Source organism: Microbacterium sp. CGR1 (genome assembly GCF_001266755.1).
Classification (GTDB): domain Bacteria; phylum Actinomycetota; class Actinomycetes; order Actinomycetales; family Microbacteriaceae; genus Microbacterium.
The window spans coordinates 3,280,268-3,394,338 of sequence record NZ_CP012299.1 but is presented as its reverse complement, the minus strand read 5'-3'; the positions used below and the strand labels follow the sequence as shown (position 1 = coordinate 3,394,338).

Here is a 114,071-nt window from a genome sequence, read left to right as displayed (position 1 = left end):
GCCGCGTGGGATGGCAGCACATCGCTTTCTCGGTGTCGACGCGAGACGAGGTCGACCGCCTTCACGCCGTCGCGCGCGATGCGGGATGGTCGGCCGTGCGCGAGCCCAAGGAATATCCGCGATACACGGAGCGCTACTACGCCTCGTTCGTGGAGGATGCCGACGGCATCCGTATCGAGTTCATGCACAACCCGCCGCGCGAGTCCGAGTGACGCGCGAGCTCTGCGGCGCGTGAGCCCGGCTCTCCTGCACACCGAGGCCGGAACACGAGTTCCTCCCACTGTTCGGGATGGCGGTATACAGCGACGCCTCTTCCGATTCCTCGTCTGGAACGATGCGAGGATGACACGGTGCACCTCATGAACGACGCTCAGATCTGGACCATGATCGGGTGCTTCACCGCGCTCATGTTCGGCATGCTCACGGTCGTCTCGACGTTGTTCATCCGCGTGTTGCGCACCGAGATCGGCGGGCTGCGCGGGGAGATGAACGCACAGATCGGCGGACTCCGGGGCGAGATGAACGCCCGCTTCGATGCCGTGAACACGCGGATCGACGGACTCGACCGCGACATGCAGGCCGTCGTCAAGCGCTCATTCGGCCTCGACCGCGACTGACGACTGACACCGGCAGCCGGCCGCCCGCAGCTCAGACCACGGGTGCGGCGACGGCCTCGGCATCCGTGCGGTCGGCGAAGGCCTCTTTCGGAACGAAGACGAGGATCGCGGCGGCGATCAGCGCGGTCACGCCACAGACCACCCACACGGTGATGTACCCGGCGAACGATCCCGCAGTGCCTTCGACCGCCCCGCTCACGCCGTTGAGGAGCGCGATCCCGAAGATGCACGAGGCGATCGCTCCGCCCACGGTCTTGACCGAGTTCGTGAGGCCTGTCGCGACGCCCGTCTGGGTCGCCGGAGCCGCCGACGCCGCAGCCGCGGGAAGGGCGGCCACGAGAGCACCCGAGCCGAGGCCGACGATGACCATGTTGGTCACCACCTGCACGTACGAATCGTGGAACGGAAGGAACAGCAGGAAGCCGATGCCGACGAGCAGGGATGCGCCCATCAGGGTGATCCGCGGAGTCAGCAGACGAGCGATGAGAGGGAACAGCAGGGCTCCCGCGATCATCGCGATCAGGTAGAGCCCGATGATCAGGGACGTCGCGAAACCCGTGGTTCCGAGCCCGTAGCCGTAGACACCGGGGTCGGTGCGGGCGAATGTCGACAGCGGCGCCTGTGCACCCAGCACGCTCACCCCGAACAGGCCGGCGGTGAGGAAGACCGGGCCGAGTGCCGGCGAGCGGAACATGCGCACGTCGATGAGCGGGTCGTCGCAGCGCAGTTCCCAGAGCACGAACGGGATGACGAGCAGAAGGCCGAGGACGACGACGGCCCAGGACGAGGGGTTGACGAGTCCGCCCTCGAGACGGAGCAGGCTGAGACCCCCGGTGAAGCAGATCAGGGCGAGCGAGATCAGCACGACGCCGACAGTGTCGAAGACACCGCCGGTCGGATCGGGAGACTCCTTCACCCCGAACAGGATCACGAAGAAGCACACGACGATGAGCACGGCGGGGATGAGCAGCACCACTGTCAGGGGCAGGACATCGATTAGGGCTCCACCCACGAGCGCACCGATGATCGCGCCGCCTTCGAGCGCCGCGACGAGGAGTCCCGCGGCCTTCGCCGTGATCGACGAACGCCCCTCCATGCGACGGGAGCGCGACCAGATGAGCGCGATCTCGAGCGGCAGCCAGACGACGTAGAACCCCATCAGCGTCCAGCCGACCAGGAACACGGGGAACGAATCGGTGAAGGGCAGGACGAGCGCAGCCGCGGCGGTGAGCGCCGTCGAGATGAGCAGCATCCGCTTGTGGCCGACCATGTCGCCGAGCTTCGCGAAAGCGGGCACCACCAGAGCCGACAGCATGAGCTGCGTGCCCTCGAGCCAATTGACATCGGCGTCGTGGATGCCGAGGTGCCGCGCGATGTCCGTGAGCATGGGCGTGTAGTAGCCCTGCAGCACGCCGCTGGTGAACTCGACGAAGGCGAGGAAGCCGACGACGGTGGCGAGGGTTCCCAGAGTTCGGGTGCGCGTCATCGCGGCTCCTCGGTGAAAGGACTGGATCGGGCACCGAAGCGCCCGCGGAGGGGTGAGATCACCCTAGCCGCTCGAGGAGCGCCCGATGGAACCGCTCCCCCCGCTCGAGCGCGACGATCTCGACGTTCTCATCGACGCCGTGGATCGACGCCCGCTGTGCGTTCGACATCTCGAGCGGCGCGAAGCGGTAGACGGCGGGGGCGAAACGGTGGAAGTGGCGGGAGTCCGTCGCCGCCATCATCACGTACGGGACCGCGGGGACTCCCGGGTGAGAGACGGCGAGAGCGTCGGCGAGCAGCGTGAACTGGGCGTTGTCGGTCGCGGACTCGGGCGACGGCTCGCTCGCCTCCTCGACGGATACGGTGATGAGCGGATCCCGGATGCGCCGACGCACCCGCAGCACCGTCTGCTGCGTCGTCTCACCCAGCGCGATGCGCAGGTTGACCGTCGCCGAGGCCTGCGACGGCAGGACGTTCGCGGCAGTGCCGCCCGACTGCATGGTCGGAGCCACCGTTGTGCGCACGAGTGCTGCGGGCTCGCCGCCGAGCGCGGCGAACAGCCGGCCGGTGACCGGCGGGGCCGAGCCGAGCAGCCTGAGCAGATGCCCTGCCGGACCGGGAGTCTGAGCTCCGAGCTGCGACAGCATCCGTCCGATCGCCTTCGACGGACGCGGTCGGAACGTGCGGGGGCCAAGCCGATCGACGGCCCTCGCCACGCGCCGGACCGCTGTGAGAGCGGGCGGTGCCGAGGCGTGACCGCCCTCACCACGCGCCGAGAGCGTGAGCGTCATGACGCCCTTCTCCCCCACGCCGATCATCGCCGCCCGTCCCGGAACGAAGGGCAGCGGCGCATCCACGACGGCGCCGCCCTCGTCCACCACGAGCCACGGGATGATGCCGCGATCGCGCAGGACGCGGGCGATCTCCTCGGCTGCTCGACCGAAGGTCTCCTCATTGCCCCCGAACGACAGGTAGACGTCCCGTGCGGGGGTGAACCCGTCGGCGAGCAGGTTCTCGACCGCCTCGAGCACGACGATCAGCGGACCCTTGTCATCGAGAGCACCACGACCGTAGACGACTCCGTCGGCGATGACGCCCTCGAACGGGGGATGCGTCCATGCGTCGCTCTCGTCGACGGGGACGACGTCATAATGCGCCATCAGCACGACCGGCCCCGCAGCGCCGGCGTCCCTGCCCGTCCAGTGGAAGAGCAGCCCGAAATCGGTGTGCCGTTCGAGTGCGAGATGCTCGTGGACGAGCGGGTAGAGCTGCGCGATCAGAGCGACGAACGACTCGAACGGCTCGGTTCCGCGCTCCTCGACCTCGGCCGACACGGTCGGCAGCTGGATCATCTGCGAAAGCCGTTCGGCGATTCCCGGTCGAGGTTCCGTCACGTCGGCCATCGTATCGCCGGGGACGATTCCCGCCGGCTCGCCGCACTCCGGTCGACGTCCGTCCTGCTCAGCGCCGGCGACGCGAGACAATGGAGGGATGAGCCTGTTCGCCCTGGCGCCCAAGCGCGGTCCGCGCTGGCATCTCGCCACCCAAGCGGCGCTGGGCATCGCGGTGCCGATAGCGGTCATGACCGTGCTCGGCGAGGCGTCGCTCGGCTACGTCGCGGCCTCGGGCGCGTTCACGGTCCTCTTCGCCGGGACGGCACCGGTGATCGATCGGGCGAGGATCCTGCCGTTCGTCGCCGCGGGCCTCATCGTCAGCGCCGCTCTCGGAGTGGCTGTCTCCGCCAACGCCTGGCTCGTGAGCATCGGCGTCGTGGTGGTCGCGGTCGTCAGCGCTGCCCTGGCGTTCGGGTTCCGGCTCGGCCCGCCCGGACCGCTCTTCTTCGTGCTGGTCTTCGGCCTGTCGGCGCACGTCGTGGCGAGCTCGCCCCTGGCACCGCTGACCTATCTCGGGGCACTCGCGGCCGGCTGCGTGTTCTCCTATCTGGTCGCGATGGCGCCGCTTCTGCGTCCTCGAGCGCGCTCGATCTCCGCTCGGCCGCTGAGCGAGCTACTCCCGGGCCCCGCATTCACCCCCGATTCGCGCATGCTCGTGATCCGGGTCGCGATCGTCGCCGTCATCGGCGTCCTGCTGGGACTGGTGATCGACCCCACCCGGACGTACTGGATCGTGGGGTCGGCGGTGGCGGTGATCGGCGTGGCCGCCGCCCGTCGCGCCGCCGTCCAGCGCGGACTCCATCGCATGCTCGGAACCGTGGTCGGGGCTGGCGTGTACGCGCTGCTCGCGCTGCTGCATCCGTCGGGGCTGTGGCTCGCTCTGCTGCTGGGCGCGCTGCAGTTCACGATCGAGCTCGTCGTCGTCAGGCACTACGCTCTCGCGCTCGTCTTCATCACCCCTCTGGTGCTTCTGCTGACGGGCGCAGCGACGGGCGAGATCGGTTCGATGGACGTCGCCGGGGAGAGGATCGTCGACACCCTCGTCGGAGCTGCTCTGGGTGCGATCTCCGGCTTGCTGCATCCGCGCGCGACCACGTCTTCCGTGTGACTCTCTCGACGTCTGCCGTCGCACGCGCCATACTCGCAGCATGACCCGTGCGCCTGAGATCGCCGACTACCACCGCAGGCTCAGCTCGGAGGATCGGCTGATCTGCGACCTCCTCGCGGACGAGATCGACCGAGCACTCCCCGACGCCGCCGCCAAGGTCTGGCACGCGCACCCGGTCTGGTTCCTCGACGGCAATCCGATCGTCGGATACGACCGCTTGAAGGATGCCGTCCGACTGATGTTCTGGAGCGGCCAGTCGTTCGCAGAGCCCGGACTCGTCGCCTCAGGATCCTTCGAGGCCGCCGAGAAGAGATTCACCTCCGCCTCGGAGATCGACACCGACCGGCTCGCCGTCTGGCTGTCGGAGTCGCGGGTCGTGCAATGGGACTACGAGCACATCCGCACGAACCGGGGCCTCGTCAAGCGCACCTCGTTCTGATCGCGGCTCGGGAACACCGCGAGACGGTGCGCGGTTGCACCTCGAGAGCCGAGAGGAGAGCCATGGAACTGACGCTCGTGACCTCCGCGTTCTGCGGAGCGTGCTCGCGCACCCGCTCGGTCGTGGAGGACGCCGTGCGCTACCTTCCCGACGCGACCGTCACCGAGATCGACGTCGCGAGAGAACCGGATGCCGCGGAGGCGCTCGACATCCGCTTCACCCCGACCGTCATCATCCGCGATGATTCGGGCGCAGAAGTGTTCCGCGCCGAAGGTGTGCCGACGGTGCCTCAGGTGCTCACGGCGGCGGTGAAGGCCCTCCCCGCCTGAGCGCCACGTCGCTCTTGCGGATGTCCGACCCCCGGCGCAGAATGAGCCGCAGCGGGACCGACGGCGGCCCCGCCTGACAAGGCTGGGGGCAGTCATGGCCAATCTCAATCCCTATCTCTCGTTCCGCACCGAGGCGCGACAGGCGATGGAGTTCTATCAGGGCGTGCTCGGCGGTGATCTCGAGATCAACGTGTTCGGCGAGTTCCCCGACATGGTCCAGAACCCGGATCAGCACGATCTCGTGATGCATGCGCAGCTCACGACGCCGGACGGCCTGGTGCTCATGGCCTCAGACACCCCGGACGGCATCCCGTTCGAGCCGCCCCAGGGATTCTCGGTCTCACTCAGCGGCAACTCGCAGGAGAAGACGCAACAGGTCTGGGACGCCCTGTCCGACGGTGCGGCGATCACCATGCCGCTCGACACCCCGCCGTGGGGCGGCACGTTCGGAATGCTCGTCGATCGTTTCGGAGTGCCCTGGATGCTGCACGGCGACCCCGAGTGAGTCGCTCAGCGCAGGGCTTCGGCCTCGATGAACGCTCGGAGCTCGTGCTCGTCGTCGGCCATCTCGGTCCTGCGCTGCGGAGCGTCGAGCATCGCGCGCAGCTCTGAGGAGTACTCGAGCTCGATGCCGATCGCCTCGCGGATCGTCTCGGCGAACTTCTGCGGCTTCGCCGTCTCGAGCACCAGCATGGGCACGCCGGGCTCGACGTTCTCGCGAGCGACCTTGACACCGTCGGCGGTGTGCGGGTCGATGATGTCTCCCGTCGCCTCGTAGACGGACCTGATCGTCGCGAGCCTGTCGTCGTGCGTCGAGGTGCCGCTGACGATGCCGAACTCCTCGACGAAACGCGCCAGATCGGAGGTGAAATCGAAGAAACCCTGGGTGTCGAGCTCCTGCCAGGCCTTCACGACGCGGCTCGCGTCACGACCCACGAGTTCGAAGATGAAGCGCTCGAGGTTCGACGCCTTCGAGATGTCCATCGACGGGCTCGAGGTGGCGAGCGTCTGCGCCGCACTCCGCGGCCGGTAGACGCCGGTGCGGAAGAACTCGTCGAGGACGTTGTTCTCGTTGGCGGCGAGCACGAGGCGACGGATGGGCAGCCCCATCTCCTTCGCGAAGAACCCCGAGAGGATGTTGCCGAAGTTTCCGGACGGCACCGTGAACGACACCTCGGTCCATCCGCCGGCGTCCGTCGCACGCAGCCACGCCCAGAAGTAGTAGACGACCTGGGCGGTGATGCGGGCGAGGTTGATCGAGTTGACCGCACCGAGGTGCTGAGCGCGCTTGAAGTCGAGGTCGCCGGCGAGCGACTTGACGAGGTTCTGGCAATCGTCGAACACGCCGTCGACGACGATGTTGTGGATGTTGTCATCGTCGAGCGAGAACATCTGCGCGCGCTGGAACGCGCTCATGCGCCCCTTCGGGGACAGCATGAACACCGAGATGCGGTCCTTGCCGCGAAGAGCGTGCTCGGCAGCCGAGCCGGTGTCTCCCGAGGTCGCGCCGAGGATGTTCAGGACAGAGCCCTTGCGCTCAAGCGCGTACTCGACGACCTGCCCGAGGAACTGCATGGCCATGTCCTTGAAAGCGAGGGTCGGCCCCTCGGAGAGACCCACCAGGGTGAGATCGTCGCCGATCGACCGCAGGGGCACGACCTCTTCAGGGAACGGCTCGTAGGCGGCCTCCGTCATGCGGGCGAGATCGGCCCGCGGGATGTCCGTGGCGAAGAGACCGAGCACCTCGGTGGCGAGCTGCGGATACGTCAGGGCACGCCAGCGCTCGAGCGTCTCTCCGTCGACCGTGGGCATCGTCTCGGGGACGGCCAGTCCTCCGTCGGGCGCGAGCCCCTCGAGCAGGGTCTCGCAGTACGGCAGCGGCTGCATGCCGCCTCGGGTGGAGATGTACTGCACGGGAGCTCCTCGGTTCGGGATCGGCACGGGGCTTCCATTGTCGCAGGTGGGCGCGGGGTGATTTCACGATCAGGATGCGCGTCTCACGACATAGCGCGTTCATCGCGCGGAGGCAATGGTGTTCCGCTGTGAACTCGTATCTCTTAGCGTGGACCCCATCAACAGAACAGGAGCCCTCATGACTGCGAAGACCCATACCGCGCATGACCACAAGCCCGCGGACGGCCAGGCTCCCACGACAGCCTCGACGCCGGCCGAACCCCTCTACGAGCGTGTCGACCTCGATCGCTACGTCGTGCTGCACGACGGCCCCGTCGGATACGTCGAGCACGTGCATCCTGTCTTCGTCTGCTACGTCGGCCACCCTTACCCTCACGCCGACGAGATCGCTCAGGTGCATGACTTCCACGACGCGGTGAGGACTGTCCTGCACCGCGCCGTCTCGAAGCGGCGCGCTCAGTGAGCCACGAGGTCTGGCCCGGTTCCCCCTACCCGCTCGGCGCGACCTTCGACGGCCAGGGCACGAACTTCGCCCTGTTCAGCGAGGGCGCCGAGAAGGTCGAACTGTGCCTGTTCGACGACGACGGCAGCGAGGAGCGCGTTCCGCTCGAAGAGGTCGACGCGTTCGTCTGGCACGGCTATCTGCCCTCCGTGCAACCAGGACAGCTCTACGGATACCGCGTGCACGGACCGTACGACCCCGCGCAGGGAAAGCGATTCAACCCGAACAAGCTCCTCCTCGACCCGTACGCGAAATCCGTGGCCGGCCGGGTCGACTGGGGGCAGCCCCTGTTCGGCTACGACTTCGGCGACCCCGATTCCCGCAACGATGAAGACTCCGCCGCGACGATGGTCAAGGGCGTCGTCGTGAACCCGTTCTTCGAGTGGGCGGGCGACCGACTGCCCAAGACCCCTTACGCACAGAGCGTGATCTACGAGGCGCACGTCAAGGGACTGACCCAGCTGCACCCGGACATCCCCGAGGAGCTGCGGGGCACGTATGCGGCCATCGGCCACCCGTCGGTCATCGAGCACCTGGTGCACCTCGGCGTCACCGCGATCGAGCTGATGCCGGTGCATCAGTTCGTCTACGACTCGACCCTCGAGGAGAAGGGCCTCACGAACTACTGGGGCTACAACACGCTCGCCTTCTTCGCGCCGCACAACGACTACTCCTCCAGCGGGCAGCACGGTCAGCAGGTGCAGGAGTTCAAGGCCATGGTGCGCGCACTGCACTCGGCGGGGATCGAGGTCATCCTCGACGTGGTCTACAACCACACCGCCGAGGGCAACCACATGGGGCCGATGCTGTCGATGCGGGGCATCGACAACGAGGCGTACTACCGCCTCGAAGAGGACCGTCGCTACTACACCGACTACACGGGCACGGGCAACAGCCTCAACGCCGGCAACCCGCACGCGCTGCAGCTGATCATGGACTCGCTGCGGTACTGGGTCACGGAGATGCATGTCGACGGCTTCCGCTTCGATCTCGCCTCGACTCTCGCGCGCGAGTTCTACGACGTCGACCGTCTCGCGGCCTTCTTCGAGCTGGTGCAGCAGGATCCGATCGTCTCGCAGGTGAAGCTCATCGCCGAGCCGTGGGATGTGGGCCCCGGCGGATACCAGGTCGGCAACTTCCCTCCGCAGTGGACGGAGTGGAACGGCAAGTACCGCGACACCGTGCGCGACTTCTGGCGCGGTGAGCCGCAGGCGCTCGGCGAGTTCGCATCGCGTCTCACCGGTTCCGCCGACCTGTACGAGCACTCCGGTCGGCGTCCCGTGGCATCGATCAACTTCGTCACCGCTCACGACGGCTTCACGCTGCGCGACCTCGTGTCGTACAACGAGAAGCACAACGAGGCCAACGGCGAGGACAACAACGACGGCGAATCCCACAACCGCTCGAGCAACAACGGCGTCGAGGGGCCCACCGACGACGAGACGATCAACCGCGTCCGCGCCCGACAGCAGCGCAACTTCCTCGCGACACTGCTGCTGTCGCAGGGAGTGCCGATGATCGCGCACGGCGACGAGCTCGGTCGCACCCAGGACGGCAACAACAACGGTTACGCGCAGGACAACGAGCTCACCTGGGTCGATTGGGAGGCGGCGGATCGTCCTCTCGTCGAGTTCACGGCAGCGGTGGCGAGACTGCGCCGCATGCACCCGACGTTCCGCCGCAGCCGGTTCTTCGACGGCCGGCCGGTGCGGTCGGAGGACGGCGAACGAGTGCCGGATGTGGTCTGGCTGCGACCCGACGGGCGCCGGATGGAGCCCGAGGACTGGGATTCCGGGTTCGGTCTCGCGATCGGCATGTTCTTGAACGGACAGGGCATCCGCGAGAAGGACCGCCGTGGACAGCCGGTGACGGATCAGAACTTCCTCGTCTACTTCCACAGCGGGACGGAGGCTATCGACGCCGTGCTCCCCGACGAGCGCCACGGGCGTGCGTGGGAGGTCGCCGTCGACACCGCCGGCGACCGTGCCGGAGGCGACGCGATCGACGCCGGCGCTCCGGTGACCCTCGAAGCCAACTCGATGCTGGTGCTGCGCGAAGTCGATCAGACCGAGGTGCCGACGGACGACTCCGTCGAGGCCTCGCTGCGCATCCAGACCGAGCGCGCCGAAGCTCCGTCACCCGCCCCGACCCCGGAGCTGCCTCGATGACCCACCGCCCGCTCTCGACCTATCGTCTGCAGATCCGAGCGGGTTTCACGCTCGACGACGCGGCATCGATCACGGAGTACCTCACCGAGCTGGGTGCCTCGTGGGCGTACCTCTCACCGCTGCTCGCGGCCGTGCCGGGGTCGGACCACGGCTACGACGTCGTCGATCATTCCCGGGTCGACGATGCCCGCGGTGGCCCCGAGGGGCTCGAGCGCTTCTCCGCCGCGGCCCGCTCAGCGGGGCTCGGGGTCCTCGTCGACATCGTCCCGAACCACGTCGGCGTGGCCGTCCCGCGCGCGAACCTCTGGTGGTGGGATCTGCTGCGACTCGGGCGCTCATCGCGCCATGCGCTGGCATTCGACGTCGACCCGCGACTGTCCGACGGACGGGTGCGACTGCCGATCCTCGGGTCGTCGCTCGCGGAGGTGCTGTCAGCCGATGAGATCGTCGTCGACACGACCCCGGCCGACGATGCCCCCGACGGAACGCTGTCGTACTTCGACCACGTGCTTCCCCTGGCACCGGGATCGGGAGAGCTCGCAGACGATCTGCCTGCCCTCCTCGACGCCCAGCACTACGAGCTGCGGTTCTGGGAGGACCAGAACACCGACCTCGACTACCGTCGGTTCTTCGCCGTGTCCGAGCTCGCCGGCATCCGCGTCGAGATCCCGGATGTCTTCGAGGAGTCGCACCGCGAGATCGCCCGGTGGATCACCGACGGTCTGGCCGACGGACTCCGCGTCGACCATCCCGACGGGCTGACGGATCCCGGCGAGTACCTCGAGCGACTCGCCGACATCACCGGCGGCGCGTACACGGTCGTCGAGAAGATCCTCGAACCGGGTGAGCAGCTGCCGTCCTGGTGGCGCACCGACGGCACGACCGGCTACGACGCGATGGGCGAGATCGACCGCGTGCTGATCGACGGCGACGGAGTCGCAGCCCTCGACCTCCTCGACTCGCGGCTGCGGGACGAGACCGGTCTGCCGGCCGCGAAGTCCTGGGCCGACCTGATCCACTCCACGAAGCGGATGATCGCCGACGACCTCCTGCAGTCCGAGGTGCGACGCCTCGTCAGGGCTCTGCCGTTCGGCGTGGTCGGCGCCGAGGACGCGCTCGCCGAGATCGTGGCGAGCTTCCCGGTCTACCGGTCCTACCTCCCGGCGGGACGCGAGCATCTGCAGCACGCGATCGACGACGCCGCACGGCGCCGCCCCGACCTCGCGGGATCGATCGCCGAGCTGACGCCCCTGCTGCTCGACACCTCGCTCGAGGTCTCGCAGCGCTTTCCGCAGGTGACGGGAGCGGTGATGGCCAAGGGCGTGGAGGACACCGCGTTCTACCGCCACACCCGCCTCGGCACCCTCACCGAGGTCGGCGGCGATCCCTCGATCGCCTCCGTCTCGGTCGACGAGTTCCATGACGCCCAGCAGGCGCGGCTCGCGTCGTGGCCGTACTCGCTCACCGCTCTGTCGACCCATGACACCAAGCGATCCGAGGACGTCCGTGCGCGTCTGTCGGTGCTCTCCGAGATTCCGGACCGCTGGGCGCAGGTGCTGACCGAGCTCCGTGCCGTCGCCTCGACAGGACACGGGCCACTCGATTCCCTTCTCTGGCAGGCCGCGGTCGGAGCATGGCCGATCTCGTCGGAGCGCCTGCTCGCCTACGGGCTGAAGGCCGCGCGCGAGGCTGCGGAGTCGACCGGATGGCAGCATCCGGACCTCGAGTTCGAGAAGGGCGTCGAAGCGATCGCCGAGGCGGCGAACGGGCGGGCTCGACCGATCCTCGAGGGATTCGTCGGCGAGATCGTCGACCCCGGTCGAGTCAACTCGCTGTCCGCGAAGCTCCTGCAGCTCGCAGCTCCCGGTGTGCCCGACGTCTACCAGGGCACCGAGCTGTGGGACCACTCGCTCGTCGACCCCGACAACCGGCGGCCGGTCGATTTCGCAGCGCGTTCGGCGATGCTGGGTCGACTCGATGCCGACGTCTCTCGCGGCATCCTTCCTCCCATCGACGACTCGGGCCTCGCGAAGATGCTCGTCACGTCGCGCACGTTGCGTCTGCGCCGGGACAACCCCGAGCTCTTCTACCGGTATCGCCCGGGCGGTGTCGCCGGTGAGGCGTCGGATCATGTGGTCGCGATGGACCGGGGCGGTGTGCTGGCGGTGGCGTCGCGTCTGCCCGTCGGACTCGAGCGCCGCGGCGGATGGGGCGACACCGTGCTGCTGCGCCGCGAACTGCCGGCGACGGACGCGATCACCGGTCGCCGCTTCGGCCGCGGTCCGGTCCGGCTGGCCGACCTGCTCGACACGTATCCGGTCGCGCTGCTGGTGGACGAGCGATGATCTCGGTCTGGGCTCCCCGCGCCGACAGCGTGCGGCTGCGTCGTCTGACACCCGCGTGCACCACGATCTCGGAGCACGACCTCACGCCGGCTGATGACGGTTCGGGATGGTGGAGCACCGATGTGGCGATGTCCGAGGGCGAGCGCTATGGCTTCCTCCTCGGCGACAGCACCGACCTGCGCCCTGATCCGCGGTCGCTGCGGCAGCCGCGGGGCGTGCACGGGCCCTCGGCTCTCTTCGATCCGGCCCGCTTCGAGTGGACCGACGGGGACTGGCGCGGTGCGCCGCTCGACGGTGGCGTGATCTACGAGCTGCACGTCGGGACATTCACACCGGACGGCACGCTCGACGCGCTCATCGGGCATCTCGATCACCTCGTCGAACTCGGCATCACGCATGTCGAGCTGCTCCCGGTCAACGCGTTCAGCGGCGACTGGAACTGGGGTTACGACGGCGTGCTCTGGTACGCCGTGCATGAGGGGTACGGCGGACCCGCCGCATACCAGCGGTTCGTCGACGCCGCCCACTCACGCGGCATCGCGGTGATCCAGGACGTCGTCTACAACCACCTCGGACCCAGCGGCAACTACCTGCCCGAGTTCGGTCCGTATCTGCGCGAGGGCCGGCACACGGCGTGGGGCGACTCGGTGAACCTCGACGAGCCGGCCGTGCGCGAGTACATCATCGAGAACGCGCTGATGTGGCTCCGTGACTTCCACGTCGACGGGCTGCGGCTCGACGCCGTGCACGCACTGCACGACGAGAGCACCCCGCACCTCCTGCACGAGCTGTCCGAGCGCGTAGATGCGCTCGCTCGCGAGGTCGATCGCCCGCTGAGCCTGATCGCCGAGTCGGATCTGAACGACCCGGTCATGGTCCTCTCCCACGAGGAGGGAGGGAACGGCCTCACCGCGCAGTGGTCAGACGACTGGCATCACGCGGTGCACGTCGCGCTCACCGGCGAGACCGACGGGTACTACGCCGACTTCGCCGCGCCGGACGCGTTGGCGAAGGTCACTCAGACCGGGTTCTTCCACGACGGGACGTACTCGTCGTTCCGCGGGCGCACGCACGGCGCGCCGCTGCCGCCGAGCGTCCCTGCCTGGCGACTGGTCACATTCGCGCAGGACCACGACCAGATCGGCAACCGTGCAGCGGGAGATCGGCTGACCGCTTCGCTCTCCTCCGATCGACTCGCCGTCGCCGCGGTTCTCACCCTGACCGCACCGGGCACCCCCATGCTGTTCATGGGCGAGGAGTGGGCTGCGTCCACCCCGTGGCAGTTCTTCACGTCGCACAAGGAACCGGAGCTCGCGAAAGCCACCGCGGAGGGGCGGATCGCGGAGTTCGCGCGCATGGGGTGGGACCCGGCCGCCGTGCCCGACCCACAGGACCCGGCTACGTTCGAGCGATCGCGGCTGGACTGGAGCGAGCTCGCATCGGCATCGCACGCCCGCATCTTCGATCTGTATCGACGCCTGATCGCCCTGCGGCGCGAGGTGCCCGAGTTGACCGATCCCGAGATGTCGCACAACCACGTCATCGTGTCGAAGACGGAGGGCGCACCGGAGAACCGGGCCTACCGGATCGAACGAGGCGAGGTGACGGTGCTCGTGAATCTCGCCGAACAGGAGGTGGAGTTCGATCTCGCCCCCGACTCGCGGATACTGCTGGAGACGGCGCCCGTGCGGACGATCGCGCGGACCATCGTGCTCGCACCCGAGTCCGCGGCGATCGTCGCACCTGCGCGCTGATCGCCTTTCGGCCAGGTCAGAGAGACTTGGCGAAGCACAGGGACAGACCGCTGCCGATGTAGTGGCCGAACAGCGGGATCGGTCCGTAGCCCTCGCGTTCGTAGAAGCGCACGGCATCCGGCTGAGCGGTGCCCGTCTCGAGAACGAGGGACCGGATGCCGAGCAGGCGCGCTTCTCCCTCGAGTGCGCGGAGCAGCGCCACGGCTGCGCCCGTCCCGCGCGCGGAGGGAGCCGCGTACATCCGCTTGATCTCTGCGACGTCGGTTCCGAGCACGGCCGGATCGAGGGGTCGGAGACCGCCGCATACGATGGCGAGCCCGCTCTCCTCTCGTGCGATGAGGAAGACGGGCACGTCGTCCGCGGAGGGGATGACGCCCGGCTCATGGTCGTCGCTGCCGTACCGCGCATCGAGTTCGCTGCGCTGCGCGGCCCTGAGCCGCTCCGCATCCGGATGCGACCATGTCACCCGCTCGACCGTCACTCCCATGTCGCCCTCTCGATCCGATGTCGCCGCCCGATTCACGGTACCGAGCGAAGATGTCGGGGATGTTGCCGCGCGTCACCATAGATTCACGATTCTCTTAATTCACGCTTTTCTGTACAGTTGCATCGTGACCCTCGCCGCCTCGCCCACCCATACCGCCGCCGTCGCCCGCCTGGGTCATGCCCTGTCGGACTCGACGCGCGCAGCCATCCTGCTGGCGCTTCGAGCGGCGCCGGCGTACCCGTCCGACATCGCGGACGAGCTCGGGGTCAGCCGACAGCTCCTGTCGAACCATCTCGCGTGCCTTCGAGGATGCGGGCTCGTCGAAAGCGTCCAGGACGGACGCCGCAGCCGCTACGCGCTCGCCGACCCGCATCTCGCGACCGCGCTCGACGAGCTCATGCGCATCACGCTGATCGTCGAACCGGACTGCTGCGACGGCGAAGGATGCAGCTGCTGATGTCGACGAGCACTCTCACCGCCGAACGGCGCGCGACTCTGCACCGCCGCATCCGCCTCATCGTGGCGTTCACGATCGTCTACAACGTGATCGAGGCGGCCGTCGCGATCGCCGCAGGGTCAGTCGCATCGTCGGCCGCGCTGATCGGGTTCGGGCTCGACTCGAGCATCGAGGTGCTCTCGGCAGCGGCCGTGGCCTGGCAGTTCACGCGACGCGACCCCGAGCGCTGGGAGACGCCCACCCTCCGTGTCATCGCCGTCGCGTTCTTCGCTCTCGCGGCCTATGTCGTCACGTCGTCGGTGCTGTCGCTGCTCGGCGGTGATCGGCCGGAGCACAGCACGGTCGGTCTCGTGCTGACCGCGGTCAGTGTGATCGTGATGCCGCTCGTGTCGTTCGCCGAGCGACGCGCCGGCCTCGAGGTCGGGTCGACCACGGCCGTCGCCGACTCGAAGCAGACGCTGATCTGCAGCTACCTCTCGGCCGCCGTGCTCATCGGACTCGGCGTCAACAGCCTGTTCGGGTGGTGGTGGGCGGATGCCGTCGCCGGCCTCGTCATCGCGGTCTTCGCGGTACGCGAGGGTCTCGAAGCCTGGAAGGGCGACGCCTGTGCCACTTCGATCGGCATGATCCTCGAGGACGAGCACGAGCACCACGACCACGACCACGACCACGAGCACGTGCACGACGACCACCGTCACGACGACGCGCGTCACATGCACTGAAGACCACGGAGTTCCAGAAAGAATTCCCGCCCGCGTCACTTTCCGTCGAGTTCGGGGTCTTGCATACGAGACCTGAAGTCGGCCTGGGGGGATACGAGCCGGTTTCGGGTCTGAGCCGCACTCTCCCCTTTGAGCGGCTCGCGGGTGGGGCAACTCCCACGGCCCCACCCGCCCTTCCGGGCTTCACGGGTCAGGCGTCCGCGCAGTCAGATCCAGCCGCGCTCCTCGGCCATCAGCACCGCCTGCTGGCGGGTGCCGACCGACAGCTTCGCGAGCACCGCCGAGATGTGGTTGCGCACCGTGCCGGGCGCGAGCGAGAGGGTCCTGGCGATCTGGGTCGTCGTCTCACCGCGGCGCCCGGCGCGGAGCACGTCCAGCTCCCGATCCGTGAGGGGCGACCGTTCGTCGCTCAGCGCGTCGGCCGCGATCTCAGGGTCGACGTAGCGGGCACCCGCGGCGACCCTGCGGATGACATCGGCGACCTGATCCGCTCCTCGTGACTTCGGCAGGAAGCCCGCGACACCCGATGCGAGAGCCCGCCGAAGCACCCCGGGACGCGCATGACGGGTGACCACCACGCAGCGCGTGACGATGGCTCGGTTCAGTCGCTCCGCGACCTCCACACCGTCGAGACCGGGCATCTCGAGATCGAGCAGGCAGACGTCGGGCGTCAGAGCGAGCGCGGCAGCGAGCGCCTGCTCACCGTCTGCGCACTCGGCGACCACCTCGATGTCTCCTTCCAGACGCAACAGGGCGGCGAGCGCCGAACGGATCATCCCCTCGTCGTCAGCGAGGAGCACACGGATCATCGGCTCTGCCCATCTGCGGTCGACACATCGGATCGCGGAACCGTCACCGAGACGATGAACTCGTCGGCATCCTCCCGGATCTCCAGGGTTCCTCCCGCCTCGGAGATCCGGCGTCGCACTCCGTCGAGGCCCGACCCGACGGGGTGTGTCGCCACGCCGGTCACCACATCGTTCGCGACCTCGTAGCGCCACCCGTCGTCGACCCTGCGAAGGTCGAGCCGAGCCCGTCGCCCGGCCCCGTGCCTCAGGACGTTCGTGGTCGTCTCCCTGATGACGGGACCGAGAGCCGATGACGGCGCCTCATCGGCGTCGGGTGCGATGTCGGCCTCGACGGAGAGTCCGGCCGCGGCGAGAAGGTCTCGGGCATTCGCCACCTCGTCACCCAGCGGCACCGAGCGGAAGCGCGTCGCCAGATCTCGGGTCCCCTGCCTGGCTTCGTCGACGCTGACCCTCGCGGCCCGGAGCTGCTCGAGAGCGGCGTCGGGATCGATCCTCATCAGGCGCTCGGCCAGTTCGAGCTGCAACGCGATCACCTGCAGATGGTGCCCCTGGAGGTCGTGCACGTCGGTCGCCACGCGCAGACGCTCCTGCGTCGCGGCGAGGCGGGCCTCCGACGCCCTCGCACGATCGACGGTGACCAGCACATCCCACCACCACAGCGAGCTCACCGACATCGCCGGGATGAGGATCGCGTACAGCGCAGGGATCCAGCCGGGGAGCGCGATCTCGGTCGCGCCCCGAGCGGCGTCGGCGACGGCGACGAGCATGAGCACCACGGTGGTCAGGACGACCATCCGCAGGCGCACCCCCTTGGGCCAGTTGAGCAGCAGCACCGACTGAGCGATGGGCATGAGCGCGAGCAGCCAGCTGTCGAGCACGAGGCCGCCCGCGATCCCGTAGCCGACCGCGATGAGCAGCGGAAGGGCGATGCGCGTCCACGCGATGCCCGGCTCGGCATCCAGCCGATGCCGATAGTCCGCGAGCAGCACGATGGTGGAGCCCCACCAGAGCAGGCCGCCCACGCCGACGACGAGCGCCGCCGTCGCATCGCCGGGCACGGCGAGCGCCTGCAGCGTCCAGACCAGCACCAGGAAGAGCTCGAGGAAGGCCACGGCCGACACCGTGTACCACCAGGTCGCGGTGATGCCTCGGGCGAGCTGGCGGGCTCCCGGGGGTGGGTCGTCGGCAGGATCGACGACCGGAGAAGTGCTGCGCATGCCCCCACGATACGGGCGTGACACATGTCATGGATGCCGCGGGCGAACCACCCGGAAAGCAGTGACGGTTCGGCACTGCCGCAGCGCGACGCCAGACGGTGGACTGGATGCATCGCGACGGAGACACCGTCGCTCAGACCGGCAGGAGCCACCCATGAATCTCATCGAGACCTTCCAGGGCTTCGTCGCCCAGGTGCCTGAACTCATTCAGCCGCTCATCGTCGCCCTCGCGGGCGCCATCCCCTTCATCGAGGGCGAGGGAGCCGTGTCGATCGGCATCATCGGCGGCATCAATCCGGTGATCGCGGCCGTCGCGGCGATCGTCGGCAACTTCCTCTGCGTGGCCGTGCTCGTCATCGCGAGCTCCGGTGCACGCACCGCGATCGTGAACCGGTCCCGCAGCCGGCAGGCCGTTGCGGCCGGTGGCGGAGCCGTCGAGGCGGCACCCGCAGACACGATCGACTCCGACCGCGGTGGCGCCCGCCGCGAGAAGTTCCAGCGGGCGTTCGAGCGCTACGGCGTGCCGGGGGTCAGCCTGCTCGGTCCGCTGCTGCTGCCGACGCAGTTCACCGCCACGATGCTCGCCGCGGCGGGTGTCGGCAAGGTCCGCATCCTCATCTGGCAGGCTGTCGCGATCATCGGCTGGACGACGATCGTCGCGGTGATCGTCGGCAGCGCCGTCTACGCGATCCGCTGAGACAACGACGTCGAACGCACGGAAGCCCACTCGCCGAACGCGAGTGGGCTTCCGTGCGTGTCGGGGTCAGCGACGTCCGGCGCTCGAACGGCGCCTGGCGGCGATTCCGGTGGCCAGTCCGCCACCGACGATCAGTGCGACCGCCAACGACAGGAATGCCGCGCCCGATTCGCCTCCCGTCAGAGCGAGCTCGCCGGGAGCCGCGACCGGGGTCTGCGTCGGCGCCGGAGTCGGTGCCGGAGTTGCGACCGGCGTCGGGGTCGGGGTCGGAACCGGCGTGGCCGGGGTCGGCGTCGGCGTCGGCGTCACGACGGGCACCGGGTTGGCGATGTTGGTGAGGGTGAGCTCGATACCGGCCGTGGTTTCCGGCGTGACCTCGAAGGTGCCGTCTCCGACGTCGACGACGCCGTCGCCGGTGATCGTCCACTCACCCCAGGTCACCCCCTGGATCTCAGGCAGATCGATCTCCTCGATCACGAAGGTCGAACCGAGCGGAGCACGTCCGCTGAGCACCGACTCCCCCACCGGAACCGTCATCGTGGTGGCTGCCGCATCCGAACCCTCGACCGAATAGCGCACGGTGTAGGTCGCATCCCGAGCGGCATCCGCCTGCGCGCCGGTGAGCTCCTTCGTGATGCCGAACGTCGTGTACGAGACACCACTGCCGTCGCCACCACCCGTTTCGACGACCGTGTGGGTCGCCGAGGTCGCGAACGTGTTGACGATCGCGTGGTTGCCGAAGACATCTCCCTCGGACACCGGCGCGTCGGCCTGCGTGTAATACAGCAGCTCATACGCGAATCCGCCCGTCGGCAGACCGGATGCAGCGAACTCGAACGACTGTCCGTCGCCGGCGATGTCGATCGTGTACGCAGAGGGGTCGACCTCGCTCCAGTCGCCGACCTGTGCACCGTTCTCGACGGCCCGCCGGCTCAGCCGGACGTCGCCGGTGTAGTGATGGTCGGTGCGGCCGGCGTCGAGCGTGTCGGCGATCGTGAAGGCACCGTCGTCGACATAGCCGCTCGGAATACCGATGACCCACTTCAGGAGTCCAGGGGTCGCGGTCTCGCCGCCGTACTTGTAGGGCTCGTCCTCTTCCGCCGAATCTCCCGGTACTACTCCGCCGTCACCGGGCAGGTCGACGATCTCGATCGTGTCACCCAGGTCGAACTCGACGGTCTCGCTGGTCGTCGACTGCGAAGCCCGCGCCTCCATCCAGAACGAGCCGCCGACCTCCTCGAGGCCGCCGACCGCTGCGGTCAGAGTGCACACCATGTCCGGCCCCTGCCCGGCAGCGACGACGCAGTTCGCCATGACCAGACCCGTCGCCGGGTCTGTGATCGTGAACTCACCGGCCGACTGACGACTGAACTCCGCGGGCAGGGTCATCCCGAAGGTCTCCCCTGCCTGCGCCCCGGTCGGGACGGCCCACTCGCCCGTGATCCGCACGGTCTGCCACTGCACCAACGGACCACCGCCGTTCTCGTTCTCGAGCGAGACGCTGCCGATCGCCCCCGGATAGGTCACGGACGGAGCCGCCATCGCGGGTGCGGTGGAGCCGAGCAGCCCCGCGATCGCCAAGACCATCCCCACGATGATCGCCACGATGCCGCGCTGTCGCGGCCTCGCTCCCCCGGCTCTCCTGGCCTCATTCATCCTCTTCGTCCGTGCACGCACGACACCACGCTCCCCAGTCATCGTTCTCCCCATCCGATTCGCGTCGCTCCCAATGCGACACATCTAAGAGATCAGGAAAAGGCGGGGGGATTACGCGGCAACCGGTATACAACTCCGATATACCGGGATGCGGTGGTGGCTGCGGCGTATCGCGGACTGCCTCGACGCGTCCCGGCCGTCATCGATTCCGGTGTTCCTCGCCCGTGGCTCGCGGGCTCATGCGCCCCGTCTGATGCGCCCAGATCGCGATCTCGACGCGATTGCGGACCCCGAGCTTGGTCATGAGGCTCGCCACGTGCGTCTTCACCGTGCTGAGGGTGATGAACAGCTCGCGCGCGATCTCGCCGTTGCTCAGACCCGCAGACACCTTCGCGAGCACCTGCTCCTCGCGCTCGGTCAGCGACTCGACCGGCGGCGGCGATGGTGCGGCGGCGGCCGATCCGGCGAAGGCCTCGAGCAGGCGCACCGTCACGTTGGGGGCGATCAGGGCATCACCGCTCGCTGCGGCGCGGATCGCCTGGGCGAGCAGCTCCGACCCGGCGTCCTTGAGCAGGAACCCTCTGGCGCCGGCCCGCAATCCCGCGAAGACGTACTCGTCGAGGTCGAAGGTCGTGATGAGGACGACCGCCATGGGATCGGGCACCCCTGGGCCGGCGAGCATCCGGGTCGCCTCGATGCCATCGAGGCCGGGCATCCGGATGTCGAACAGGCACACGTCCGGTCGCAGACTGCGGGCGAGGGCGACCGCTTCGGTGCCGTCGGCCGCCTGACCGACGACTTCGATGTCGGTTTGGGCGCCGAGGATCATGCTCAGTCCGGTGCGCACGAGTTCCTGATCGTCGGCGACGAGCACTCGGATCATCATGGCGCCCACCCGGCGCGGGGCAGCACCGCGTTGACGATCCATCCGCCGCCTGACGCCGGACCCGCCTCGCAGGCACCGCCGAGGAGGGCAGCACGCTCCCTCATGCCGATGATGCCGAAGCCGGGAGTCGGCGACGCGGCCACGTCTCCGTCGTTCGTCACTCTCAGGCGCACACCACCCGCGTCTGCCTCCACGCGGACGTCGACGCGGGTGACCTGTCGCGCGTGACGGAGGGCGTTGGTCACCGATTCCTGCGCGAGACGGAAGACGGCGGCAGCCACGGGTGGCGGGATGCTGTCGTCGTTGCGCGCGACCTCGACGACGACGACCGTTCCGCCCGGCCGCGTTCCGGCGAGCTGCGCGATGTCGTCCAGTTGCGCGCTCGGCGCGAGCTCGGCCGTCTCGCCCTGCCGCAGGACTCGCACCATCGACCTCAGCTCGCTCAGCGTCCTGGCCGCCTCCGCCTCGATCACGCCGAGCGCATCCTGCGCTGCGCGCGAGTCCCGCCCGGCCACCGCGATGCCCGCCTGGGCGCGGATCGCGATCGCCGAGACATGGTGGGCGACCGTGTCGTGCAGGTCGCGAGCCAGGTGCTCGCGCTCCAGCATCCGGATCCGGTCGAGGCTTCGTCGTCTCGATCCCGCCCGGTAGCGAAAGGCGATGCCGAACAGGGCGACCGTCAGCAGCAGCGCGAACCCCCCGACGAGTTCATCGAAGCCTTCCCCGCGGACGAATGTCAGCGCGAGGCTCGCCAGGAGGATGGCCGACCCGATCACGAGGTCGCGACCTGCCCCCCACCGGTACACGGCGTACACGTTCACCATCACGAAGAGACTCGAGTACAGCGCCGAGTCGGGCAGGAGCAGATCGACCGGCACCATCACGATGATGAGCATGAGAAGCGGCTTCGTGCGGCGCCACAGCACGGTCGGCAGCACGACGAGGAGGGCGATCACCGCGAACAGCGGCTGCGTCAGGTCGGTGCGGACGATGCCCTCGACCACGGCCAGGACGGCGACGAGGGCCAGGAGCACCCAATCCCGCCAGACTCGGGACGGCGGAGGGGGCACAGCGCTCGGCGCACTCCACACGGAACGCACGAGCCCGGTCACGCTGTCATGATACAAGCGCACCACGGCGCGACACCCCGCGCGTCCGCCGGCGAGAGCGGCGCCGGATGAGCAGCTCCGCCACGGCACTGTTGATCATGAACGCGGCGGCGACGAGCCATGCCTCACCGAAGGCGTCGACCTCACCGAGGGGGATCGTCCACAGCGCGAAGACGAGCGCCTGGGTTCCGCCCGACACGGCGGTGGCGTAGGCGCGGGTCATCCAGGCCCCGTGCGCCACGAAGTCGCGTCGTGTGATCGCGATCACGCCCCGCACGAGGAACAGGGTCATCGCCACGGCGAAGACGAGACGAACCATCGCGAGCGCGAGTTCATCCGGTGGACCACCGAAGAAGACCGCGAGCCAGGCCGCTGAGAGGGCCGCGACGAATCCTGCGGGAATCAGCACGCGGCCGGCCACGCGGTGCCAGGCATGCCGCGTTCGCAGCGCGGGTGAGAACTGGAATGCCCCGAGAACGCAGTAGACGGTCATCGCCACGATGTGCGCGACGATCGCGACCGTCGACGCCAGGAGGAGAGTCCTCACGGGTTCCCCGCTCACCTCCTGCAGACGAAGCACTCCACCGATCACGGGAAGCACGCTGAGCAACAGAAGGCCGGTGATCGCCGGCCACCCGCTCTTCGATCGCCGACGCCGCTCCTTCTGCTCGGGAGTCGATCGGGCGGCCTTCATCTGCTGCGACATGTCTCGATGCTCGTCTCATCGACAGTCGGGGGCATCGGCCGTCAGCACGGACTCGGAACCGTACTTTCGGCCGAGCGGATCCGGGCTTCCTGGCCGATGACGAGCATCCCCGGGACGACAAGCATCGAGACATGACCACTGACACGACCATGACCGCGGCCGTCTACCACCGCTTCGGCGCCCCTGAGGAGGTCCGCCTCGAACAGCGGGCGGTCCCCACGCCCCGGCCCGGCGATGTGCTCATCCGGGTGCACGCGAGCACCGTGAGCGTCGGCGATCATCGCGCCCGCGCTCGGGACATCCCGGCCGGCCTCGGGGTGCTCGCCGCAGTCGGACTCGGCGTGTTCCGTCCCAGTCGGCCGATCCTGGGCATGGATGCCGCGGGCGTCGTCGCGGCTGTCGGCTCGGGCGTCACCGCCTTCGCACCCGGCGACAGGGTGATCGCCTCGACCGGCGGAGCGTTCGGCGGTCATGCCGAGTACGTGCGCCTGTCTGCCGACGGCCCGATCACCAGAGCTCCCGACACGATGAGCTTCGAAGAGGCGGTGACGCTGGTGTTCGGCGGCATCACCGCGCAGTGCTTCTTCGCCCAGGTCGCGATCGGCCCCGGCACCTCCGTGCTCGTCAACGGAGCATCCGGCGCGGTCGGCACTGCCGCGATACAACTCGCGAAGCAGCTCGGAGCAGACGTCACCGCCGTCACGAGCGGCGGCAACGTCCCACTGGTCGCGTCCCTCGGCGCCGATCCGGTCATCGACTACACCCGCGAGGAGTTCACGGCGGGGGGCGACACGTACGACGTGATCGTCGACTGCGTCGGCAATGCCCCTTTCAGCCGGGTGGAGACACTCATCAACCCCGGCGGTGCACTGCTGCTCGTCATCAGCGATCTGCGGTCGATGCTGACGAGCCGCAGGCACACTCGCCGGTCGGGAAAGCTCGTCACCTGGAACGTCGGCACGCCGGGCGCGGAGGACCTCGCCCACCTCGTGAGCCTCGCGGATTCCGGTCGCTTCCGGGCCGTCATCGACAGGACCTTCGAGCTGGCCGACATCGTCGAGGCGCACCGCTATGTCGACACCGGCCGCAAGCGGGGAAACGTGGTGCTGCGCATCCCCCAGCCCGGAGCGAACCACGCGCATGGGTGATGACCGGCAGCATCTCGCTCGACATCGCGGCTAACAGCGGCGCCCCGCTCGCGCAATGCCCTCTCGGTGGGCGTCGTCGACGCTTAGCCTCGTGCTGTCACGATGGTCGAAGGGCGGCGCACCCATGTCGGAGAGAAGAGACCGCTTCGCGGTGTTCGGCCAGATCGCCCAGGATCTGGTCCTCAGGGGAGAGGCGCTCCCCGAGCCGGATGAGTCCGTCAGCGTGTCGGAGCTGCGACGGCTCCTCGGCGGCAAAGGCGCGAACCAGGCCGTAGGCCTTCGTCAGCTCGGGGGTTCGGTCGCGATCGTCGGCGTGGTCGGAGAGGACGACATCGGAGAGCGGCTCGTCACCGCCCTGCTGCACGACGCGATCGATGTCTGCGGGGTGGTGCGGCGCGGGGGCTCGGCCGTGCTGGTGGACGTCGTCGATCCGGCATCGCGGCGCATGCTGCTCGAGCACGTCCCGCCGACGTCGCTGTTGACCGTCGCGGATGTCGAGGCATCGGCGAGCGCGGTCAGCCGTGCAGGCACGATCTGTCTGCAGTCTCAGCAACCGGGCGATGCACTGTCGGCCGCTCTGATGATCGCGCGACGAGCGGACGCGACGGTGGCGCTCGACGGAGCGCCCGAGCCGGAGGTTCGCGACGAACTGCTCGCCGGAGCGGACGTCGTGCGTGCCGACGCCACGGAAGCCGAAGGACTGACGGGGATCGCCGTGTCGAACCTGGACTCGGCTCACGAGGCGTGCCGGTGGCTGCTCGCTCGCGGACCCCGCATAGCGGCCGTGGAGGTGGCAGGCGAAGGCGACCTCGTCGTCTGGGAGGACGGCAGCGCCTACCGCGCACATGACGACGACGAAACCGTGGTGGACCGCACGGGAGGCGGCGACGCATTCTTCGTGGGACTCGTGCGGGGTATCGCGAACGGGTGGTCGATGGATCGCGTCGCGGATTTCGCTGCACGGGCTGCCGCGTCGACCGTGGCACGGCTGGGCGGTCGGCCGGAACTCGCGCACCTCGTGCGGTGATGCCGCGTGATCGGGAGTCAGAACGGCCAGATGAGCGGGACGTAGAGCACCGCGACGGCGACGTAGATCGCGACGAGTGGGAGACCGAGACGCCAGTAGTCACCGAATCGGTAGCCGGCGGGCTGCATGACCATGAGATTCACGGGTGTCGCGATCGGCGTCAGGAACGCAGCCGCTCCGACGACCGTGAGCGCCATCATGAACGGCTGCACGCTGACGCCCATGCTCGATGCGACCGACACCGCGATCGGCGCGATGACGAGCACGGTCGCCACGTTCGAGATGAACTGCCCGAGGATCACCGACGCGACGCAGATGGTGAGCAGAGCGAGATGGGGCGAGGTGTTGCCGACCAGCTGGAGAACCGCGTCGCCGACGAGATCGGCGGCGCCGGTGGAGACGAACGCCGATGACAGCGGGATCATCCCGGCGATGAGCGTGACAGTGGGCCACGAGATCGCCGAGAACGTCTGCGTCACGGTGAGCACCCGCGTGACGATGAGGGCACCGGCCGCGAGAAGGCCAGCGATGACGGGCGGGACGACACCCGTGGCGAGGAGCACGACCATCGCTCCGAGGATCACCAGCGCGCGCCGCGCACCCCGGCCGAGCGGCACTGTCCGCTGCATCTGCTGGGGCGAGCTGACCGGAATCACATCGGGTGAGGTCGTATAGCGGTGCAGTGCCTCCCACGGCCCCTGGACGAGCACGGAGTCACCCGCCTGCAGCGTGACCGCGCCGGTCGCCCTTCCGCCCACGTCGCCCGGACGGCTGCCGTGCCGGAGCGCGAGGATCACCAGGTCCTCCTGTCGCGTCGTCATCCCGGGCGAGACGACCCGGCCGATCAGGCTCGACCTCGGCCCGATGAGCACCTCCGCGACGCCCTCGCCGACCGTGAAGAGGCTGCCCGTATCGAGCGCGACGTCATACGTCTCGCGCCAGGCGCGGGCATCGTGACTCGGGTCGGCGGGCTCCTCGAGACGGTCCGGAACGCGCTCGGGCAGGAGCCTGTCTCCGAGCGCGAGCACGAGCACGACCGTCAGGACGACCATCGGGATGCCGACGATCGCGAACTCGAAATACCCGAACGCACGCCCACCGGCCTCTGCGGCCGCCTCGGACACGAGGATGTTGACCGGCGTTCCGGTGAGCGTGAGGAGCGACCCCGCGCCGGCGGCGAATGCGAGCGGGAGGAGCATGCGCGACGGTGCGATGCCTGCCCGTACCGCGACGAGCACCACGATCGGAAGGAGGGCGGCCACGGCACCGTTGATGCTGATCACCGCCGACAGCACGGCGGCCAGCAGACACACGATGAGCAGCAGGCGCGAACGGCTCTTGCCGGCGCGGCGCATGAGCTGCCGTCCCACCCACGACGTGACGCCCGTGGCATCCAGCGCCTCACTGACGATGAACAGAGCGACGATGAACAGGACGATGGGATCGCCGAACCCGGTGAAGGCGTCGCCGAGCGAGAGCACTCCCGTCGCCCACAGAGCGATGGGCACCGCCATCGCGACGATGACCATCGGGATGCGGTTCGACACGAACGCGATCACGGCCGCACCGAGTATGAGGAAGGTGATGATCTCGGGGTTCATCGTGTGTCTCCGGTGTCGGGGTGCGCATGAGAGCGAATGGGAAGGCTGTCGGCGGCGAGCGCGTCGTCCCCTGTTCAGGAGACATCACCATCTTCGCCTGCCCTCAGCCGGATCGCTGCGCAGGCCCTTCGAGATTTCCGTGACCAAACCGTTGCATTCGTTATCTCGTCGTTATAGAGTGATCGCACGGTGAATGTTTGCTGTGGCATACACCGCATGTGATTGCAGGACACTCTTGGTGCAAGGGACAAGGGCCGGTCGGGAGCCTCTCCGACCGGCCCTTTACTGTTGCCAGTACGCTGTTCTCCATGACCGATCGCAAGCTCGCCCTCGAGGCCTGGGAGAGCCTGTTCCGTGCACAGCACGAGCTGTTCACGGAGATGAACACCGACTTCGATGACACCGATCTCGGGCAGGCGGAGTATGACGTGCTGCTCACGGTGACCCGCTCCCCCGGCATGTCGGCCCGCCTGCGCGACGTCACGGCGAACATGCTGATCAGCCAGCCGAGCGTCTCGCGCCTCGTCGACCGCATGGTCGCCCGCGGACTCGTCTCGAAGTGCCCCGACCCCGACGACGGGCGCGGTGCGCTGATCAGGGCCACGGATGCCGGTGTGCGCCAGTTCCGCAGCGTCGCCACGGTGCATGGCCGGTCGATCGCCGAGCGGATGTCGCGCCTCGACGACGCCGAGCTGAAGACGCTCCGCGATCTGGCGGAGAAGCTACGCGGTCGCTGACCCCGACGCACGCTCGCAATCCGCGGTCGCTGACCGAACGAGCTCGGCGCATACGGAGGGTTTCCGCCGTACGGAGGATGTCGCGGCGCTGAGCCTCCTCCGTATCGCAGATCTCCTCCGCATCGCCGAGATCCGGCGGCATCCCGCCCCGACACCCTCCCCTCTTTTCTGGCAGGGTGGAGCGTGAACGCCCGCGCGGCCGCGCCGGCATCCACGACCGCCCCCTCGGGGGGAACCAGGGAGGTCATCCATGGAGATCGCCGGAATCGTCGGCATCCTGATCATCGTCGGGATCGGCATAGCCATCGCTATCGTCGTCCTGCTCATCCTGCTGCTGTTCGCACGCAGCTGGATCAAGGTGGCTCGCGCCGATGAGGCGCTCGTCATCTCGGGGCGCAAGCAGAAGGTGCAGCGGGCCGTCATCTCGGCCGACGGCACGACCAGAGACGAGATGTCGGAGTCGCCCGTCACGGTCATCGTGAACGGCAAGTCCCTCGTCAACCCGATCACCCAGCGCCACGAGATCATCTCGCTGCGCTCGCGTCAGGTGTCGCTCAACGCCGAGGCCCAGTCGCTCGACAGCGTCACCCTCAACGTCGACGGCGTCGCCATCGTGAAGATCGGCTCCGACCCCATCCTCGTGCGCCGCGCCGCCGAGCGTTTCGCCTCGCAGGACAAGGCGATCGAGCAGTTCACCACTGAGCAGCTCGAAGGTGCGCTCCGTGGAATCGTCGCGACGCTGTCTGTCGTCGAGCTCATGCGCGAGCGCAAGAAGTTCTCCGACCAGATCGCCGCCGACGTCTCGCAGGAGCTCGCCGAGCAGGGTCTGATCCTCGACTCGTTCCAGATCAAGGGCATCACCGACAAGGTCGGCTACATCCAGTCGCTCGGTGCTCCCGAGATCCAGGCGAAGCGTCAGTCTGCCGAGATCTCGCAGACCAACGCCGACCGCGCGATCAACCAGAAGAACATCGCCAACCAGGAAGCCAACCTGGTCGAGCAGACGGCTCTCGACACGAACACCGCCAACGCCAACGCCGGCATCGGTCGGGCTCGCGCCGAGGCCGAGCAGGCCGAGAACCTCGCCCGCGAGCAGGCTCAGCAGGCCGTGCTGCAGCAGCAGGCGGAGAACCGCCAGGCCCAGCTCGACGCCGACGTCAAGCGCGTCGCCGACGCACAGCGCTATGAGGCAGAGACCCGGGCACAGGCCGAGCTCTACACGCGTGAGCGTGCGGCGGAGGCCGGAGCGATCGAGCAGGTGAAGCAGGCCGAGGCCCGCACCCGCATCGCCGAGCAGCAGGCGCAGGCCGACAAGGCCAAGGCCGACGGTGAGGCCGCAGCCGCGATCGCCCGAGCCACCGGTGAGGCCGACGCACTGCGTGCGCAGGCCGAGGCCGAGTCCGAGGCCCGCCGACTGCGTGCGAACGCCGAAGCAGACGCCATCCGCGCCGAGGGTGAGGCGCGAGCCGCCGCCGTCGAGGCAGAGGCGAAGGCCATCGCCTCGAACCAGGACGCGTTCCTGTCGCAGCGGGTGCTCGACACCCTGCCGTCGATCATGGCCGAGTTCTCGAAGGGCTACGCCGCGATCGGCAGCGTCTCGATCATCGGCGGCTCCGGCGAGGACGGCGCGTCGAGCGTCGTCGGCGCCGACAGCGCGAAGGCACTCAAGTCGGTGTTCGACAGCGTCAGCGCGGCGACCGGCCTCGACCTCGCGTCGATCATCCAGGGCCAGGCCGTGGGTCGCGGGATCGGCGAAGGCGTGGCTGCGGCATCCGCACCGTCGACGCCGACCCGCCAGTCTGCGCCGACCACCCCGCCGCCGCCGGCACCTCCGGCTCCCGCAGCGGAGTAGTCAGCACACAGCGCACAACGGATGCCGCGGCCGATTCGGTCGCGGCATCCGTCGTCTCCGCCACCCGTGCTCGATGACTCCGGAGACCAGGCAGACTGAGGGAATGACCGCCGCCGCCTTCGACCTCGCCGCCATCGGCGCCGGGCTCTCGTTCGCGGCCGCGCTGGACGAACTCGGGGCCGCGCTCGACGGGAGCGGATCAGTGGTCGTGAGCGCCCCGCCCGGCACGGGCAAGACCACTCTCGTGCCGCCGCTGCTGGCGTCACGGTCGTCCGGGCGCCTGATCGTCACCCAGCCTCGCCGCGTCGCGGCTCGCGCCGCAGCCCGCCGCCTCGCTCATCTCGACGGCTCGGCGCTCGGCACCCGCGTGGGCTTCACCGTGCGCGGCGAGCGCTCGGCAGGTGCGGCGACCCGCATCGAGTTCGTCACCGCCGGAGTGCTGCTGCGTCGCATGATCGACGACCCCGGCCTCGACGGTGTGGATGCCGTCATCCTCGACGAGGTGCACGAGCGCGCACTCGAGACCGACCTGCTGATCGGCCTGCTCTCGGAGGTCCGCGAGCTGCGCGACGACCTCGTGGTCGTCGCCATGTCGGCGACGCTGGATGCCGCGCGCATCGCCTCCGTCCTCGGCACCGACGACCTGCCCGCGCCGATCGTCGACCACGCTGTGCCGGCGTTCCCTCTCACCGAGCGCTGGGCTCCCAGCCCGACGCCGCGCCTCGATGAGCGCGGTGTCACCTGGGGCTTCCTCGACCACGTCGCACGCACGACGACAGCGGCCGCACTCGAGCTGGTCCGCGAGAACCCTCGGGCCGATGTGCTGGTGTTCGCTCCGGGCGCGCGGGAGGTGTCGGAGATCGCTCGCCGCATCCGCGATGCGAGCGCGGCGTTCGACGTGCGAGAGCTGCACGGTCAGATCCCCGCGGCGGAGCAGGATGCCGTGATCCGCGGCCGTCGACCGGACGAGCCTCCGCGCATCATCGTGACGACTTCGCTCGCGGAGTCGTCGCTCACCGTGCCCGGAGTGCGCCTCGTCGTCGACAGCTGTCTGTCGCGGCATCCGCAGCGTGATGCCGCGCGCGGCATGACGGGTCTGGTCACGACTGCCGCGTCGCGCTCGTCATGCGTGCAGCGCGCCGGTCGCGCCACGCGCCAGGGACCGGGCGTCGTCATCCGCTGCGTCGACGAGCGCACCTATGCGGCCGCCCCGGCCCGCCCGGCACCCGAGATCGCGGTGACCGACCTCGCGGATGCCGCCCTGCTGCTCGCCTGCTGGGGTGCCCCGGGTGCAGAAGGCCTGCGCATGATCGACCCGCCGCCCCCAGACAACCTGGCCGATGCCGTCTCGGTGCTGCGCGGTCTCGGCGCGATCGACGACGAGGGCCGCGCCACGGCCGAGGGTCGAGCTCTCGCCCGGATCCCCGCCGACCCCCGGCTCGCCCGCGCTCTCCGTGACGGCGGCCCGGTCGTCGGCAGCCGTCTCGCCGCAGAGGTCGTCGCCGTGCTCGGCGGCGACCTGCGCATCGCCGAGGCCGACGTCGCACAGGCACTCATCATCCTGCGCGGCGGACGGACACCGGACGCTCGCCGTTGGCGTGACGACGCGAACCGCCTCGAGCGCATGGTCGCTCCGGCGCGGGACGTGCGATCGGATCTCGAGGGCGTCGGACTCGTGATCGCACTCGCGTTCCCCGACCGGATCGCGCATCGCGTCGAGCGCACCGCCGACGGAGCGGTCTTCCTCCTGGCGTCCGGAACCCGTGCCGGAGTGACTGGCCCGCTCGCCGCAGTCGAGTGGCTCGCGGTCGCCGACGTCGCGCGGGCCACGGCGCGAGTGGCGGCAGGGTCAGGCGCGATCATCCGATCCGCGGCTGTGCTCACGGAAGCCCAGATGGAACGCGCTGCGAGCCACCTGCTGACCGACCGAGTCGAGGCGGAGTTCACGGGAGGTCGCGTGCAGGCCCGCCGTGAGCGCCGCGTCGGTGCGATCCTGCGTTCGTCCTCGCCCGTGCGCCCCTCTGCTCAAGAGGGGCGGGATGCCGTGCGCCGCGCGGTCCTGCGCGACGGGCTCGGCATGTTCGCCTGGTCGGATGCCGCGACCGCGTTCCGACGCCGATTGGCCCTGCTGCGGCGAGAGCTCGGCGGCCCGTGGCCCGACGTGTCGGATTCCGGGCTGCTCAGCACTCTCGATGACTGGCTCGCTCCCGAGCTCGACACCCTGGCGGGCGGCACCCCCGCAGCGCGAGTGGATCTGTCCTCGGCTCTGCGTCGACTGCTGCCCTGGCCCGAGGCGGCGCGCCTCGAGGAGCTCGCACCCGAGCGCCTCGCGGTGCCGAGCGGATCCCGTATCCGCATCACCTACCCCGACCCGGACGACACCTCGGCACCCCCGGTCGTCGCTGTGAAGCTGCAGGAGTGCTTCGGCTGGGCCGAGACTCCTCGACTGGTCGACGGACGCGTGCCGGTGCTGTTCCACCTGCTGTCGCCCGCGGGGCGCCCTCTCGCGGTCACCGACGACCTCGCCTCGTTCTGGTCGGGCCCCTACGCCCAGGTTCGCGCCGAGATGCGAGGGCGCTACCCGAGGCATCCCTGGCCGGAGGACCCGTGGGCGGCCGTGCCCACGAAGCACACCAAGAACCGCGCCGCGCGCTGACCCTGCCTCACGCGGTGCGACGTCGCAGGGTCAGCGATGCGAGGACGAGCGCCCCGACTCCGAAGGCGACGACGACCAGCAGGGGTCCGTACACGTCCCACCCCTCGTCGCCGGCCGTGACTGCGTTGATCGTGTCGATCGCATAGCTCAGCGGCAGCCAGTCCGAGATGGCGTACAGCACGTCGGGCATCTGATCGCGCGGCATGAAGAGCCCGCCGAGGATGATCTGCGGGAAGACGAGCAGCGGCATGAACTGCACCGCCTGGAACTCGGTCTGCGCGAACGCGCTCGCGAGGAGCCCAAGCGCGGTGCCCAGGAGAGCGTCGACGACGGCGACGAGCCCGAGCTGCCAGAGCTCACCGTCGACGTCGAGCCCGCAGACGCCGACCGCGAACGACACGGTGATGATCGCCTGCAGCAGCGCCATCAGCCCGAACGCCAGGGCATAGCCGAGAATGAAGTCGGCTTTGCCGAGCGGAGTGGTCATCAGACGTTCGAGGGTGCCGGAGCGTCGCTCCCGCAGAGTGGTGATCGAGGTGATCAGGAACATCACGATGAACGGGAACAGCGCGAGGATCGCTCCCCCGAACTGATCGAACACACCGTCCTGATCGCTGAAGAGCCACGCGAAGAGTCCGACCAGCAGGCTCGGCGCGATCAGCATCAGCGCGATCGAGCGAGGATCGTGCCGCAGCTGTCCGAGCACCCGGGCGGCGGTGGCGAGCATCCGACCGCCGTTCATTCCGAGGCCTCCCGCCGTGCGCGCCGGGTGCTGCGCGCCGCTGGACCCCCGGTCGCTCGGCTGTCCCGCTCGATCAGGGCGAGGAACGCCGCCTCGGGCTCCGTCGTGCCCGTGTCGGCGAGGAGTCCGGCTGGGTCCGTGTCGGCGATGATCCGCCCGCCCCGCATCAGCACGAGCCGATCGCATCGCAGCGCCTCGTCCATCACGTGACTCGAGACGATCATGGTGACGCCGCGCGCGGCGAGGCCGCGGAACAGGTCCCACAGTTCGGCGCGCAGCACGGGGTCGAGGCCGACCGTGGGTTCGTCGAGGACGATGAGCTCGGGGGATCCGATCAGTGCCATCCCCAGCGAGATGCGCGTCGCCTGGCCACCGCTGAGCGAGTCGACGAGCTGGGCGGCCTGCGCCCGAAGCCCGACCTCGTCGAGCACCCGGTCGACGTCGCCCTTCGGTGCTTTCAGCACCGCCGCGAAGTACGAGAGGTTCTGCCGGACGGTGAGATCGCCGTACACGGCGGCACCCTGTGTTCCGTACGCCACCCGATGCCGCAGCCGCGGCGATCCGCCCGGTTCCCCCAGCACCGTCACCATGCCGGCGGTGATCCGCTGCACACCCACGATCGAGCGCATCAGCGTGGTCTTGCCGCATCCCGAGGGACCCAGCAAGCCGGTGATCTCGCCCCGGGGGATCACCAGGTCGACACCATTGAAGACCTGCGTCCTTCCCCGTCGCACTCGCAGCCCCGAGATCTCGACCGCCGCTTTATTCATCATGTGATGAATTATCCGCCGCGCGAGTCGCGGGGTCAACGGGCACTCGTGCCCGAAGCCGAGGCCCGATGCAGGCGGCAGTGCGGCGCGTGGCCCGCGCTATTCGAAGAGGTAGCGCTGCACGGTCGGTCCGACCCGCGAGACGATGTCATCGACGGATGCCGCGGCGATCGGCGCGAGCCGCAGCACGTAGCGCGTGAGCAGCAGGCCGGCGATCTGCGAGGCGACGAGTGTGGCGCGCAGCTCGGCATCCGCGACGCCGAGCGTCTTCGCGATCCGGCCGATGAGTTCCCGAGAGAGGAACCCCGCGAGAAGGGGCGTCGTGAGCCGGCTGCCGATCGCCGTCCGAATGAGCATGACCCCGCGGCGACGGATGTCGGGCTGCTCGAAGGCCTCGAGCACGTACCGCACGAGACGCTCGCCGACGGCGTCACGCGGACCCGCGACGATGGCCGGCACGTCGATGTCGGGGCGCAGCGGAATGCCGACCGCCTCAGCGAAGAGGTCTGCCTTCGTGCCGAAGTAGTGGTGCACGAGCGCCGAGTCGACGTCGGCACGAGCCGCGATCGAGCGCACCGTCGTGCCGTCGTATCCGTGCTCGCCGAACTCGTCGACTGCGGCGGCGATGATGCGTTCGCGCGCATCGGACACGCCACGCGGACGCCCGCGCTTCTTGGGCGCACGCTGCTCGGTCATGGCGCCAGCCTACGACCAGATCTGCGCGCTCCCCTCAGTCGAGCAGATGCCGCAGGTACCGCGGCGGGTCCTGCAGGAACGACCGCCAGTGGTTCACCAGCTCGAGGTCGTTCCACTCGGCGGGACGGATGCCCCACTCCCCCACTTCGAGGATGCGAGCTCCCGGCAGCGCGGCGAGCACCGGCGAGTGCGTCGCGCACAGCACCTGACCTCCGTCGTCGACAATGCGCTGCAGCACCGCGATGAGGGCGAGGGTGGACTGGAACGAGAGCGCTGCCTCTGGCTCGTCGAGACAGTAGAAGCCGGGTTCATCGAATCGGCTGTCGAGCAGAGCGAGGAAGGACTCGCCGTGGCTCATCTCGTGGAACGCCACGTCGCCCCTCGCGGAGGGATTCTCTTCGAGGTAGGTGTAGAACGAGTGCATGGTCTCGGCTCGCAGGAAGAATCCCCAGCGGTTGGCTCCGACTCCGCGCTGCAGCTGCAGCCACTCCGACAGCGGCGACTCGCTGGGGCGCGTGCTGTGCATCGCCTGGCGGGACCCTCCCTCGGGCGAGAGCCCGTAGGCGACGGCGATGCCCTCGACGATCGTCGACTTGCCGCTGCCGTTCTCGCCGACGAGGAAGGTCACCCCGGGAGCGAGATCGATGCCTTCCTCGAGCACCTGGGCGACGGCGGGAATGGTGGTCGGCCACATGCGGGCGGAATCCGGCGCGTCACCATTCGCGCGCACGGCGACGATGGGCTGCTCCCGCCGCCTGCGACTGCCCGGGGTCCAGATCGATTCCATGCGCGCCTCCTCAGAGGAGGCTATCCGCAGCCGCCGACGCGCTCGGAGTGACTCAGCACTCGATGACGTTGACCGCGAGACCACCCTCGCTGGTCTCCTTGTACTTGGTCGACATGTCGATTCCGGTCTGGCGCATCGTCTCGACCACCGCGTCGAGGGAGACGTAGTGGCTGCCGTCGCCGCGCAGCGCGAGACGGGCGGCCGTGACCGCCGTCGACGCGGCGATCGCATTGCGCTCGATGCACGGAATCTGCACGAGGCCGCCGATCGGGTCGCAGGTGAGCCCGAGGTGGTGCTCCATCGCGATCTCGGCGGCGTTCTCGATCTGCCGGTTGGTGCCGCCCATCACGGCGGTGAGCCCTCCGGCAGCCATCGCGCAGGCCGAGCCGACCTCAGCCTGGCAGCCGCCCTCGGCCCCCGAGATCGAGGCGTTGGCCTTGAACAGCGAGCCCAGCGCCGTGGCCGTGAGGAGGAACCGACGGATGCCACGGCGGCGGTTCGCGTCGGCGACGGCGTCGTCGTCCTCGGCCTGCGCCGCCTCGATCGCCCGCGTGCCGTCGAAGCCGAGCAGCGCACTGCCGACGAGTTCTCCGTACGGCGTCACGGCATTGCCCGCACCGAGGCCCGAATCCGCCAGGAACCGCCACCAGTACATCGCGACCGCGGGGAGGATGCCGGCCGCGCCGTTGGTCGGCGCCGTGACGACGCGACCGCCCGCCGCGTTCTCTTCGTTGACCGCGAGCGCGAAGGCACCGAGCCACTCTCCCGGCAGCTCGCGATGACCGTCGGCCTCCGCCTCCTCGAGCTGCGCGCGGATCATGCTCGCCCGCCTCTTGACCTTGAGCATCCCCGGCAGGACGCCGTCCGAGTGCAGTCCGTTCTCGACGCACGCAGCCATGGCGTCCCAGATCGCATCGAGTCCGGCGGCGACCTCTTCTTCCGAGCGCTCAGCGGTCTCGTTGAGTCGCGCGATCTCGGCGATCGACAGTCCGTGCTCGTCGCACAGTGCGAGCAGCGACGCGGCGTCGGCATACGAGTAGGGCAGTGGGGCCGAGGCGAGCTTCGCCTCCTCGCCGTCCCGGCGGATGAACCCGCCGCCGACGGAGTAATAGGTCTCTTCGGCGACGACACCGCCGGCATCGTCCCGGGCGGTGATGGTCATCGCGTTCGGATGACCGGGCAGCCGGGTTCGCGGCTCGAAGACAATGTCGGCCTTCGAGAACGGGATCTCATGGACCCCGTCGACGCGCACCGTGGCGCCGTCGCGAAGCTCGGTCCAGGCGGCGCGCACGTCGGCCGGGTCGCAGCTCTCCGGCGACAGCCCGCGAAGGCCCGCGACGACCGCATCCGGCGTGCCGTGACCGATTCCGGTGGCGCCGAGAGAGCCGTACAGCGTGCATGCGATGCGGGCGACGCGATCGAGAGCTCCGGACGAGCGCAGGCGCTGAGCGAACGCGAGGGCCGCCCGCATCGGCCCGACCGTGTGGGAGCTCGAGGGGCCCACTCCGATGGAGAAGAGATCGAAGGCCGAGACGTACGCTGTCACCTCTTCAGCCTACGTCGTGCGCAGGAAGACGGACGCTCCGGAGGCTGTCGTCAAGGCCCTTCTCGCCTCGCAGCCGCTGACGGATGCTGGGGGTGCACTCGATGCGAAAGGGACGATCATGACGAACAGCACGCCCGAGCAGGACCCGACCTCCGGCCTCGACCCCGAGGCCCAGACTCCCACTCCGACGCCCTCGTCCGGCGATGCCGGCGAGTTCAAGGATCCGGCGAACACCGCCGAGAAGCCGGCGGAGGCGGAGTCCCCCGAAGACGCGGATCCGTCGGAGGTTCCGAGCAACGACGAACTCGAAGAGCCGAGCACCGAGAAGGAGCCCTCGGAAGAGCCCAAGGCTCCGTCGCGAAACGACCCCGAGCCCGACCATGAGGCGGTCGGGATCGGGGTCATCGACGGTCCGGAGACCGACGGGGGCGACTGAGCGACTCCTACCTCGCTCGACCACCCCACCGCTCCCGTCGCGATGCACCCTGCGACGGGAGCGAGTTCGGATGCGGCTATTCGACGAGCTTGCCCTCGGTGTCGACCTCGCGCATGAGCTCGGCGATCTCGGCGGGGATCTCCGGGATCGACTCGCGCGTGACTCCGCCGGTCGGCGACCAGACGAGGTTGACCTGCAGCGTCGGGTCGGTGTCGGGGTAGTCGCTGCGGTTGTGACATCCGCGCGTCTCCCGACGCTCCAGCGCAGCCTCGAGAGTGGCTCGCGCGGCGAGCGCCGATGCCTTGAGGTCGAAGGCATGCGCGAGATCCTGGAATCCGGCGATGTCCGGGTGAATGCCGATGTCCTCCATCCGCCCCTCGATCATGTCGAGTTCGGCGAGGCCGGCACGGAGTCCGTCCTCCGACCGCACGACACCGGCATGCTGGGTCATGGTGTTGCGGATCGCGCGCTGCAGGGCTCGCACATTCTCGCGACCGTCGGCCGTGAGAAGGTCGTCGATCTCGGCGCGGGCCTGGGCGACCGCAACCGCCGAGCGGCGCTGAGCGTCGAGCCCCGCGGCATGCGCCATGGCCGCCTGCCCGACGATGCGCCCGTAGACGAGCAGCTCGATGAGCGAATTGCCGCCGAGGCGGTTGGCTCCGTGCAGGCCGCTCGATGCCTCGCCGATCGCGTAGAGCCCGTCGACGTCGGTCTGGTGGTCGTCGGGACGCACCCACACGCCACCCATCGAGTAGTGCGCGGTGGGCGCGATCTCGATCGGATCGGTCGTGATGTCGAGCATCTGCAACTCCATCATCGTCTGGTAGACGCGGGGCAGACGGGTCATGATCGTCTCGCGCGGCAGATGCGAGACGTCGAGCCAGACGCCGCCGTTCTCGGTGCCCCGCCCTTCGGCGATCTCGGTGTACGCGGCGAGCGCGACACGGTCGCGTGTCGAGAGCTCCATGCGCTCAGGATCGTACTTCGACATGAAGCGCTCACCGAGGGCGTTGCGCAGGATCCCGCCCTCGCCGCGGGCCGCCTCCGAGATCAGGGTCCCGGCGGCGTTCTCGGGCTCGATGATCCCGGACGGGTGGAACTGCACGAGCTCCGGGTCCCGCAGGCGGGCGCCCGCATCGACCGCGAGCCGGAACGAGTCTCCGGTGTTCTCGTCCCGTCGTGACGAGGTGCGGCGCCAGATGCGGTTGTGCCCGCCCGCGGCGAGGATCACGGCATCCGCGTGGATGAGGTAGCGCGTGCCGTCCGACTGGTCGAAGCCATAGGCGCCGAAGACGACGTTGTCGCGCACGAGCAGACGCGTGATGTAGACGTGGTCGAGGATCGGCACCTCGAGCTGTTCGGCCTTCGCGACGAGAGTTCGCTGGATCTCGAGACCCGTGTAGTCGCCGGCGAAGGCCGTGCGACGGAAGGTGTGCGCCCCGAAGAACCGCTGCGAAATGCGGCCGTCGTCCTCGCGGGCGAAGTCCATGCCCCAGCGCTCGAGATCCCGGATGCCGCGCTCGGCCCCCTGCGTCACGATCTCGACCGTGTGCGGGTTGGCGAGCAGGTAGCTCTCCTTGATCGTGTCCGCGGCGTGCTGTTGCCAGCTGTCGGCCTCGTCCATGGTGCCCAGCGCGGCGTTGATGCCGCCGGCGGCGAGAGAGGTGTGCGCGTCCTGGCGCGGGCGCTTGCCGACGGCGAGGACGTCGATGCCGTGCTCGGCGACCTCGATCGCCGCCCGCAGCCCGGAGCCGCCGGTGCCGATGACCAGGACCGAGGTGGAGATCTGACGTTCGCGAGTGCTCATGCCTTCCACGCTAAGTACGGTGTCCCGATAACTCCAATGCATTGTTCTACTGGTATCGATACACTGAAAACATGAACCTCGAGCAGCTCCGCGGGTTCGTCGAGGTCGCCCGCCTCGGCCATTTCACCCGCGCCTCCGAGCACCTGCACCTCGCGCAGCCGTCGCTGAGCCGACAGATCTCGACACTCGAACGCGAGCTCGGCGCCGAGCTCTTCCACCGGGCGCGCGGGCACATCGGACTCACCGCCGCCGGAGAGGCCCTGCTCCCCCGCGCTCAGCGCATGCTCGCCGAGTCCGACGCGATCCGCGAGGAGATGGCCGAACTCGCCGGACTCCGCCGTGGCCGCGTACGACTCGGCGCACCGCCCACCCTCTGCATCAGCCTCGTCGCCGAGGCGATCAGCACCTTCCACGCCGCGCACCCGGGCGTCGACCTGCACCTCACCGAGAGCGGGTCGAGGCTGCTCGTCGATCAGCTGGCCGTGGGTGCCGTCGACATCGCTCTCATCACGGAGTCGGAGGGTCCGCCGCCGTCGGGCTTCAGCCTGACACGCATGCCGCTGCTGACCGAAGAGCTGGTGGTCGTGTCCGCCGCATCCGAGCCTCCCGTCTCGACCTCCACGGTGATGAGCCTCGACCACCTCGCCACCCTGCCGCTGATCGCGCTCGACGAGACCTATGAGCTGCGGGCGACGACCGATGCGGCCTTCCGCTCGGCAGGGCTGACCCCGAACTTCGTCCTCGAGGGCGCCGAGATGGACGCGCTGCTCCGCTTCGTCGAACGAGGCGTCGGCGTGGCCGTGGTTCCGGCGATGGTGCTGCTCGATCAGCCGGCGCTGCGGTCGGTCAGGATCTCGCACCCGATGATGAGGCGCACGGTGAGCCTGGCCCACCGTGCAGACGTCACGCCGGCCGTCGCGGTGGCCGCGATGCGTCACGTGATCGTCGGCACGGCCGCTGAGGTCGCCCGCCGAGACCCTGCCATCACGAGCCTGCTCGACTGAGGTCGCTCAGGCGTCTTCGTACTCGTCGGGAGACCACTCGTCGCGCCAGTCGATGATCGGCCGGTCGCCCTCGAATCGGATCGGCAGCCAGACGTAGTCGGCGATCGAGGTGTCGACGTAGGCGAATTCCTCCATCGGCTCGTCGCCGTCCTTCCCCGGTGCGAAATGCTCGATGAACGCCTGTCGCGCGCGGTCGCCGTGCTCGAGATACCGCGGCAGCCACCGATCGGCGACGGCGATATAGAGGTCCTTCTTTCCTGGATGCCGGAACACCGATGAGATCTGGGAGTGGTACGAGGTGCGCGACTCGTCGCCCGGATGCAGGTCGCCGAGCACCTCGAACGGACCGTGATAGCTGCGCGCCACCGCCGACTCGGACGGGTTCGGGTAGTACCCCGTGGTGCCGGAGGTCAGCAGGTAGTGCAGTCCGCCGCGCTGGAAGTGCGCCGGAGCCTCGCGCACGTACGGCGGCTGCGGCTGCGGGAAGTGGGTCGAGTAGTACCCGGTGACATCGGTGTAGTCGCTGGTGAGGTCGGCGCAGATCATCTCGGAATGCACCCGTTCGAAGTAGTAGTACCCCTTGCCGTCGTGCGGATCGACGACCAGATCGAAATCCCCGGCGCTCATGTCGAGCGGACGCAGCCAGGTGCGCTGGATCTCGTACGGACCGAGGATGCTGTCACTGGTGAGCACCGTCGAGCGCTGCACCGATCCCTTCGTCATGACCTTGACCCAGCACACGTACGTGCGGGTCTCTGCGTTGAAGATGATGTGCGGTCGGTCGAGCCCCTGAGTCGGATGCAGCGGCGAGGACTCGTCGTCCTCGTCCGGCGGGATGATGACGCCCCGGTCGTCCCAGTTCACGAGGTCGATCGACGAGTAGCACCGCACTCCCCAGTGCCAGATCCCGCTCCCCGGCGTCGAGAACTCCTTGTTCTCGCCGTACCAGTAGTGCACGCCGTCGACGGTGATGACGGATCCGCCGTGGGCGTGGATGCGCTCGCCTTTCGTGTCGAGCCACACCTGCCCCGGCCGGATGTGCTGCTGAGTCATGCTGCTCCCTCGGTCTCGAGAACGGGCTCCGGTCTGCGCCAGCCGAAGAACGGCCGTTCGGGGTCGTCCTCCACGGCGCGGAACGTCGTGGTGAACGAGTGGCGTCCGGGGCCGACGGGGATCTCCTCCGCGGATCCCGGAAGAACGAGCACGCCGACGGATGCCGCGGGCACCTCGACGTCGATGGACAGGCGCTCGCCGTCACGCCGCCACGCGATCGACGCCGTGCCGCGAACGCTGTCGTACCGCGCACTCGCGTGCTCGAGACGACCGCCCGGCCGCGGCTCGAAGCGGATCCTCTCCCACCCGGGCGCATCCGCCGCGACCCCCGCGACCACCCGGTGCAGGAAGTCGGCGACGGCTCCGAGCGCGTAGTGGTTGAACGACGTCATGTCGCCGGGGTTGATGGATCCGTCCGGCAGCATGCTGTCCCAGCGCTCCCAGATCGTCGTCGCTCCCATGCTGACCGGATACAGCCAAGACGGCAGCTCGTCCTGCAGCAGCAGGTGATAGGCGTAGTCCATGCTCCCGGCGCGCACCAGCGCATCGCAGATGATCGGGGTGCCGACGAAACCGGTCGAGATGTGGAAGCCGCCCGCTCCGACGAGCTCCTGCAGCCGCGAACCGGCCCGCCGCACCTGCTCCTCGTTCTCGAAGAGCTCGAACACCAGCGCGACGGCGATCGAGGTCGGAGTGTCGCTGACCACGCGGCCGCTGTCGCTGAGGAATTCATCCTGGAAGGCCCGGGACGCTCGTTCGGCGACACCGCGATAGTGCGCGGCATCCGCCTCCTCGCCGAGCAGAGCAGCAGCGTCGGCCACGATGCGCGCCGTGCGCACGTGATAAGCCGTCGCGACCAGGTACTTGTCGGTGTGGGACTTGCCGGGGTCCTCCGGTGGTGCGGTCGGGTCGAGCCAGTCGCCCAGCTGGAAGCCGGTGTTCCAGAGTCCTGTGTGATTGGTGAGCTCGTCGACCAGGTCGACCCAGGCGCGCATGCTCGGGTACTGGTCGGAGAGGATCCGGATGTCGCCGTCGTTGCGGTACATCTCCCACGGCACGATCACGGCCGCATCGCCCCACGCGGCCGTCGGGAAGTTCGGGAAGCCGCACTCGACCCACGGTACGAAGTTGGGTACGTGCCCCTGATCAGCCTGCTCGACAGCGAGGTCCCGCAGCCATCCGGTGAGAGTGCCGTGGGCCGCGAACAGGCGCAGCGCGGTGGGCGCGAACACCTGGATGTCGCCGGTCCACCCCACGCGCTCGTCACGCTGCGGGCAGTCGGTCGGCAGATCGACGAAGTTGTCGCGCATGCTCCACACGACGTTCGAGTGCAGCCTGTCGAGCCCGTCGTTCGACGACTCGAACCAGCCGGTGCGCCGCATGCCGGTGTGGATCACCACCGCCTCGACGTCTCCGTCGCGGAGCTCGCCCGGCCAGTTCTCGAGCTCGGCGTACTGGAAGCCGTGGATCGTGAAGCGAGGGGTGTAGATCTCCTCACCCGAACCCGCGGCGGTGTAGCTGTCGACCGATGTCGCCGCTCGGAGCGGACGGATGCCGAGTTCGCCGCTCTCGATGACCTCCGCGTGGTGGAGCGTCACGGTGTGACCGGCATCCGCTCGCACCCGGATACGGAGCACCCCCGAGATGTTCTGACCGAAGTCGAGACGGATGCGGCCGCTCGGCTGACGCTCGACCGTGACCGGGCGCAGCGTCTCGGTCTCCTGCACCGGCAGAGCGGTCGGCGGTTCGATCGCCGCCGGGAAATCGGTTCGGGGCAACATGGCCGCCGGACTCCAGCTGGAGGCGTCGAATCCCGGCGCGGACCAGCCGTCCTCCGTCAACCGCGCATCGAAGCTCTCGCCCTCATACAACCCGACCGCGGTGATCGGCGACGGCGCCGTGAGCCACTCGAGGGCCACCTGTCGAGTGACACCGTCCGCCGTGGTGACCTCGAGCTGCGCGAGCAGCGCGACATCCGATCCGTAGATGTCCCACACGCCCCCGTCGAACCCGATGTGGCCGCGGTACCAGCCGTCGGCGAGCCATGCGCCGATCACGTTCTCTCCGACGCGAAGCGCCGCGGTGACGTCGTGCGTCTGATAGCGCAGACGGTGGCCGTAGCTCGTCCACCCCGGTGCGAGCACGTCGTCCCCGATGCGCTCGCCGTTGACCTCGAGCTCGTACACGCCGTGCGCCGTGGAGTGGATCCGGGCCCGCACGATGTCGCCGGGCAGTGCCCCCTCGGCGATGGCAGCCCGCAGCAGATACGCGGGCCGCGGTGCCGTGCGGTCGGCCACGACCGAGGGCGAGGCGAAGTCGACCTGCCAGTCGTCACCGAGCCCGGACTCGATCCGCACCGGTTCGCTCCAGGGGCCGGAATCGAGGGCGCGGATGCGCAGGTCTCCCCCGGCGCGTGGCGCGAGAGGCGCGAACGGCCAGGCGACGCGCTGCGTCGACGTCGTGCGCTCGGCGCGCACCGTTCCGTCGTCGGCGACGAACTCCAGTTCGAAGGCGTCTGCCGCAGCATCCGCCACGAAGGAGATCCGCGGTTCGGCTTCGCCGATGCCGAGGGTCTTGCCTCCGCGCCTGTTCTCCAGCCAGATCTCGATGATGTTCGTCATGTCAGCCCTTCACCGATCCGGCGGTCAGGCCCTTCATGACCTGCTGGTTGAGGAACACGTAGATGAGCAGCGTCCCGAGCACGTTGACCGAGATCGCGGCGAAGGTCGGCCCGTACTGCACCGCTCCGTACTCTCCGGTGAAGTTGAGCAGTCCGACCTGGATCGTGCGCAGGTCGCTGCTGTTGGTGAACGTCAGGGCGATGAGCAGGTCGTTCCAGAGGAAGAAGAACTGCACGAGACCGATCGTGAACAGGGCGTTCTTGACCAGCGGGAGGCCGATCGAGAAGAACGAACGGAAGATGGATGCGCCGTCGAGTGTCGACGCCTCGAAGATCTCCCGAGGCACCGAGCGGAAGAAGGTCGCCATCATGAACACGGTCAACGGCATCCCCAGCGCCACGTAGGTGATGATGAGCGGCCACAGCGTGCCGGTCATGTTCGTGCGGAAGTAGATCGTGAACAGCGGCAGCAGGATCATCTGCGCAGGCACCATGATGCCCGCGAGGAAGAGCAGCAGCACCGTGCCGCGCCCCTTCCAGACCATGACCTCGAGCGCGAAGCCCGCGGCGGTGCCGAAGACCAGGATGATCGCCAGCGACGGGAACACTGCGACGACGCTGTTGAGGATGTACTTGCCGAACTCGCCGGTGGTGAACACCTCGATGTAGTTGACGATGTCCCACGACTGCGGCAGAGCCCAGAACGGCTCGTTGAGGAACTCGTTCTGCGTCTTGAACGACCCGAGCAGCATCCACAGGATCGGATAGACCTCGACGATGAGCAGCACGGCGATGAGCAGCCGGATCGGCAGCCGTCGGAAGAAGTCTCTGGCGCCTCGACGGTTCGGATCGACGTCGCGGCGGGTGGGCAGCGGGGTGCCCGTGACGATGGCGGTTGTCGCACTCACTGGTTCAGTCCTTCGTCAGATCGCGGCGGGTGGAGCGGAAGATGAAGACCGTGAACAGCAGGCACAGGATCGTCAGCATGAGGGCGATCGTGCTCCCGTACCCGTAGTCGCCGTAGGCGAACGAGGTGCGGAACATGTACAGGGTCAGCGGCGTGGTCGCGTTGCCGGGTCCGCCGTTGGTCAGCGCCACGACCGTGTCGAAGACCTTCAGCGTGCCGTTGATGCTGAAGATGATCGATGACAGCAGCACGGGCAGCGACAGCGGCAGGACGATCGTGCGGATGAGCTTCCAGCCGGATGCCCCGTCGATGCGCGCCGATTCGATGAGCTCGTCAGGGATGTCGACGAGTCCGGCGTACAGCAGCACGGCATAGAAGCCCATCGACCGCCAGAGGTCCATCGCGATGATCACCCAGAAGGAGGCATCAGGAGTGCCGAACCAGTCGAGGTTCTGCCCGCCGAGGATCCCGAGGAACGAGTTCACCGGTCCGACGGTCGGCGCGGCCTCGAACAGTCGCTGGAACAGCAGCGCGACCGCCACCGTGGGGAGCACCACGGGGAAGAACACGATCGTGCGGATGATCCCCGATCCCTTGCGCAGCCAGAAGACGTACATCAGAGAGAGCAGATAGCCCACGATCACCTGCAGGGCGGTGAGGATGAGCGCGTACTTCAGGGTGAAGAAGATCGCGTCCCAGGCGGCGGGGTCCTGGAAGAACTTGGTGAAGTTGTCGAACCCGTTGAAGGTGAAGCCCGTGATGGGGTTGCCGTCCTGCACCGTGTAGAACAGCGACCACACGATCGGGACGAGCATGACGAGGGAGTAGACGAGCAGCGCGGGTCCGAGCAGGACGAAGATGGCGCGCTTGTCACCGAGGACTTTGTGCATGGTGGATCTCCTGATGCGACGAGGACGGTCTCGGGGCGGGCGGATGCCCGCCCCGAGAGTGGATCAGCCTTCGTCGTTGGCGGCCTGGACGAGCGTCATGAACTCTTCGCCGGAGAGGCTGCCGTTGGCGAGACCTGCACCGTTGTTCTGGCTAATGCCGGTCGCCTTCGGGGTGAAGAGCGCCTCGAACCAGAGCACGCTCGACGGAGCGTTCGCGATCTCGTCCTGCACGGTCTGCGTCGTCGAGGGCAGATCGGCGGGAGGGTTGTCGACCACGAAGCCCGAGACGACACCGCTCTCGTTCAGCGCCGTGTCGCCGTAGCCCTCAGCGATGCACTTCAGCCACGCGGCCGCTTCATCGTCGTAGTTCTTCTCGGCGAACATCACCGGGATGCCGACGTTGGCCGGGATCTGGTCGATGCTGCCCTCGCCGCCCTCAACTGCGGGGAAGCGCGCGAAGCCGACGTTGTCGACCCCGATCTGGTTCTGCTCCTCGTCATTGAAGTTCGCCAGCGCCCAGCTGCCCATGTAGTAGAAGGCGGCTTTCCCGCTGAGGAACAAGTTCATCGAGGCGTTGTAGTCGATCGAGCCGACGGCGTCACCGAAGTATCCGGCCTTGCCGAGTTCAGCGACCGCGTCTGCGGCGGCGACGTATTCGGGGTCCGTCAGTTTCGCTTCGCCGTCCGCGACCTTCTGGAGTGCGTCGGGGCCGAGCGTGCGGAAGATGTAGTCGCCGACGAGGCGGGTGACGGGCCAGCCGTCCTTGCCCGCGGTGGCGAACGGCTGGACGCCGGCGTCCTTGAGCGTGGCTGCGGCATCGACGAGGTCGTCCCACGTCTCGGGCACCTCGATGTCGTTCTTCTCGAGAAGCTCCTTGTTGTACCAGAACCCCTCGATGTTGAACTCGGTCGGGAGTGCGTACAGCGCACCGTCCCCATAAAGCGCCTTGACCGTCGATTCAGCCGCGGGCAGCAGCCGGTCGGAGACGCCCAGGTCGTCGAGCGCCTGGGAGAGGTCGAGCACCTTGCCCCCGTCGATGAACTCCGACATGAGCGCGGGAGTGCCGGCAGCCATCTGCATGTCCGACAGACCGTCCTGACTCGCGAGCAGCTGGAGCTGCTGGTCCCACTGCGTGCCCGAGATGTCATCGGACGTCAGCGGCGCCGCGTCGGCCGCAGCCTTGCACTGGTCGCCGGCGAGGGTCTCGAGCGTGCTGATGATCGTGGTGTTCTCGGTCTGGCCGAGATAGGTGAATTCGCCGGAACCGGCGCCGGACTCGGAGCCCGATCCTCCGGAGCCGCCGGAGCAGGCGGAGAGCGCGAGAGCGCCGACGCCGATGAGCGCGATTGCGGGGGCCAGGCGACGGGCGCGCCTCATTGCTGTGGTCACTGTTCCTCCTTGAAGAGCGACGCCTCTTTTGAAGCGCTTCATTCACACCATGCCATAGAAAAAAAGGCATTGTCAAGAGAGTTACGCATCATAAATGAAGCGCTTCACGAATAGTGATGCTCTAGAGTTGAAGAGCCAGGTCATGGCGACGATGCCGAGGAGGATGACGTGACCGACACTCCCCCGCCCGGGCGCTCGAAGCCCAGCATGGCGGACGTCGCCGCACACGCGGGAGTCGCCCTCGGCACTGTGTCCAACACCCTCAACAATCCCGAGAAGGTGCGAGAGGCGACCCGTCGCAAGGTGCTGTCATCCATCGCCGAGCTCGGATTCGTCCGCAACGATGCTGCGCGCTCTCTCGCCGCGGGAAACAGCACCTCGGTCGGCCTGGTGCTGGCCGACCTCGGCAACTCCTTCTTCGTCGACATCGCGCGCGGCGCCGAGAGAGCGCTGCGGCGCCACAAGATGGACGTGCTGATCGTCAACTCGGACGTCGACCCCGATCGCGAGGTGCACAACCTCGAGCTGCTCGACCGTTCGCGCGTGGCCGGCATCATCCTCGCCCCTCTCGACACGGCGCTCGCGAAGTCGCCGCACCCCGAGAACCGCACCACTCCGACCGTGCTGGTGAACTTCGAGTCCCCGTCTCTCGCGTACCCGGGGGTCACCGTCGACGAGCGCCACGGCGGGGCGCTCGCCGCATCGCACCTGATCGCGCTCGGGCGCCGACGACTTCTCTTCGTAGGCGGTCCGCGTTTCCTCACGGCCGTCAACCAGCGCTGGGAGGGCGCCGAGCAGGCGACCGCCGCGCACCCCGACGCGCGCATCGAGATCCTCGAGACGCGAGGCGTGAACATCAGGCACGGACGGGATGCCGGACGGCAGATCCTCGCCCGCGGTGCGGGCGCCTACGACGCGATCGTCGCGGCATCCGATCTCGTGGCCATCGGCCTTATCCAGATCCTCAACGAGGTGCCCGGATTCTCGGTTCCGAACGACATCGCCATCACCGGCTACGACAACAACCACTTCGCGTCCGAGAGTGCGATCCCGATCAGCACGGTGAGTCAGCCGGGCGAGGAGATGGGCGCCGTCGCAGCAGATCTCCTGCTGGAGCGCATCGCCGACCCCGGTGCGGCGGCGCGCAGCGTCACCCTCGAGCCGCGCCTGCTCCCCCGCACGTCCACCCTCGGCGAGATGTGGCGCAGGGACTGACCTGCAGTCATGTCACCGCTCCCTCGCTGCGACGGAGATCACCCGTACCGAAGGTCTGAAACTCGCATCCGCTCCTTTCGCAGCGTGAGTTCTCCTTCGCTGGACGGGCCTTCGCTGGACGGGCCTTCGCTGGACGGGCGTGAGGGCCGAAAAGTGTAGCCGAAGATGGAGACCGCATGGATGCCGGACAACGCAAAACCCCCGCCGCTTTCGCGACGGGGGTTTCAGCTGATGTGCGCCCGAAGGGACTCGAACCCCTAACCTTCTGATCCGTAGTCAGATGCTCTATCCATTGAGCTACGGGCGCTCCTGGACCGCTCAGCGGGCCGTAGAACAGCCTACAACAGACGAGACGCGAAAGCGAAACGAGCGCTCACTCGTCACTCTCGGGCGTGTTCTGCTTGTTCTTCCGCTTCGCTTTCGCACGCTGCAGAGACGACAGCGCCTGCAGGTCGACGAGTCGCAGCGCCTGCATCCGCGCCTCGCGCATCCGGTCGTAATCGGGGTCCTGATCGGGTCGCATGCCCTCGACGCGCAGCCGACGATCGAGGTTGTGCCGCACGTCAGCCCAGGCTCCTTCGCGCGCCTCTTCGACGATGACCCGCAGGGCGGCCTCGTCCTCCATCATGTCGCGCAGCTTGGTCGCGACCCCGTGCGACTGCTTGGCCCTCCGACGCAGGTTGCGCACGTCGCGGTCCCGGTAGTCATGGGTTCCCGAGGGGTCGGAATGGCGACCGCGAGCGCGTTTGCGCAGCTCGGTCAGGTTGCGCTCGACCTCTTCGGACTCCTCGGCCATCGCCCGCAGCGCTTCCCGCGCATCGGCGACGTACTTGTCCGTGTCGAAGACGCCGTTCTCGGCGATCGTGCCGATGAGGATGTGATTCTTCACGGCGAGGCGCGCCGCAGCGGTCGCGATCGCAACGCCTTCGGCGATGGCATCCGCTGTTCGTCCCACCCCTACCTCCTCCCTTCGAGAGTACCGGTATCGCTCGGGGATGCAGTGGGCCAGAATGGATCGGAATCGGGTCTCTCCGACCCGCTCCACGACCGGCTGCTCTCCGATCGCCGCCAGGAGGGATGCGATGAAGCGTCTCACGCTCACCGGAAGCACGACGGTCATCACGGGCGCTGCGAGCGGGATGGGTGCCGACATCGCCCGGCTGCTCGCTCGCCGACGCGTGCATCTGGCGCTCATCGACCACAACGCCGACGGCCTCGCAGCCATCGCCGCCGAGCTCACGGGCGCCATCGTCACCACCCATGTGGTCGACCTCCGCGACGACGACGCCGTCTTCGCCACGGCCGCGGAGATCACCGCGGCGCACCCCAGGGTGAATGCTCTGATCACGTGCGCGGGCTCGTCGATGCTCGGCGACCTCGACCAGCTGACCATGGAGGAGATGCGCTGGCTGACGGATGTGAACCTCTGGGGCACGGTGTCGATCACGAAGGCGCTGCTCCCCGCCCTGCGCGCGGCGCCGGCCGCCCACATCACTCACCTCGCCAGCGTCTACGCGCTGGCAGCCCCCGCGGGACGCATCCCCTACTCCCTGAGCAAGTTCGCGGTGCGCGGGTTCTCCGAGGCCCTGCGCCACGAACTCGACGGCACCTCGGTGACGGTGGGAGCGGTGTATCCCGCCGGCGTGCGCACGGGCATCATCCTGCACGGACGGTATGCCGCGGCGATCGAGCCGGCCGTCGCCGCGCGAGCCGCGGCCGCCCAGGCGGCGATGTACCACACGGAGCCCGCGGATGCCGCGGCGCTGATCGTGCGCGCAACCGAACGTCGCCACGCCCGCACGATGGTCGGACGTGAGGCGCGACTGATCGATGTGCTCACCCGCGTCGCCCCGTCGAGCTACTGGCGGGTCATGCGGCGTCCCCTGCGCGAGGCCATCGACACGACGACGCCGATCGCCTGAGTCAGCCGACTGCGCCGACCCAGATCCCGGACGCCCACGCCTGCTGGTCGGCGTCGCACCCGACAGATCCCGGATATCCGCGAACCACCGCCATGCAGTTCGCAAGGAACTCGGCGTCCCCTCCGAACGCGGAGTAGTAGGCATCTGACGACGTCAGGGCGCCCCACACCCGGAATTGGTAGATGTGCGCCAGCTCATGCGCCATCGCCCAGTTCAGTCGGTCGGCACTCCAGTCGACGATGTCGGCGCGGTACTTGATGAAGCCGCCGCTGTTCGCGCACGCCGGCGCGGTCCCTCCCGCACAGGAAGCCGATTCGTAGAGCCCGACTCCCCCGCCGCCGACCTGGTCGAGAGCGGCACGCACGCGCGCGTACCCGTCCGGACCGCTCGATGCCCACGCGGGGCCCGAGGGAGCGGCGTACTGCGCCGTCTCCCAGCTGCCGATGTCCTGACCCACCTTGTCGATGAGGGCATGCACGGTGGCGGTGGCGGCGACCACGGTCGCCGGGTTCTTGCGCTCGTCGAGCACAGACTGCTGGGCCGACTGCGCGGAGGCCCTGTGTGCCGAGGTGTCGACCTTGCCGGCTGCTTGCTCGATCGCCGCAGTCAGCGCCGCGATCTCGTCGACGAAAGCGGGCCGCACCTCGAGGACTGCGGCTCGCGCGGCGGTGTCCTTCTCGGCGATCGCGATCGATCCGTCGAGGTGGTCCGTGCGCATCTCCGCCGTACGGATCGACTGCGCCAGCGACTGCAGCTCGGCGATCGCCTCTGCCCTGTCCTCGTCCAGGGCCGCGGCGCGACCGACGACGCCCGCAGTCAGCATCACTGCTGCGACGATCGTGACGGAGAGGAACCGCCGGATCACAGCGTTCGCCTCACGGCAGGAACCCGGAGGTGTCGGTGAGCAGCGTCTCCTGTTCGGCGATGGTGGTGCGCAGTGCCGTCAGCTGCTCGGCAAGACGGAGGTTCACCTCGCGCGCGAGCTCGAGCCGCTCTTCCGCCTGGACGACAGCCGCCCTCGCCTCGGCGAGGGCATCCACACGCTGCTGATCCGCGACAGCGATGAGCACCGTTCCGCCGAGGAGCAGCAGTCCCCCCGCGACGACGGCGACGCCTCTCATATCGCTCCCCAGGACACGACTCTCCGGAACCATTCCGTATGGCCAATATATCCCCGCGGGAGACCGCTCTCCAGGCCGGTCGGTGGTCGGCCGCGCGGCGCGGTCGTGCGCTGCGTTCGCGCCGCACGCCGGGCCGGGACGCTCAGATCGACTAGGCCTGGTCGCTGAGGCGTCGCTCGGCGGCTTCCTGCCCGCTGGCCAGATGGCGCGGGACCATCACGCGCAGGGCGTCCGTGTCACGTGCGGCGACCGCTTCGAGGATCAGCCGATGCTCCTCGGCCATCGCGAGCAGATCGTCGTGCTGACCGAAGAGCCAGCGCAGCCGTGTGACGAACACCGCGATGAGTTCGCCCAGCATCTCGTTGCCGGCGAGCTCGGCCGAGATCTCGTGGAACTCGCCCGCAGCGATTCGCGCTGCCTCGATCTCGCCCGCGGATGCTGCGGCGAATTCGCGCTCATAGGCCGCCCGAAGCCGCGCGATCCCCTCGTCGGTGTGACGTTCGGCGGCGAAGACGAAGATCAGGGTCTCGATCGCCTCGCGGACCTCCCCGAAATCCCGGATGTCCCGATGCGTGAACTCCCGCACGACTGCCCAGGTCCGCGGGCGTGCGACGACCACTCCCTCGCCGACGAGAGTGCGGATGGCCTCGCGCACCGGAAGCCGCGAGACGTTGAGCTCGGCCGCGATATCTCGTTCGACCAGCCGGGAACCGGGGGCGCGCCGACCGAGCACGATGTCATCGCGAAGAACGCGCGTCACCCGCACCGACTCGAGTTCGCCGGTAGTCCCCACCCCCGCCATGACCGAATTGTCTCACTCGGAGAACCGCCCGACAAGTTTGGTATCCCAACGCGGCGCATATGTTACGGGTGCTTCATCGGGGGCGGACAGAGAAAAGGGGAGCGAATGCCTCGGCATCCGCTCCCCTCGTCCGTGCCGTCAGGGCAGACGGTTGGCGATCGCGAGGTTCGCCTTCAGCTCGTCGGCGTTCTGGCGCACGACGTATGCCGGGCGATCCCGCTCGACCCTCCAGGACTCGCTGAGGGGTCCGACGTTGACCGTGTCGAAGCCGGCCTCGTCGTAGAAGCGGGTGACGAAGGCGACGGCCTCGGCGTCATCGCCGGCTGTGGCGAGGGCGCGTCGATCGGGTGTGCCCGCGGGCGATCCGTCGGTCGTGATGTCGGCCGCGAGGATGTGGTTGAACGCCTTGGCGATGCGCGACGTCGGCAGCTGCGCCTGCAGAAGCTCCGATGTGGTGGTCTCGCCGCGGTCGAGGGCCTCGATGTGCCCATCGCGCTCGAAGTAGTAGTTGTTCGTGTCGAGCACGATCTTGCCCGCGAGCTGCTCGACCGGCAGCTCGTCGATCTTGCCCAGGGGGACGGTGACGACCACGGCGTCTCCGGCCGCAGCCGCATCCACCGCGGTTGCGGCAGTCGCTCGATCGCCGAGTTCTGCGACGAGATCCGAGAGCGTCTCCGGTCCACGGGAGTTCGCGATCACCACGTCGTAGCCGTTCGCCACGGCGACCCGTGCGATCTGGCTGCCGATGTGTCCTGCACCGATGATTCCGAGAGTAGTCATGTTGGGCCCAACGCCCGTCCCGCGCCGCTATTCCCGCGCGACCCCGCGTGTCGCGATCACACCGTGAGCAGGAAGCGCTCCTCGACCCGCCGATAGCCGAGGCTCTCGTAGAGACGGATCGCGGAGGCGTTGAAACCGAAGACATGCAGCCCGATCGAGTCGGCACCTAGTCGTGCGGCCTCGCGCTCGGCCGCGAGCATGAGATCACGACCATAGCCCTTGCGGCGCTGGTCCTCGGCGACCTCGATGTCGAGGATGAACCCGTGCGGGCGCCCTCCTCGCCGACGGATGCCGATCCACAGCACCCCGACCTCGATGCCGTCCACGTGGGCGGTGAACAGCTCCTGCCCCTCCGAATCGATGCCGTCCGGCAGCTCGAGCTCCATCTGCCGGTGCGACTCGACGACGGCATCCTCCGCCGAATACCGACCGGATGCCACCAGGTCTTCCGCGAAGGCCGCCTCGGACGCGGCAGCGAAGCTCGCGAAGCGCTCCGGGGTCATCGGCTCCACGACGAACGCGCCGTCTGACGGCTGTGCCGCCCGAGACGGCAGCGGTTCGAGAAGCATCTGGATCGACGCGACCTCGAATCCCCTCCCCTCGACGAAACCGCGACCAGCGGTGTCGGACGAATGCAGGGCGACACTCAGACGACCGACCTGCTGCCTCCGCGCGAGCGTCGTCAGCTCGTCGAGGAGGCCGTCGAGCTGTCGGCCACTCGGCTCGGTCGCGAACGCGAGATCGACGATGAACAGCACGCCGTTGTTCGCGGCGAGCCAGACGGTGCCGATCCGGGCGTCGCCGTCATCGATCGTGAGGATGAGCGAGGTCTCGGTGTCGTGCCCTGCGGGGAGCAGCTCGTCGAGCACGGCGTCCACGTGCGAGACGGCATCGTCGCCGACGTGCATCCCGGACTCCTGCCGCAGCGACACGAGTCGTGCTCTCGTGGCCTCGCGCCAGTCGTCGAAGGCGTCTGCGGTGAGAGGAGTCAGTTCAAGAGGCATGGTTCCATCCTGCACCGCATCGCCTCGGTGCTCAGGACTTGTGGAGTGCATCCTCCGCAGCGACCCAGGCGAGCATGGCGCACTTCACCCGTGCCACGTATCGCGAGACGCCCCCGAGAGCAGCGGCATCCCCGAGCAGGTCTTCATCCGGTTCGATCTTGCCGCGCGAACGCATCGCCTCGCGGAACGCGGCGATGCGGATCTCGAGCTCGTCGACCGTGAGCCCCTCGGCGAGCTCGGCGAGCAGCGACGCGGATGCCTGCGAGATGGCGCATCCGTGTCCTTCCCACGCGATCGCCTCGATGCCGCCGTCGGCGCCGCGGTGCACTTGCAGAGTCACCTCGTCACCGCAGGTCGGGTTCACCTGGTGCGACTGCGCGGCGATCTCACCCCGGAGCCCGAACCCGTGCGGGGTGCGGGAGTGATCGAGGATGAGCTCTTGATACAGGTTCTGCAGGTCGCTCATGCGCCCCTCCGGAAGAAGTCGATCGCACCCTGGACGCCGTCGATCACGGCGTCGATCTCGTCATCGGTCGTGTACAGGTACGTGCTGGCCCTCGTCGATGAGGTGACGCCGAGGCGACGATGCAGCGGCTGTGCGCAGTGGTGTCCGACACGCACCGCGATGCCGCGATCATCGAGGAACTGCCCGACATCGTGCGAGTGGATGCCCTCGACGTCGAAGCTCGCCAGGCCCACACGCGGCAGATCGATGCCGGCACCGAGCACTCGCACCCCATCGATGGCCGTGAGCCCCTCGACGAGTCGCGCGCCGAATGCGGCCTCGTGCGCCGCGATGCGCGGCATCCCCACCGCGGTCAGATAGTCGATCGCCGCGGCGAGCGCGACCGCCTGGGACACCCGCTGGGTGCCGGCTTCGAACCGCTGCGGCGGCGGCAGGTATTCCGCCTCCGTCGTGGTGACGGTGGTGATCATCGATCCACCCGTCAGGAACGGCGGCATGGCCTCGAGCAGCTCGCGCCGCCCGTAGAGCGCGCCGATTCCCGTCGGCCCGAGCATCTTGTGACCGGACACCACGGCGAAGTCGACGTCGAGTGCGCGGACATCCAGCGGCAGATGGGGCGCCGACTGGCAGGCGTCGAGCACGACGAGCGCGCCGACGGCGCGCGCACGCGTCACGAGATGCTCGACCGGATTGATGACGCCGAGCACGTTCGACACATGCGTGACGGCGATGAGCTTCGTGCGGTCGGTGATGAGATCTGCGGCGGCGTCGAGCCGGAGGGCACCGTCGTCGTCGAGCGGGATGACGCGCAGGGTCGCTCCTGTGCGGGCCGCGAGCTCCTGCCACGGGATGAGGTTGGCGTGGTGCTCCATCTCGGTCGTGACGATCTCGTCGCCCTCGCGCAGACGCAGGCGCTCGGCTGCCGCTCCCCCGCGGCCGAGCGAGGCGTTCGAGATCGAATACGCGATGAGGTTGAGCGCCTCGGTGGCGTTCGACGTCCACACGATCTCGCCCTCGTCGGCACCCACGAACCGCGCGACGGCGGCCCGAGCGTCCTCGAACACCTCGGTGGCCTCGGCCGCGAGAGTGTGCGCACCACGGTGAACGGCCGCGTTGAGGGTGGTGGCGAACTCGCGTTCGGCGTCGAGCACGGCGAGCGGACGCTGCGACGTCGCACCCGAATCCAGATACACGAGCGGGTGCCCGTTGACCTCGGAGCGCAGGATCGGGAAGTCCTCGCGGAGTCGCCTCACCTCGACATCGGTCAGCGGGCCGCCCCCGGTCGGGGCGATCACGTCGGATTCGCGGGAGATGCTCATCCTTCTAGCTTCTCATCTGGCGCACCCCGCGGGGCCCTGCGCACACGGGGCGACGGTCAGGGAACGACGAGGATGTAGTCCGTGTCCGAGATGCCGAGGACCCCCGTCGCCGGGTCGACGTAGCGCAGGGTGATCCGATGGAGCCCGGGCCGGATGTCGATGAACGACACGATGGTCGAGGAGTCGTCGAGCAGCGCGAGCGACGCCGTCTCCCCGTCCAGGGACACGGATGCCGTCGAGCCGGCGACGCCGCGGACGTCGAGCGAGAGGTCATCCCGTCGCCCGTCGCCGTCGGAGTCGACGCGGGAGATCGCACCGTCCGAGTCTTCGGCGAGCCCCGGGACCGGGAAGTAGAGGCGCCCCGTCGGATCACTCACCGTCCGCACGCCGGTGGTCCGGGATGTGTGGCGCATCGAGATCGACATGCCCTGGTGAAGCGTGTCGACATCAGGGCGCACCGAGAAATCTCCGTCAGGACCGACGAGGGTGGAGGCGATCACGAGGCCGGTCTCGTCGATGATCTGCACCGCTGCTCCCGGAGTTCCCGTGCCGGTGATGGTCGGGGGAACAGTCGTGCCCGGCAGGATGCTCCAGTCCATCGTCACCGGCTCGACGACGGGAGGGTCGACGACCGGCGGGTCGACGACCGGAGGGTCGATCACCGGAGGGTCGACGACAGGAGGGTCGACCACCGGCGGGTCGACCGCCGGCGGCTCGACGACAGGAGGCTCGACCACCGGCGGGTCGACCACCGGAGGATCGACGACAGGAGGGTCGACGACCGGCGCCTTCACGACGGGAGGCGCGATGGCCGAGGGGCCGCCGGCGGGAGGCGCGACCACGGACGGGTCGACCACCGGGGGAACCACGATGATCGGGTCGATGACGACCTCGGGGCCGGCGTGCTCCTCGGGAACGGTCACGGGCGTCTGCGGGTCGACACCCGTCTCGGCCTCCTCCGCCGGCGCGATCGGGCTCGGGACCGCCGTCGATTCGGGCGACATGATCGGCGCCGGAGATGCGACGACGAGCGCGGACGACGGTGTCGACGACTCCTCGGCGTTCGGCGCGCCCACGGGCGCCAGCTGTGCGGCCACCGCTGCGACCGCGACGACGGCCCCGACTGCCGCGACGGATCCGCCGACGACCAGCCATCGAGCGGTACCCCTGGGCATCCAGGCCGGCGCAGACGCAGCCGTCGCAGGCGCAGGAGAGCCGGCCGAATAGGCTAACGCCGCCGGTCCGCCGATGATCACGGGAAGCAGCACGGCGCGCAGCTTCGATGACGCCTGCTCGATCTCGGCGCTCGCCATCGTGCACCGCTGGCAGCGCTCCAGGTGCGCGTCGAATCGCGTTCGGTCGGCACGCGCCACATGGCGCCTGCGCCCCTGCGCCACGATGCGCTCGCAGACCCACCGGCATTCCGGGTCACGTCCCGGTTCCTTGATGTGGGCCTGCAGCCAGGCGAGCTTGAAGCCCTCGCGCGCCCGGGCCGCCAGCACCGAGACGGCGTTGGGAGTCATGCCCATGAGCGGCGCGATCTCACGCGGCTTCATGCCCTCGACTTCGAGGTACCAGAGCAGTGTGCGCCACCGTTCGGGGAGGTCCTTGAACGCCACCGTCAGCAGCGCCTTGTCAGAGAGCAGGTCGAGCGAATCCTCCGTGTGCTCGGTCGGAAGCTCCTCGATGTATTCGAGCGCGACGACGTCCTTCTGCTTTCCTCCCCATGTGGCGGCCGCGCTGCGCACGGCCGCGAAGATGTAGGGACGGAACGCATCCGTCGGACCTCCGCCATTGCGGATCGCGCTGAAGGTCTTGGCGAACGCCTCACTGACGAGATCCTCGGGGTCGATCGAGCTCGTGATCGAACGCGCCGCGCGGAGGGCTGCCGGCGAGTGACGATCCCACAGCACGCCGAACGCACTGCTGTTCCCCGCTCGGGTCGCGAGGACGAGCTCGTCGTCACTCGTCTCGGGATCGATCCGCGTGCGCCGCTCGCGCACTGTCGACGAGCTCATGGCGCGACCCGTTCGGCGCGAATCGAGGCAGGAGCAACGGACGGGTCGTTCACAGGGATCCCTTTCGACTTCTTACTGTCAGTCTCGCGACATCGCGATCTGACCGGTATGTAGATTCATACGAGAGTTCTCGACACCGAATAGAGAAGATTCCATGGCCTTCGATGACATCCGCGCCGAAGCTCCCACGTTGCGCGACGCGCTCCGTCTGAGCGACGGGAGGCTCTTCTCCCCCCGTCGAAGCACGCGGCTCGATGCCAGGACGTACGTGGGCGCGGAGTTCTACGATCCGTCGGCATCCGCATCCGACTACACCGATCGCATCGTCCTCGGGGCCGGTGTCGCGACGACGAGCGTTCCGGCCCTCGTCGCCGAGCTGGCCGATGTCGGGGCGGCCGCGCTGGTGGTGCGCGCTCCCGATGACGGCGATGGCCTGGAGCGCATTGCCCTCGATCTGCACGTCGCCCTGCCTGTCCTCCACCACAGTGACGGGGACTGGGCACAGCTGGCGAACGTCCTGCGGTCGCTGCTGAGCGGTCACTCGATCGGCCGGGTCTCGGGTGTGCGACTGGGAGACCTCTTCGGCCTCGCCAACGCCATCGCCACCCTCGCGGACGCTGCCGTCAGCATCGTCGACTCGACCGGTCAGATCGTCGGCTACTCCACGCACAGCGAGCAGCCGATCGACGACGTCCGTCGACGCACCACTCTGCTGCTGCAGGAGGACATCTCGATCGCATCCGACTCGCGCTACCGGTCGCTGCTCCGCGCCAGCGAGGCACGGCACTTCCCCTCGAGCACCGACGAGTTCGGACGCGTCGGGATCGCCGTGCGAGCGTCCGGCGAGCTGCTCGGCTCTCTCTGGGTGATCCAGATCGATCCATCGCCGGCCGCCCGGACCCGGTCCCTGCTGGAGGAGATGGAACCGATCGTGGCCCAGCATCTGCTTCGTGCTCGAGCGGAGGCGGGCGACCGGGACCGTCGGACATCCGACCTGCTCCGCACGCTTCTCGAAGATCGACGGCATGCCCGCGGCGCGGCGTCGCAGCTCCTCATCCGTCCCGAAGCCGGATGCACGGTCGTGTGCTTCCGGATCACCACGTTCGACGAGGTGGAGGCGATGCGCGGTCTGCAGCGAGTACTCCATCTGGCGATGAGCGTGTCCGGCGCCGCTTTCCCCGGCTCCCACAGCGCGGTCGTCGGCTCGGAGGTCGTGACGCTCATCCCGGGCCCGAACGCGGCTGCGGTCGAGACCTTCACCCAGGCGGTGATCCGGATCGACGACGCGTTGATCGCCGGCATCGGCACGCGCGCGTACGACATCAACGGCATCGGCCGTTCCTATCGTGAGGCCGGGGCCACGGCCGGCGTGCTCGTGAGTTCGTCGCTCCGCGACGACCATGAGCTCCGCATCGCGACCTTCGACGAGATGCGCGATCGCCTGGCGATCCTCCAGGTCGCCGACCTGATCGACGGCCTGGATGCCACGGTCGGCGACGCCGCGAGCATCCTCGCCGAGCATGATGCCGCGCAGGGCACCCGTCTGACGCACACCATGCGGGTCTTCCTCGACCAGCTCGGCAGTGTGCGTGAGACCGCCAGCGCACTGCACGTTCACCAGAACACCGTCCGGTATCGGCTCGATGTCGTGCGCAACGAGCTCGGGATCGACATCGATTCGCCGGCCACGCGACTCTGGCTCTGGCTCCGGCTGTCGGCGACCGCGCGCACCGCAGTGTGAGGACTCATTCGATCGCCGCCGGCAGCAGCACGGTCACTCCGGCACGACCCGTGGACGGCTCGATGTACCGGGCGGCGACGAACGGCTCACCGACACCGGATCGGACGACGATCCCGTCGATGTCGTCGGTCGCGAGCCGCACAGTGCGCGATCGCCCCTGTTCATCGAGCAGCTCGACCCATGCATCCGGTGCGGCGCTCAGATGCAGACAGCTGACAGCGCCGAGGGACGCCTCAGGACAGGCATCCTGGTCCGCGGCCGCGATCGTGGGCGTCGCGAAGGTGAGCGGCCCCATCGCCTCCGCCCACTCGGTGACTCCGGTCGCCGCGTCGTACTGCCTCGCGCTGAGCGTCATGCCCTGACGCAGGGCTTCGCCCGAGACGTCGAGCACGAATGCGCCGTCTTCGTCGATCACCCCGGTGTCGAGCATGACGCCGCTCTCGTCGGTCACCGTGACGACCGCGCCTGCAGCGCCGACCCCCTCGATCAGATCCGGCACGAGAGAGTCCTGGGCGATCGACCGGGTGATGCGGAACTCCGCCAGGTCGATGGGCGGCGGTATCTCCGACGGAGCGTCGGTCGGGGTCGGAGTCGGGGTCGGAACCGCTGTCGACGGGGCCGGGGCGATACTGAGCGGGGTCAGTGGGGGCTGCCTCTCGCCGGGTCCTGGAGTCTCCGGTTCACGGCTCGCGTCCGAATCGGGCTCCAGTCCCGCATCGACCTCGGGCTCCGGCGACGGCAGGGGCTGCGGTTCGGGCATCGGCTCCGATGCGGGCGGCTGAGTCGGGAAGCGCGGCAGATCTTCGAGAACCGGGCCCGCCTCACCGGAGACCGACGCCTCGGAGATCGACCGGGTGAGTTCCGAATCGTCCGATTCCTCGGCCGACAGACTCAGGACGCTGCCCGCCAGGATGACGGCGCCGACCACGACGACGGCGGTCGCCGCCAAGGCGGCCAAGCCACCGGCCGGTACCACCGCCGCTGCTCCGTGCGCGGCGACAGGCGCCCCCGCGCCGATCGAGGAGGTTGCTGCATCGGCCCAGCCAGACGACCCGGTGGACCCCACCACGGAGCTCCCGCCCATGACCTGCGCCTCCGCGGAGGCATCACCGGTGTAGATCGCCGCCGCCACGCCTCCCAACAGCGCGGCAGGCAGGATCGCCCGCAGCCGCTGCGAGACGGTATCGATCTCCGCGGCGACGATCCGGCATCCGCCGCACACGCTCATGTGCTCTCTGAAACGGTCGGCGTCGCCGACCGCGACCGGACGACCGCGACGGTCGACCACGCGCTCGCAGAACCACCTGCAGTCCTCAGACCGCGAGGGATCGTGGATGTGCGCCTCGAGCCAGGCGCGTTTGAAGCTGTCGCGTGCGCGCGCCGCCAGAGCGGAGACCGCATTGGCCGTCATCCCCATCAGGGGCGCGAGCTCTCGCGGCTTCATGCCCTCGACCTCGAGATACCAGAGCAGCGTGCGATGCCGAGCCGACAGCGTGCCGAACACAGCCGCGATGCTGGAGCGCTCGGCGATGCGCTCGAAGGCATCGCCGCCCTCCGACGACAGATCGCCCTCCGAGATCAGGTCGATCGACAGGTCGGTCCCGTTGCGGGACCAGCGCGCGGCCGTGTTGCGCAGCGTGGCGAGGAGATACGGCCGGAACGCGTCGCTCGGCCCGCCGCCCGCCTTGGTCACCCGGAGTATCGACGCGAACGCCTCGCTCACGAGATCGTCGGGATCCGCCGAGGGCGAGATCGCTCGCGCGGCTCGGCGCGCGGATTCGACATGCCGGCGCCACAGGAGGGCGAAGTCGCCGATGTCGCCACCCCGCACCGCCTCGATGATCTCGGCATCGGACGGCTCACCCGAGATGTCGTCGTCGTCGAGATACGTACCGAGGATCATGCTGCTCCGGATGCTGTCGAGTCCGGCATCGCGAGCGCAGCGCCGGAGACGGTTGAGGGACGAGGCAGTGGGGATGCCTCGTCCCTCCGACTCTCGTAAGGGTCGAATCCGCTCTGAGAAGGTTCGGCCGGGGAGTGGTCGACCTCTGCTGTGCGGGCGTCGGCCGGGAACCCGACGCGAGGCCGATGGCCATACCTACAAGACCGGTATGACCGGAAATCGTGACGGTCAGCACCCGAGATTCTCGCTGTGCAGGACATCAGCTGCCGCTCGCCGCCGGGTCCACGGGCGCGAGCGACAGGAAGCGCATCTTGTTCTCGCCGTAGAAGCACGTCTGGACCATGAACTCCCCCGTCATACCGGTGAGTTCTTCGACGTTCGACCACTTGGGCGTGTGCCGCTCCTCGACCACCTCGTAGATCACGTCGGAGCCCTCGACGGTGACCCGCTGACCGAGCTCCCAGCCGAGGATCACGTCTCCCCCGCAGTTGTTGTGTGCGGCGAACAGCGGCAGCACGTCGTCGATGCGGTAGCTGACCATCTCGGTGAACGTGCCGTCGCATCGGTCGAGCTCGACCATCCCGCCCTCGACCCCGAGCCTGATGACGGGAAGCTCGTCGGGCGCGAAGACCTCATGGAACGTCTTCAGCACCGAGACTTTGACGTCACCGGTCACTTTGTCGACCGCATCGGGGGCGAGCACGGATGCGGAGAGGAAGGATGCTCCCAGTCCGACGAGCAGGATGCTGGTCGACAGCAGACCGATACGTCGCCGCGGGCGGCGGCGTGTCACGGGCTCGCCGGGTTCGTCGCCGTTCGCGGCGGTGCGGTCCACTGCGACGTCGACCGTCATGAGTCGGAGCCAGCGGACACGTGCGTCGCTCGTCGGCCGCTGCGGTTCTTCCGGGCACGGCGAGGCTTGACGACGATGAACGTGAGTGCCGGCACCCCGACGACGAGCAGCGCCCACCACGGGAAGCCGGCGGGGTCGGTGGTGTCCGCGATGGTCGTCACGGCGGAGTCCTCGGTCGGAGCATCGATGCGCTCTGCGCGCACGAGCAGGCGGTGCGTGTTGACGCCGGTGGGCGTGCACGTGACGAGCGTGAGGTAGTCCTTGCCGGCGACCTGACGCAGGTCTTCCGCGTCGTCGGGAAGCACGGTCTTGGTCTGATCGACCTCGTAGTAGAGGTCTTCGCCCAGTGCGCTGACGATGATGACGTCGCCCTCGACGAGTTCATCGATGTCATCGAAGAGGGTGGCCTGCACGAAGCCGTTGTGGCCGGTGAGCACCGAATGCGTCCCCGGTCCACCGACAGGAAGCGATGAGCCGTAGAGGTGCCCGATACCGCGAGACAGTGCGTCTTCATCGGTGCCGTGGAAGACCGGCAGATCGACGTGGATGCTCGGAATGCGAATCCGCGCCATCGTGTCGGTTCCCTCGGTGGTCAGAGTGTCGAAGTACGCCGAGGCCCCCTCGCCGATCGCCGTCTGCTGTCCGTCTGCTCCGAGGGCATACGGGTCGCGCAGCGGCCCGGTCGGAAGATTCTCGTTGTACTCCTCAGCGGCGGCGAGCATCTCGTCGACCGCCTCATCGGGGATCTGCTCGACGGACTGGATGTACCCGTCGACGTCGGTGTCGTGAGACCAGGCCGAGAACCAGGAGGCCGCGGTCGGGTAGACGAGGACCACGATGCCGATGGTCGCGATGAGCATGACGATCGACTGGCTCCATCCCCACCGCGCCTTCTGGGCGGTGGCACCCGTAGCGGGTCGCGCTGGGGCGTCCGGTTCGGACGCGTCGATGAGGGTCATGCTGCGCTTTCTGATCGGAGCTGGAGAAGAAGTAGGTGGAAACGAATGGGCCGTGCGGGGGAAGGGATCTCTTCACCTCCCCCGCACGGCCGGTCTTTCGGGTTACGCCTGTGCTGCGGCCTTGCGACGGCTGCGGATGGCGAGCAGGACCGCTCCACCGAGCAGCATGACGCCGCCGGCGAGGAACAGGGTCGTGCCGGTGCCACCGGTCAGCGGCAGGGTGAAGCCGGCGTTCGAGGGAACGTTGACGACCTCGAGGTCGACGCCCACAGCCGAGGTGGCGGCGGTGACGGTGAACTCGATCGGAGCTGCGAGCAGCTCGAATCCGTCGGGTGCGACGATCTCAGCGAGCCAGTACGACTGGTAGCCGTCTTCGCCCACGGCGACGGTGGCGTTGTCAGCCCAGTCGGAGTAGCGCAGACCCGAGATGGTCACGGTGCCGTCAGCGGCGACCGCGAACTCGGTCGAACCGGCGAGCGCGATGGCGTTGGTGCCGTCGATCGCGTCCTGCTGGGTCGGGTACACCGAGAACACTGCACCGGTGAGCGGTGCGCCGGCCTTGTCGGTCTTCTCGACCGTGATGTCGCCCCACTTGGTGATGACCTCGGGGGTGACGGTGGGTCCGCCGGGCTCGCCCGGTGCGACCGTGTACGAACCGGCGTTCGGGTAGAGCACTGCCGTGTTGGCGATCTCGCCGACCGTGTTGACCTCGGCGGTGATGACGACCTGAACCTCGGTGGCCGGGTGAGCCGCGAGAACTGCGCGACCCGCGGCGGTGAACTCGACCGTCACCGCGTTGGTGGCGGCGTCGTGGACGACCGTGTAGTCACCCGCAGCGAGCGGGGTTCCGTCGACGAGCGTCACAGCGGCGCTCACGTAGTCGAGCTTGGCGTCCAGCGTGTCGACGATCTTGTAGCCGTCGATGACTGCGACGTTGGGGATGCCTGCCGTGATCGTGAAGTCGATCTCGTCGCCGAGCTTGATGTCGGCCGAGTCCTCGACGGTCTTGGTCGCCTCGGTGAGGGCGTTCTTCGGGTACACGTGCACGTCGTACAGCCACGTGCTGTCATCGGCCGGGTCCGTCAGCGGGACCGTCACGAGGAACGGGGCCACGCCGGTGGAGCCAGCGAGCGGAGCGGTCTCCACCACGAAGTAGAGGCCGAGGTCGAGGTTCGCCAGGGCGATCTCACCGTTCGCGTCGGTCAGGGTCTGACCGCCGATCGCGCTGGCCGTGTATCCGGCAGCCGTGATGTCAGCGACGCTGTCGGGGTTCAGGTCGGCGAGATCGTTCGCGTCGACCCAGCCCTGGTTGCTCGTCAGGTCGATCGTGTCGACCTTGTAGACCGTGAAGCCCACGCCCGGCAGCGGTGCCAGTGCGACGTTCTGCTCGGTGCCGTCGTTCGGCAGGCCGGTGGGCGTCTCGGGTGCCTCGAACTTGTGGATCGTCAGCGAACCGACGGCGTCCGGGTCGACGAGGTTGGGCGTCGCGGCGCTTGCAGGCGCTGCGAGGGTCAGCGCGGCGACGCCTGCGACGAGCAGACCTGCCGCGACGCGGGATCCGCGTCCGTTGTTGGGAGTGTTCACTGTGTCTCTCTCTAGGTGGCCAGGTCGCCCTGGTGGGTTACAGATGGTGGATTGTGAGAAGTGCAGATCAGATCTGCGGGTCTGTGGTGTCGGCACGTGTGTTGCGTCGGCGGACCCAGAGGGCCAGCCCGCCCGCGCCGAGCACGGTCAGGGAACCGGCGAGGATGTAGGGCAGTGCGCCCGTCCCTCCGGTGGTCGGAAGGGTCAGCGCCGGCACGTCGCGCACCGTGATGATCTGACCGGTGGAGGTCACCGCCTGATCGCCGCCTGCGGTGATGCTCACCGTGCGGTCCGGGTTGATGACGAACTTCACGGGAGCGGCGAGCAGGCTGAACCCGTCGGGTGCCGTCAGCTCGCTCAACCAGTACGTACCGGCCGGGATGCTGTCGATCTGGAACAGACCGGTCTCGACCCCGTTGATGGTGAAGGGAAGCGCCGTGCCCGGCTGCCCGTTCGCGTCTGCGAGCACCGCGAACGAGGAGCCGTCCATGCGCACCCAGGTGTTCGCTGCCGCTTCGCCGACCTTCTCGATCTTCAGCGGGATGCGGAACGGCTCGACGGGGGTCTCGGTGCTGTCGTTGTTCGAGCGCACCGGACCGCCCTTGGGGTCGGTTCCCGTGGAGTAGGCCGTGTTGATGACCTTCTTCGCGTCGACGTCTGCCTGGCCTATGACGTACGGCGCATTCGCGGCGCACGTCGAGATCTGGGTCGGCGCGATCGTCGTGGGCGTGCAGGTGACGGTGATGTTGCGCTGCGTCAGGCGGTCATCGACCACGGTGGTGTTCGCGACCGTGATGTTTCCGGTGTTGGTGACGGTGAACGCGTACATGATGTGGTCGCCGAGCCCGGTCACGCCGTCCTGATCGATGTCCACGACCGAGGCGGTCTTGTCGAGCACGAGAGCGGGCGTCCAGGTGGCGGGGATGATCTCGTCGTCGGTGTCCGTGACGTTCGGTCCGACCGCCGGCGTTCCGGTGGCCCGTGCGACGTTCGTCAGCGGAGCGCTGTCGAGGTCCGCCTGCTGCACCACGTAGGTGGCCGTGCAGGTCATCTTGGCGCCACTGGCGAGTGTGGATCCCTGAATCGGTGTGCAGGACAGCGTCGTCATGTCGCCCGCACCCGAGAACGTGTCCTCGGTGATCCGCACGTTCGTGAGGTTCGTGTTGAGCGTCGTGTTCGTCGCGGCCTTGGGAGTCGTGTTGGTCGCCACGAAGCTGTAGGTGATGACGTCGCCGACCTTCGAGTACACCTTGTCGGGATCGGTGTCGCTCGTCACGGCGACGCCGTTCACGGCGGTGATGCTCTTGACGATGTCGATCGACGGCTGGATGACCTCGAGCGACGCGTTGGCCGGCGGGTTCAGGTTCGTCGTGATGTTGGCGGGACCGTTGATGTAGGTGCCGTTCACCGTCGAAGTGACATCGACCGTGATGGTGCACGATGCCTGCCCGAGGGCGAGGTCGCCGCCGGTGACCGACACCGAGGTTCCGCCGGCCGGCGCCGTGACCACATAAGCCGCACCGGTGCGCTGCGTGCAGGTGCCGCCGACGTTCGGGGCCGCCGCGATCTTGAGGTTCGTCGGCAGCGCGTCGGTGATGGTCCAATCGCTCTTGGCCATCAGGTCGGTCGTGTTCGTGACGGTCAGCGTCATCTTCGACGTCGAGCCGTTGGTGATCACGGTCGGGCTGAACGCCTTGTCGAGCTGTGGGGTCACATCGACGATCTGCGGCAGATCGAAGGCGACGTCGTTGCCCGCGCCGGTGGCCGTCGCGTTGTAGAGCATCAGACCGAGGTTCGCCGTGGTTCCGACGGGCACCTGGTAGGCGGCCGACTGCAGCTTCGCTATCTGCGTCTCCCACACCGTGTTGTTCGTGCACGGGTTCAGTCCTGTGCTCAGGGTGATCGGGGTGCCGTTCACGAGGAGGCTGAAGGTCTCCTTGGGCTGGTTCGCTCCGCCGGCTGCGGGACAGTTGACCGCAGCGAAGTATGCGGAGACCGCGTAGTAGTGACCGCCGATGGCCGGGATGGTGTTGACCGTACGGAACTGCGTGCCCGCGGCGATCGCTCCGTTCGTCGCATTCGTGTACGACGTCAGCACCTGATTGGTCGCGGCCTGCGTCGTCGTCTGGCCCTGCGCGACTCCGAGCGCACGAGCCATCTGCTGCAGCGTCGTCCACGTCGTGCTGACGTTGTTCAGGCAGCCCAGGTCAGTGACGGGCGCCGTCGGAGTCGCACCGCTCATGATCCAGCCGTTGCACTGGTTGCCGGCCGGGGTGTACTGCGTCGAAGCCGTGTACGTCGAGTTCGCGGCTGCCGCACCGCCGACGTAGGTGGTGATCGACCGTGCGGCGAGTGCTGCGCTCTGGTTCGAGAAGTCCTCGGTGTACACCGGAGTACCCGGCTGAGGGGTTCCCGGTGTGCCGGGCACCGTCGCCGCGGCTGTGATTCCACTGTTGGGGGCGAGCGTCGCTCCGGCGACGAGCACGCCGGCGATGGCGAGCACGCCGAGCAGCCGCGTGATCGCCCGTCGGCGAGGCGCGACTGCGGAGCGTAATGGCCGCTCCGTCGTGCGGTGGTGCGAGCGAATGCTCATGAATGTCCCAATCCCGGCATGCCCTCGACCCGCCGGATACGGCGGAGCGCGAGAGGCGGATGCCTGTCCCCGAAAGTCGTGTGTGTCCCCAGTGCGAGACAGGAAGCAGAAGCCGCCCGTCACATACCCAGACCCCGGCGCGGACTTTTTATGACGGGCGCGGGAGAAAACTTTTCGGGGGGGCCTCTTCGGGCTGCCCTAAGCTCGCACCATGTTCAGCGCCGAGACCCTCGCGACCTTCGTCGTGGCCGCGTTCGTCATGGTCGTGATCCCCGGACCGACAGTGCTGTTCACGATCGGCCGGGCGATGGCCCTGGGGAGACTGGGCGGGTTCCTCAGCATCCTGGGCACGGCGCTCGGCTCGGTCCTGCTCGTCGTCGCCGTCGCCTTGGGCGTCGGCACCGTCGTCGCGCAGTCGATCGTGCTGTTCACGATCGTGAAGGTGCTGGGCGCCGGCTACCTCGTGTTCCTCGGCGTCCAGGCCATCCGGCATCGAAAAGATGCCGCGGCCACGGTGACAGGACCTGTGGCGCGGCGATCAGGCGTGCGTCTGCTCGGTGAGGGGTTCGTCGTCGGGGTCACCAACCCCAAGTCGATCGCCTTCTTCCTGGCGATCCTTCCTCAGTTCGTCGACCTGCACGCAGGGTCGGTGCCGATGCAGCTCTTCGTGCTCGGCACGATCGTCGTCGCGATCGGAGTGGCCTGCGATGCGATCTGGGTGCTGCTGGCGAGCGCCGCGCGCGAATGGTTCGGACGCTCTCCGCGACGCATCGAGGCGATGGGCGCCACCGGCGGCCTGCTCATGATCGGGCTCGGCGCGTTCCTCCTGCTGTGGAACGACAAGCCTGCGAACGCCTGAGGCCGAGACTCACATACGCGCGAAGCGGGCGCGGACCATCGAGAAGACGCCGTAGATCGCGAGTCCGACCCCGACGAGCCAGAGGATCGCTCGACCCAGGGGCAGGTCGACGAGGCTCCGCAGAGCCGCGTCGAGACCAGCGGCCTTCTGCGGATCCTGCGTCCACGCGGCCACCACGAAGAGCGCACCGGTGACCGCGATCGCGATTCCCTTGGCGATGTAACCGGCGACCCCGAGGGCGATGATCCCGGGCCGCGACGGGCCCGTCGGGACATCCATCGTCTTCTCGAAGCCCCGAGTGAATCCGATGACGATGAATCCGATGCCGACACCCGCGACGGTCAGACCGAGGAGGATGAGCGCCACAATGCCACCCGGCGCCGAGAGCACGACGGCGCTGAGCGCCCGAGAGGTGTCTTCGGATTCGACGTGCCCGCCGAAGGCGAAGATCAGGGCCAAGCCGGCGATCACGAGGTACGCGCCCGCGATGCCGATCAGCTTGATCCTCATCCCCCACTTCCTGGTCTCCTTGCCGCCGGTGAGGAGACCGCTGGCGACCTGCCAGACAGCGAGCGCGATCAGGGCCACCGCGATCACGCCGAGGACCAGCCCGCCGACGGGCGTCGAGCGGATCTGCTCCATCGCGCCGTCCTGATCGGCGTCTCCGCCGCCGCCGCTGGCAATCGACACGGCGATCGCCCCGATGATTATGTGCACGAGGCCGATCACCACGAATCCCGCCCGCGCCACGCGCCGGAAGGCATCGGATCGCTGCGCCGTGCGCGCGGCACCCTTCGCTGAGGTCATCCGAGCAGGATATCTGTCGGCGCGAAGACGTCGGAGGGGGTTGCGTCGGTGCCGAGAGCCGCCCTTGTCAGGTCGCTCTCCCGACGGGTTGGCGCAGGATCGTCCGGAGCTTCGCCGGTTCGACCCGTCGGACATCGCTGAGGTAGATCTCGTGGTGCAGGCCCGTCATCGACAGGCCGTTCTCGGGGATGAATCGATGGTGCAGCTCGTCGAGCACCGGGGCCTCGTCGTCGTAGGAGCCGACATGGAGCGTCTGCACGCTGAGCCCTTCGTCGAGGGTCTCGAGACGCACGGAGCGGAGGGCGGGTGCAGGCTGCTTCTTCTTCGCCAGCTTCGCCTCGACCGCGTCGACCGCGTGGTCGAACATCTCCGGGGTGACGTGGTCGGGCACCATGATCAGGAGAGTCCACCGCCACGCCGATTTGTCGCGGCGCGATGTGAACGACTCCATGTCGGGCGCGTGCCACTGCCCCTCGAGCGGCATCACGACCGTGTCGATCCCGAGCTGCTCCCTGCTCGCGAACTTGAGCGCGTAGGCGATCGGGAAGAGTGCGGACACTGCGTCCTGGTATGCCTGGGCGGTGTTGGGATCGCCCGCCCCGTCGACCATCAGATACTGCATCGAGGGAACATCGAGGATGCGGAACTCCCCGTGCTTCGCCTGATAGGCGTCGAGGGTCTTCTTCGGGTCGAGCGCCATCGCGGGTCCTCTCACGGCGGAATCGGCATCCGTCCGTCGGCACAGTGTCGCACGGGCGACGGACGTCAGGGTGGTCGGCGCGCATCCGCGCCGACCACCCTGACGCGCTCAGGCGGGCTCGACCGCGAGCCACAGCTCGCAGGACGCGTGCGTCCCGGTGAACTCGAGATACCGGACGATCGAGGGCGCGGGCCGCAGCCGCCACGGATTCGACGGGAACCACTCCGTCGCCGTCGCCGCCCACAGCGTCTGCAGGGTCTCCGGGAACGGCCCCGTGGCGGCGAAGACCGCCCAGGCGCCCGCCTCGACCCTCACGACATCGAGATCGTCGGGCACCGAGGTGGTCGGCCGCACGGAGACTCCGTGCAGGTAGGTGAGCTCGGTGCCCTCCGGCGCATCCTGAGCGATGTCCCCCGTGATGGCCAGGATCCCCTCGGGCTGCGCATCGCTCAGCGCCTTGAGGCGAGCATGCTCCTCCGGGGCGATCGAGGAGATGTGCGCCTGGATGTGCGGATTGGTGCCCTCGTGGATGAGCGGCACTCGTGCGGCATGGCCGACGAGGACGAGCTCGGGGGTGGTGGTGATGGTGACGTGCATCGGGGTGCTCCCTTCGACGCTCAGGCGGAACCGAAGCGTGGGTTGTGTGTGGAGAGGACCCCCGTCTCGGCGCGCATCGACCGGGCTGATCCCGTGCACGGCGCGGAACGCCCGGCCGAACGCCTCGATCGAGCCGTACCCGTGTCGCACGGCGACGTCGAGCACGTTCGGGGCGCCGGCGGCGAGTTCTGCGCCGGCCAGCGTCATCCGCCGACGGCGGACGTATTCCGACAGCGGCATCCCCGCCAGAGCCGAGAACATCCGGCGCAGGTGGTACTCCGTCGTGCCGTGCACGCGAGCGAACCCGGCGACGTCGATCTCGTCGCCGGTGCCTGCCTCGACGAGATCGACCAGTGCGTTGAGCGTTCCGATCATGAGGTCCTCCTTTCCCCACCATCGTGCGGCCCGAGGGCGATCTGCGACCCGACTTTCCGTGTCGGATCCGATCGATCGCCTCTCGGAGGTCAGCTCCGCTCGCCCGGATCGGCGAGCAGGTCGGCGAATGCCAGCTCGGCCGCGCCGATCAGCAGCCTGTCAGCGCCGAGAGCGGCCGGGCGGATCTCGAGCGCCTCAGCGCTCTCCGACATCGCGAGCGCCGTCACATCGTCGACGATCTGATCCGCCCGCAGATCGGCGAGGGTGGCGAGGAATCCGCCCAGCACCACGAGAGCAGGATTGAGCACGTTCACGGCATTGGCCAGCGCGCTCGCGAGCACATGCGCCTGACGCGTGATCTCGGCGGCCACCACCGGCGAGTCGGATTCGGAGAGCTCGGCGGCGAGCGTCTCATCGTCGGCGGAGTCGAGGCCGACCGCATCGAGAAGCAGCCGGCGGCTCACCTCAGCCTCGAGCACACCGTCGCGAGTGCGGCGGTCGGCGTCTGCCGAGATCCGGGGTCTGTTCTGACCGAACTCCCCCGCGTACCCACCCGCCCCGGCGACCGGCCTCCCGTGGATGATCAGTCCGCCTCCGATACCCGACGCACCTCCGTTCAGGTAGACCACGTCGTCGATCCCCCGGCCGGCGCCGTAGCGGTGCTCGGCGATGGCTCCGAGCGTGGCGTCGTTGTCGACGAAAGCCGCAGACGCCGTCGCCGAACGGACGAGATCGGCGAGCGGCACATCGGTCCAGCCGAGATGAGGCGCATTGCGCACGACACCGTCGGATGTTCGCACGAGGCCGGGGACCGCGACACCGATCGCCGCGATCCGTGCCGCGGCGAGCGCCCCTTCGCGCCAGGCGGCGATGCGATCGGCGATCGTCGACACCACCGCATCCGGCGTCGGAACGGTCTCGTTCGGCAGGCGCTCGCGCAGGACGATGCTGCGGTCGAGGCCGATCGCAGCGATCTCGATCGCGTCGACCTCAGGGTTCACCGCGATGGCGACGACGCGAGCCGACGCCGTCACGACCGGTGAGGGGCGTCCCACACGGCCGGGTACGTCGGGTATGCGCTCGTCGACGAGACCGCGTCTGACGAGCTCTGCGACGAGGTCGGCGATCGTCGAGCGGTTGAGCCCGGTCTGCTCGGTCAGCGCGGCTCTCGACTGCGCGCCGTTCTCGTGCACGAGCCGCAGGAGGAGGGCGAGGTTGTGCGGGCGGGTGCCCAGCGCGGGGCTCGGCTGCGTCGGCATCCCTTCACTGTAGGGGGTGGACGCACCTTCTGTCATGAGATATGTTGTGAATCACAACTTATTCGATGACCTGCACAGGAGCAGCCATGACCACCCCCACCCGTGACGACAAGTTCTCCTTCGGCCTGTGGACCGTCGGCTACAACGGCGCCGATCCGTTCGGCGGCCCCACGCGCCCGGCGCTCGACGTGGTGCACGCCGTCGAGAAGCTCGCCGAGCTCGGCGCGTACGGCCTGACCTTCCACGACGACGACCTGTTCGCCTTCGGCTCGACCGATGCCGAGCGCCAGACTCAGATCGACCGCCTGAAGGGTGCGCTCTCCGACACCGGCCTCGTCGTGCCGATGGTCACCACCAACCTCTTCAGCGCGCCGATCTTCAAGGACGGCGGTTTCACCTCGAACGACCGCGACGTGCGCCGCTACGCGCTCCGCAAGGTGTTCCGTCAGCTCGATCTCGGTGCCGAGCTCGGGGCCAGGACCTTCGTCATGTGGGGTGGCCGCGAGGGTGCCGAGTACGACTCCGCCAAGGACATCCGCCAGGCGCTCGAGCGCTACCGCGAGGCCGTCAACCTGCTCGGCGACTACGTCACCGACAAGGGCTACGACATCCGCTTCGCGATCGAGCCGAAGCCCAACGAGCCGCGCGGCGACATCCTGCTGCCGACGCTGGGCCACGCCATCGCCTTCATCGACTCGCTCGAGCGCCCTGAGCTCGTCGGCGTGAACCCCGAGGTCGGGCACGAGCAGATGGCAGGACTCAACTTCACCGCGGGCATCGCTCAGGCGCTGTTCCACGGCAAGCTCTTCCACATCGATCTCAACGGCCAGCGCGGCATCAAGTACGACCAGGACCTCGTCTTCGGACACGGCGACCTGCACAACGCCTTCTCGCTCGTCGATCTGCTCGAGAACGGCGGCCCCGGTGGAGTGCCCGCCTACGACGGCCCCCGTCACTTCGACTACAAGCCGAGCCGCACCGAAGACGAGAAGGGCGTGTGGGAGTCGGCCGCCGCGAACATGCGCACGTACCTGCTGCTCAAGGAGCGGGCGGCCGCATTCCGAGCCGACCCCGAGGTGCAGGAGGCGCTCGCCGCCGCCCGCGTCGACGAGCTCTCGACGCCGACCCTCAACCCCGGAGAGAGCTACGACGACTTCCTCGCCGATCGCTCGGCATACGAGGACTTCGACGCGAACTCGTACTTCGGCGGCAAGGGCTTCGGGTTCGTCCGGCTGCAGCAGCTCGCGACCGAGCACCTGCTCGGCGCTCGCTGATCGTCATGCCACTGGTTCTCGGGGTCGACTCGTCGACCCAGTCGTGCAAGGTCGTCGTCGTCGACACGTCGACCGGGGCGGTCGTCCGCTCCGGTCGCGCGTCGCACCCGGAGGGGACGTCGGTCGACCCCGAAGCCTGGTGGCAGGCGCTGAACGCCGCGATCGCGGAGGCGGGGTCGCTCGACGACATCGCCGCGTGGTCGATCGGCGGGCAGCAGCACGGCCTCGTCGCGCTCGACGAGTCGGGCGCGGTGATCCGCGACGCGCTGCTGTGGAACGACACACGTTCCGCCGGCGCGGCGGATGATCTGGTCGGCGAGTTCGGAGCGTCCGAACTCGCCGACCGCACCGGCCTCGTGCCCGTCGCCTCATTCACGATCACCAAGCTGCGCTGGCTGCGCGACCACGAACCGGAGAACGCGGCACGGGTCGCCGCCGTCGCTCTGCCGCACGACTGGCTGACGTGGCGTCTACGCGGGTTCGGACCCGACAACCCCGCGCTCGACGAGCTGGTGACCGATCGGTCCGACGCCTCCGGCACCGGATACTGGAACCCGTCGACGGGCGACTATGACCGCGAGCTGCTGGTGGCGGCGCTCGGCCATGACGCGATCCTCCCCCGGGTGCTCGCCCACGACGAGTGGGTGACGGATGCCGACGACCGGCGCGTCGGTGCGGGAGCGGGTGACAACGCGGCCGCCGCGCTCGGGCTCGGCGCCGTTCCAGGTGATGTGGTCGTGTCGATCGGCACCTCGGGCACGGTCTGCGCCATCAGCACCACTTCTCTGAGTGACCCGACCGGGACCGTCGCGGGCTTCGCCGATGCCTCGGGCAACTTCCTGCCTCTCGTCGCCACGCTCAACGCCGCGCGGGTGGTCGATGTGACCGCTGCGCTGCTCGGGGTCACGCACAGCGAGTTCAGCGACCTCGCGCTGCGGGCCGCCCCCGGCGCGGGCGGCCTCACTCTGCTCCCCTACTTCGAGGGCGAGCGCACCCCGAATCTGCCGGATGCCACGGCCTCCCTCTCGGGGATGACACTCGCCTCGACGACGAGGGAGAACCTCGCCCGCGCCGCCGTCGAGGGGATGCTCCGAGGACTCGGCGCCGGGCTCGATGCACTGCGCGATCTCGGCATCCCGCTCGAACGCGCCCTGCTGATCGGCGGCGGAGCGCAGTCGGAGGCCGTGCGTCGCATCGCGCCGGAGATCCTCGGCCTGCCGGTCGAGGTGCCCGAGCCCGGCGAGTACGTCGCGCTCGGCGCCGCCCGGCAGGCATCACAGCTCGTCGGCTGATCCCGCTGGAACGCACCCCGCCGGAACGCACCCCGTCGGGAGGAGATCTCCTTGTCGAGAGGACGAATTCGCCGCATCCGTCCTCCCGAAGCGCAGTTCTCCTCCCGAGCGGGCGACCGAACGACCGAGCACACGAGCGGGGCGGATGCCGTCAGCCGGCCAGCACCCTGGCGTCCCGCTGGGCGATGATGCTCAGCTCCGCCGCAGCGAAGGCGTGCGCCTGCGTCATCGCGTGCTCGGTGCGGTCGATGCAGTCGCGGATCAGCTGACCGAAGAACGGGAACCCCGTCTTCCCTGTCGCGTCGAAGCGGAACTGTCCGTCCTGATCGACGAGCAGCACCTGTCCGCCGCCGTTGTCGGTCGTGATGTCGGCGTACTTGCGCAATTCGATGTATCCGTCGGTGCCGAGCAGCACGGTGCGACCGTCGCCGAAGACGTCGAGCCCCGCCGGGGTGAACCAGTCGACGCGCACGTAGCCGGTGGTGCCGTTGTCGAGCACGACGTGGGCGTCTCCGAAGTCCTGCAGGCCCGGAGTGTCGGGGTGCGCGTAGTTGGCGACGGTCGAGCTCACGATCTCGCCGGTCGTCGCGCCCGTGTAGTACAGCATCTGCTCGAAGTTGTGACTGCCGATGTCGCAGATGATGCCGCCGTACTGCTCGGGGTCGTAGAACCAGTCGGGCCGCCCCGTGCCGATGCGATGGGGGCCGAATGACGCGACCTGCAGCACGGTGCCGATCGCGCCCCGATCGATCAGCTGGCCGGCGAGGATCGCCGCCTCGGAGTGCACGCGCTCGCCGTAGTACACGGCGAACTTCCGCCCGGTGCGCTCGACGGCTTCTCGAGCGGCATCCAGGTCGTGCATCGTCGTGATGGCGGGTTTGTCGGCGAAGAAGTCCTTGCCCGCGTCGAGCACGCGCACGCCGAGTGGAGCCCGCCGATTCGCGATCGATGCACTGGCGACGAGCCGCACCTCCGAGTCGTCGAGCACCTCCTGCTCGCTCGCGGCGGCACGCGCCTGCGGGAAGCGTTCGAGGAAGTCGGCGATCTTCACCGGGTCCTCATCGAAGACCAGCGAAAGGGTCGCGCCGGCCTCGATCAGCTGCTCGACCATGCCGACGATGTGACCGTGATCCAGTCCGATCGCGGCGAAGACGAACTCGCCGGGTGCGACGACAGGTTCGGGGAGCGGATCGAAGGTGTAGGTGCGGGTCATCGCCGGGTCTCCTCGTGGTTCATGTCATAGGTGCGCAGGCGTCCGCACATGCCGAATCCGCGGTCTCCCCCCGAGGGTACGGCTTCGTGCACGCGAGCATCGGCCAGGTGCGCCACCGAACCGGATGCCACGGCATCGGCGAGCGCCACCGAGCGCTCGGCCTGAGCCAGCGGACCCTGGCGCACGAGGTCGCCCCACGCCTCGGCGCGGTGGCGTACGAGCACACCGGCGGCGGCATGGAACGCGCGGAGCGCGCCGTGATCACCACCCGAGACGGCATCCCGCAGCGTCTCGAATCCCGTCACGGCGAGATCGCGTCGTCGGGCCGCTCGCTCGGCGCGTTCATCTGCATCGTCTCCGAGCGAGGCCGCCGCCGCATACGCGTCGGGGTCGCCCACGATCTCGGCGGGGAACGTCATCACCGCATCACCCGCCTCGGGGAGTCCGGCGTCGCTCATCAGCACGACGACCCGCAGGTCGCCGCCGTTCACGGCACGGTGGATGGTGCCAGGGGTGAACCAGACGACCGACCCCGACCTCAGCGAGGTCTCATGGAACCCGGCGGCGTCGATCGTCTGCAGGGCTCCCTCACCGGAGATCACGACATAGGCCTCGGTCGAGACGAGGTGCATGTGAGGGCTGCCGCCGCAGATGCCGTCCGGCGCGGCATCCGGGTAGACGTCGAGGCGCGACAGCGATGTGCCGCCGGGGAACGAGGATGCGGTCACGATGCCGCCTCCACGAGCGACGCGGTCTTCTCGAAGAAGTGCGGGGCGTTCGCCACCAGCTGTCCCGCCCGATAGTAGGGATCGGACGCCGTGATCGGCAGCGAGACGAACTGGCGCTCGAAGCCGGACTTGTAGATCGCGGTCACCACCTCGACCGCATCGCGGCCGTCCTGTCCGCCGGCGATCGGGACTCTCCTCTCACGGATCGCGCTGAGCAGGTCGCCGATCTGGCCCTCATGCCCGAGGTGGGCGAGCGGGGCACGGCCGGCGACGAGCTCCTCGATGCGTGCGACGGCCTCGGGGTCTCCGCCGTCAGCGGGAAATCCGTCGCGTCGGGACTGCTCGGCGACGACGGAGAACGGCTGGGACACCCGGGCGTTCGCCCCCTGGATCACGATCGCCTGCTCCTCCCCGTGGTGCACCACGGAGCTGGTCAGCTGCGCGAGCCCCCGTTCGTAGCGGAAGACGGCGACCGAGAGATCCTCGACTTCGGCGTTGTCGTGCTGCGCGTTGGCGAGCATGGCCGTGATCTCGGCCGGGCGTCCGAGCAGCCACAGCAGCAGGTCGATGTGGTGGATGGCGTGGTTCAGCGTGCAGCCGCCCCCCTCTTTCTCCCAAGTGCCGCGCCACCAGAGGTCGTAGTACGGCAGCCCACGCCACCACGCCGAGTCGACCCGGACGTGCGAGATCGATCCGAGCAGACCCGAGTCGACGACCTCCTTCAGCGCGGCGAGATCGTCGCGGAATCGGTTCTGCGCGACGACGGACAGCACACGGCCCGAACGCTCCTGCGCGGCGAGCATCGCATCGCACTCCTCGAGGGACGGAGCCATGGGCTTCTCGACCAGCACGTGGATGCCGGCATCGAGCGCAGCGATCGCGAGCGAGGCGTGCGTCGACGGCGGGGTCGCGATGCTCACCAGGTCGACGAGACCCGAGGCGATCATCGCGAGCGGATCATCGAACGTCGCCGCCCGCGTGAGCCCGAACGCCTCGGCCTTCTGCGCGGCCCGCCCGGGGATGACGTCGGCGAGCGCGGCGATCTCGCAGTCGCCCGCGAAGGCGAGGTATCCGCTGATGTGCGCGTCGGCGATCCCGCCGGTGCCGATGATGCCGATCCTGAGCATTCGCTGCCTCCCCGATGAGGTGTTACTACGTATTACTAAGACGTAGTAGATACTATCGAGACAGACACCCGCTACGTCAAGCCCGGAAAGTAGGATGCCGTGGAGAAACGCCCGACCAGCCACGACGTCGCCCACCTCGCCGGGGTCTCGCAGTCCACCGTCTCTTTCGTCTTCACCGGGCGGCCGGGGATCTCCGAGGCGACGCGCGAGCGGGTGCTTCGCGCAGCATCCGAGCTGAACTACCGCCCCAACCTGGCCGCCCGGTCCATGCGCACCCAGCGCACCGGCCGCCTCGCCGTCGTCGTGCCGATCGCCACGATGAATCCGCTCACGCTGCTCTCCGGCGCGATCTCCGCCGCGCGCGAGGCAGGCTACGTCGTGGAGGTGGTGAGCCTGCCCGAGGAGGCGACCGCGCGCGACGATCGCCTCGCCGATCTCATCGGGTCGGGGCAGTACGAGGGCGTGCTCGCGTTCACGCCGCTGCCCGCCACCGACTCCCCCGCCGACGGCCCCGTCGTGCTCTCGGTCGGCGAGTTCGATGACGCGATGCACATGACCGGCGCATTCACCGATTCGCGACCCATCACCGAGATGATCGAACGCCTCGCGGCACAGGGACATCGGAGATTCGTGCATCTGGCCGGCCCCGACGACTTCCCGTCGGCACGAGCCCGTCGCGCGGCCTACCTCGAAGCGATCGAGCGTCTCGGACTCGAGTCGCTCGGTGTGTTCGGAGAGGAATGGAGCGGCAGCGCCGGTGAGGCCGCCGTCGACAGGCTGCCCGCAGACGCACCGCCGCTCGCCGTGATCGCCGCCAACGACGTGATCGCGACCGGAGCCATCCGAGCGGCGACACGACGCGGATGGACGCTGCCCGACGACGTCGCCGTCACGGGGTGGGACGATCACCCCCAGAGCGCGTTCCTCGTGCCGTCGCTGACGAGCGTGTCGCAGGACCGCGAGAGACTGGGCGCCTACTCGATGCACCGTCTGATCGCAGCCGTCCGCGGCGGCGATGAGCCGATGAAGCCCGACGGTCTGCTGACCGTCATCTGGCGCGAGTCGACCGATTCTCCCCACTGACCGCCGAGACCTGGAGGCGCACATGAAGATCCTGATCCCGAACACCATCGAGCTGCCGGTGACCGCAGACGTCGAGACCGTCGTCTACGACATCGACGCCGAGATTCCCGCCGAGCACCGTGACGCCCAAGCGCTCGTCGTCTGGCACAACTCCTCGTCGTGGCTCCGGGAAGCCGCCCGCGCACTGCCCCGCCTGCGTCTCGTCCAGGCCCTCGCCTCCGGCGCGGATGCGGTTCTCAACGCCGGCTTCGGCGCCGACGTGCGCATCTGCTCCGGTCGCTCGCTGCATGACGGACCCGTCGCCGAGCATGCGCTGACCCTGATCCTGAGCGCCGTTCGACGTCTCGACCGGCTGCGCGACGCTCAGCGCGAGCACGTCTGGGACGAGGCGTTCAACGAGGAGCAGAGCGCCGCGCCCACTCGCGCGCTCTACACGCTGTCCGGCGCCCGCGTGACCATCTGGGGATTCGGTTCGATCGCCTCGACGCTCGCGCCGTTCCTCACCGCACTCGGCGCGGAGGTGCAGGGCATCGCCCGCACCGCCGGAGAGCGATCCGGGTATCGGGTGCACTCGGATGCCGATGCAGCCGCCGTGCTGGCTGACACCGACGTGCTCGTCTCGATCCTGCCCGCCACCGACGAGACCGCCGACTTGTTCGACGCCGAGCTCTTCCTCGCGCTCAAGCCGGGCGCGGTGTTCGTGAACGTCGGTCGTGGTGTGACCGTCGACGAGGCTGCGCTGATCGCGGCGCTGGAGTCGGGACAGCTGCGCGCCGCGGCGATCGATGTCGCGAAGTCCGAGCCGCTTCCGGCATCCGATGCGCTGTGGGACGCACCGAACCTGCTCATCACCCCTCACATCGCCGGCAACCGTCCGGTCGGAGCGGCACGCCTGGTCGACCAGAACGTGACTCGCCTCCTCGCGGGCGATGATCTCCTCAACCAGGTGCACCCCTAGGGTCTGGACACCGCGGGGCGAGCGGCGCATGCTGAGGGCATGACCGCCTTTCAGACCACACACGCGTTCAGCGGGTTCAGCGTCGACGACATCGACGCCGCCCGCTCCTTCTACGGCGACACCCTCGGCATGGACGTCACCACCAATGCCATGGGGTTCCTCGACATCAGCCTGCCCGACGGCGGATCGATCCTCGTCTACGGCAAGCCGAACCATGAGCCCGCGAGCTTCACGATCCTGAACTTCCCGGTGGACGACGTCGAAGCAGCCGTCGACGAGCTCAACGAGCGGGGCGTCGTGACCAAGATCTACGACGACTCGGAGTTCGCCACCGATGAGAAGGGCATCCTGCGAGGCGGTCCCGATCGAGGGCCCGACATCGCCTGGTTCACGGACCCCGCCGGCAACGTCCTCGCCGTGCTCGCCGCCGGCTGAGCGCCGCTCTCAGCCGAGGAGCGAGTCGAAGAGCTCGTTCACGGCCGGGTCGACTCGCTGCAGCTCGGGATGCGCGTCGTGCCAGTCGATGATCTCGCGCGCCGCGGTGTGCAGTGGCACGAGCGGGGCGAAGTCCGGCACGAGGCGGCGGACCTTGGTGTTGTCGAAGACGACGGAGTGCGCCATGTCACCCGTGAGCTGCCCGGCGCGGTCGGGTGCGGCATCCTCGATCGCCGCACTCGTGGCGTACCGGATCTTCGGCTCTGCTCCCGCCGCGCGACCGAGGATCGCGTAGATCTCGTTCCAGGTGTAGACGAAGTCGCTCGTGATCTGGAAGGTGTCGCCGTAGGCGAGCGGGTTGCCGAGCAGCCCCGCGAAGCCGACCGCGAAGTCGCTCGAGTGCGTGAGCGTCCACAGCGACGTGCCGTCGCCGTGGACGATGATCTCCTCACCCCGGCGGATGCGGTCGATCGCCGTCCACCCTCCGAACGCCGGGATCGTCCACTTGTCGTAGGTGTGCGAAGGCCGCAGCACCGTGACCGGGAATCCGCGATCCCGGTACGCGGCGGTCAGCAGGTCCTCGCAGGCGATCTTGTCGCGCGAGTACTGCCAGTACGGATTGCGCAGCGGTGTGGACTCGGTGATCGGAAGACGAGAGACCGGCTTCTGGTAGGCGGATGCCGAACTGATGAAGACGTACTGTCCCGTCCGGCCCTCGAAGCGGTCGATGTCCCGCTGCACCTGATCCGGCGTGAAGGCGATCATGTCGGCGACGACATCGAACTCACGACCGGCGAGGGCGGCGTCGACCGCTGCTGCATCCGACACATCCGCCGTCAGCACCTCGACGCCGTCAGCGGGCTCGCGCTGCGACTGTCCGCGATTCAGCAGAGTGACCTCCATCCCCCGCGACGCCGCGAGCGCACTCGCCGCCGAGGAGATGATTCCGGTTCCACCGATGAACAACACCGTCGTCGCAGTCATGCATCCGACTCTAGCGACGGGTCAGGCGGGGAGGCCGCCTAGGCGAGGTGCTCGAAGAGCGCGCGGACGGCCCCTTCGACGGCATCCGGATCTTCCGCACGGATCGCGTGGGCGACGGCTTCGGCCGCAGCGACCAGCCCGGGTGTCGCGTCGTCTCCGGGTACAGTCTCGGAGAACTGCAGCGCGCATTGAGCGAGGATCGTGGCCTCGACCAGGTGCATCGCCTGTCGCGGATGCCGCACGAGGTCGTCGACGGCGGTGAGGAACGCGATGGCCGCGGCGTCGCGGTCGGGTGCGGCCTGCGCGCGACCGATCTCCTCGGCATACGCCGCGAGATCGGAGCGGACACCTTCCGCAGTCGTGGGCAGTGCCATGCTGAGCGCCGTCCCCGCGAGCACGCCGGCGTAGCTGATCGCGGCACGCGACTCGGGTGCGGTGAGGTCCGCGACCTTGGTGTAGCGCGCGGGAGTGACCTCGACCAGTCCGATGTCACGCAGCCGGATGATCGCTTCGCGGATCGGGTTGAGCGACATGTCGAGCTCTCGGGCGAAGCGCATCGTGTTGAGCGTGTCGCCCGACCGGTAGTCCCCCCGCAGGATCGCCCCGAGGATGTGCTGGAAGGCAAGTTCGGGCAGTGGCACGGCACCGCGATGGGTCCAGTGGTGCGTCCGTGGATCCGCGTAGGCGATGGTCATTGGTGCTCCCCAGGTCCGTTGTGGACGCCCCCTGTGACAGGGGCCCCCACTAGACAGACTCGCTGCCGCCCGGAATATTACGCAGCGCCAGGGAAAAAGTCAGACGACGCTGGCGCCGGGCGCCGCAGCGAACTCCTCGAGAGCGGTGACGACGTCGTCGGAGAGCTCGACCTGGCTGGCCGCCACCGCGTCGTCGATCTGGCCCGTGCGCGATGCTCCGATGATCGCGGTGGTCACCACGGAGTCCCGCAGCACCCACGCGACGGCGAGCTGGGGAATCGAGAGGCCCGCGTCCTTCGCGACGCGGTCGATGCCGCGGATGCGCTCGAGGTAGCTGTCGGTGAGCGCGGACCCGTTCAGGAAATGGCTGTTCGCGGCACGCGAGTCGGCCGGGACGTCACCGTCGATGTACTTGCCGGTGAGCAGGCCCTGCGCGAGCGGCGAGAACACGGCGCTGCCGATCTCCAGCTCGCGCAGCGCCGGGAACAGCTCGGCCTCGGGAGTGCGGTCGAACAGCGAGTACCGCGGCTGGTGCAACAGCAGCCTCACGCCCTGATCCGCGAGCAGCTGATACGCGCGACGCGCCAGCTCGGCCGGGTAGTTCGAGATGCCCACGTACAGCGCCTTGCCGCTGCGCACGATGTCGGCGAGCGCCGCGACCGTCTCCTCCAGCGGGGTCTCGGGGTCGGGGCGGTGCGAGTAGAACACGTCGACGTAGTCGGTGCTCATGCGCTGCAGACTCTGCTCGAGCGAGCGCATGAGGTACTTGCGCGATCCGCCGTCGCCGAACGGCCCCGGCCACATGTCGTAGCCGGCCTTGGTCGTGACGAACAGCTCGTCTCGGTAGCGGGCGAGCCCGCTGTCGAGAACGGCGCCGAACGTCGACTCGGCGGACCCGTACGGCGGGCCGTAGTTGTTCGCGAGGTCGATGTGCACGACACCGCGGTCGAACGCGTGCAGCACGATCTCGCGCTGACTGTCGAAGGTGCGGTCACGACCGAAGTTCTGCCAGAGTCCGAGCGACACCTTCGGCAGCTTCACCCCGCTGGCGCCTGCGCGTTGGAACGGCACGTCGGTGTAGCGGGTGGCCGCAGCCTCGTAGGCATGCGTCAGGCGGGGGTCATCGGCAGCGATGGGCATGAGGGACGCTCCTGGATCCGAGGCGGGAAGAGCTTCAGGATAGCGCTTTCTCGCACGGCGGGACCAGGACTCCGATGCATGCTGCGCCGGCATACGAGTGTCCGCGCTCGCAGGCCCGACCGACCGCTGTCAACCACACCGACGAAGTCCGACGGTCGGGGTAGCGTGACGGAGAGACGGCGATCATCGCATTCACCCCCGCTCCCCGCGGGAAACGAGAAGAGGTCCATGATGGGCGGGACCCCACCGTCGAAGCTGTCCGGCACGTCGAACGCCATCGTCGTGACCGGAGCACGGGTGCACAATCTTCGCGACGTGAGCGTCGCGATACCCCGCGACGCCCTCGTGGCCTTCACCGGCGTCTCCGGCTCGGGCAAGAGCTCCCTCGCATTCGGCACGTTGTACGCCGAGGCGCAGCGTCGGTACTTCGAGTCGGTGGCGCCCTACGCGAGGCGCCTGATGAGCCAGGTCGACATCCCCGACGTCGACGCCATCGGCGGGCTGCCTCCGGCGGTGGCCCTCCCCCAGCAGCGCACCGCGGGAAGCGCTCGATCGACCGTCGGCAGCGCCACGTCGATCGGCAACGTCATCCGCATGCTGTTCTCGCGAGTGGGCACGTACCCCAGTGGGGCGGAGCCGCTGTTCGCCGAGGACTTCTCCGCGAACACCGTGCAGGGCGCGTGCCCGCGCTGCCACGGGATCGGGCAGGTGTACGACGTGCCGCTGCACCTCATGGTCCCCGACGAGTCGCTGTCGATCCGCGACCGTGCTCTCGACGCCTGGCCGCGCGCCTGGCACGGCAAGCAGCTCATCGACAGCCTGATATCGCTCGGCTACGACATCGACATCCCGTGGCGCGATCTGCCTGAGAAGCAGCGTCAGTGGGTGCTCTACACCGAGGAGTCGCCTCAGGTTCCGGTGTTCACCGACCGCGGCCCGGCGCAGGTGCGCAAAGCAGTCGCGGCCGGCATCGAGCCCTCGTACATGAGCACGTTCGTCGGCGTGAGGCAGTACGTGCTCAACACCTTCGCCAACTCGAAGAGCGCGAAGATGCGCGAGAAGGCGGCGAGCTTCATGGTCAGCGTCCGCTGCCCGATGTGCGACGGACGCCGCCTGAAGCCCGAGGCGCTCGCCGTGACGTTCGCCGGTCTCGACATCACCGAGATGGCCGCGATGCCACTCGCGGACCTCGAGGCACTCCTCGAGACGGCACTCGACTCATCCGGCAACGGAACGGATGCCCCCGGCGCCGGTGGAGAAGCGCTCCCACCCGAGAAGAAGCTCGCGGCGCACCGGCTGGTCGACGAGCTGCGCGATCGGATCTCCCCCATCATCGAGCTCGGTCTGGGCTACCTCTCGCTGGATCGCTCGACCCCGACGCTCTCGTCGGGTGAGCTGCAGCGTATGCGGCTCGCGACCCAGGTGCTGTCACAGCTGTTCGGGGTCATGTTCGTGCTCGACGAGCCGTCTGCCGGCCTCCACCCCGCCGACGGCGAAGCGCTCGTGCGCATCCTCCGCTCGTTGCGAGACTCCGGAAACACGGTCTTCTTCGTCGAGCACTCCCTCGACGTGATCCGGCATGCGGACTGGATCGTCGACATCGGCCCCGGAGCGGGATCCACCGGCGGTGAGATCGTCTATTCCGGCCCGATCGACGGGCTGCGGGACGCGGAGCGCTCCCAGACGAGACGATATCTGTTCGCCGACGACCTGCGGGCCGAGCAGCCGACGGCACAGCCGCGGGCCCCTCGCGAGCCCGATGCCGAACTCGTGCTCGTCGACGTCTCGCGGAACAATCTCCGCAGCGTCTCGGTGTCGATCCCCCTCGGCTGCCTCACCGCCGTCACGGGCGTCTCCGGTTCGGGCAAGTCGTCTCTCGTCACCCAGGCCCTGCCCGACCTGCTGCAGAGCAGCCTCTCCAGCGAGGTGGACGGCTCGTCGACCGACACGTCGACGAGGGAAGAGCAGGGCAGCGCAGCAGCTGATCCGCTGTTCTCCGCACCGATCGCCCACACGACGGGTCGCGCCTCCGGTCCCGCCGACCGCGTGCGACGCGTGGTGCAGGTCAGTCAGAAGCCGATCGGCCGCACCTCTCGATCGAACGTGGCGACGTACACCGGGCTCTTCGACCGCGTCCGCGCGCTGTTCGCCGCGACACCGGAAGCGCGTCGGAGGCGCTACGCCGCGAGCCGGTTCTCGTTCAACCTGGCGAGCGGGCGATGCCCCACCTGCAAGGGCGAGGGCACGGTCGAGGTGGAGCTGCTCTTCCTCCCCACCGTCCACGCCCCCTGCGGCACCTGCGGCGGCACGCGCTACAACCCGGAGACCCTCGAGATCGAGCTCCACGGGCACACCATCGCCGACGTCCTCGCCCTGAGCGTGAACGACGCGCGTGTCCTCTTCGAGGACGATGCCGACGTCGCGCGACATCTCGATGCCCTCCTCGACGTGGGGCTCGGGTATCTGCCGCTGGGCCAGTCGGCGACCGAGCTCTCCGGCGGCGAGGCGCAGCGCGTGAAGCTGGCGTCCGAACTGCGGCGCGCCCAGCGCGGCGACACCCTCTACCTGCTCGATGAGCCCACCTCAGGACTGCATCCGTCGGACACCGATCGGCTGCTCGTCCATCTTCAGCATCTCGTCGACGCCGGCAACACGGTCGTGATGGTCGAGCACGACATGCGCGTGGTCGCACAGGCCGACTGGGTGATCGACATGGGACCAGGAGCCGGAGAGCTCGGCGGCACTGTCGTGGCGCAGGGAACTCCGCGTTCCGTCGCCTCCGCGAGCGGGAGCACCACGGCGTCGTACCTCGCGGATGCCATCGCGGCTCAGGAACTCGGAGTCAGCGCCTGAGAACAGAAAATCCCTGCCGAGGCAGGGATTTTTTCTGCGGAGACGAGGGGATTTGAACCCCTGGTCCCCGTGAGGGGACTCCACCTTAGCAGGGTGGTGCACTCGGCCGGACTATGCGACGTCTCCAGGCATCCGAACCGTGAAGAGCGGATGCACCTTGCAATCATAACGGGTTCCCGTGGCTGGAACGAATCGGGGCTCAGGGTCCTCGGCCGGGCCGCCTGCAGGACGAAAGCACATCTGCAGGACGAGACCCGACGGATGCTCCCGCATCCGTGCTCCGGTCATGCACACGGCACGGGTGACGGCGCGTGACCCCAGACGATCCCTCAGCCGGCGCTCGATTCGCGCACCACGAGTTCGGGCTGGAACCGCACGCGACGGTCGTGCTCGACGCCGTCGAGCTCCTTCAGCAGCAGATCCACCCCGGTCCAGCCGAGCAGCCTGGCGGGCTGGCGCACGGAGCTCAGCGGCACGACGGTCGCCGAGGCGAAGTCGATGTCGTCATAGCCGACCATGGCGATGTCCTGGGGCACACGGATGCCGGAGCCGAAGCTGAACGCCTGCAGCAGCCCGACGGCGAGCAGGTCGTTCGCGGCGAAGACGGCATCCGGGCGCGATTGGGGCCCACTCGCCGCGATGGCCTCACCCGCAGCCCTGCCCTGGAGCACCGTGAGCGCGGACTGCTCGAAGATCTCGAGAGTGACATCGGGGTGAGCGGCGACGGCCGCCTGCACGCCGCGCAGACGATCGGCGACCTGCTGCACCGACTGCGGTCCTCCGACGAATGCCAGCCGGCGACGTCCCGAAGCCAGCAGGTGATCGGCAGCCAGGCGTCCGCCTTCGACGTCATCGACCGAGACCGACGGCAGCAGCCCCTCCTCCACCTCGCGGTCGACGAGGATCACCGGCATGCCGCCCGCGGCGAATCGATGAACGGCCGAGAGGTCGTCGGTGGCGGGTGTGAGCAGCACGCCGTTGACCCGCTGCTCCTGGAAGAGCTCGAGGTGCGCGACCTGGCGCTCGTCTCGCTCGTCGCTGTTGCCGAGCAGCACCGTCATGCCGGCATCCGCTGCCCGGTCCTCCGCGCCGCGCACGACCTCGGCGAAGAACGGGTTGCCGATGTCGGGCACCACGAGTCCGATGCTGCGGCTGCGACCCGCGCGCAGCTGCCTGGCGGCGTCGTTGCGCACGAAGCCGAGTTCCTGGATCACCCGCTGCACGCGCTCGACCGTCTTGGCGGACACGCGCTCGGGCTGATTGAGCACGTTCGAGACGGTGCCGACCGAGACGCCGGCCGCAGCCGCCACGTCCTTCACCCCTACCGCCATGGCCTGCCTCCGTCCGTCCGCGCGTGCGCCACGACTACCTTCTCATTCCGCGGGGTGAACTCCGCGCCGGCGACGCCCGGGAACCGCGACGACGGCGAGCGCCGCGCAGCCGATGCCCGCGATGAACAGGGGCGCGAGCGCCCAGGTCACGACGCCGGTGAAGACGGCCGCGGCCGCGATGTACGCGGCTCCGGCGGCATCCGCTGTGATCATCCCCGGCACCGCGCGGACCGCGGCGGTCCACCCGGTCGACGGCGACCAGGCGCCGGCGGCGAGCAGCACGGCGACCGCGAGAGCGAGCAGCCCCGCCCAGCCGATGACCGCGATGATCTCGCCACCGGGCAGTGCGCCCGAGCCCGCGAGCACGACGTCGACCGTGAGCACGGCGGCGATCAGCGCCGCCGGCACCCCGACGCGGAGCGAGGGCAGGATGCCAGTGCGCACGTCGTCCCAGAACAGGGCCGTGCGCGAGTCCTCCGCGGCGACGAAGCGACGCAGGTGACGGATGCCGGCGGCCAGGGCGATCGGCAGCGTGACGACGCCGAGGGCGATGATCGTCATCAGCAGCCCGACCGTGAGCACCTCTCCGAACAGACCGAACTTGGCGGTCGCTCCGGGGTTGACCCCGGGCTCGACACCGGCGACCGTGGGGCCGGCGCCCGACCGCGCCTCGCGCTTCGCCGCCCGGTGCGCCCGACGCTCTGCGTTGATGACCGACATGACTAGCCCTTCAGTCCCTGCGTGGCGACTCCGTCGACGAGGAAGCGCTGGAAGACCACGAAGAACAGCAGCACCGGCACAAGGGCCACGAACGACGCCGTGACCGTCGCGCCGTAGTCGGACGACGAGGTCTGGTCGTTGTAGAGGCGCAGCGCGATCGGCAGCGGGTAGTTCTCGGGGCTCGTCAGGTAGAGCAGCGGGCCGAGGAAGTCGTTCCACGCCCAGATGAACGAGAAGATCGCGCAGGTGATCAGGGCGGGCTTGATGAGCGGCAGGATGATCGACCAGAAGATCCGCAGGTGGCCTGCTCCGTCGATGCGCGCCGCTTCATCCATGTCGCGGGGCATCTGACGGATGAACTGAACGAGAAGGAAGACGAAGAACGCCTCGGTGGCGAGGAACTTCGGCAGGATCAGCGGGATGAAGGTGTCGACCCATCCGAGCTGGTTGAAGATGATGTACTGCGGGATGATCACGACGTGGAACGGCAGCAGCAGCGTGCCGATCATCGCGGCGAACAGCACGCCGAGTCCCTTGAACTGCACTCGTGCGAAGGCGTAGGCGGCGAGCGCCGACGAGAGCACCGTGCCGACGACGGCCGAGACCGCGAGGATCAGCGAGTTCAGGAAGAAGCGCCACATCGGCACTCCGGCGATGCCCTCCATGACCTTCCCGTAGTTGTCGAGCGTCGGCGCCTGCGGCAGCAGCCCCGGGTTCTGACCGAACTCGGAGTTCGGCTTAAACGTCGACAGGAACAGCCACAGCAACGGGTAGAGCACCACCGCGGTGAGCACGAGGAGACCGATGAACCAGATGACGGTCTGCCAGGTCTTGCGCTTGATGCGGCGACGCGGGGCGGGCGGACCGACGGGCGTCGTCTGCTGCGCGGCGAAGACCGGAGTGGATGCGGCGCCGGACGTGGTCGCCTGATTGGAGGTGCTCATTTGTCGTCTCCCGAGTAGTGCACCCACGACCTCTGAGTGCGGAAGAGGATGAAGGCGATGATCGCGACGACGACGAGCAGGACCCACGCGATCGCGGCCGCGTAGCCCATCTGTCCGTCGGAGAACCCTCGCTTGTACAGGTACACGGTGATGAAGTTCGTCATGCCGGCGGGGCCGCCGGTGCCGTTAGAGATGATGTACGCCGAGGCGAACACCTGGAACGCGCCGATGAGACCGAGCAGCAGGTTGAAGAACATCACCGGGGAGAGCATCGGGATCGTCACCGCGCGGAACCGACGGTAGGCGTTCGCGCCGTCCATTTCCGCGGCCTCGTACAGCTCCTTGGGGATCTGCTTGAGACCCGCGAGGAAGATCACCATCGTGGCTCCGAACTGCCAGACGGCGAGCAGGATCATCATCGGGAGCACGAGGCTCGGGTTGCCGATCCATCCGCCGAGATCGACGCCGAAGATCTGCAGACCGCTGTCGACCGGACCGTCGGAGGAGAACATGGCCCGCCACACGATGGCGACCGAGACCGAGCCGCCGATGAGGGACGGCGCGTAGAAGGCGGAGCGGAAGAAGCCGGCGCCCTTGTCGCGGTAGTTCAGGAGCATCGCGACGCCGAGGGCGGCCGCGAGGGTGATCGGAGTGCCGATGAAGACGTAGACGAGGGTGATCTGCGCCGACTGGATGAAGTTCGGGTCGCTCGTGAAGAGTCGGATGTAGTTGTCCAGCCCGATCCACTTGGGCGGCTGGAAGATGTTGTACTTCGTGAAGGAGAGGTACAGGGAGTAGATCATCGGCACGGCGGTGAGACCGAAGAAGCCGATGAGCCACGGGGTGAGGAACGCATAGCCGGTCGCCGTCTCACGCCGCAGACGTGCGCGCTGGCCCGGCCGCGCGAGTTCGTTCTCGGGGCGGCGGCCGCTGCGCAGCGCCCGCCCTCGCCCGGACTTCTTGCCCGTGACGATCGTCCTGGTCGCCGTCGTGCTCATGACAGCTCCTTCCGAAGTGGATGGGATGCGGTGGGCCGGGCGGATGCCACCCGGCCCACCGACGGGATCACTGGTTGAGGACGACGTCCATCTCGGAGAAGAACTGCGTCACGGCCTCGTCGACCGTCGTGGTGCCGAAGTTCAGCTCGGTGCCCAGCACCCGGAACTTCTCCTCGAGGGTGCCGTAGCCGACGATCGGCACGGGCGGAGCGTCGCCGAGGCGGTCGGCGATCGACTCCTCGTAGTCCTTGACGAGCTGGCTCATGGGATCGAGCTCTGCGGCCTCGAGAGCGGTCTCGGATGCGGGGAGGCCACGGTTGGTGCCGAAGATCTCGCCGGACTCGGGCGAGTTGACCAGGAAGTTGACGAGCGTCGCCGCCGCCTCCGGGTGCTCGGTCTTGGCCGAGATCGTGTGCAGCATCGAGGGCTTCAGGTACAGATCCTTCGCGCCCTCCTTCGTGACCGGCGGGGCGACGAGGCCGAGCTCGGTGTAGCTCTCGCCGAGGTTGGCGAGGTAGCCCGCACCGAAGTTGTCCCACGTCAGCTCGCTGGCGTTCTTCGCGGCGTCGAACGCGGTGAGGGGGTTGAGCTCCTCGACGACCTGCTGCGGAACGACGACTCCGTCGCGGATGTCGTCTCCGGCCTCCCAGAACTCCTTCAGACGGTCTTCGTCGAAGCCGGGCGTGCCGTCTTCGTCGAACAGGTTCTTGCCCTCGCTGCGCAGCTGCAGCTCGAAGTTCTGGATGCGCCCCGTCCAGTCGGACCCGCCCCAGAACTCACCCGCGCCGGCATCGGTGATCTCGCCCATCCACTCGTCGTAGTCCTCCCAGTCGCCCCCGGGGAACTCCTCGACGCCTGCGGTCTCGAGCAGCTGGGGGTTGGTGAAGACGCCCCACGCGTTGGTCGAGGTGGTGATGCCGTAGGTCGTGTCATCGACGACGCCGATGCCGAGGATGTTCTCGGAGAGCGGCTCGGTGTCGATGACCGAGCCGAGGTAGGGCTCGAGGTCGAGCAGCAGGCCGTTCTCCGAGTACTGACGCAGGTACGAGTAGTCGAACTGCATGACGTCGGGGAGTCCGCCGCCGGCGGCCTCGGTCTGGCGCTTCTCCCAGAACTCCGGGAACCCGAGGAACGTCGCGTTCACCGTGATGTTCGGGTACTCCTCGTTGAACGCCTCGATCGCCTGGTTGTAGAGATCGGCGCGGACGTCGTTGCCCCAGAACGCCAGGTCGAGCGTGACCTTCTCGTCGGGGTCGTACGTGGGCTCACCCTCGGGGCTGCCTCCGCCGGCGCAGCCGGCGAGTACCAGCGCTGCGCTGGTGGCGACGGCCGCTGCGGCCGCCAGACGCTTCTTGCTGAACATCGTTGTCCTCTCTGATGAACGTCCTCGTTCGGCAGGGCCGCGGAACGCCTGTGTCCATGTGGTGCGGGATGCGATCTCCATCGTGCGGGGAAAACGCTTACCTGCACGCTAATCCAGATTGAAACGTTTCGCAACCGGCAATTCGCGGCGGGGATTACATCGATTACCGCGGGGTCTTCGATCCTCTCACGATCAGCTTCCCGCCCTCGACCTCGAGCCCCACGCGATGCACGGCGGATCGCCTCTGCTCGCCCGTGGCAGAGTGGGCCGGAGCCCGCTCCGCGGCGGCGGCGGCGGCGGCGGCGGCGAAGAAGTAGAACCACAGGTCGTCGCCGACGCGCACCTGCGCGCCGTGACTGCCGACCCCTCCGGTCGGCAGATCAGCGAGGATCACGGCATCCGCATCACCCTGACGCGTCCAGCGCGTGCCGTCGTCGGAGCGATAGACGCCCATCCCCCGCCACTCGTCCACGATCAGCCACCAGAGACCGCCGAGCTCGAACACGGTCGGCCCCTCGTGCGGCCGTCCTCCGATCGCGACGCCGTCGAGGGACCAGTCCACGAGGTCGGGCGATGACGCGACCATGGTCACCGAGTCCGCCGCCTCATCCTTGTACCAGAGGCGCCACAGTCCGTCGGGCGTGCGCGCGACGGCCGCATCGATCACACGATCGCTGCTCAGCACGAGCGGGCCGCGTCTCGACCAGTGCCTCAGGTCGTCGGAGGCGTACTCGACGATGGCGCGAGCAAACCCCGGCCAGCGGTCGGGGATGCCGTCGATCTCGGTGAGATGCATCCGCCAGCGCGCACCGTCCCAGAAGACCTCCGGGGCCCAGTGGGTGCGGTCGACCTCGGCGGGCGGCGGGCCGGGCTCGAGGACGAGATCGGATGCCGCGGGCTCGAGCGTTCCGTCGTAGCGCCAGTCCAGACCGTCGGTCGATGTCGCGACCCCGATCCGGCTGCCGTGCACCCACGACACCCCCGGTCCCGCATCGGCGAGGCTCGCCCGACGCTGGGTGTAGAACATCCACCACAGCCCGTCGGCGTCGACCGCGACCCGCGGGTCGGTGGCGCCGTCGTAGACGGGGTCGCGGTAGAGCTCTCTCATCTGCGGAGATCGGTGACCGGACTCGCGAAGCCGGCCCGGTGCGTGGGGTGCGAGCCCAGCAGCTCGGGGGTGATCACCGTGCCGTCTGCGGCGGCCGAGGCGTAGATGGCCGCCACGATCTCGAGCGAGCGTGCGGGCGCATCAGCGGTAGGAGGCAGGGGTGCGCCCTCCAGCAGAGCGTCGAACACGTCGCGCAGCAGCGGCTCGTGGTCGCTGCGCTCCTCGGCATCCGGGAACGCCCATCCCTCGGCCTCCGGCTCGAAGCCGGGCGCCGGGGTGATCCGCCAGTTCTCATGACCGTGGCCGTAGACGTGGTCGACCGTGACCGTGGCCTTCTGGGTGTCGATGCGGATAGAGCTCGTCTCTCGCGGCGACACGGCACTGGTGACGAGCTGCGCGACCACTCCCCGGTCGAAGACGATGGTCGCGGTCGAGACGTCCTCGGTCTCGGTCTCGCGGTCGAGCCGCCAGAGCCTGCCCTGCACCGACGACCAGTCGCCCAGCAGGTGCGCGAGCAGGTCGATCTGGTGGATGCCGTGGCCCAGGGTCGTTCCGCCGCCCTCCGTCTCCCACTTGCCGCGCCACGGCACCGCGAAGTAGTCGGCGTCACGGAACCAGAGCGTCTGACACACGGCGACGAGCGGGCGGCCGAGGGCTCCGCTCTGCAGCAGCCCGCGCACGTGCGCCGCGGCCGTGCCGGTGCGCTGCTGGAAGACGACCGCCAGCTGCCTGCCCGCGGCCTCGGCCGCCGCGCGCATCTCGTCGAGCTCATCGAGCGAGGGTGCCGGCGGCTTCTCGACGATCACATGCGCGCCGGCTGCGAAGGCTGCGAGCGACTGCGAACGGTGCGGCCCGGGCGGCGTGCAGATGAGCACGACGTCGGGGTGCTCGGCGGCGAGCATCTCGTCGAGGTCGCCGTAGGCGGCATCGATGCCGTATCGGCCGGCGAACTCCTGCGCCTTCTCCCGGCTGAGGTCGGCGACGGCGACGAGCTCGGCGCGCGGGTACGCGGCGACCGCGCGGGCGTGCGCGTTCGCCACCGCCCCGGTGCCGACCAGGGCCGCGCGAAGGGTCTTCTCGGTTGTCATCGTTCCTCCTCAGGACGCTGAGCCGGGGTCATCTGATGCCGTTCTGCACCAGGTGCAGGCGGGCGTATCGCCCGTCGGCGGCGAGCAGCTCGTCGTGCGAGCCTTGTTCGACGATACGTCCGTGCTCGAGCACGACGATGCGATCGGCCTGCCGGATCGTCGACAGCCGGTGCGCGACCACGAGCGTCGTGCGACCGCGCATGAGCCGTTCGAGGGCCTCTTTGACGAGTCCCTCGGACTCGGGGTCGAGCGCGCTCGTCGCCTCGTCGAGCAGCAGGATCCGCGGATCGCGCACGAGCGCGCGGGCGATCGCCAGACGCTGGCGCTGACCACCCGAGAGGCGCGCTCCGCGCTCGCCGACCACCGTGTCCCACCCCTGCGACTGCTCGCTCACGAACTCCCACGCGTTGGCGTCTCGCAGCGCCTGTTCGACGCGATCGGGCGTGACGTCGGGCATGCCGTAGGCGATGTTGTCGAAGACCGATCCCTCGAACAGCACCGACTCCTGCGGCACGACCGAGATCGACCGGCGCACGGTGCGCAGGTCGAGCTCCTGCATGTCGGCGCCGTCGAGCACGATGCGGCCGCTCGTCGGACGGACGAATCCGAGCACGAGGTTCAGGAGGGTCGACTTGCCCGAGCCCGACGATCCCACGAAGGCGACCGTCTCGCCGGGGGCGATCCGCAGATCGATCTCGAACAGGGCGTCGTCGTCGGCATCCGCGTAGCGATGCGTCGCAGAATCGAGCACGATCTCGCCGGCGACCGCCGAGACGACGCGCTTGCCGGAGTTCTGCTCGACGTCGGGCTCTTGCAGCACCTCGGCGATCGAGCGCACCGACTCGAGCCCGCGGGCGCCGACGGGAATGAGCATGAGCAGCTGGGTGAGCCCGCCGGTCAGCAGCGTGAAGTAGCTCGAGAGCATCACGACCTCGCCCGGCGTGATCGGGAGGAAGCCGGTGAGCGCGCACACGGCGGCGAGCATGAGGCAGGCGACGCCGAGCAGCTGCATCGCCACCCAGGAGATCGAGGCCACCCGGCCGTTCAGCAGGTCGAGGTCGAGTCCGGCGCGGCGCACGCCATCCGCCCCGCCCGCGACGCGGTTGATCGCCGTCTCCTCGAGCCCGTGAGCGCGTGTCACCGGGATCAGCGACGCCATCTCGCCGACGCGGGCCGACAGCGTCTCGATTTCGCGCCGGAAGACCTCGTTGCGACGCTGCGATCGATTGCGCATGCCGTAGCGGATGCCGATCGCGATCGGCACGGCGAGGGCGTACACGGGAAGGAACTGCGGCACGGTGACCGCCGTCATGCTGAGTGCGCCGAGCATCACCATGGTCGACGACAGGAGCGGATGCGTGACCTGCTGCAGCATGAGCTCGACGTTCTCGACGTCGCGCACCACCTTCGTCTGCACGATCGACGAGCTCATCCTCGTGTGGTACCCGATCGAGAGGCTCTGCAGTCGCGCGGTGAGGGCGTTGCGGAGATCGGCACCGAGGTCTCGCACCACGGTCATGAAGTTGCGGGTGTAGATGATGTGGTTCGGGTAGTTCTGCAGCAGCAGCACGGCGGCCAGCGCGAACCACCACAGCACCTCGGTGACATCGCCGTCGCTCGCCACGACGTCGATGATCGCGGCGGTGATCACCGGCAGGAACCAGAGCGGGATCTCCTTGATCGCGAAGGCCGTGATCGCGAAGGTCAGTCGCCAGTGACGGCGGGCGACGAGGCGCAGCACGGAGCGGGTGGGGTGATCACCGTCGATGAGCGCGGCCGGATGGGAAAGCGCTTTCTGTGCCATGGTCCTATCGTAGAGTCACCGCACCCGTCTGGGAAGCGCGACCATCCGAATCAGCAGGAGCAGCCATGACCTTCGACGCAGCATTCGACTGGGCACGTGGTCACGTGCAGGCGGAGCGCCTGCCGACAGCGGTGCTCGGCATGGCCACCGCCGACGGGATCGTCGACCTCGAGGGCTTCGGGGCCGCGACGGATGCCGTGTATCCGCTGTTCTCGATCACGAAGGTGCTCACCGGCATCACGGCGACGCGCGCCATCGAGAGGGGTCTGCTCACCCCGAACACTCCGCTCGCCGACGCCCTGCCGCAGTTCGGCACCTCTCGTGACGACATCGTGCGGCTGTGGCACCTGGCATCCCACACCTCGGGGATCTCCGAGCCGGCTCTCGACACCGCGCTTCCGCTGCGCGACGAGCTGCTCAGCCAGGGGCGGGACTTCGCCGCCGGCACCGCGTCGCGGTATTCCACCCTGGCCTTCGAGGGGATCGCGGCGCTGATCGAGCACGCGACCGGTTCGACCTGGGATGCCGGCACATTCGACTGGGCGCATCGCATCGGCGCGATCGGCCTGACCCTCGACCCGAGCAAGTCCCTCGGGGTTCCGGATGCCGCGGCCGGCGGACTCGACCTCGACCGGTTCCACGCCACGCGTGCTCCCGGCGCAGGACTCCTGGGCAGAGCCGAGGATCTCCTGCACCTCGGCGCCGAGCTGCTGCGCATCGGCCAGGGCGCGAAAGACGGCATCCTGTCTCCGGCGGGACTGGCCATGATGCTCCGCCCGCTGACCGGCGCGATCCCCCGCCTCGACCCGTACCCCTCTGAGCGCGGTCAGGACTGGGGCTTCACGTTCAACCTGCGCTCACGAGCGCCGGGGCTGGTGGACCGTGACGTCTTCGGCCACGGCGGGTGGGCGGGCACGGAATTCTGGGTGCACCCGACGGCGGGCGTCTGCTGGGTGCTGCTCACGAACGCGGCCGTGCGCCCGGTCGTGGACGCCGATCAGCTCGACAACGCGGTCATCACCGCGGTGTGACCGCCGACGCTCGCTTGACACGTCGCCCGCCCGTGTCTAGGGTTGAGACATTGAATGAAACGATTCAAAATCCGCTCGATGAAGAGAGAACCAACATGACCCGCGTCGCGTTCCAGTTGCAGGTGCGTCCTGAACTGCTCGACGAATACCTCGCCCGTCACTCGCCGGTCCGGCCCGAGATGCTGGCCGAGATCGCGGCCGCCGGCCGCCGTAACTACTCGCTGTTCCTCGCCGAGGGCGGCACGCTCGTCGGCTACTACGAGACCGACGACGATGCCGCCGCCCAGGCGTATCTCGCCGCCTCCCCCGTCGCCGCGCGCTGGGAGTCCGAGATGAGCCGATTCTTCATCGGTCTCGACGGACGCCCCGACCAGGCCGCCACCGCACTCGCCGAGGTGTTCCACCTCGAAGACCAGCTCGCCGACGCCGGCGACTCCCCCGCATCAGACATCGACAACCGCACCGACACCGAAGGCAGCGCCTCATGAGCATCCTCTCGTCCGACAACCTCGCCGCCCTCGAACAGCAGGGCATCGAACTCCCCAGCTGGGCGTTCGGCAACTCCGGCACGCGCTTCAAGGTGTTCGGCACGCCCGGCACGCCCCGCGACCCGTGGGAGAAGATCGCGGATGCCGCGCAGGTGAACAAGTACACGGCGCTCGCACCCTCGGTCGCCCTGCACATCCCGTGGGACCTGGTCGACTCGTTCTCCGACCTGCGCAAGCACGCCGAGGACCTCGGCGTGACCCTGGGCACCATCAACTCCAACACCTTCCAGGACGACGACTACAAGTTCGGCGCGCTGACCCACGAAGACCCGTCGATCCGCCAGAAGGCGATCGATCACCACCTCGCCTGCATCGACGTGATGGATGCCACGGGCAGCCGCGACCTGAAGATCTGGCTCGCCGAGGGCTCGAACTACCCGGGGCAGGCCGACCTGCGCGGCCGTCAGGACCGCCTGCAGGAGTCGCTGCAGCAGATCTATGCACGCCTCGGCGACGACCAGCGCCTCGTGCTCGAGTACAAGTTCTTCGAGCCGGCGTTCTACCACACCGATGTTCCCGACTGGGGCACGTCCTACGCCCAGGTCTCGTCCCTCGGCGACAAGGCCATGGTGTGCCTCGACACGGGCCACCACGCACCCGGCACCAACATCGAGTTCATCGTCATGCAGCTGCTGCGCCTCGGCAAGCTCGGGTCGTTCGACTTCAACTCGCGCTTCTACGCCGACGACGATCTCATCGTGGGCGCGGCCGATCCCTTCCAACTGTTCCGCATCCTGTTCGAGGTCGTGCGCGGCGGCGGCCTGAACAACCCCGATGTGGCGTTCATGCTCGACCAGTGCCACAACGTCGAGGACAAGATCCCCGGTCAGATCCGCTCGGTGCTCAACGTGCAGGAGATGACGGCGCGTGCGCTGATCGTCGACCGCGACGCCCTGACCGCAGCGCAGAAGTCCGGCGACGTGCTCGCCGCCAACGCCGTCTTCATGGACGCGTTCTACACCGACGTGCGCCCCGCGCTCGCCGAATGGCGAGAGTCGCGCGGCCTCGCAGCCGACCCGATGGCGGCCTACGCCGAGTCGGGCTACCAGCAGAAGATCGCCGCCGACCGCGTCGGTGGCGTGCAGGCCGGCTGGGGCGCCTGAGCCCGCACCCCGACCCGTCGGGATGCGGGAGCCGATCCCCGCATCCCGACGCCCCCCGACAGAACGGATGACACCGTGAACGAGCAGGTGCTCGACGGACCGCACGGACCGCTGCGCGTGCGGGTGTACACCCCGACCTCTCCCGTCGGCCCCGGACTCGTCTGGGTGCACGGCGGAGGGTTCGCCGCCGGTGAGATCGACATGCCGGAGGCCGATTGGGTCGCGCAGAGCTTCGCCGAGCGCGGCATCGCCGTGGTGTCGGTCGACTACGCGCTGGCTCCCTTCCCTCGCACCTGGGCTGCGGCAGCCGGGGCTCCCGAGCGAGAGGGCGTGCACTACCCGGTCGCCTCCGAGGAGGTCGAGGCCGCATTCCGCTGGGCGGTCGACTCCGGCCTCGCCGAGGGGCCGTGGTCGATCGGCGGAGCGAGCGCCGGCGGCAACCTCGCGACCGGCGCGGCTCTGCGTCTCAGTCACGGCCCCGGGCCCTTCCCTGCGCTCGCGGTGCTCGCCTATCCGACGCTCCACGCCGTGCAGGCAGCCCCGGATGCTGCGCTGCGCGCCGCCCTCGACGCGGACCCCGATGCCGACGTGTTCGGCCCCGACCCGGTGCGCGGCATGTACGAGAACTACCTCGGCGGGCCGGTCGACGGTGGCGACGTCTACGCCGTGCCCGGCACCGCGTCCCCCGCCCAGCTCTCGCATTTCCCCGCCACGATCATGATCAACGGCGAGGTCGACGAGCTCCGTGTCTCCGGCGAGGCGTTCGGCGCCCTGCTGCGCGACGCGGGCGTCGAAATCGACATCTCGACCGAGGCGGGCACCCGCCACGGCCACCTCAATCAGCCCGAACTCGCGGCAGCGACAGCATCGATCGACCGCTTCGCCGCCCGCATCCTCGCCACGTCTCCACAGAACAGGGAACAGCCATGACCAACCCCACCGCCGCCGCCCTCATCGAGCGGTCGAACCGCCTGGGCGCCGACCCGAAGAACACCAACTACGCCGGTGGCAACACGTCGGCGAAGGGCACGGAGACCGACCCCGTCACGGGTCAGCCCGTCGAGCTGATGTGGGTCAAGGGTTCGGGTGGAGACCTCGGCACGCTCAAAGAGCAGGGTCTCGCCGTGCTGCGCCTCGACCGCATGCGCGCACTCGTCGACGTCTACCCGGGCCTCGACCGCGAAGACGAGATGGTCGCCGCGTTCGACTACTGCCTGCACGGCAAGGGCGGTGCAGCTCCGTCGATCGACACCGCGATGCACGGGCTCGTCGACGCCGCGCACGTCGACCACCTGCACCCCGACTCGGGCATCGCGATCGCCACCGCGGCCGACGGCGAAGAGCTGACGGCGAAGATCTTCGGCGACAAGGTCGTGTGGGTTCCGTGGCGTCGCCCCGGATTCCAGCTCGGACTCGACATCGCCGCCATCAAGGCGAAGAACCCGCAGGCCATCGGCACGATCCTCGGCGGCCACGGCATCACCGCCTGGGGCGACACGTCGGAGGAGGCCGAAGCCAACTCCCTCTGGATCATCGACACCGCGGCCGCCTACATCGAGGCCAACGGCAAGGCCGATCCGTTCGGCGGCGTCCGTGCCGGCTTCGAGGCACTCCCCGAGGCCGAGCGGCGTGAGCGCGCAGCGACCCTCGCCGGCACCATTCGCGGGATCGCGTCGACCGACAAGCCGATGGTCGGCCACTTCACCGACTCCGACGTCGTCCTCGACTTCCTCGCCTCCGAGCGCGCCCCTGAACTCGCGGCTCTCGGCACGAGCTGCCCCGACCACTTCCTGCGCACCAAGGTCAAGCCGCTGATCCTCGACCTGCCGGTCACGGCATCCGCCGATGAGCAGATCGCCCGTCTGCACGAACTGCACACCGAGTACCGCGCCGACTACCAGGCCTACTACGACGCGCACGCGACCGCCGAGTCGCCCGCGATCCGCGGCGCCGACCCGCTCATCGTGCTCGTGCCCGGCATCGGAATGTTCTCCTACGGCGCCAACAAGCAGACCGCCCGCGTCGCCGGTGAGTTCTACGTCAACGCGATCAACGTCATGCGCGGCGCCGAGGCACTGTCGACCTACTCGCCCATCTCCGACGCCGAGAAGTTCGACATCGAGTACTGGGCGCTCGAAGAGGCCAAGCTGCAGCGCATGCCGAAGCCGAAGTCGCACCAGGGACGCATCGCCTTCGTCACCGGAGCCGCCAGCGGCATCGGCAAGGCCATCGCCACCCGCCTCGCCGCAGAGGGCGCCTGCGTCGTCATCGCCGACCTCGACCTCGAGAAGGCACAGGCCGCTGCGGCCGAGCTCGGGAACACCGACGTCGCGATCGGCGTCGCGGCGAACGTCGCCGACGCGGATGCCATCCAGGCCGCGCTGAACGACGCCGTGCTCGCGTTCGGCGGCGTCGACCTCGTCGTCAACAACGCCGGTCTCTCGCTGTCGAAGCCGCTGCTCGAGACCACCGAGAAGGACTGGGACCTGCAGCACGACGTCATGGCCAAGGGTTCGTTCCTCGTGTCGAAGGCCGCGGCCCGCGTGCTGATCGACCAGAAGCTCGGCGGAGACATCATCTACATCTCCTCGAAGAACTCCGTCTTCGCCGGCCCGAACAACATCGCCTACTCCGCGACGAAGGCCGACCAGGCGCACCAGGTGCGACTGCTGGCCGTCGAGCTCGGCGAGTTCGGCATCCGCGTCAACGGCATCAACCCCGACGGTGTCGTGCGCGGCTCGGGCATCTTCGCCTCGGGTTGGGGCGCGAACCGCGCAGCCACCTACGGCGTCGCCGAGGAGGACCTCGGCCAGTACTACGCCAACCGCACGATCCTCAAGCGCGAGGTCGTTCCCGAGAACGTGGCGGACGCCGTCTACGTGCTCACCGGTCCCGAGCTCAGCCGCACCACCGGTCTGCACATCCCGGTCGACTCCGGCGTCGCCGCGGCGTTCCTGCGATGACGATCCGGTCCGTCGCCGCCGTCGACCTCGGGGCGACCAGCGGTCGCGTCATGATCGGGCGGATCGGCGACGGCCGGCTCGACCTCGAACTCGTCTCGCGGTTCCCCAACGGGCCCGTCGAGCGCGAGGACGGCCTGCACTGGGACTTCGGCGCGCTCTACGAGCACGTGGTGGCAGGTCTCGCCGAGGCCGTGCGCCGGGAGCCGGGCATCGAGAGCATCGGCATCGACTCCTGGGCCGTCGACTACGGCCTGCTGCGAGACGGCGAGCTTCTCGCCGAGCCGTTCCACTATCGCGACGAGCGCACGGCGCGCGGGGTCGAGGAGGTGCACACGGTCGCGCCCTTCGCCGAGCTCTACGGCCGCAACGGACTGCAGTTCCTGCCGTTCAACACGCTGTACCAGTACCGCGTCGATGCCCGCCTCGCCGACGCCGACACCGCGTTGCTCATTCCCGACCTCATCGCGTTCCTGCTCACCGGAACAGCGGTGGCCGAGCGGACGAACGCCTCGACCACCGGGCTCCTCGGCGTCGAGTCGGGCGAGTGGGACGCCGAGCTCGCCGAGCGCATCGGCATCCCGACGCACATCCTGCCGACGCTCGTCGATCCGGGCGAGACGATCGGCACACTCCGCGCGGACCTGGTCGAGCGCATCGGCAAGAAGCTGCCGGTGATCGCGGTCGGGTCGCACGACACAGCATCCGCCGTCGTCGCCGCTCCCCTGTCGACCCCGCACTCCGCCTACATCTCGTGCGGCACCTGGGGGCTGGTCGGCGTCGAGCTGACCGAGCCGGTGCTGACGGATGCCGCGCGCGAGGCGAACTTCACGCACGAGCTCGGCGTGGACCGTCGCTACCGCTTCCTGCACAACGTGACGGGGCTCTGGCTGCTGAGCGAGACCGTGCGCGCGTGGGAGGCGGAGGACGGCTCGCGGATCGACCTGCCCGAGCTGCTGGCTGCGGCCGCCGCCGTGACGGACGACGTGCCCCTCTTCGACGCGAACGACGCGTCGCTCAGCGCACCGGGAGACATGCCCGCGCGCATCGCGACACTGCTCGGGCCCGAGGCTCCGACGACGCGACCCGCCTTCGCCCGATCGATCGTCGAGTCGATCGCGACCGCCTTCGCGGATGCCGTGCAGACGGCAGCCGATCTGTCAGGGCGCGAACTCGACAGCATCCACCTCGTGGGAGGCGGCTCGCTGAACCGTCTGCTGTGCCAGGCCACCGCGGATCGCACCGGCCGTCCCGTGCTCGCCGGCCCCGTCGAGGCGACAGCCCTCGGCAACGTGCTCGTGCAGGCACGGGCTCTCGGCGCCGCCCCGGCATCCCTCGAGGAGCTGCGCGCCCTCGTCGCCGCGACGCACGAACCGGAGCGCTTCGACCCGCGCTGACTCCCTCACGCCCGTCGCAGCCCCTCATCCGACCGCCCGTATCCCCGATGGATGCCGGTGCGAATCCCTGTGCGGGTGCGGATGCCCGCCCTGTCAGGCGCCGGAGAACGCACACCGCGGCGCACACGGAAAGGGGCGCCGAGGCCGAAGCCCCGACGCCCCTCACGAACTCGACTCAGAAGTCGAACTCGCCGATGTTGTCTGCGTTGAACTCGAACGGGTCGCCGAGAAGAACGACGCCGTCGGCGCCGACCGTGTACTCGCCGAGGTCTCCGGCCTCGAAGGTGTCGCCCTCTTCGCCGGTGATCTCACCCTCGATCAGCGCCTTGGAGGCGAACGCGGCCAGGTAGCCGAGGTCGGCAGGGTTCCACAGCGCGAACGCGGTGACGGTGCCGTCTTCGACGTACTCGCGCATCTGGTTCGGCGTGCCGAGACCGGTGATGGCGACCTTGCCCTTGTAGTCCGAGGTGGACACGTACCGCGCCGCAGACGCGATGCCGACCGTGGTGGGCGAGATGATGCCCTTCAGGTTCGGGTGGCTCTGCAGCAGCGCAGCGGTCTTGTCGAACGACGTCTGGTCGTCGTCGTCACCGTAGACGGTCTCGACGATCGTGATGTCGGGGTACTCGCTGGCGACGTACTCCTTCATCAGGTCGATCCAGGCGTTCTGGTTGGTCGCGTTGGCGGATGCCGACAGGATCGCGACCTCGCCGGCTCCGCCGATCTGGTCGGCGATCAGGTCGACCTGCACCTTGGCGATGCCCTCGGAGTCGGCCTGGTTGATGAACAGGTCGCGGCACTCGGGGTTCGTGTCGGAGTCGAAGGTGACGACCTTGACGCCGGCGTCACGAGCCTCGTTCAGCGCGTCGCAGATCGCCTTCGGGTCGTTCGCCGAGACGACGAGCGCGCCCACGGCCTGCTGCGTCGCGGTGTTGATGTAGCTGACCTGGGCGTCGGGGGTGGCCTCGGCCGGGCCGACCTCGGCGAACGTGCCGCCGAACTCGTCGACGGCGGTCTTGCCGCCCTCGCTCGAGGTGTCGAAGTACGGGTTGCCGAGGTTCTTGGGCAGGAACGTGATCGCGAGGTTGTCGGATCCGCCTTCACCCTCTGAACCCGAGCCTCCGGATCCGCCGCTGGTGTCGGCGCAGCCGCTCAGCACGAGCGCTGCGGCCACGGCGACCGCCGCGAACCCCGCGATCTTCTTACGTGCAAACGTCATTGTTCTTCCTTTCGTGATGATCACCGCTGGCGGGTGCCGGCGATGAGAGGCTGCCTCATGGTGCGGGAGAGGCTGCTACGCGCAGTGGCGGACCGGCCTTCGCGCGGACGCGCTGCGCCCAGGCGAGGACGCTCGCTGCGACGACCGAGAAGATCAGCAGCCCGCCGGTGATGATGTTGATGACGTCGGATGTGACTCCGGCGAGGCGCAGGCTGCTGCCCAGCACCCCGATCAGGAGAACGGCGGCGACGACGCCGTGCAGGTGTCCCCGTCCGCCGAACACCGACACTCCGCCGAGCACCACGGCCGCGATGACCTGCAGTTCGAGCCCGGTGGCGTTGTCGCCTCGGGCGCTGCCGAACCGCAGCGTGTAGAAGATGCCTGCGAAGGCGGCGACCACGCCCGAGAGCACGAACAGGATGAACTTCGTCCGTTCGACGTCGACGCCCGAGAACCGCGCGGCGTCCTTCGACAGACCGATCGCGAAGACACCACGGCCGAAGGGCGTGAAGTGCAGCAGCACGGCGAACAGCACCAGCAGGATCAGGAACGGGATGACGATGTACGGGATGGTCGTCCCGGCGATCTTCGCCTTCGCGAGCGCCGTCCATGTCTCGGGGAAGTCCGTGACGGCCGTGGTGCCGAGCAGGCCGACCGCAAGCCCGCGGAAGAGTGCGAGCGTGCCGATCGTGACGGCGAGCGACGGCAGCCCGACGATCGTGACGAGGAACCCGTTGAAGGCTCCGCCGACGACGCCGACGAGGAGGGCCGCAAGGGCGGCGACCTCGAAGGGAGCACCCGACTCAGTGAGGACTCCGGTGACGACGCTGGCGAGCCCCACCATGGATCCCACCGACAGGTCGATCTCGCCCGTGATCATGACGAGCGTCATGGGCAGCGCGATGAGCAGGATCGGTGCGACGTCGAGCAGGAGGTAGTTCGCGGTGATCGGCTGGGCGAAGCCGCGGATCGTGACGGCCGCCACGATCGTCACCAGCACGAGGAGCGCGATGATCGCGAACTCGCGGTTGATGAAGATGCGCCGCCACAGCGGACGGTCGTAGTCGCGGATGACGCGGGTCGACGTCGTCGTCGTTGTCGTGGTCATGATTCGTCCCTCGCCTCGATGAGCTGGCGTCTCTGTCTGACCGCGAGCACCCGGTCGAGCACGATGGCCCCGATGATGAGCACACCGACCACGGCACGCTGCCAGAAGTCCGGGATGCCGAGAATGGGCAGCGCGCGGTTGATGGTCATCAGGAGCATCGCGCCGATGGCCGCGCCCCAGACCGTGCCGACACCGCCGGTGATCGCGATGCCACCGATGACGGCTGCGCCGACGGCATCCAGCTCCCAGCCGCTTCCCGCCTGCGAGCTGATGGATCCGTATCGCGCGGCGTAGAAGACGCCGGCGAGACCTGCGAGTGCACCCGAGAGGACGAACGCGGAGAGCACCCGACGGGTGACCTTGAGGCCGTAGAGCTCGGCCGCCGAGGGGTCGGAGCCGATCGCGTAGTACTCGCGTCCGCCCCGGATGTTGCGCAGATACCAGGCCGCGAGCGCGAGCACGATCACCGCGATGATCGTCAGCACAGGGATGAACAGGATCTGCTGCGTGCCGAGTGCGAGGAAGTCCTTGGGCATGTCGGAGGCGTTGATGCGATCGCTGCCGGTCCACAGCACGTTGATGCCGCGGTAGGCATAGAGCGTGCCGAGCGTGATCACCATGGCCGGCACCTTCGCGAAGGCGACCAATGCGCCGTTGACCAGGCCGAGGAAGGCCCCGAGCAGGACGGCCGCGATCACGACGACCACGATCGGGATGCCGGGGACGTCGACGAAGAGGCGTCCGGTCAGGTAGGCCGTGAGGCCCATCACCGAGCCCACCGACAGATCGACGTTGCGCGTGATGATGACGATCGCCTGGCCCACGGCGACGAGCATGAGGATCGACGGCGTGAGCAGCAGATCGCGCCAGCCGTCGGAGCTGAAGAGGAACGCCGGGTTCTTGACGGTCGCGGCGATCACGACGAGCACGAGCGCGGCGAGGATGCCGAACTCGCGTGCACGGCCGATGCCGCCGGGCTTCTTCGCGATCGCCGGAGCGGCGGCCGCGGGTGCGGTGGTGGTGCTCATGAGTGCAGCTCCGATGAGTGGGTGGCGGCGAACATGACGTTCTCGCTGGTGGCGTCGTCGCGGGAGATCTCGGCGGTGATGCGTCCTTCGCGCATCACGAGCACGCGATCCGCCATGCCGAGCACCTCGGGCAGCTCGGACGAGATCATCAGGATGCCCATGCCCTCGCCGGCGAGCTGCGACAGCAGTCGGTGCACCTCGGACTTGGTGCCCACGTCGATGCCGCGGGTCGGCTCGTCGATGATGAGGACGCGTGGGTCGGTGGCCAGCCACTTGGCCAGCACGACCTTCTGCTGATTGCCGCCCGAGAGCGTGGACGCCACGGTGTCGAGCGCGTGCGTCTTCACCTCGAGGCGCGACGCCCACTCCTTCGCCGCACGGTTCTCGATGCCGCTCGTGATGAGTCCCCACTTCGAGAGGCGCCGGCGGATGGCGAGCGTGATGTTGCCTCCGACGCTCGCGTCGATCACGAGGCCCTGCTTGCGGCGGTCCTCGGGAACGAGCGCGAGTCCGCTGCGCATCGCGGCGGTCGGGTTGCGGCGTGCGACGCCCGCGCCGAGCATCCGCACCTCTCCCTCGTCGTAGGGATCGACGCCGAAGATCGCGCGGGCGACCTCCGAGCGACCGGCACCGACGAGACCTGCCAGTGCGACGATCTCGCCCGCGCGCACCGTGAACGAGATGTCGTGGAAGACGCCGGGACGGGTGAGCGCTGTGACCTCGAGCAGCGGCTCGCCGATGGCGGCCTCCTGCTTGGGGAACAGCTCGGTGACGTCGCGGCCGACCATCTGGCGCACCAGTTCGTCGACCGTGGTCTCGGCGATGGGAGTGGTGTCGATGTATGCCCCGTCACGCATGACGGTGACGGTGTCGCACAGGTCGAACACTTCGTCGAAGCGATGCGAGATGAAGAGGATCGCGCGTCCCTCGTCGCGGAGGCTCCGCGCGACCGCGAAGAGTCGGTCGACCTCGACGCCGCTGAGTGCGGCCGTCGGCTCGTCCATGATCAGCACGCTCGCGTCGAGGGAGATGGCCTTGGCGATCTCGATGATCTGCTGGTCGGCGATCGACAGACCCTCGGTGATGCGGTCGGGGTCGAGCGTCACGCCCAGGCGGCGGAAGATCCGGTCGACTTCGGTGCGCATGGCCTTGCGGTCGATGCGGCCGAGGAAGCCGGTGGGCTGACGTCCCATGAAGATGTTCTCGGTGACCGAGAGATCGGGGAACAGCGTCGGCTCCTGGTAGATGACCGCGATGCCCGCGGCCTTCGACTGGGCGGTGCTGGTGAAATCGACATCGTCGCCGTGCAGACGGAAGTCGCCCGAGTCGCGGCGGTACAGACCGGCCATGATCTTCACGAGCGTGGACTTGCCCGCGCCGTTCTCGCCGATGAGGGCGTGGATCGAGCCGGGGCGGAGCGTCAGGCTGCCGGAGCGGAGTGCGACGACGGGGCCGAAGGACTTCACCACCCGATGCAGCTCGAGCGCGGTGGGGGGAGCGCTGCGGGCGGAGGCTGCGTCTACCACTGGCTTTCCTCTCCGTTGAGGGGGATGATGATCGGAATGAACTTTACCTGAATCGATTCAAGCTCGTTTCAGGCTAGTGTATGTGATGCCGGTCTCAGGTCAACCCCCGATGCCGAAGCGTGATCCGCCCGACGACGAGAGGACTGCCGAATGCCGGTCAGCATCCGCGATGTCGCCGTTCGCGCTGGCGTCTCCGTCGGCACCGTCTCGAACGTCCTGAACCGACCGGACGAGGTCTCCAGCGAGTCGGTCGAGCGAGTGACGCAGGCGATAGAAGAGCTCGGCTACGTGCGAAACGACGCCGCCCGCAAGCTCAGAGCCGGCGTGAGCACGACCGTCGGATTCGTCGTGCTCGACGGCCAGAACCCCTTCTACAACGATGTGGTGCGCGGTGCCGAAGACGAGGCGTCCAGCCACGGCATCGCGATCCTGTACGGCAACACCGACGACGACCCGTCCCGCGAGAAGGTCTATCTCGACCTGTTTCGCGAGCAGCAGGTGCGCGGCCTGCTCATCGCCCCCTACGGCGACGTCATGACGCAGCTGCGCAAGTTCCGAGCGAGCGGGATCGCGACGGTTCTCGTCGACCGATTCAGCGCCGACAGCGGGTTCTCGTCGGTGTCGGTCGACAGCGTCGCGGGTGGGCGGCTGGCGGTCGAGCACCTCATCGAGGGCGGTCGGCGGCGGATCGCCTTCGTCGGCGGCCCCTTCGACATGCGTCAGGTCACCGACCGTCTCGCGGGCGCTCGCGCGGCGGCCGAGAACGCGGCGGTGCACGTCGAGCTCGAGGTCGTGCCGACGGCGGCGATGACGGTCGAAGAGGGCGTCGCCGCCGGAGCGCGCCTGCTCACCCGCCCTCGGCGCGAGTGGCCGGACGCGCTCTTCGCCGCCAACGATCTGCTCGCCCTCGGGCTGCTGCAGTCGCTCGTGTCGGGCGGACGCCTGCTCGTCCCCGACGAGATCGCGCTGATCGGCTTCGACGACAATCCGTTCGCGGCCGCCGCCGCGGTGCCGTTGTCATCCATCCGGCAGCCCAGCCGCATGATCGGTCGCACGGCGCTGCGGATCGTGCTCGAAGAGGCGGCCGACCCCGAGAGCATCCCCCGTCAGACCGTGTTCCCGCCCGAGCTGATCGTGCGCAGCTCGACCGGCGGCTGACCCGGGGCCGCCTTCCCCGGACCTCGGCGGCTCACGTGCATCCGCAACCTGAGCCGGCATTCGGCGCCGAGCCCCGCCATCGAACCCGCGATCAGGCCCCGTACGCCCTCGAGACCGGCCGATGCAGCCCCTCGTACTCGACCGACGGCCAGCGCTCATCGACCGTGAGCACCTCCCAGTCGTCACCTGTGCGCAGCAGGGTGTCTTCGACTTTGCGGCCCGGTGCGGTCGGGTTCCAGGCGAACGCCTGATCCTCGACGATCAGATCCGCAGTGGATGCCGTGGCACGGGGATCGCGACCGGCATACCCGGTTGGTCCGCCCTGGTGGTGGCGCTGCCATTCGTCAGCGTCGAACCCGTAGCGGGCGTACGCCGCGATGCCCGCCGTGAACGCGTCGTTCAGACGGGCTCCCGGCACTGACGCATCGAGGAGAGCCCGCTCCACGCCCCAGATCGGCTCGTCATCGACGGATGCGCCGACCCAGCGTGTCGCGTTGGCGATGAGCCCGTTCCGACGCCCGCACACGACGATCATGGCCCGCTCTCCGAGCAGCCCGGCAGTCGGAAGCGGATGCCGGAACGCAGTCCGTTCGGAACCGGTGACCAGCACGACGAGCGGATCGATCCCTCGGGCGATGAGCTCGGCGGAGACGATTGCGGCGACCATCCGCTCGCTCTGCTCCGGACCGACGCGGGCGAGCGCATCCGTCAGCGCCTCTGCTGTCTCCCGTCCGAGAAGTCGATATCTGGCACGCTCGGCCGGCAGCAGGCGCGCGCGAGCCGCGCGCAGTTCAGCCGCCACGTGCGATTCGGCGACGCCGGCCTCCTCAGCCGCGGCGGCAGCGGGTGGGATCCACCACGGCACGCGCACCACGCGCGCGGCATCCTCCGGCAGCAGCTCCTCGGCGATCAGCCGATCGGCCTCGTTCTCGGCGATGAAGAGCACATCGCCCTGCGCCTCCGCCCGCACCGCGAGCACCGGAGGACCCGCGAGCGACACATGCGTGCGCACGCCCTCGAGGTACCACGACAGCGATTCGTGAGAGACGAGCACCACGGGCGCCCCGTCGACCTCTCGGCGCACGCGCGCCAGCCGATCCTGCTTCTCGGCGCGGTCCTCGGATGCTCCAGCCATGAGACCCTCCCTGAAGAACGTTTTCTCGTAGTATGACGACAGCCGCGACCTCTCGCGGACACGAAGGGATGCCGATGGCACGCGAATCGACACGCCCCGGCATCACCGACGTCGCGAAACTCGCCGGCGTCTCACTGTCGACGGTGTCGCGCGCGATGAACGGCAACCCGACGGTCGATCCGGCGCTCGCCGAGCGCGTGCAGGCAGCCGCTGCGCAGCTCGGCTACACGGCGAACCCCGTCGCACGGAGCCTGGTGCTCGGCCGCACCCAGACCATCGCCGTCGTGATCCCCGACCTCGAGAACCCGACGTTCCAGGCGATCCTGCGTGGCCTCAGCCGCGCGGCCGCGGCCGACGGATATCACGTGCTGGTCGCCGACTCGCGTGAGGACCTGGATGAAGAGCAGGCGCTCGCCCGATCGACCAGGCTGCGCACCGACGGCGTGATCCTCTGCGCCCCTCGAATGCCCGAGGAGGACCTCGGCCGACTGCTGCCGACGCTCTCCCCCGCCGTCGTGATCAACCGCGGCCCGCAGACGAGCACTCCCGTGGTCGGCGCCGACTACGGATCCGGCATGCGCGAGATCGTCGACCACCTCACCTCGCTCGGCCACCGCCGGCTCGTCTATCTCGCCGGTGCCACCCGCAGCGTGACGCACAGGGCGCGGCAGGATGCGATCGCGGCGGAGCTCTCCCGGACCGACGGGCTCGAAGTCGAGGAGATCACCGCAGGCGTCGACTTCGACAGCGGCACCGCGGTCGCCGACCAGGTTCTCGCGAGCGGAGCCACCGCAGTGATCGCCTACAACGACCTCGTCGCCATGGGGCTGCTCTCGGCCCTGACCGTGCGCGGTGTCGACGTGCCGGAGCAGCTGTCGATCACGGGTTTCGACGACATCCCCTTTGCCGCCTACACCTCACCCCCGCTCACGACCGTGGCCGTTCCCGCGGTGGAGATCGGCGCAGCCGCATGGGCTGCGATGCACGACCAGCTCACCGGCGGCGATCCCACGGCAGCGCTCACCTTCACGCCGACCCTGATCGTGCGCGGCAGCACCGCCACCGTGCACACGCCCTGAACCGCCGGCGGTCCCGGGGCCTGACACCTCTCCTGTGCTATCGTCGAGAAAACGTTTCCTGACCGGAGATCGAAGAGAGATCACGATGACGAAGACCCGCTACGCCCTCGCCGGTGCCGGAGCCCGCGCGCAGATGTACGTCGAGGGGATCATCGGCACGCACCGTGACCGCGCCGAGCTCGTGGCGATCATCGAGCCGAACCCGGTGCGGGCCGCGCACTACGCCGACCGCATCGCGGAGGTCGGCGCGCCGGCGCCCCGTCTCGCCACCCCCGACGAGCTCGAGCAGGTGATCAGCGACGAGCGGGTCGACCGGGTCATCATCTGCTCCCGCGACGACCTCCACGCCGAGCTGATCGTCCGGTCGCTCGAAGCGGGCGCCGACGTCGTCGTCGAGAAGCCGCTCACGATCGACGCGGCGAGCGCCGCCCGCATCGAAGACGCCGTCGAGCGCACCGGTCGCCAGGTCGTGCTGACGTTCAACTATCGGTACTCGCCCCGCAACAGCGCACTGCGCCAGGTGATCCAGGACGGCACGATCGGCGACGTCACGTCCGTGGACTTCTCGTGGATGCTCGACACGAACCACGGCGCCGACTACTTCCGCCGCTGGCACCGCGAGAAGAAGAACTCGGGCGGTCTGCTCGTGCACAAGTCGAGCCACCACTTCGACCTCGTCAACTGGTGGATCCGTTCGCAGCCGACCCGCGTCTTCGCGTCCGGCGGCCTGCGTTTCTACGGAGCCGAGAACGCGGCCGGCCGTGGCCTCGGCGAGCGACCGGCGCGAGGCACCCACGACGACGGCGACCTGTTCGAACTCGACCTGCGCACCGATGAGCGTCTCACCGCGCTCTACCTCGACGCCGAGGAGCACGACGGGTACCGGCGCGATCTCGACGTGTTCAGCGAAGGCATCACGATCGAGGACAACCTCGCACTCGTCGTCGACTATGCGTCCGGCGCGACGATGTCGTACTCGTTGAACGCGCACTCCCCCTGGGAGGGCTACCGCGTCGCCGTCAACGGCACCCTCGGCCGGGTCGAGCTCGAGGTGGTCGAGCGCGGCGCCGTGCTCGCGGGCGAGGGACTGCACCCGCACATCGACCCCAGCCTCTCCGGCGGCCACGGGACGACCGCACTGCGCCCTGAGAGCGAGCGTCTGATCGTGCAGCGCCACTGGGAAGAGGCCTACGAGGTGCCGATCGACGGCGGCGACGGAGGCCACGGCGGTGGAGACGAGCTGCTGCTGTCCGATGTCTTCGAGGGCCCCGGGGACGACCCCCTCGCGCGTCCGGCCGACTGGACCGACGGCATCCGCTCGATCGCTGTGGGCATCGCGGGCAACCGCTCACTCGAGACGGGCCTTCCCGTGAAGGTCGACGAGCTCGGGATCGCCCTGCTGGCGCGGCCATGAGGATCATCGTCACCGGCGGTTCGGGCAGACTCGGACGCACCCTGGTGACGGGCCTCGCAGATGCCGGGCACGAGATCGTCTCGATCGACCGGGAGCCGAGCGCGGCCCTCGACCGGGACGGGATCACGCAGGCGTCCCTCGACCTGACGGACGCGGATGCCACGGCATCCGTTCTCGCCGCGACGTCGGCGGATGCACTGATCCATCTCGCGGCGATCGCAGTGCCCTTCAGCGCACCCGAGGACGTGATCATCCGCACGAACGCGGCTCTCGCCCAGTCGGTGCTGGGCGGAGCGGTACGGGCCGGCATCCACCGCGTCGTGGCGGCGTCGAGTCCCACCGTGGTCGGCTATGGCGCACCTCGCGGCTGGACCCCTGAGCGCCTCCCCCTCGACGAGACGTCGCCGACCGAGCCCTGGAACGCCTACGCCCTGTCGAAGCTGCTCATCGAGCAGACCGTCGACATGCTGCGGCGTCAGGCCGGCGACGACGTGCGCTTCGCCTCCTTCCGCCCCTGCTACGTGATCGCCCCGGAGGAGTGGGCCGGCGCTCTCACCCAGCAGGGCCACACCGTTCTCGATCGTCTCGACGATCCGGCGCTCTCCGCGCCGGCGCTCTTCAACTATGTCGACGCCCGCGACGTCGCAGCCTTCACAGACACCCTCCTCGCCGCGCTCGACCACATCCCGAACGGCGAGAGATTCTTCGTGGGAGCCGACGATGCCCTCGCCCGCCGCCCGCTGAGCGAGCTGCTGCCCGAGTTCCACCCCGGCACCGAGCACGCGGCCGCGGCGCTGACCGGCACTTCCCCCGCCTTCTCGTCCGACAAGGCCGCCCGACTCCTCGGCTGGCGCCCGTCCCGCACCTGGCGTGCAGAGCTGGCACTGCTGTGACCACGATCCGGAGCCTGTCGGCTCGTCTGCAGAGGGTGCCGCTGACTCGCCCGTGGGCTGCCGACGTCACCTCCGTCGGCGTGATCGCGACTCATGTCGTGCGCTCCGACGGTGGCGAGGGATGGGGCTTCTCGTGGAGTCCGCAGATCGGTGCACCCGCCGTGCAGGCGCTGCTCGAGCATGACATCGCTCCCGCTGCGGTCGGCCGCTCCGCCACCCCCGGCGAGAGCTGGCAGGGAATGTGGGAGCACCTGCACGAAGCCGGAGGCGGGGGGATCACGACGATCGCACTCGCCGGTCTGGACCTGGCGCTGTGGGATGCGGAGGCGCGGTCGACCGGCGTCGCGGTGTCGGAGTCGATCGGCCGCCGCCGCGAACGGGTGCGCGCCTACGGCTCAGGCGTGAACCTGCACTACTCGCTCGACGAACTGCTCGCCCAGGTGCAGCGCTGGATCGATGCGGGGTTCGAGGCGGTCAAGATCAAGGTCGGAAAGCCCGACATCGCCGAGGACGCCGATCGGGTCGCCGCCGTCCGCGAGCTGCTCGGCCCTGATCGGGGGCTGATGATCGACGCGAACCAGCGGTGGGATCTGGCGCGGGCGACCGCATCCGTCGAGGTCCTGTCGCGCTTCGACCTCGCCTGGATCGAAGAGCCCCTGCGCGCCGACGACCTCGACGGACACACGGAACTCGCACGGCGCATCGACGTGCCTATCGCGCTCGGCGAGAATCTGCACACCGCGCACCGTTTCGGCGACTTCCTGCGCGCGGGTGCGGCGCAGATCCTGCAGCCCAACATCGTGCGGGTCGGCGGGATCACGCCGTTCCTCCGCATCGCCGAGCTGGTCACCGCGCACGGTGCGACCCTGCACCCGCACCTTCTGCCCGAGCTCTCGGGTCAGCTCGCGCTGACTCTGCCCGACACCGGCCACGAGGTCCTGGTCGAAGACGTCGAAGACGCCGGCTTCGGTGCACTGGGAGCTCTCGCCGACCCCTCGCCGGTGACGATCGCCGACGGCCACCTCACCGAGAACGCGCACCACGGTCTCGGGCTCCGCTTCGCTCCCCTGCTCGACGAAGGGGCCCGCTTCGGCGCCTGAGTTCTCGGCGCCGAGGCGTGCGGTCAGGCCTGCGGCAGCACGCCGGCGTTCGCTCCGGCCAGCAGCTCCTCGACCTGCTCGTGCGTCACGTCCACCCCCGGGAATCCGATGAGGCGCCCGATCGGGAACGACGCCATCATCTTCTCCATGGCCTCGTCGTTGGGCATCATCGATGCCGCCGACGAATCGGCGCCGCTCAGTTCGCCCAGGAAGCCGCCGAGCGCCCCCATCACGATGGGCCCCGCGACGGGGTGCGCCATCACATCGCCGATCGAGGAGTTCATGGTGAGGGGCAGCGAGACCACATCACCCGTCACCTCGACGGTCGCGGTGGAGCGGATGTCGCGGCTCGATGCCGCGACATCGATGCGGTACTCGCCGGGCTCGACGATCCAGCGGTCGACGCGGACATCCCAGTAGGCGAGGTCCTCGCGACGGATGACCAGCTCGACCGTCCGGGTCTCGCCCGCGGCGATCGCCACCGAGGCGAAGGCCTTGAGCTCGCGAGGCGCGCGCTGGACGACCGAGGACACCGGAGCGGCGTACACCTGCACGATCTCGCGGCCGTCGCGGGTTCCGGTGTTGGTCACGTCGACGCGCACGGCGATGTCACCGTTCTCGGCCGCGTCGACCGTTGCCTCGCCGTACGAGAAGGCCGTGTACGAGAGCCCGTGGCCGAACGGGAACGTGACATCGAGTCCCTTGGCGTCGTACCAGCGGTAGCCGACCAGCACTCCCTCGCCGTAGCGGACATGACCGAACTCGCCGGGGAAGCTGCCGAACGACGGGTTGTCCTCCACACGCACCGGCACCGTCTCGGTGAGCTTGCCCGACGGGTTCACGGCGCCGTAGAGCACGTCGGCGACCGCTCCGCCGCCCGCCTGTCCG

The 114,071-nt window shown here is 68.8% G+C and carries 101 protein-coding genes and 2 tRNA genes (2 of these 103 running past the window's edge); 41 read left to right on the top strand and 62 right to left on the bottom strand.

Annotated elements, in window-relative coordinates:
• Both AKG07_RS16205 and AKG07_RS16200 read left to right on the top strand, forming a co-directional pair.
• Window positions 1–212, top strand: partial view of a VOC family protein gene (locus AKG07_RS16205; RefSeq protein ID WP_053098827.1) — the 3' portion only. The gene continues 193 nt to the left of window position 1, outside the view; only the last 212 of its 405 coding nucleotides appear in the window; its start codon lies off the left edge, out of view; its stop codon occupies window positions 210–212.
• Window positions 213–359: 147 nt separating this feature from the next.
• Window positions 360–617 (top strand): hypothetical protein, encoded by a 258-nt coding sequence (locus tag AKG07_RS16200; protein WP_053099387.1) that lies wholly within the window; start codon window positions 360–362, stop codon window positions 615–617.
• A gap of 31 nt (window positions 618–648) precedes the next feature.
• On the opposite strand, the gene AKG07_RS16195 is transcribed toward AKG07_RS16200, so the two are convergent.
• Together AKG07_RS16195 and AKG07_RS16190 are read right to left on the bottom strand one after the other, a co-directional pair.
• Window positions 649–2,103, bottom strand: coding sequence for an MFS transporter (locus AKG07_RS16195; RefSeq protein WP_053098826.1), 1,455 nt, complete (start codon window positions 2,101–2,103; stop codon window positions 649–651).
• Window positions 2,104–2,161: 58 nt separating this feature from the next.
• Window positions 2,162–3,505 carry a M20/M25/M40 family metallo-hydrolase gene (locus AKG07_RS16190; protein WP_053098825.1) on the bottom strand — a complete coding sequence of 448 codons (1,344 nt, stop codon included), beginning with the start codon at window positions 3,503–3,505 and terminating at the stop codon, window positions 2,162–2,164.
• 88 nt (window positions 3,506–3,593) lie between these two features.
• Between AKG07_RS16190 and AKG07_RS16185 the strand changes: the two genes are divergently transcribed.
• The 4 genes from AKG07_RS16185 to AKG07_RS16170 all read left to right on the top strand — a co-directional run bounded on the left by AKG07_RS16185 (window position 3,594) and on the right by AKG07_RS16170 (window position 5,877).
• Entirely contained in the window at window positions 3,594–4,604 is a 1,011-nt protein-coding gene (locus tag AKG07_RS16185; protein WP_053098824.1) for an FUSC family protein, read from the top strand.
• 40 nt (window positions 4,605–4,644) lie between these two features.
• Window positions 4,645–5,043 (top strand): DUF1801 domain-containing protein, encoded by a 399-nt coding sequence (locus AKG07_RS16180; protein ID WP_053098823.1) that lies wholly within the window; start codon window positions 4,645–4,647, stop codon window positions 5,041–5,043.
• Between the two features lie 62 nt (window positions 5,044–5,105).
• On the top strand, window positions 5,106–5,372 hold the full coding sequence (locus AKG07_RS16175; protein ID WP_053098822.1) for a thioredoxin domain-containing protein: 267 nt from the start codon (window positions 5,106–5,108) through the stop codon (window positions 5,370–5,372).
• 94 nt (window positions 5,373–5,466) lie between these two features.
• The gene (locus tag AKG07_RS16170; RefSeq protein WP_053098821.1) at window positions 5,467–5,877 is read left to right on the top strand and encodes a VOC family protein; all 411 of its coding nucleotides are present in this window, start codon (window positions 5,467–5,469) and stop codon (window positions 5,875–5,877) included.
• 5 nt (window positions 5,878–5,882) lie between these two features.
• Here AKG07_RS16170 and thrC read toward each other — a convergent pair whose 3' ends face one another.
• On the bottom strand, window positions 5,883–7,286 hold the full coding sequence (gene thrC / locus AKG07_RS16165; RefSeq protein WP_053099386.1) for a threonine synthase: 1,404 nt from the start codon (window positions 7,284–7,286) through the stop codon (window positions 5,883–5,885).
• Window positions 7,287–7,464: 178 nt separating this feature from the next.
• Between thrC and AKG07_RS16160 the strand changes: the two genes are divergently transcribed.
• From AKG07_RS16160 to treZ, 4 genes are read left to right on the top strand one after another with little or no spacing between them, the layout of a single operon-like run.
• On the top strand, window positions 7,465–7,749 hold the full coding sequence (locus AKG07_RS16160) for a hypothetical protein (RefSeq protein ID WP_053098820.1): 285 nt from the start codon (window positions 7,465–7,467) through the stop codon (window positions 7,747–7,749).
• Window positions 7,746–9,956 (top strand): glycogen debranching protein GlgX, encoded by a 2,211-nt coding sequence (glgX, locus tag AKG07_RS16155; protein ID WP_053098819.1) that lies wholly within the window; start codon window positions 7,746–7,748, stop codon window positions 9,954–9,956. Before AKG07_RS16160 ends, glgX begins: the two co-directional genes overlap by 4 nt.
• Window positions 9,953–12,301, top strand: a complete 2,349-nt coding sequence (treY, locus tag AKG07_RS16150) for a malto-oligosyltrehalose synthase (RefSeq protein WP_053098818.1) — start codon at window positions 9,953–9,955, stop codon at window positions 12,299–12,301. Before glgX ends, treY begins: the two co-directional genes overlap by 4 nt.
• Window positions 12,298–14,055: a malto-oligosyltrehalose trehalohydrolase gene (gene treZ, locus AKG07_RS16145; RefSeq protein WP_053098817.1), complete on the top strand. Its 1,758-nt coding sequence runs from the start codon at window positions 12,298–12,300 to the stop codon at window positions 14,053–14,055. Before treY ends, treZ begins: the two co-directional genes overlap by 4 nt.
• Window positions 14,056–14,071: 16 nt before the next feature.
• Here the strand turns inward: treZ and AKG07_RS16140 are convergent, their stop codons facing one another.
• Window positions 14,072–14,542, bottom strand: a complete 471-nt coding sequence (locus tag AKG07_RS16140) for a GNAT family N-acetyltransferase (protein ID WP_053098816.1) — start codon at window positions 14,540–14,542, stop codon at window positions 14,072–14,074.
• A 121-nt stretch (window positions 14,543–14,663) separates the two neighbouring features.
• On the opposite strand from AKG07_RS16140, the gene AKG07_RS16135 reads away from it, so the two are divergent.
• The gene (locus AKG07_RS16135; RefSeq protein ID WP_053099385.1) at window positions 14,664–14,999 is read left to right on the top strand and encodes an ArsR/SmtB family transcription factor; all 336 of its coding nucleotides are present in this window, start codon (window positions 14,664–14,666) and stop codon (window positions 14,997–14,999) included.
• Window positions 14,999–15,721 (top strand): cation transporter, encoded by a 723-nt coding sequence (locus AKG07_RS16130; protein ID WP_053099384.1) that lies wholly within the window; start codon window positions 14,999–15,001, stop codon window positions 15,719–15,721. The genes AKG07_RS16135 and AKG07_RS16130 overlap by 1 nt, the downstream gene beginning before the upstream one ends.
• Window positions 15,722–15,927: 206 nt before the next feature.
• On the opposite strand, the gene AKG07_RS16125 is transcribed toward AKG07_RS16130, so the two are convergent.
• Together AKG07_RS16125 and AKG07_RS16120 are read right to left on the bottom strand one after the other, a co-directional pair.
• Window positions 15,928–16,530, bottom strand: a complete 603-nt coding sequence (locus tag AKG07_RS16125) for a response regulator transcription factor (RefSeq protein WP_053098815.1) — start codon at window positions 16,528–16,530, stop codon at window positions 15,928–15,930.
• The gene (locus AKG07_RS16120; protein ID WP_053098814.1) at window positions 16,527–17,747 is read right to left on the bottom strand and encodes a sensor histidine kinase; all 1,221 of its coding nucleotides are present in this window, start codon (window positions 17,745–17,747) and stop codon (window positions 16,527–16,529) included. Before AKG07_RS16120 ends, AKG07_RS16125 begins: the two co-directional genes overlap by 4 nt.
• Before the next feature lie 154 nt (window positions 17,748–17,901).
• On the opposite strand from AKG07_RS16120, the gene AKG07_RS16115 reads away from it, so the two are divergent.
• On the top strand, window positions 17,902–18,444 hold the full coding sequence (locus AKG07_RS16115) for a hypothetical protein (RefSeq protein WP_053098813.1): 543 nt from the start codon (window positions 17,902–17,904) through the stop codon (window positions 18,442–18,444).
• 66 nt (window positions 18,445–18,510) lie between these two features.
• Here AKG07_RS16115 and AKG07_RS17760 read toward each other — a convergent pair whose 3' ends face one another.
• The 4 genes from AKG07_RS17760 to AKG07_RS16095 all read right to left on the bottom strand — a co-directional run bounded on the left by AKG07_RS17760 (window position 18,511) and on the right by AKG07_RS16095 (window position 22,801).
• The gene (locus AKG07_RS17760) at window positions 18,511–20,142 is read right to left on the bottom strand and encodes a DUF5979 domain-containing protein (RefSeq protein ID WP_233277292.1); all 1,632 of its coding nucleotides are present in this window, start codon (window positions 20,140–20,142) and stop codon (window positions 18,511–18,513) included.
• 157 nt (window positions 20,143–20,299) lie between these two features.
• Window positions 20,300–20,986, bottom strand: a complete 687-nt coding sequence (locus tag AKG07_RS16105) for a response regulator (RefSeq protein ID WP_053099383.1) — start codon at window positions 20,984–20,986, stop codon at window positions 20,300–20,302.
• Complete coding sequence (locus tag AKG07_RS16100; protein ID WP_150115155.1) at window positions 20,983–22,098, bottom strand: sensor histidine kinase; 1,116 nt, start codon at window positions 22,096–22,098, stop codon at window positions 20,983–20,985. Before AKG07_RS16100 ends, AKG07_RS16105 begins: the two co-directional genes overlap by 4 nt.
• 4 nt (window positions 22,099–22,102) lie before the next feature.
• On the bottom strand, window positions 22,103–22,801 hold the full coding sequence (locus AKG07_RS16095; protein ID WP_150115154.1) for a DUF2306 domain-containing protein: 699 nt from the start codon (window positions 22,799–22,801) through the stop codon (window positions 22,103–22,105).
• 131 nt (window positions 22,802–22,932) lie between these two features.
• Here AKG07_RS16095 and AKG07_RS16090 point away from each other — a divergent pair, with 131 nt between their 5' ends.
• Window positions 22,933–23,949, top strand: a complete 1,017-nt coding sequence (locus AKG07_RS16090) for an NAD(P)-dependent alcohol dehydrogenase (protein WP_150115153.1) — start codon at window positions 22,933–22,935, stop codon at window positions 23,947–23,949.
• A 124-nt stretch (window positions 23,950–24,073) separates the two neighbouring features.
• A complete protein-coding gene (locus AKG07_RS16085; RefSeq protein ID WP_053098811.1) occupies window positions 24,074–24,976 on the top strand; it encodes a PfkB family carbohydrate kinase in 903 nt (300 codons plus the stop codon).
• 17 nt (window positions 24,977–24,993) lie between these two features.
• Here AKG07_RS16085 and AKG07_RS16080 read toward each other — a convergent pair whose 3' ends face one another.
• Window positions 24,994–26,577, bottom strand: a complete 1,584-nt coding sequence (locus AKG07_RS16080) for an SLC13 family permease (protein WP_053098810.1) — start codon at window positions 26,575–26,577, stop codon at window positions 24,994–24,996.
• A 308-nt stretch (window positions 26,578–26,885) separates the two neighbouring features.
• On the opposite strand from AKG07_RS16080, the gene AKG07_RS16075 reads away from it, so the two are divergent.
• The 3 genes from AKG07_RS16075 to hrpB all read left to right on the top strand — a co-directional run bounded on the left by AKG07_RS16075 (window position 26,886) and on the right by hrpB (window position 31,822).
• Window positions 26,886–27,314: a MarR family winged helix-turn-helix transcriptional regulator gene (locus AKG07_RS16075; protein ID WP_053098809.1), complete on the top strand. Its 429-nt coding sequence runs from the start codon at window positions 26,886–26,888 to the stop codon at window positions 27,312–27,314.
• 250 nt (window positions 27,315–27,564) lie between these two features.
• Window positions 27,565–29,166, top strand: coding sequence for an SPFH domain-containing protein (locus AKG07_RS16070; protein ID WP_053098808.1), 1,602 nt, complete (start codon window positions 27,565–27,567; stop codon window positions 29,164–29,166).
• 103 nt (window positions 29,167–29,269) lie between these two features.
• Window positions 29,270–31,822 carry an ATP-dependent helicase HrpB gene (gene hrpB / locus AKG07_RS16065; RefSeq protein ID WP_053098807.1) on the top strand — a complete coding sequence of 851 codons (2,553 nt, stop codon included), beginning with the start codon at window positions 29,270–29,272 and terminating at the stop codon, window positions 31,820–31,822.
• Between the two features lie 7 nt (window positions 31,823–31,829).
• Here hrpB and AKG07_RS16060 read toward each other — a convergent pair whose 3' ends face one another.
• The 5 genes from AKG07_RS16060 to AKG07_RS16040 form a co-directional block, all read right to left on the bottom strand.
• The gene (locus AKG07_RS16060) at window positions 31,830–32,564 is read right to left on the bottom strand and encodes an ABC transporter permease (RefSeq protein ID WP_053098806.1); all 735 of its coding nucleotides are present in this window, start codon (window positions 32,562–32,564) and stop codon (window positions 31,830–31,832) included.
• Window positions 32,561–33,337 carry an ABC transporter ATP-binding protein gene (locus AKG07_RS16055; RefSeq protein WP_082297987.1) on the bottom strand — a complete coding sequence of 259 codons (777 nt, stop codon included), beginning with the start codon at window positions 33,335–33,337 and terminating at the stop codon, window positions 32,561–32,563. Before AKG07_RS16055 ends, AKG07_RS16060 begins: the two co-directional genes overlap by 4 nt.
• A 96-nt stretch (window positions 33,338–33,433) precedes the next feature.
• Window positions 33,434–34,030, bottom strand: coding sequence for a TetR/AcrR family transcriptional regulator (locus tag AKG07_RS16050; protein ID WP_053098805.1), 597 nt, complete (start codon window positions 34,028–34,030; stop codon window positions 33,434–33,436).
• A gap of 34 nt (window positions 34,031–34,064) precedes the next feature.
• Window positions 34,065–34,817, bottom strand: coding sequence for an AAA family ATPase (locus tag AKG07_RS16045; protein WP_053098804.1), 753 nt, complete (start codon window positions 34,815–34,817; stop codon window positions 34,065–34,067).
• Between the two features lie 52 nt (window positions 34,818–34,869).
• Entirely contained in the window at window positions 34,870–36,363 is a 1,494-nt protein-coding gene (locus tag AKG07_RS16040; RefSeq protein WP_053098803.1) for an L-serine ammonia-lyase, iron-sulfur-dependent, subunit alpha, read from the bottom strand.
• Between the two features lie 16 nt (window positions 36,364–36,379).
• On the opposite strand from AKG07_RS16040, the gene AKG07_RS16035 reads away from it, so the two are divergent.
• Complete coding sequence (locus tag AKG07_RS16035; protein WP_233277291.1) at window positions 36,380–36,799, top strand: hypothetical protein; 420 nt, start codon at window positions 36,380–36,382, stop codon at window positions 36,797–36,799.
• A 76-nt stretch (window positions 36,800–36,875) separates the two neighbouring features.
• Here the strand turns inward: AKG07_RS16035 and AKG07_RS16030 are convergent, their stop codons facing one another.
• Window positions 36,876–38,606 carry an L-aspartate oxidase gene (locus AKG07_RS16030; RefSeq protein WP_053098802.1) on the bottom strand — a complete coding sequence of 577 codons (1,731 nt, stop codon included), beginning with the start codon at window positions 38,604–38,606 and terminating at the stop codon, window positions 36,876–36,878.
• Window positions 38,607–38,677: 71 nt separating this feature from the next.
• Here AKG07_RS16030 and AKG07_RS16025 point away from each other — a divergent pair, with 71 nt between their 5' ends.
• Entirely contained in the window at window positions 38,678–39,610 is a 933-nt protein-coding gene (locus tag AKG07_RS16025; RefSeq protein ID WP_053098801.1) for a LysR family transcriptional regulator, read from the top strand.
• Between the two features lie 6 nt (window positions 39,611–39,616).
• Here AKG07_RS16025 and AKG07_RS16020 read toward each other — a convergent pair whose 3' ends face one another.
• From AKG07_RS16020 to AKG07_RS16000, 5 genes are all read right to left on the bottom strand, one after another.
• On the bottom strand, window positions 39,617–40,663 hold the full coding sequence (locus AKG07_RS16020; protein ID WP_053098800.1) for a family 43 glycosylhydrolase: 1,047 nt from the start codon (window positions 40,661–40,663) through the stop codon (window positions 39,617–39,619).
• Window positions 40,660–43,284 (bottom strand): alpha-L-rhamnosidase, encoded by a 2,625-nt coding sequence (locus tag AKG07_RS16015; RefSeq protein ID WP_082297986.1) that lies wholly within the window; start codon window positions 43,282–43,284, stop codon window positions 40,660–40,662. Before AKG07_RS16015 ends, AKG07_RS16020 begins: the two co-directional genes overlap by 4 nt.
• 1 nt (window position 43,285) lies before the next feature.
• Window positions 43,286–44,191 (bottom strand): carbohydrate ABC transporter permease, encoded by a 906-nt coding sequence (locus tag AKG07_RS16010; protein ID WP_230101259.1) that lies wholly within the window; start codon window positions 44,189–44,191, stop codon window positions 43,286–43,288.
• A 4-nt stretch (window positions 44,192–44,195) separates the two neighbouring features.
• Window positions 44,196–45,080: a carbohydrate ABC transporter permease gene (locus AKG07_RS16005; protein ID WP_053098799.1), complete on the bottom strand. Its 885-nt coding sequence runs from the start codon at window positions 45,078–45,080 to the stop codon at window positions 44,196–44,198.
• A gap of 63 nt (window positions 45,081–45,143) precedes the next feature.
• Window positions 45,144–46,469 (bottom strand): ABC transporter substrate-binding protein, encoded by a 1,326-nt coding sequence (locus tag AKG07_RS16000; protein WP_233277290.1) that lies wholly within the window; start codon window positions 46,467–46,469, stop codon window positions 45,144–45,146.
• A gap of 168 nt (window positions 46,470–46,637) precedes the next feature.
• Between AKG07_RS16000 and AKG07_RS15995 the strand changes: the two genes are divergently transcribed.
• Window positions 46,638–47,684, top strand: a complete 1,047-nt coding sequence (locus tag AKG07_RS15995) for a LacI family DNA-binding transcriptional regulator (RefSeq protein ID WP_233277289.1) — start codon at window positions 46,638–46,640, stop codon at window positions 47,682–47,684.
• A 234-nt stretch (window positions 47,685–47,918) separates the two neighbouring features.
• Here the strand turns inward: AKG07_RS15995 and AKG07_RS15990 are convergent.
• Both AKG07_RS15990 and AKG07_RS15985 read right to left on the bottom strand, forming a co-directional pair.
• A tRNA-Arg gene (locus AKG07_RS15990) sits at window positions 47,919–47,991 on the bottom strand.
• A gap of 66 nt (window positions 47,992–48,057) precedes the next feature.
• Complete coding sequence (locus tag AKG07_RS15985) at window positions 48,058–48,639, bottom strand: hypothetical protein (RefSeq protein ID WP_053098796.1); 582 nt, start codon at window positions 48,637–48,639, stop codon at window positions 48,058–48,060.
• Between the two features lie 127 nt (window positions 48,640–48,766).
• On the opposite strand from AKG07_RS15985, the gene AKG07_RS15980 reads away from it, so the two are divergent.
• A complete protein-coding gene (locus tag AKG07_RS15980) occupies window positions 48,767–49,606 on the top strand; it encodes an SDR family NAD(P)-dependent oxidoreductase (protein ID WP_053098795.1) in 840 nt (279 codons plus the stop codon).
• 1 nt (window position 49,607) lies between these two features.
• Here AKG07_RS15980 and AKG07_RS15975 read toward each other — a convergent pair whose 3' ends face one another.
• The 8 genes from AKG07_RS15975 to AKG07_RS15940 form a co-directional block, all read right to left on the bottom strand.
• Window positions 49,608–50,471 (bottom strand): hypothetical protein, encoded by an 864-nt coding sequence (locus AKG07_RS15975; protein ID WP_233277288.1) that lies wholly within the window; start codon window positions 50,469–50,471, stop codon window positions 49,608–49,610.
• A 10-nt stretch (window positions 50,472–50,481) separates the two neighbouring features.
• Entirely contained in the window at window positions 50,482–50,727 is a 246-nt protein-coding gene (locus AKG07_RS15970) for a hypothetical protein (RefSeq protein ID WP_072590746.1), read from the bottom strand.
• 151 nt (window positions 50,728–50,878) lie between these two features.
• The gene (locus AKG07_RS15965) at window positions 50,879–51,529 is read right to left on the bottom strand and encodes a GntR family transcriptional regulator (RefSeq protein WP_053098794.1); all 651 of its coding nucleotides are present in this window, start codon (window positions 51,527–51,529) and stop codon (window positions 50,879–50,881) included.
• A gap of 138 nt (window positions 51,530–51,667) precedes the next feature.
• Window positions 51,668–52,309, bottom strand: coding sequence for an NADPH-dependent F420 reductase (locus tag AKG07_RS15960; RefSeq protein ID WP_053098793.1), 642 nt, complete (start codon window positions 52,307–52,309; stop codon window positions 51,668–51,670).
• A gap of 56 nt (window positions 52,310–52,365) precedes the next feature.
• Window positions 52,366–53,313 carry a GNAT family N-acetyltransferase gene (locus AKG07_RS15955; RefSeq protein WP_053098792.1) on the bottom strand — a complete coding sequence of 316 codons (948 nt, stop codon included), beginning with the start codon at window positions 53,311–53,313 and terminating at the stop codon, window positions 52,366–52,368.
• A gap of 31 nt (window positions 53,314–53,344) precedes the next feature.
• Window positions 53,345–53,779, bottom strand: coding sequence for a Fe-S cluster assembly sulfur transfer protein SufU (gene sufU / locus AKG07_RS15950; protein WP_053098791.1), 435 nt, complete (start codon window positions 53,777–53,779; stop codon window positions 53,345–53,347).
• A complete protein-coding gene (locus AKG07_RS15945; protein WP_053098790.1) occupies window positions 53,776–55,098 on the bottom strand; it encodes a cysteine desulfurase in 1,323 nt (440 codons plus the stop codon). Before AKG07_RS15945 ends, sufU begins: the two co-directional genes overlap by 4 nt.
• 56 nt (window positions 55,099–55,154) lie before the next feature.
• On the bottom strand, window positions 55,155–57,116 hold the full coding sequence (locus tag AKG07_RS15940) for a sigma-70 family RNA polymerase sigma factor (protein ID WP_053098789.1): 1,962 nt from the start codon (window positions 57,114–57,116) through the stop codon (window positions 55,155–55,157).
• A 154-nt stretch (window positions 57,117–57,270) separates the two neighbouring features.
• Here AKG07_RS15940 and AKG07_RS15935 point away from each other — a divergent pair, with 154 nt between their 5' ends.
• The gene (locus tag AKG07_RS15935; RefSeq protein WP_053098788.1) at window positions 57,271–58,857 is read left to right on the top strand and encodes a PucR family transcriptional regulator; all 1,587 of its coding nucleotides are present in this window, start codon (window positions 57,271–57,273) and stop codon (window positions 58,855–58,857) included.
• Between the two features lie 4 nt (window positions 58,858–58,861).
• On the opposite strand, the gene AKG07_RS15930 is transcribed toward AKG07_RS15935, so the two are convergent.
• The 5 genes from AKG07_RS15930 to AKG07_RS15910 form a co-directional block, all read right to left on the bottom strand.
• Window positions 58,862–60,760 carry a sigma-70 family RNA polymerase sigma factor gene (locus tag AKG07_RS15930; RefSeq protein ID WP_053098787.1) on the bottom strand — a complete coding sequence of 633 codons (1,899 nt, stop codon included), beginning with the start codon at window positions 60,758–60,760 and terminating at the stop codon, window positions 58,862–58,864.
• Between the two features lie 259 nt (window positions 60,761–61,019).
• Window positions 61,020–61,613 (bottom strand): hypothetical protein, encoded by a 594-nt coding sequence (locus AKG07_RS15925; protein WP_053098786.1) that lies wholly within the window; start codon window positions 61,611–61,613, stop codon window positions 61,020–61,022.
• A complete protein-coding gene (locus AKG07_RS15920; protein WP_053098785.1) occupies window positions 61,610–62,572 on the bottom strand; it encodes a class C sortase in 963 nt (320 codons plus the stop codon). The genes AKG07_RS15925 and AKG07_RS15920 overlap by 4 nt, the downstream gene beginning before the upstream one ends.
• A gap of 102 nt (window positions 62,573–62,674) precedes the next feature.
• Entirely contained in the window at window positions 62,675–64,156 is a 1,482-nt protein-coding gene (locus tag AKG07_RS15915) for a SpaH/EbpB family LPXTG-anchored major pilin (protein ID WP_053098784.1), read from the bottom strand.
• A 67-nt stretch (window positions 64,157–64,223) separates the two neighbouring features.
• Complete coding sequence (locus AKG07_RS15910; protein ID WP_150115152.1) at window positions 64,224–66,749, bottom strand: prealbumin-like fold domain-containing protein; 2,526 nt, start codon at window positions 66,747–66,749, stop codon at window positions 64,224–64,226.
• Between the two features lie 211 nt (window positions 66,750–66,960).
• Here AKG07_RS15910 and AKG07_RS15905 point away from each other — a divergent pair, with 211 nt between their 5' ends.
• On the top strand, window positions 66,961–67,608 hold the full coding sequence (locus tag AKG07_RS15905; RefSeq protein ID WP_053098782.1) for a LysE family translocator: 648 nt from the start codon (window positions 66,961–66,963) through the stop codon (window positions 67,606–67,608).
• Between the two features lie 9 nt (window positions 67,609–67,617).
• Here AKG07_RS15905 and AKG07_RS15900 read toward each other — a convergent pair whose 3' ends face one another.
• The 4 genes from AKG07_RS15900 to AKG07_RS15885 all read right to left on the bottom strand — a co-directional run bounded on the left by AKG07_RS15900 (window position 67,618) and on the right by AKG07_RS15885 (window position 71,346).
• Window positions 67,618–68,415 carry a DUF1206 domain-containing protein gene (locus tag AKG07_RS15900; RefSeq protein ID WP_053098781.1) on the bottom strand — a complete coding sequence of 266 codons (798 nt, stop codon included), beginning with the start codon at window positions 68,413–68,415 and terminating at the stop codon, window positions 67,618–67,620.
• Window positions 68,416–68,482: 67 nt separating this feature from the next.
• Window positions 68,483–69,115 carry a GyrI-like domain-containing protein gene (locus AKG07_RS15895; RefSeq protein WP_053098780.1) on the bottom strand — a complete coding sequence of 211 codons (633 nt, stop codon included), beginning with the start codon at window positions 69,113–69,115 and terminating at the stop codon, window positions 68,483–68,485.
• 108 nt (window positions 69,116–69,223) lie between these two features.
• Window positions 69,224–70,087 carry an AraC family transcriptional regulator gene (locus AKG07_RS15890; protein ID WP_053098779.1) on the bottom strand — a complete coding sequence of 288 codons (864 nt, stop codon included), beginning with the start codon at window positions 70,085–70,087 and terminating at the stop codon, window positions 69,224–69,226.
• 89 nt (window positions 70,088–70,176) lie between these two features.
• Entirely contained in the window at window positions 70,177–71,346 is a 1,170-nt protein-coding gene (locus AKG07_RS15885) for an ROK family transcriptional regulator (protein ID WP_053098778.1), read from the bottom strand.
• Window positions 71,347–71,432: 86 nt separating this feature from the next.
• Between AKG07_RS15885 and xylA the strand changes: the two genes are divergently transcribed.
• Together xylA and xylB are read left to right on the top strand one after the other, a co-directional pair.
• On the top strand, window positions 71,433–72,620 hold the full coding sequence (xylA, locus tag AKG07_RS15880; protein ID WP_053098777.1) for a xylose isomerase: 1,188 nt from the start codon (window positions 71,433–71,435) through the stop codon (window positions 72,618–72,620).
• Between the two features lie 5 nt (window positions 72,621–72,625).
• Window positions 72,626–73,912: a xylulokinase gene (xylB, locus tag AKG07_RS15875; RefSeq protein WP_053098776.1), complete on the top strand. Its 1,287-nt coding sequence runs from the start codon at window positions 72,626–72,628 to the stop codon at window positions 73,910–73,912.
• Window positions 73,913–74,063: 151 nt separating this feature from the next.
• On the opposite strand, the gene AKG07_RS15870 is transcribed toward xylB, so the two are convergent.
• From AKG07_RS15870 to AKG07_RS15860, 3 genes are read right to left on the bottom strand one after another with little or no spacing between them, the layout of a single operon-like run.
• On the bottom strand, window positions 74,064–75,125 hold the full coding sequence (locus AKG07_RS15870; RefSeq protein ID WP_053098775.1) for a Gfo/Idh/MocA family protein: 1,062 nt from the start codon (window positions 75,123–75,125) through the stop codon (window positions 74,064–74,066).
• Window positions 75,122–75,853 carry a cupin domain-containing protein gene (locus AKG07_RS15865; RefSeq protein ID WP_171821984.1) on the bottom strand — a complete coding sequence of 244 codons (732 nt, stop codon included), beginning with the start codon at window positions 75,851–75,853 and terminating at the stop codon, window positions 75,122–75,124. The genes AKG07_RS15870 and AKG07_RS15865 overlap by 4 nt, the downstream gene beginning before the upstream one ends.
• The gene (locus AKG07_RS15860; protein ID WP_053098773.1) at window positions 75,850–76,980 is read right to left on the bottom strand and encodes a Gfo/Idh/MocA family protein; all 1,131 of its coding nucleotides are present in this window, start codon (window positions 76,978–76,980) and stop codon (window positions 75,850–75,852) included. Before AKG07_RS15860 ends, AKG07_RS15865 begins: the two co-directional genes overlap by 4 nt.
• 99 nt (window positions 76,981–77,079) lie before the next feature.
• Here AKG07_RS15860 and AKG07_RS15855 point away from each other — a divergent pair, with 99 nt between their 5' ends.
• The 3 genes from AKG07_RS15855 to AKG07_RS15845 are packed head-to-tail and all read left to right on the top strand — an operon-like array spanning window position 77,080 to window position 79,456.
• The gene (locus AKG07_RS15855; protein WP_053098772.1) at window positions 77,080–78,063 is read left to right on the top strand and encodes a LacI family DNA-binding transcriptional regulator; all 984 of its coding nucleotides are present in this window, start codon (window positions 77,080–77,082) and stop codon (window positions 78,061–78,063) included.
• A 22-nt stretch (window positions 78,064–78,085) separates the two neighbouring features.
• Window positions 78,086–79,021, top strand: a complete 936-nt coding sequence (locus AKG07_RS15850) for an NAD(P)-dependent oxidoreductase (protein ID WP_053098771.1) — start codon at window positions 78,086–78,088, stop codon at window positions 79,019–79,021.
• A gap of 39 nt (window positions 79,022–79,060) precedes the next feature.
• Complete coding sequence (locus tag AKG07_RS15845; RefSeq protein WP_053098770.1) at window positions 79,061–79,456, top strand: VOC family protein; 396 nt, start codon at window positions 79,061–79,063, stop codon at window positions 79,454–79,456.
• A gap of 9 nt (window positions 79,457–79,465) precedes the next feature.
• Here the strand turns inward: AKG07_RS15845 and AKG07_RS15840 are convergent, their stop codons facing one another.
• The 3 genes from AKG07_RS15840 to AKG07_RS15830 all read right to left on the bottom strand — a co-directional run bounded on the left by AKG07_RS15840 (window position 79,466) and on the right by AKG07_RS15830 (window position 82,275).
• Window positions 79,466–80,440: an NAD-dependent epimerase/dehydratase family protein gene (locus AKG07_RS15840; RefSeq protein ID WP_053098769.1), complete on the bottom strand. Its 975-nt coding sequence runs from the start codon at window positions 80,438–80,440 to the stop codon at window positions 79,466–79,468.
• Between the two features lie 38 nt (window positions 80,441–80,478).
• Window positions 80,479–81,135: a GntR family transcriptional regulator gene (locus AKG07_RS15835; protein WP_053098768.1), complete on the bottom strand. Its 657-nt coding sequence runs from the start codon at window positions 81,133–81,135 to the stop codon at window positions 80,479–80,481.
• A gap of 99 nt (window positions 81,136–81,234) precedes the next feature.
• Window positions 81,235–82,275: an aldo/keto reductase gene (locus tag AKG07_RS15830; RefSeq protein WP_053098767.1), complete on the bottom strand. Its 1,041-nt coding sequence runs from the start codon at window positions 82,273–82,275 to the stop codon at window positions 81,235–81,237.
• Window positions 82,276–82,503: 228 nt separating this feature from the next.
• Here AKG07_RS15830 and AKG07_RS15825 point away from each other — a divergent pair, with 228 nt between their 5' ends.
• A complete protein-coding gene (locus AKG07_RS15825) occupies window positions 82,504–85,128 on the top strand; it encodes an excinuclease ABC subunit UvrA (protein WP_171821983.1) in 2,625 nt (874 codons plus the stop codon).
• 37 nt (window positions 85,129–85,165) lie between these two features.
• On the opposite strand, the gene AKG07_RS15820 is transcribed toward AKG07_RS15825, so the two are convergent.
• From AKG07_RS15820 to AKG07_RS15780, 9 genes are all read right to left on the bottom strand, one after another.
• Window positions 85,166–85,254, bottom strand: a tRNA-Ser gene (locus tag AKG07_RS15820).
• 203 nt (window positions 85,255–85,457) lie between these two features.
• Window positions 85,458–86,459: a LacI family DNA-binding transcriptional regulator gene (locus AKG07_RS15815; RefSeq protein WP_053098766.1), complete on the bottom strand. Its 1,002-nt coding sequence runs from the start codon at window positions 86,457–86,459 to the stop codon at window positions 85,458–85,460.
• Between the two features lie 42 nt (window positions 86,460–86,501).
• Window positions 86,502–87,179 carry a hypothetical protein gene (locus tag AKG07_RS15810; protein ID WP_053098765.1) on the bottom strand — a complete coding sequence of 226 codons (678 nt, stop codon included), beginning with the start codon at window positions 87,177–87,179 and terminating at the stop codon, window positions 86,502–86,504.
• A 2-nt stretch (window positions 87,180–87,181) separates the two neighbouring features.
• On the bottom strand, window positions 87,182–88,123 hold the full coding sequence (locus tag AKG07_RS15805; RefSeq protein WP_053098764.1) for a carbohydrate ABC transporter permease: 942 nt from the start codon (window positions 88,121–88,123) through the stop codon (window positions 87,182–87,184).
• On the bottom strand, window positions 88,120–89,121 hold the full coding sequence (locus AKG07_RS15800; protein WP_053098763.1) for a carbohydrate ABC transporter permease: 1,002 nt from the start codon (window positions 89,119–89,121) through the stop codon (window positions 88,120–88,122). Before AKG07_RS15800 ends, AKG07_RS15805 begins: the two co-directional genes overlap by 4 nt.
• 67 nt (window positions 89,122–89,188) lie before the next feature.
• On the bottom strand, window positions 89,189–90,484 hold the full coding sequence (locus AKG07_RS15795; RefSeq protein WP_053098762.1) for an ABC transporter substrate-binding protein: 1,296 nt from the start codon (window positions 90,482–90,484) through the stop codon (window positions 89,189–89,191).
• A gap of 163 nt (window positions 90,485–90,647) precedes the next feature.
• Entirely contained in the window at window positions 90,648–91,592 is a 945-nt protein-coding gene (locus tag AKG07_RS15790) for a hypothetical protein (RefSeq protein ID WP_053098761.1), read from the bottom strand.
• Window positions 91,589–92,680 (bottom strand): Gfo/Idh/MocA family protein, encoded by a 1,092-nt coding sequence (locus tag AKG07_RS15785; protein ID WP_053098760.1) that lies wholly within the window; start codon window positions 92,678–92,680, stop codon window positions 91,589–91,591. The genes AKG07_RS15790 and AKG07_RS15785 overlap by 4 nt, the downstream gene beginning before the upstream one ends.
• A 28-nt stretch (window positions 92,681–92,708) precedes the next feature.
• Window positions 92,709–94,484 (bottom strand): ABC transporter ATP-binding protein, encoded by a 1,776-nt coding sequence (locus AKG07_RS15780; RefSeq protein WP_053098759.1) that lies wholly within the window; start codon window positions 94,482–94,484, stop codon window positions 92,709–92,711.
• 65 nt (window positions 94,485–94,549) lie between these two features.
• Between AKG07_RS15780 and AKG07_RS15775 the strand changes: the two genes are divergently transcribed.
• From AKG07_RS15775 to AKG07_RS15750, 6 genes are all read left to right on the top strand, one after another.
• Window positions 94,550–95,515 (top strand): serine hydrolase domain-containing protein, encoded by a 966-nt coding sequence (locus tag AKG07_RS15775; RefSeq protein WP_053098758.1) that lies wholly within the window; start codon window positions 94,550–94,552, stop codon window positions 95,513–95,515.
• Between the two features lie 95 nt (window positions 95,516–95,610).
• Window positions 95,611–96,003 carry an L-rhamnose mutarotase gene (locus AKG07_RS15770; RefSeq protein ID WP_053098757.1) on the top strand — a complete coding sequence of 131 codons (393 nt, stop codon included), beginning with the start codon at window positions 95,611–95,613 and terminating at the stop codon, window positions 96,001–96,003.
• The gene (gene rhaI / locus AKG07_RS15765; RefSeq protein ID WP_053098756.1) at window positions 96,000–97,166 is read left to right on the top strand and encodes an L-rhamnose isomerase; all 1,167 of its coding nucleotides are present in this window, start codon (window positions 96,000–96,002) and stop codon (window positions 97,164–97,166) included. Before AKG07_RS15770 ends, rhaI begins: the two co-directional genes overlap by 4 nt.
• A gap of 75 nt (window positions 97,167–97,241) precedes the next feature.
• Window positions 97,242–98,096 carry an alpha/beta hydrolase gene (locus AKG07_RS15760; protein ID WP_053098755.1) on the top strand — a complete coding sequence of 285 codons (855 nt, stop codon included), beginning with the start codon at window positions 97,242–97,244 and terminating at the stop codon, window positions 98,094–98,096.
• Window positions 98,093–100,129: a bifunctional rhamnulose-1-phosphate aldolase/short-chain dehydrogenase gene (locus AKG07_RS15755; RefSeq protein WP_053098754.1), complete on the top strand. Its 2,037-nt coding sequence runs from the start codon at window positions 98,093–98,095 to the stop codon at window positions 100,127–100,129. The genes AKG07_RS15760 and AKG07_RS15755 overlap by 4 nt, the downstream gene beginning before the upstream one ends.
• Window positions 100,126–101,523, top strand: coding sequence for a rhamnulokinase (locus tag AKG07_RS15750; RefSeq protein WP_053098753.1), 1,398 nt, complete (start codon window positions 100,126–100,128; stop codon window positions 101,521–101,523). The genes AKG07_RS15755 and AKG07_RS15750 overlap by 4 nt, the downstream gene beginning before the upstream one ends.
• A 175-nt stretch (window positions 101,524–101,698) precedes the next feature.
• Here AKG07_RS15750 and rhaS read toward each other — a convergent pair whose 3' ends face one another.
• From rhaS to AKG07_RS15730, 4 genes are read right to left on the bottom strand one after another with little or no spacing between them, the layout of a single operon-like run.
• A complete protein-coding gene (gene rhaS, locus AKG07_RS15745; RefSeq protein ID WP_053098752.1) occupies window positions 101,699–102,742 on the bottom strand; it encodes a rhamnose ABC transporter substrate-binding protein in 1,044 nt (347 codons plus the stop codon).
• Between the two features lie 55 nt (window positions 102,743–102,797).
• Window positions 102,798–103,850 (bottom strand): ABC transporter permease, encoded by a 1,053-nt coding sequence (locus tag AKG07_RS15740; protein ID WP_053098751.1) that lies wholly within the window; start codon window positions 103,848–103,850, stop codon window positions 102,798–102,800.
• On the bottom strand, window positions 103,847–104,878 hold the full coding sequence (locus AKG07_RS15735; protein WP_053098750.1) for an ABC transporter permease: 1,032 nt from the start codon (window positions 104,876–104,878) through the stop codon (window positions 103,847–103,849). Before AKG07_RS15735 ends, AKG07_RS15740 begins: the two co-directional genes overlap by 4 nt.
• Window positions 104,875–106,404 carry a sugar ABC transporter ATP-binding protein gene (locus tag AKG07_RS15730; protein ID WP_053098749.1) on the bottom strand — a complete coding sequence of 510 codons (1,530 nt, stop codon included), beginning with the start codon at window positions 106,402–106,404 and terminating at the stop codon, window positions 104,875–104,877. Before AKG07_RS15730 ends, AKG07_RS15735 begins: the two co-directional genes overlap by 4 nt.
• A gap of 150 nt (window positions 106,405–106,554) precedes the next feature.
• Between AKG07_RS15730 and AKG07_RS15725 the strand changes: the two genes are divergently transcribed.
• Window positions 106,555–107,562 (top strand): LacI family DNA-binding transcriptional regulator, encoded by a 1,008-nt coding sequence (locus AKG07_RS15725; RefSeq protein WP_053098748.1) that lies wholly within the window; start codon window positions 106,555–106,557, stop codon window positions 107,560–107,562.
• A 91-nt stretch (window positions 107,563–107,653) separates the two neighbouring features.
• On the opposite strand, the gene AKG07_RS15720 is transcribed toward AKG07_RS15725, so the two are convergent.
• On the bottom strand, window positions 107,654–108,697 hold the full coding sequence (locus AKG07_RS15720; protein WP_233277287.1) for a M24 family metallopeptidase: 1,044 nt from the start codon (window positions 108,695–108,697) through the stop codon (window positions 107,654–107,656).
• Between the two features lie 74 nt (window positions 108,698–108,771).
• Here AKG07_RS15720 and AKG07_RS15715 point away from each other — a divergent pair, with 74 nt between their 5' ends.
• The 4 genes from AKG07_RS15715 to AKG07_RS15700 all read left to right on the top strand — a co-directional run bounded on the left by AKG07_RS15715 (window position 108,772) and on the right by AKG07_RS15700 (window position 113,183).
• Complete coding sequence (locus AKG07_RS15715; protein ID WP_171821982.1) at window positions 108,772–109,776, top strand: LacI family DNA-binding transcriptional regulator; 1,005 nt, start codon at window positions 108,772–108,774, stop codon at window positions 109,774–109,776.
• An 85-nt stretch (window positions 109,777–109,861) separates the two neighbouring features.
• Window positions 109,862–111,190 (top strand): Gfo/Idh/MocA family protein, encoded by a 1,329-nt coding sequence (locus AKG07_RS15710; protein WP_053098747.1) that lies wholly within the window; start codon window positions 109,862–109,864, stop codon window positions 111,188–111,190.
• Complete coding sequence (locus AKG07_RS15705; protein WP_053098746.1) at window positions 111,187–112,083, top strand: NAD-dependent epimerase/dehydratase family protein; 897 nt, start codon at window positions 111,187–111,189, stop codon at window positions 112,081–112,083. Before AKG07_RS15710 ends, AKG07_RS15705 begins: the two co-directional genes overlap by 4 nt.
• On the top strand, window positions 112,080–113,183 hold the full coding sequence (locus AKG07_RS15700) for a mandelate racemase/muconate lactonizing enzyme family protein (protein WP_053098745.1): 1,104 nt from the start codon (window positions 112,080–112,082) through the stop codon (window positions 113,181–113,183). The genes AKG07_RS15705 and AKG07_RS15700 overlap by 4 nt, the downstream gene beginning before the upstream one ends.
• Window positions 113,184–113,206: 23 nt before the next feature.
• On the opposite strand, the gene AKG07_RS15695 is transcribed toward AKG07_RS15700, so the two are convergent.
• Window positions 113,207–114,071 carry the final stretch of a glycoside hydrolase family 3 C-terminal domain-containing protein gene (locus AKG07_RS15695; RefSeq protein ID WP_053098744.1) on the bottom strand. The gene runs 1,424 nt beyond the window's last position, so the window shows 865 of its 2,289 coding nt (coding positions 1,425–2,289); its start codon lies off the right edge, out of view; it ends in the stop codon at window positions 113,207–113,209.

Bases quoted from the DNA above. Each gene is read 5' to 3' on its own strand.
- AKG07_RS16200 (WP_053099387.1), top strand. From the start codon at position 360: ATGAACGACGCTCAGATCTGGACCATGATCGGGTGCTTCACCGCGCTC.
- AKG07_RS16195 (WP_053098826.1), bottom strand. From the start codon at position 2,103: ATGACGCGCACCCGAACTCTGGGAACCCTCGCCACCGTCGTCGGCTTC.
- AKG07_RS16190 (WP_053098825.1), bottom strand. From the start codon at position 3,505: ATGGCCGACGTGACGGAACCTCGACCGGGAATCGCCGAACGGCTTTCG.
- AKG07_RS16185 (WP_053098824.1), top strand. From the start codon at position 3,594: ATGAGCCTGTTCGCCCTGGCGCCCAAGCGCGGTCCGCGCTGGCATCTC.
- AKG07_RS16180 (WP_053098823.1), top strand. From the start codon at position 4,645: ATGACCCGTGCGCCTGAGATCGCCGACTACCACCGCAGGCTCAGCTCG.
- AKG07_RS16175 (WP_053098822.1), top strand. From the start codon at position 5,106: ATGGAACTGACGCTCGTGACCTCCGCGTTCTGCGGAGCGTGCTCGCGC.
- AKG07_RS16170 (WP_053098821.1), top strand. From the start codon at position 5,467: ATGGCCAATCTCAATCCCTATCTCTCGTTCCGCACCGAGGCGCGACAG.
- AKG07_RS16160 (WP_053098820.1), top strand. From the start codon at position 7,465: ATGACTGCGAAGACCCATACCGCGCATGACCACAAGCCCGCGGACGGC.
- treY (WP_053098818.1), top strand. From the start codon at position 9,953: ATGACCCACCGCCCGCTCTCGACCTATCGTCTGCAGATCCGAGCGGGT.
- treZ (WP_053098817.1), top strand. From the start codon at position 12,298: ATGATCTCGGTCTGGGCTCCCCGCGCCGACAGCGTGCGGCTGCGTCGT.
- AKG07_RS16140 (WP_053098816.1), bottom strand. From the start codon at position 14,542: ATGGGAGTGACGGTCGAGCGGGTGACATGGTCGCATCCGGATGCGGAG.
- AKG07_RS16130 (WP_053099384.1), top strand. From the start codon at position 14,999: ATGTCGACGAGCACTCTCACCGCCGAACGGCGCGCGACTCTGCACCGC.
- AKG07_RS16125 (WP_053098815.1), bottom strand. From the start codon at position 16,530: ATGATCCGTGTGCTCCTCGCTGACGACGAGGGGATGATCCGTTCGGCG.
- AKG07_RS16120 (WP_053098814.1), bottom strand. From the start codon at position 17,747: ATGCGCAGCACTTCTCCGGTCGTCGATCCTGCCGACGACCCACCCCCG.
- AKG07_RS16115 (WP_053098813.1), top strand. From the start codon at position 17,902: ATGAATCTCATCGAGACCTTCCAGGGCTTCGTCGCCCAGGTGCCTGAA.
- AKG07_RS17760 (WP_233277292.1), bottom strand. From the start codon at position 20,142: ATGACTGGGGAGCGTGGTGTCGTGCGTGCACGGACGAAGAGGATGAAT.
- AKG07_RS16105 (WP_053099383.1), bottom strand. From the start codon at position 20,986: ATGATGATCCGAGTGCTCGTCGCCGACGATCAGGAACTCGTGCGCACC.
- AKG07_RS16095 (WP_150115154.1), bottom strand. From the start codon at position 22,801: ATGTCGCAGCAGATGAAGGCCGCCCGATCGACTCCCGAGCAGAAGGAG.
- AKG07_RS16090 (WP_150115153.1), top strand. From the start codon at position 22,933: ATGACCACTGACACGACCATGACCGCGGCCGTCTACCACCGCTTCGGC.
- AKG07_RS16085 (WP_053098811.1), top strand. From the start codon at position 24,074: ATGTCGGAGAGAAGAGACCGCTTCGCGGTGTTCGGCCAGATCGCCCAG.
- AKG07_RS16080 (WP_053098810.1), bottom strand. From the start codon at position 26,577: ATGAACCCCGAGATCATCACCTTCCTCATACTCGGTGCGGCCGTGATC.
- AKG07_RS16075 (WP_053098809.1), top strand. From the start codon at position 26,886: ATGACCGATCGCAAGCTCGCCCTCGAGGCCTGGGAGAGCCTGTTCCGT.
- AKG07_RS16070 (WP_053098808.1), top strand. From the start codon at position 27,565: ATGGAGATCGCCGGAATCGTCGGCATCCTGATCATCGTCGGGATCGGC.
- hrpB (WP_053098807.1), top strand. From the start codon at position 29,270: ATGACCGCCGCCGCCTTCGACCTCGCCGCCATCGGCGCCGGGCTCTCG.
- AKG07_RS16060 (WP_053098806.1), bottom strand. From the start codon at position 32,564: ATGAACGGCGGTCGGATGCTCGCCACCGCCGCCCGGGTGCTCGGACAG.
- AKG07_RS16055 (WP_082297987.1), bottom strand. From the start codon at position 33,337: ATGATGAATAAAGCGGCGGTCGAGATCTCGGGGCTGCGAGTGCGACGG.
- AKG07_RS16050 (WP_053098805.1), bottom strand. From the start codon at position 34,030: ATGACCGAGCAGCGTGCGCCCAAGAAGCGCGGGCGTCCGCGTGGCGTG.
- AKG07_RS16045 (WP_053098804.1), bottom strand. From the start codon at position 34,817: ATGGAATCGATCTGGACCCCGGGCAGTCGCAGGCGGCGGGAGCAGCCC.
- AKG07_RS16030 (WP_053098802.1), bottom strand. From the start codon at position 38,606: ATGAGCACTCGCGAACGTCAGATCTCCACCTCGGTCCTGGTCATCGGC.
- AKG07_RS16025 (WP_053098801.1), top strand. From the start codon at position 38,678: ATGAACCTCGAGCAGCTCCGCGGGTTCGTCGAGGTCGCCCGCCTCGGC.
- AKG07_RS16020 (WP_053098800.1), bottom strand. From the start codon at position 40,663: ATGACTCAGCAGCACATCCGGCCGGGGCAGGTGTGGCTCGACACGAAA.
- AKG07_RS16015 (WP_082297986.1), bottom strand. From the start codon at position 43,284: ATGACGAACATCATCGAGATCTGGCTGGAGAACAGGCGCGGAGGCAAG.
- AKG07_RS16005 (WP_053098799.1), bottom strand. From the start codon at position 45,080: ATGCACAAAGTCCTCGGTGACAAGCGCGCCATCTTCGTCCTGCTCGGA.
- AKG07_RS15980 (WP_053098795.1), top strand. From the start codon at position 48,767: ATGAAGCGTCTCACGCTCACCGGAAGCACGACGGTCATCACGGGCGCT.
- AKG07_RS15970 (WP_072590746.1), bottom strand. From the start codon at position 50,727: ATGAGAGGCGTCGCCGTCGTCGCGGGGGGACTGCTGCTCCTCGGCGGA.
- AKG07_RS15965 (WP_053098794.1), bottom strand. From the start codon at position 51,529: ATGGCGGGGGTGGGGACTACCGGCGAACTCGAGTCGGTGCGGGTGACG.
- AKG07_RS15960 (WP_053098793.1), bottom strand. From the start codon at position 52,309: ATGACTACTCTCGGAATCATCGGTGCAGGACACATCGGCAGCCAGATC.
- AKG07_RS15955 (WP_053098792.1), bottom strand. From the start codon at position 53,313: ATGCCTCTTGAACTGACTCCTCTCACCGCAGACGCCTTCGACGACTGG.
- sufU (WP_053098791.1), bottom strand. From the start codon at position 53,779: ATGAGCGACCTGCAGAACCTGTATCAAGAGCTCATCCTCGATCACTCC.
- AKG07_RS15945 (WP_053098790.1), bottom strand. From the start codon at position 55,098: ATGAGCATCTCCCGCGAATCCGACGTGATCGCCCCGACCGGGGGCGGC.
- AKG07_RS15940 (WP_053098789.1), bottom strand. From the start codon at position 57,116: ATGAGCTCGTCGACAGTGCGCGAGCGGCGCACGCGGATCGATCCCGAG.
- AKG07_RS15935 (WP_053098788.1), top strand. From the start codon at position 57,271: ATGGCCTTCGATGACATCCGCGCCGAAGCTCCCACGTTGCGCGACGCG.
- AKG07_RS15930 (WP_053098787.1), bottom strand. From the start codon at position 60,760: ATGATCCTCGGTACGTATCTCGACGACGACGACATCTCGGGTGAGCCG.
- AKG07_RS15925 (WP_053098786.1), bottom strand. From the start codon at position 61,613: ATGACGGTCGACGTCGCAGTGGACCGCACCGCCGCGAACGGCGACGAA.
- AKG07_RS15920 (WP_053098785.1), bottom strand. From the start codon at position 62,572: ATGACCCTCATCGACGCGTCCGAACCGGACGCCCCAGCGCGACCCGCT.
- AKG07_RS15910 (WP_150115152.1), bottom strand. From the start codon at position 66,749: ATGAGCATTCGCTCGCACCACCGCACGACGGAGCGGCCATTACGCTCC.
- AKG07_RS15905 (WP_053098782.1), top strand. From the start codon at position 66,961: ATGTTCAGCGCCGAGACCCTCGCGACCTTCGTCGTGGCCGCGTTCGTC.
- AKG07_RS15900 (WP_053098781.1), bottom strand. From the start codon at position 68,415: ATGACCTCAGCGAAGGGTGCCGCGCGCACGGCGCAGCGATCCGATGCC.
- AKG07_RS15895 (WP_053098780.1), bottom strand. From the start codon at position 69,115: ATGGCGCTCGACCCGAAGAAGACCCTCGACGCCTATCAGGCGAAGCAC.
- AKG07_RS15890 (WP_053098779.1), bottom strand. From the start codon at position 70,087: ATGATCGGAACGCTCAACGCACTGGTCGATCTCGTCGAGGCAGGCACC.
- AKG07_RS15885 (WP_053098778.1), bottom strand. From the start codon at position 71,346: ATGCCGACGCAGCCGAGCCCCGCGCTGGGCACCCGCCCGCACAACCTC.
- xylA (WP_053098777.1), top strand. From the start codon at position 71,433: ATGACCACCCCCACCCGTGACGACAAGTTCTCCTTCGGCCTGTGGACC.
- xylB (WP_053098776.1), top strand. From the start codon at position 72,626: ATGCCACTGGTTCTCGGGGTCGACTCGTCGACCCAGTCGTGCAAGGTC.
- AKG07_RS15870 (WP_053098775.1), bottom strand. From the start codon at position 75,125: ATGACCCGCACCTACACCTTCGATCCGCTCCCCGAACCTGTCGTCGCA.
- AKG07_RS15860 (WP_053098773.1), bottom strand. From the start codon at position 76,980: ATGCTCAGGATCGGCATCATCGGCACCGGCGGGATCGCCGACGCGCAC.
- AKG07_RS15850 (WP_053098771.1), top strand. From the start codon at position 78,086: ATGAAGATCCTGATCCCGAACACCATCGAGCTGCCGGTGACCGCAGAC.
- AKG07_RS15845 (WP_053098770.1), top strand. From the start codon at position 79,061: ATGACCGCCTTTCAGACCACACACGCGTTCAGCGGGTTCAGCGTCGAC.
- AKG07_RS15840 (WP_053098769.1), bottom strand. From the start codon at position 80,440: ATGACTGCGACGACGGTGTTGTTCATCGGTGGAACCGGAATCATCTCC.
- AKG07_RS15835 (WP_053098768.1), bottom strand. From the start codon at position 81,135: ATGACCATCGCCTACGCGGATCCACGGACGCACCACTGGACCCATCGC.
- AKG07_RS15830 (WP_053098767.1), bottom strand. From the start codon at position 82,275: ATGCCCATCGCTGCCGATGACCCCCGCCTGACGCATGCCTACGAGGCT.
- AKG07_RS15825 (WP_171821983.1), top strand. From the start codon at position 82,504: ATGATGGGCGGGACCCCACCGTCGAAGCTGTCCGGCACGTCGAACGCC.
- AKG07_RS15815 (WP_053098766.1), bottom strand. From the start codon at position 86,459: ATGGCGGTAGGGGTGAAGGACGTGGCGGCTGCGGCCGGCGTCTCGGTC.
- AKG07_RS15810 (WP_053098765.1), bottom strand. From the start codon at position 87,179: ATGTCGGTCATCAACGCAGAGCGTCGGGCGCACCGGGCGGCGAAGCGC.
- AKG07_RS15805 (WP_053098764.1), bottom strand. From the start codon at position 88,123: ATGAGCACCTCCAATCAGGCGACCACGTCCGGCGCCGCATCCACTCCG.
- AKG07_RS15800 (WP_053098763.1), bottom strand. From the start codon at position 89,121: ATGAGCACGACGGCGACCAGGACGATCGTCACGGGCAAGAAGTCCGGG.
- AKG07_RS15795 (WP_053098762.1), bottom strand. From the start codon at position 90,484: ATGTTCAGCAAGAAGCGTCTGGCGGCCGCAGCGGCCGTCGCCACCAGC.
- AKG07_RS15790 (WP_053098761.1), bottom strand. From the start codon at position 91,592: ATGAGAGAGCTCTACCGCGACCCCGTCTACGACGGCGCCACCGACCCG.
- AKG07_RS15785 (WP_053098760.1), bottom strand. From the start codon at position 92,680: ATGACAACCGAGAAGACCCTTCGCGCGGCCCTGGTCGGCACCGGGGCG.
- AKG07_RS15780 (WP_053098759.1), bottom strand. From the start codon at position 94,484: ATGGCACAGAAAGCGCTTTCCCATCCGGCCGCGCTCATCGACGGTGAT.
- AKG07_RS15775 (WP_053098758.1), top strand. From the start codon at position 94,550: ATGACCTTCGACGCAGCATTCGACTGGGCACGTGGTCACGTGCAGGCG.
- AKG07_RS15770 (WP_053098757.1), top strand. From the start codon at position 95,611: ATGACCCGCGTCGCGTTCCAGTTGCAGGTGCGTCCTGAACTGCTCGAC.
- rhaI (WP_053098756.1), top strand. From the start codon at position 96,000: ATGAGCATCCTCTCGTCCGACAACCTCGCCGCCCTCGAACAGCAGGGC.
- AKG07_RS15755 (WP_053098754.1), top strand. From the start codon at position 98,093: ATGACCAACCCCACCGCCGCCGCCCTCATCGAGCGGTCGAACCGCCTG.
- AKG07_RS15750 (WP_053098753.1), top strand. From the start codon at position 100,126: ATGACGATCCGGTCCGTCGCCGCCGTCGACCTCGGGGCGACCAGCGGT.
- rhaS (WP_053098752.1), bottom strand. From the start codon at position 102,742: ATGACGTTTGCACGTAAGAAGATCGCGGGGTTCGCGGCGGTCGCCGTG.
- AKG07_RS15740 (WP_053098751.1), bottom strand. From the start codon at position 103,850: ATGACCACGACAACGACGACGACGTCGACCCGCGTCATCCGCGACTAC.
- AKG07_RS15735 (WP_053098750.1), bottom strand. From the start codon at position 104,878: ATGAGCACCACCACCGCACCCGCGGCCGCCGCTCCGGCGATCGCGAAG.
- AKG07_RS15725 (WP_053098748.1), top strand. From the start codon at position 106,555: ATGCCGGTCAGCATCCGCGATGTCGCCGTTCGCGCTGGCGTCTCCGTC.
- AKG07_RS15720 (WP_233277287.1), bottom strand. From the start codon at position 108,697: ATGGCTGGAGCATCCGAGGACCGCGCCGAGAAGCAGGATCGGCTGGCG.
- AKG07_RS15715 (WP_171821982.1), top strand. From the start codon at position 108,772: ATGGCACGCGAATCGACACGCCCCGGCATCACCGACGTCGCGAAACTC.
- AKG07_RS15710 (WP_053098747.1), top strand. From the start codon at position 109,862: ATGACGAAGACCCGCTACGCCCTCGCCGGTGCCGGAGCCCGCGCGCAG.
- AKG07_RS15705 (WP_053098746.1), top strand. From the start codon at position 111,187: ATGAGGATCATCGTCACCGGCGGTTCGGGCAGACTCGGACGCACCCTG.